Source organism: Sandaracinobacteroides sp. A072, assembly GCF_052616365.1.
Genome location: NZ_JBQXGU010000002.1, coordinates 444,739 through 558,753, shown reverse-complemented (window position 1 = coordinate 558,753; position 114,015 = coordinate 444,739). Strand labels below are relative to the sequence as shown.

At 65.9% G+C, this 114,015-nt stretch carries 98 protein-coding genes and 2 tRNA genes (2 of these 100 cut by a window edge); 59 read left to right on the top strand and 41 right to left on the bottom strand.

Annotation, left to right across the window (positions count from 1 at the left end; genetic code table 11):
- Both ruvA and ruvB read left to right on the top strand, forming a co-directional pair.
- Positions 1-40, top strand: partial view of a Holliday junction branch migration protein RuvA gene (gene ruvA, locus ACUJ46_RS08585; RefSeq protein ID WP_445390052.1) — the 3' portion only. Its footprint begins 563 nt before the window's first position; 40 of the gene's 603 nt are visible here — the last part of the coding sequence; its start codon lies off the left edge, out of view; the stop codon is at positions 38-40.
- Positions 37-1,062 carry a Holliday junction branch migration DNA helicase RuvB gene (gene ruvB / locus ACUJ46_RS08580; protein WP_445390051.1) on the top strand — a complete coding sequence of 342 codons (1,026 nt, stop codon included), beginning with the start codon at positions 37-39 and terminating at the stop codon, positions 1,060-1,062. Before ruvA ends, ruvB begins: the two co-directional genes overlap by 4 nt.
- 38 nt (positions 1,063-1,100) lie before the next feature.
- Here the strand turns inward: ruvB and ACUJ46_RS08575 are convergent, their stop codons facing one another.
- Entirely contained in the window at positions 1,101-1,469 is a 369-nt protein-coding gene (locus ACUJ46_RS08575) for a hypothetical protein (RefSeq protein WP_445390050.1), read from the bottom strand.
- A gap of 75 nt (positions 1,470-1,544) precedes the next feature.
- Between ACUJ46_RS08575 and ACUJ46_RS08570 the strand changes: the two genes are divergently transcribed.
- The gene (locus ACUJ46_RS08570) at positions 1,545-2,537 is read left to right on the top strand and encodes an adenosine kinase (protein WP_445390049.1); all 993 of its coding nucleotides are present in this window, start codon (positions 1,545-1,547) and stop codon (positions 2,535-2,537) included.
- 12 nt (positions 2,538-2,549) lie between these two features.
- Here ACUJ46_RS08570 and ACUJ46_RS08565 read toward each other — a convergent pair whose 3' ends face one another.
- Positions 2,550-3,233 (bottom strand): class I SAM-dependent methyltransferase, encoded by a 684-nt coding sequence (locus tag ACUJ46_RS08565; RefSeq protein WP_445390048.1) that lies wholly within the window; start codon positions 3,231-3,233, stop codon positions 2,550-2,552.
- Positions 3,234-3,401: 168 nt separating this feature from the next.
- On the opposite strand from ACUJ46_RS08565, the gene ACUJ46_RS08560 reads away from it, so the two are divergent.
- Complete coding sequence (locus ACUJ46_RS08560) at positions 3,402-5,135, top strand: ABC transporter ATP-binding protein (protein WP_445390047.1); 1,734 nt, start codon at positions 3,402-3,404, stop codon at positions 5,133-5,135.
- Here the strand turns inward: ACUJ46_RS08560 and ACUJ46_RS08555 are convergent.
- Complete coding sequence (locus tag ACUJ46_RS08555; RefSeq protein ID WP_445390046.1) at positions 5,108-6,109, bottom strand: glycosyltransferase family 2 protein; 1,002 nt, start codon at positions 6,107-6,109, stop codon at positions 5,108-5,110. The genes ACUJ46_RS08560 and ACUJ46_RS08555 overlap by 28 nt on opposite strands.
- 2 nt (positions 6,110-6,111) lie before the next feature.
- Positions 6,112-7,161, bottom strand: coding sequence for a polysaccharide deacetylase family protein (locus tag ACUJ46_RS08550; protein WP_445390045.1), 1,050 nt, complete (start codon positions 7,159-7,161; stop codon positions 6,112-6,114).
- 74 nt (positions 7,162-7,235) lie between these two features.
- On the opposite strand from ACUJ46_RS08550, the gene galE reads away from it, so the two are divergent.
- Entirely contained in the window at positions 7,236-8,240 is a 1,005-nt protein-coding gene (galE, locus tag ACUJ46_RS08545; protein WP_445390044.1) for a UDP-glucose 4-epimerase GalE, read from the top strand.
- Positions 8,237-9,337 (top strand): glycosyltransferase family 2 protein, encoded by a 1,101-nt coding sequence (locus ACUJ46_RS08540; RefSeq protein ID WP_445390043.1) that lies wholly within the window; start codon positions 8,237-8,239, stop codon positions 9,335-9,337. Before galE ends, ACUJ46_RS08540 begins: the two co-directional genes overlap by 4 nt.
- On the opposite strand, the gene ACUJ46_RS08535 is transcribed toward ACUJ46_RS08540, so the two are convergent.
- The 6 genes from ACUJ46_RS08535 to ACUJ46_RS08510 form a co-directional block, all read right to left on the bottom strand.
- Positions 9,261-10,316 (bottom strand): glycosyltransferase family 2 protein, encoded by a 1,056-nt coding sequence (locus tag ACUJ46_RS08535; RefSeq protein ID WP_445390042.1) that lies wholly within the window; start codon positions 10,314-10,316, stop codon positions 9,261-9,263. The genes ACUJ46_RS08540 and ACUJ46_RS08535 overlap by 77 nt on opposite strands.
- Positions 10,313-11,734 (bottom strand): hypothetical protein, encoded by a 1,422-nt coding sequence (locus ACUJ46_RS08530; RefSeq protein WP_445390041.1) that lies wholly within the window; start codon positions 11,732-11,734, stop codon positions 10,313-10,315. The genes ACUJ46_RS08535 and ACUJ46_RS08530 overlap by 4 nt, the downstream gene beginning before the upstream one ends.
- 29 nt (positions 11,735-11,763) lie before the next feature.
- Positions 11,764-13,314: an NAD(P)/FAD-dependent oxidoreductase gene (locus tag ACUJ46_RS08525; protein ID WP_445390040.1), complete on the bottom strand. Its 1,551-nt coding sequence runs from the start codon at positions 13,312-13,314 to the stop codon at positions 11,764-11,766.
- 154 nt (positions 13,315-13,468) lie between these two features.
- The gene (locus tag ACUJ46_RS08520) at positions 13,469-14,686 is read right to left on the bottom strand and encodes an acyl-CoA dehydrogenase family protein (protein ID WP_445390039.1); all 1,218 of its coding nucleotides are present in this window, start codon (positions 14,684-14,686) and stop codon (positions 13,469-13,471) included.
- Between the two features lie 70 nt (positions 14,687-14,756).
- Entirely contained in the window at positions 14,757-15,854 is a 1,098-nt protein-coding gene (locus ACUJ46_RS08515) for an acyl-CoA dehydrogenase family protein (protein WP_445390038.1), read from the bottom strand.
- A 114-nt stretch (positions 15,855-15,968) separates the two neighbouring features.
- On the bottom strand, positions 15,969-19,463 hold the full coding sequence (locus ACUJ46_RS08510) for an indolepyruvate ferredoxin oxidoreductase family protein (protein ID WP_445390037.1): 3,495 nt from the start codon (positions 19,461-19,463) through the stop codon (positions 15,969-15,971).
- Positions 19,464-19,671: 208 nt separating this feature from the next.
- On the opposite strand from ACUJ46_RS08510, the gene ACUJ46_RS08505 reads away from it, so the two are divergent.
- Both ACUJ46_RS08505 and tig read left to right on the top strand, forming a co-directional pair.
- Positions 19,672-19,756, top strand: a tRNA-Leu gene (locus ACUJ46_RS08505).
- A 58-nt stretch (positions 19,757-19,814) separates the two neighbouring features.
- Complete coding sequence (gene tig / locus ACUJ46_RS08500) at positions 19,815-21,347, top strand: trigger factor (RefSeq protein ID WP_445390036.1); 1,533 nt, start codon at positions 19,815-19,817, stop codon at positions 21,345-21,347.
- Positions 21,348-21,646: 299 nt separating this feature from the next.
- On the opposite strand, the gene ACUJ46_RS08495 is transcribed toward tig, so the two are convergent.
- On the bottom strand, positions 21,647-22,393 hold the full coding sequence (locus ACUJ46_RS08495) for a TorF family putative porin (protein ID WP_445390035.1): 747 nt from the start codon (positions 22,391-22,393) through the stop codon (positions 21,647-21,649).
- Positions 22,394-22,715: 322 nt separating this feature from the next.
- On the opposite strand from ACUJ46_RS08495, the gene parE reads away from it, so the two are divergent.
- From parE to ACUJ46_RS08480, 3 genes are read left to right on the top strand one after another with little or no spacing between them, the layout of a single operon-like run.
- Entirely contained in the window at positions 22,716-24,692 is a 1,977-nt protein-coding gene (gene parE, locus ACUJ46_RS08490) for a DNA topoisomerase IV subunit B (protein WP_445390034.1), read from the top strand.
- Positions 24,685-26,526: a tetratricopeptide repeat protein gene (locus ACUJ46_RS08485; RefSeq protein ID WP_445390033.1), complete on the top strand. Its 1,842-nt coding sequence runs from the start codon at positions 24,685-24,687 to the stop codon at positions 26,524-26,526. Before parE ends, ACUJ46_RS08485 begins: the two co-directional genes overlap by 8 nt.
- Positions 26,523-27,332: a 4-(cytidine 5'-diphospho)-2-C-methyl-D-erythritol kinase gene (locus tag ACUJ46_RS08480; protein ID WP_445390032.1), complete on the top strand. Its 810-nt coding sequence runs from the start codon at positions 26,523-26,525 to the stop codon at positions 27,330-27,332. Before ACUJ46_RS08485 ends, ACUJ46_RS08480 begins: the two co-directional genes overlap by 4 nt.
- Positions 27,333-27,360: 28 nt before the next feature.
- On the opposite strand, the gene ACUJ46_RS08475 is transcribed toward ACUJ46_RS08480, so the two are convergent.
- Together ACUJ46_RS08475 and ACUJ46_RS08470 are read right to left on the bottom strand one after the other, a co-directional pair.
- Entirely contained in the window at positions 27,361-28,128 is a 768-nt protein-coding gene (locus ACUJ46_RS08475) for a hypothetical protein (RefSeq protein ID WP_445390031.1), read from the bottom strand.
- Between the two features lie 8 nt (positions 28,129-28,136).
- Positions 28,137-29,105, bottom strand: a complete 969-nt coding sequence (locus ACUJ46_RS08470) for an L-threonylcarbamoyladenylate synthase (protein WP_445390030.1) — start codon at positions 29,103-29,105, stop codon at positions 28,137-28,139.
- A gap of 88 nt (positions 29,106-29,193) precedes the next feature.
- Between ACUJ46_RS08470 and ACUJ46_RS08465 the strand changes: the two genes are divergently transcribed.
- Positions 29,194-30,987, top strand: coding sequence for an acyl-CoA dehydrogenase (locus ACUJ46_RS08465; RefSeq protein WP_445390029.1), 1,794 nt, complete (start codon positions 29,194-29,196; stop codon positions 30,985-30,987).
- 247 nt (positions 30,988-31,234) lie between these two features.
- Here ACUJ46_RS08465 and cysQ read toward each other — a convergent pair whose 3' ends face one another.
- Complete coding sequence (gene cysQ, locus ACUJ46_RS08460) at positions 31,235-32,050, bottom strand: 3'(2'),5'-bisphosphate nucleotidase CysQ (RefSeq protein ID WP_445390028.1); 816 nt, start codon at positions 32,048-32,050, stop codon at positions 31,235-31,237.
- Positions 32,051-32,159: 109 nt separating this feature from the next.
- On the opposite strand from cysQ, the gene ACUJ46_RS08455 reads away from it, so the two are divergent.
- Positions 32,160-32,714, top strand: coding sequence for a hypothetical protein (locus tag ACUJ46_RS08455; protein WP_445390027.1), 555 nt, complete (start codon positions 32,160-32,162; stop codon positions 32,712-32,714).
- 27 nt (positions 32,715-32,741) lie between these two features.
- Here ACUJ46_RS08455 and ACUJ46_RS08450 read toward each other — a convergent pair whose 3' ends face one another.
- The gene (locus ACUJ46_RS08450; RefSeq protein ID WP_445390026.1) at positions 32,742-33,326 is read right to left on the bottom strand and encodes a nitroreductase family protein; all 585 of its coding nucleotides are present in this window, start codon (positions 33,324-33,326) and stop codon (positions 32,742-32,744) included.
- Positions 33,327-33,373: 47 nt separating this feature from the next.
- On the opposite strand from ACUJ46_RS08450, the gene ACUJ46_RS08445 reads away from it, so the two are divergent.
- The gene (locus ACUJ46_RS08445) at positions 33,374-35,401 is read left to right on the top strand and encodes a TonB-dependent receptor (RefSeq protein WP_445390025.1); all 2,028 of its coding nucleotides are present in this window, start codon (positions 33,374-33,376) and stop codon (positions 35,399-35,401) included.
- 23 nt (positions 35,402-35,424) lie between these two features.
- Here the strand turns inward: ACUJ46_RS08445 and ACUJ46_RS08440 are convergent, their stop codons facing one another.
- The 4 genes from ACUJ46_RS08440 to ACUJ46_RS08425 form a co-directional block, all read right to left on the bottom strand.
- Positions 35,425-36,183 (bottom strand): hypothetical protein, encoded by a 759-nt coding sequence (locus ACUJ46_RS08440; protein WP_445390024.1) that lies wholly within the window; start codon positions 36,181-36,183, stop codon positions 35,425-35,427.
- Between the two features lie 117 nt (positions 36,184-36,300).
- The gene (rpoD, locus tag ACUJ46_RS08435) at positions 36,301-38,310 is read right to left on the bottom strand and encodes an RNA polymerase sigma factor RpoD (protein ID WP_445390023.1); all 2,010 of its coding nucleotides are present in this window, start codon (positions 38,308-38,310) and stop codon (positions 36,301-36,303) included.
- A 55-nt stretch (positions 38,311-38,365) separates the two neighbouring features.
- Positions 38,366-40,171, bottom strand: coding sequence for a DNA primase (gene dnaG, locus ACUJ46_RS08430; protein WP_445390022.1), 1,806 nt, complete (start codon positions 40,169-40,171; stop codon positions 38,366-38,368).
- Position 40,172: 1 nt separating this feature from the next.
- Positions 40,173-40,625: a GatB/YqeY domain-containing protein gene (locus ACUJ46_RS08425; RefSeq protein ID WP_445390021.1), complete on the bottom strand. Its 453-nt coding sequence runs from the start codon at positions 40,623-40,625 to the stop codon at positions 40,173-40,175.
- Between the two features lie 111 nt (positions 40,626-40,736).
- Between ACUJ46_RS08425 and carA the strand changes: the two genes are divergently transcribed.
- The 4 genes from carA (at position 40,737) to ACUJ46_RS08405 (ending at position 46,576) form a co-directional block, all read left to right on the top strand.
- Positions 40,737-41,909, top strand: a complete 1,173-nt coding sequence (carA, locus tag ACUJ46_RS08420; RefSeq protein ID WP_445390020.1) for a glutamine-hydrolyzing carbamoyl-phosphate synthase small subunit — start codon at positions 40,737-40,739, stop codon at positions 41,907-41,909.
- A gap of 3 nt (positions 41,910-41,912) precedes the next feature.
- Positions 41,913-45,140, top strand: coding sequence for a carbamoyl-phosphate synthase large subunit (gene carB / locus ACUJ46_RS08415; protein WP_445390019.1), 3,228 nt, complete (start codon positions 41,913-41,915; stop codon positions 45,138-45,140).
- 270 nt (positions 45,141-45,410) lie between these two features.
- Positions 45,411-45,890 (top strand): transcription elongation factor GreA, encoded by a 480-nt coding sequence (greA, locus tag ACUJ46_RS08410; RefSeq protein WP_445390018.1) that lies wholly within the window; start codon positions 45,411-45,413, stop codon positions 45,888-45,890.
- A gap of 20 nt (positions 45,891-45,910) precedes the next feature.
- Positions 45,911-46,576 carry a rhomboid family intramembrane serine protease gene (locus tag ACUJ46_RS08405; protein WP_445390149.1) on the top strand — a complete coding sequence of 222 codons (666 nt, stop codon included), beginning with the start codon at positions 45,911-45,913 and terminating at the stop codon, positions 46,574-46,576.
- A gap of 257 nt (positions 46,577-46,833) precedes the next feature.
- Here the strand turns inward: ACUJ46_RS08405 and ACUJ46_RS08400 are convergent, their stop codons facing one another.
- Positions 46,834-48,051: an NADP-dependent isocitrate dehydrogenase gene (locus ACUJ46_RS08400; protein ID WP_445390017.1), complete on the bottom strand. Its 1,218-nt coding sequence runs from the start codon at positions 48,049-48,051 to the stop codon at positions 46,834-46,836.
- 42 nt (positions 48,052-48,093) lie between these two features.
- Complete coding sequence (locus ACUJ46_RS08395) at positions 48,094-48,699, bottom strand: LOG family protein (protein ID WP_445390016.1); 606 nt, start codon at positions 48,697-48,699, stop codon at positions 48,094-48,096.
- Between the two features lie 209 nt (positions 48,700-48,908).
- Between ACUJ46_RS08395 and petA the strand changes: the two genes are divergently transcribed.
- From petA to ACUJ46_RS08345, 10 genes are all read left to right on the top strand, one after another.
- Positions 48,909-49,466 (top strand): ubiquinol-cytochrome c reductase iron-sulfur subunit, encoded by a 558-nt coding sequence (petA, locus tag ACUJ46_RS08390; RefSeq protein WP_445390015.1) that lies wholly within the window; start codon positions 48,909-48,911, stop codon positions 49,464-49,466.
- Between the two features lie 4 nt (positions 49,467-49,470).
- Complete coding sequence (locus tag ACUJ46_RS08385; RefSeq protein ID WP_445390014.1) at positions 49,471-50,781, top strand: cytochrome b; 1,311 nt, start codon at positions 49,471-49,473, stop codon at positions 50,779-50,781.
- 12 nt (positions 50,782-50,793) lie between these two features.
- Complete coding sequence (locus tag ACUJ46_RS08380) at positions 50,794-51,609, top strand: cytochrome c1 (RefSeq protein WP_445390013.1); 816 nt, start codon at positions 50,794-50,796, stop codon at positions 51,607-51,609.
- Between the two features lie 160 nt (positions 51,610-51,769).
- Entirely contained in the window at positions 51,770-53,122 is a 1,353-nt protein-coding gene (locus tag ACUJ46_RS08375; protein WP_445390012.1) for an ABC1 kinase family protein, read from the top strand.
- Positions 53,123-53,209: 87 nt separating this feature from the next.
- The gene (locus ACUJ46_RS08370; RefSeq protein ID WP_445390011.1) at positions 53,210-53,335 is read left to right on the top strand and encodes an aa3-type cytochrome c oxidase subunit IV; all 126 of its coding nucleotides are present in this window, start codon (positions 53,210-53,212) and stop codon (positions 53,333-53,335) included.
- A 59-nt stretch (positions 53,336-53,394) separates the two neighbouring features.
- Positions 53,395-54,516, top strand: a complete 1,122-nt coding sequence (locus tag ACUJ46_RS08365; RefSeq protein ID WP_445390010.1) for a Re/Si-specific NAD(P)(+) transhydrogenase subunit alpha — start codon at positions 53,395-53,397, stop codon at positions 54,514-54,516.
- Between the two features lie 11 nt (positions 54,517-54,527).
- The gene (locus tag ACUJ46_RS08360; protein ID WP_445390009.1) at positions 54,528-54,824 is read left to right on the top strand and encodes an NAD(P) transhydrogenase subunit alpha; all 297 of its coding nucleotides are present in this window, start codon (positions 54,528-54,530) and stop codon (positions 54,822-54,824) included.
- 4 nt (positions 54,825-54,828) lie between these two features.
- Positions 54,829-56,238 carry an NAD(P)(+) transhydrogenase (Re/Si-specific) subunit beta gene (locus tag ACUJ46_RS08355; protein ID WP_445390148.1) on the top strand — a complete coding sequence of 470 codons (1,410 nt, stop codon included), beginning with the start codon at positions 54,829-54,831 and terminating at the stop codon, positions 56,236-56,238.
- Between the two features lie 184 nt (positions 56,239-56,422).
- A complete protein-coding gene (locus ACUJ46_RS08350) occupies positions 56,423-57,922 on the top strand; it encodes a flavin-containing monooxygenase (RefSeq protein WP_445390008.1) in 1,500 nt (499 codons plus the stop codon).
- 178 nt (positions 57,923-58,100) lie between these two features.
- On the top strand, positions 58,101-58,319 hold the full coding sequence (locus tag ACUJ46_RS08345) for a hypothetical protein (RefSeq protein WP_445390007.1): 219 nt from the start codon (positions 58,101-58,103) through the stop codon (positions 58,317-58,319).
- A gap of 52 nt (positions 58,320-58,371) precedes the next feature.
- Here ACUJ46_RS08345 and ACUJ46_RS08340 read toward each other — a convergent pair whose 3' ends face one another.
- Positions 58,372-58,689 (bottom strand): hypothetical protein, encoded by a 318-nt coding sequence (locus ACUJ46_RS08340; RefSeq protein WP_445390006.1) that lies wholly within the window; start codon positions 58,687-58,689, stop codon positions 58,372-58,374.
- A 54-nt stretch (positions 58,690-58,743) separates the two neighbouring features.
- On the opposite strand from ACUJ46_RS08340, the gene ACUJ46_RS08335 reads away from it, so the two are divergent.
- The 3 genes from ACUJ46_RS08335 (at position 58,744) to ACUJ46_RS08325 (ending at position 62,239) form a co-directional block, all read left to right on the top strand.
- Positions 58,744-60,024: a sulfotransferase family protein gene (locus tag ACUJ46_RS08335; protein ID WP_445390005.1), complete on the top strand. Its 1,281-nt coding sequence runs from the start codon at positions 58,744-58,746 to the stop codon at positions 60,022-60,024.
- A 7-nt stretch (positions 60,025-60,031) separates the two neighbouring features.
- The gene (locus ACUJ46_RS08330) at positions 60,032-61,318 is read left to right on the top strand and encodes a serine hydrolase domain-containing protein (RefSeq protein ID WP_445390004.1); all 1,287 of its coding nucleotides are present in this window, start codon (positions 60,032-60,034) and stop codon (positions 61,316-61,318) included.
- A gap of 153 nt (positions 61,319-61,471) precedes the next feature.
- Complete coding sequence (locus ACUJ46_RS08325; RefSeq protein WP_445390147.1) at positions 61,472-62,239, top strand: THxN family PEP-CTERM protein; 768 nt, start codon at positions 61,472-61,474, stop codon at positions 62,237-62,239.
- A gap of 69 nt (positions 62,240-62,308) precedes the next feature.
- Here ACUJ46_RS08325 and ACUJ46_RS08320 read toward each other — a convergent pair whose 3' ends face one another.
- Positions 62,309-63,175, bottom strand: a complete 867-nt coding sequence (locus ACUJ46_RS08320) for a TraB/GumN family protein (RefSeq protein ID WP_445390003.1) — start codon at positions 63,173-63,175, stop codon at positions 62,309-62,311.
- Between the two features lie 53 nt (positions 63,176-63,228).
- On the bottom strand, positions 63,229-64,746 hold the full coding sequence (locus ACUJ46_RS08315; protein ID WP_445390002.1) for an AMP-binding protein: 1,518 nt from the start codon (positions 64,744-64,746) through the stop codon (positions 63,229-63,231).
- A 64-nt stretch (positions 64,747-64,810) separates the two neighbouring features.
- On the opposite strand from ACUJ46_RS08315, the gene ACUJ46_RS08310 reads away from it, so the two are divergent.
- The 15 genes from ACUJ46_RS08310 to ACUJ46_RS08240 all read left to right on the top strand — a co-directional run bounded on the left by ACUJ46_RS08310 (position 64,811) and on the right by ACUJ46_RS08240 (position 83,585).
- Positions 64,811-66,886, top strand: a complete 2,076-nt coding sequence (locus ACUJ46_RS08310; protein WP_445390001.1) for a molybdopterin oxidoreductase family protein — start codon at positions 64,811-64,813, stop codon at positions 66,884-66,886.
- A gap of 95 nt (positions 66,887-66,981) precedes the next feature.
- Positions 66,982-67,845, top strand: a complete 864-nt coding sequence (locus ACUJ46_RS08305; RefSeq protein ID WP_445390000.1) for a glycine--tRNA ligase subunit alpha — start codon at positions 66,982-66,984, stop codon at positions 67,843-67,845.
- Positions 67,838-69,928: a glycine--tRNA ligase subunit beta gene (gene glyS, locus ACUJ46_RS08300; RefSeq protein ID WP_445389999.1), complete on the top strand. Its 2,091-nt coding sequence runs from the start codon at positions 67,838-67,840 to the stop codon at positions 69,926-69,928. Before ACUJ46_RS08305 ends, glyS begins: the two co-directional genes overlap by 8 nt.
- Before the next feature lie 5 nt (positions 69,929-69,933).
- The gene (gene ppdK, locus ACUJ46_RS08295) at positions 69,934-72,588 is read left to right on the top strand and encodes a pyruvate, phosphate dikinase (protein ID WP_445389998.1); all 2,655 of its coding nucleotides are present in this window, start codon (positions 69,934-69,936) and stop codon (positions 72,586-72,588) included.
- A 4-nt stretch (positions 72,589-72,592) separates the two neighbouring features.
- Positions 72,593-73,837, top strand: a complete 1,245-nt coding sequence (locus tag ACUJ46_RS08290) for a CaiB/BaiF CoA transferase family protein (protein ID WP_445389997.1) — start codon at positions 72,593-72,595, stop codon at positions 73,835-73,837.
- Complete coding sequence (locus ACUJ46_RS08285) at positions 73,834-74,799, top strand: alpha/beta hydrolase (protein WP_445389996.1); 966 nt, start codon at positions 73,834-73,836, stop codon at positions 74,797-74,799. The genes ACUJ46_RS08290 and ACUJ46_RS08285 overlap by 4 nt, the downstream gene beginning before the upstream one ends.
- Positions 74,796-75,920 carry an NAD(P)/FAD-dependent oxidoreductase gene (locus tag ACUJ46_RS08280; RefSeq protein WP_445389995.1) on the top strand — a complete coding sequence of 375 codons (1,125 nt, stop codon included), beginning with the start codon at positions 74,796-74,798 and terminating at the stop codon, positions 75,918-75,920. The genes ACUJ46_RS08285 and ACUJ46_RS08280 overlap by 4 nt, the downstream gene beginning before the upstream one ends.
- Before the next feature lie 63 nt (positions 75,921-75,983).
- A complete protein-coding gene (locus tag ACUJ46_RS08275) occupies positions 75,984-76,730 on the top strand; it encodes a thioredoxin domain-containing protein (protein WP_445389994.1) in 747 nt (248 codons plus the stop codon).
- Positions 76,731-76,772: 42 nt separating this feature from the next.
- Positions 76,773-80,270 carry a chromosome segregation protein SMC gene (gene smc, locus ACUJ46_RS08270; protein WP_445389993.1) on the top strand — a complete coding sequence of 1,166 codons (3,498 nt, stop codon included), beginning with the start codon at positions 76,773-76,775 and terminating at the stop codon, positions 80,268-80,270.
- A 133-nt stretch (positions 80,271-80,403) separates the two neighbouring features.
- Positions 80,404-80,736, top strand: coding sequence for an AtpZ/AtpI family protein (locus ACUJ46_RS08265; protein WP_445389992.1), 333 nt, complete (start codon positions 80,404-80,406; stop codon positions 80,734-80,736).
- Positions 80,737-80,749: 13 nt separating this feature from the next.
- Positions 80,750-81,496: a F0F1 ATP synthase subunit A gene (locus tag ACUJ46_RS08260; RefSeq protein ID WP_445389991.1), complete on the top strand. Its 747-nt coding sequence runs from the start codon at positions 80,750-80,752 to the stop codon at positions 81,494-81,496.
- A gap of 21 nt (positions 81,497-81,517) precedes the next feature.
- A complete protein-coding gene (locus ACUJ46_RS08255) occupies positions 81,518-81,745 on the top strand; it encodes a F0F1 ATP synthase subunit C (RefSeq protein WP_445389990.1) in 228 nt (75 codons plus the stop codon).
- A gap of 31 nt (positions 81,746-81,776) precedes the next feature.
- Entirely contained in the window at positions 81,777-82,256 is a 480-nt protein-coding gene (locus ACUJ46_RS08250) for a F0F1 ATP synthase subunit B family protein (RefSeq protein ID WP_445389989.1), read from the top strand.
- Between the two features lies 1 nt (position 82,257).
- Complete coding sequence (locus ACUJ46_RS08245) at positions 82,258-82,821, top strand: F0F1 ATP synthase subunit B family protein (protein ID WP_445389988.1); 564 nt, start codon at positions 82,258-82,260, stop codon at positions 82,819-82,821.
- Between the two features lie 56 nt (positions 82,822-82,877).
- Positions 82,878-83,585: an endonuclease/exonuclease/phosphatase family protein gene (locus ACUJ46_RS08240; RefSeq protein WP_445389987.1), complete on the top strand. Its 708-nt coding sequence runs from the start codon at positions 82,878-82,880 to the stop codon at positions 83,583-83,585.
- Between the two features lie 21 nt (positions 83,586-83,606).
- Here ACUJ46_RS08240 and ACUJ46_RS08235 read toward each other — a convergent pair whose 3' ends face one another.
- On the bottom strand, positions 83,607-83,912 hold the full coding sequence (locus tag ACUJ46_RS08235; protein WP_445389986.1) for a chorismate mutase: 306 nt from the start codon (positions 83,910-83,912) through the stop codon (positions 83,607-83,609).
- A gap of 47 nt (positions 83,913-83,959) precedes the next feature.
- On the opposite strand from ACUJ46_RS08235, the gene ACUJ46_RS08230 reads away from it, so the two are divergent.
- From ACUJ46_RS08230 to ACUJ46_RS08190, 9 genes are all read left to right on the top strand, one after another.
- Positions 83,960-84,970: a polyprenyl synthetase family protein gene (locus ACUJ46_RS08230; RefSeq protein WP_445389985.1), complete on the top strand. Its 1,011-nt coding sequence runs from the start codon at positions 83,960-83,962 to the stop codon at positions 84,968-84,970.
- A 7-nt stretch (positions 84,971-84,977) separates the two neighbouring features.
- Complete coding sequence (gene hrpB / locus ACUJ46_RS08225) at positions 84,978-87,440, top strand: ATP-dependent helicase HrpB (protein WP_445389984.1); 2,463 nt, start codon at positions 84,978-84,980, stop codon at positions 87,438-87,440.
- A 32-nt stretch (positions 87,441-87,472) separates the two neighbouring features.
- Positions 87,473-87,754: an ETC complex I subunit gene (locus tag ACUJ46_RS08220; RefSeq protein ID WP_445389983.1), complete on the top strand. Its 282-nt coding sequence runs from the start codon at positions 87,473-87,475 to the stop codon at positions 87,752-87,754.
- A 28-nt stretch (positions 87,755-87,782) separates the two neighbouring features.
- Positions 87,783-87,859, top strand: a tRNA-Arg gene (locus tag ACUJ46_RS08215).
- A gap of 201 nt (positions 87,860-88,060) precedes the next feature.
- A complete protein-coding gene (locus ACUJ46_RS08210; protein WP_445389982.1) occupies positions 88,061-90,490 on the top strand; it encodes a tetratricopeptide repeat protein in 2,430 nt (809 codons plus the stop codon).
- A gap of 4 nt (positions 90,491-90,494) precedes the next feature.
- A complete protein-coding gene (locus ACUJ46_RS08205) occupies positions 90,495-90,887 on the top strand; it encodes a hypothetical protein (RefSeq protein ID WP_445389981.1) in 393 nt (130 codons plus the stop codon).
- A 222-nt stretch (positions 90,888-91,109) separates the two neighbouring features.
- Entirely contained in the window at positions 91,110-91,664 is a 555-nt protein-coding gene (locus ACUJ46_RS08200) for a beta-class carbonic anhydrase (RefSeq protein WP_445389980.1), read from the top strand.
- Between the two features lie 187 nt (positions 91,665-91,851).
- Positions 91,852-93,045: an acyl-CoA dehydrogenase family protein gene (locus tag ACUJ46_RS08195; RefSeq protein ID WP_445389979.1), complete on the top strand. Its 1,194-nt coding sequence runs from the start codon at positions 91,852-91,854 to the stop codon at positions 93,043-93,045.
- Between the two features lie 12 nt (positions 93,046-93,057).
- On the top strand, positions 93,058-94,170 hold the full coding sequence (locus tag ACUJ46_RS08190; protein WP_445389978.1) for an acyl-CoA dehydrogenase family protein: 1,113 nt from the start codon (positions 93,058-93,060) through the stop codon (positions 94,168-94,170).
- Between the two features lie 6 nt (positions 94,171-94,176).
- On the opposite strand, the gene ACUJ46_RS08185 is transcribed toward ACUJ46_RS08190, so the two are convergent.
- Positions 94,177-94,818, bottom strand: a complete 642-nt coding sequence (locus ACUJ46_RS08185) for a thioredoxin domain-containing protein (protein WP_445389977.1) — start codon at positions 94,816-94,818, stop codon at positions 94,177-94,179.
- Positions 94,819-94,883: 65 nt separating this feature from the next.
- Between ACUJ46_RS08185 and ACUJ46_RS08180 the strand changes: the two genes are divergently transcribed.
- Positions 94,884-96,608 (top strand): N-acyl-D-amino-acid deacylase family protein, encoded by a 1,725-nt coding sequence (locus ACUJ46_RS08180; RefSeq protein ID WP_445389976.1) that lies wholly within the window; start codon positions 94,884-94,886, stop codon positions 96,606-96,608.
- A gap of 25 nt (positions 96,609-96,633) precedes the next feature.
- On the opposite strand, the gene ACUJ46_RS08175 is transcribed toward ACUJ46_RS08180, so the two are convergent.
- Together ACUJ46_RS08175 and ACUJ46_RS08170 are read right to left on the bottom strand one after the other, a co-directional pair.
- The gene (locus tag ACUJ46_RS08175; protein ID WP_445389975.1) at positions 96,634-97,866 is read right to left on the bottom strand and encodes an MFS transporter; all 1,233 of its coding nucleotides are present in this window, start codon (positions 97,864-97,866) and stop codon (positions 96,634-96,636) included.
- Entirely contained in the window at positions 97,863-98,351 is a 489-nt protein-coding gene (locus ACUJ46_RS08170) for a hypothetical protein (RefSeq protein ID WP_445389974.1), read from the bottom strand. The genes ACUJ46_RS08175 and ACUJ46_RS08170 overlap by 4 nt, the downstream gene beginning before the upstream one ends.
- A 77-nt stretch (positions 98,352-98,428) precedes the next feature.
- On the opposite strand from ACUJ46_RS08170, the gene ACUJ46_RS08165 reads away from it, so the two are divergent.
- Complete coding sequence (locus ACUJ46_RS08165; RefSeq protein WP_445389973.1) at positions 98,429-98,704, top strand: sulfurtransferase TusA family protein; 276 nt, start codon at positions 98,429-98,431, stop codon at positions 98,702-98,704.
- A 63-nt stretch (positions 98,705-98,767) separates the two neighbouring features.
- Here the strand turns inward: ACUJ46_RS08165 and ACUJ46_RS08160 are convergent, their stop codons facing one another.
- A complete protein-coding gene (locus ACUJ46_RS08160; protein WP_445389972.1) occupies positions 98,768-99,718 on the bottom strand; it encodes an SPOR domain-containing protein in 951 nt (316 codons plus the stop codon).
- Positions 99,718-101,445, bottom strand: coding sequence for an arginine--tRNA ligase (argS, locus tag ACUJ46_RS08155; RefSeq protein WP_445389971.1), 1,728 nt, complete (start codon positions 101,443-101,445; stop codon positions 99,718-99,720). Before argS ends, ACUJ46_RS08160 begins: the two co-directional genes overlap by 1 nt.
- A 244-nt stretch (positions 101,446-101,689) precedes the next feature.
- On the opposite strand from argS, the gene ACUJ46_RS08150 reads away from it, so the two are divergent.
- On the top strand, positions 101,690-102,862 hold the full coding sequence (locus ACUJ46_RS08150; protein ID WP_445389970.1) for a DUF3011 domain-containing protein: 1,173 nt from the start codon (positions 101,690-101,692) through the stop codon (positions 102,860-102,862).
- A 106-nt stretch (positions 102,863-102,968) separates the two neighbouring features.
- Positions 102,969-103,499: a Dps family protein gene (locus ACUJ46_RS08145; RefSeq protein ID WP_445389969.1), complete on the top strand. Its 531-nt coding sequence runs from the start codon at positions 102,969-102,971 to the stop codon at positions 103,497-103,499.
- Positions 103,500-103,637: 138 nt separating this feature from the next.
- On the opposite strand, the gene ACUJ46_RS08140 is transcribed toward ACUJ46_RS08145, so the two are convergent.
- The 11 genes from ACUJ46_RS08140 to ACUJ46_RS08090 form a co-directional block, all read right to left on the bottom strand.
- Entirely contained in the window at positions 103,638-104,672 is a 1,035-nt protein-coding gene (locus ACUJ46_RS08140; protein ID WP_445389968.1) for a hypothetical protein, read from the bottom strand.
- Positions 104,669-105,766: a dTDP-glucose 4,6-dehydratase gene (gene rfbB, locus ACUJ46_RS08135; RefSeq protein WP_445389967.1), complete on the bottom strand. Its 1,098-nt coding sequence runs from the start codon at positions 105,764-105,766 to the stop codon at positions 104,669-104,671. Before rfbB ends, ACUJ46_RS08140 begins: the two co-directional genes overlap by 4 nt.
- Positions 105,766-106,644, bottom strand: a complete 879-nt coding sequence (gene rfbD, locus ACUJ46_RS08130; RefSeq protein ID WP_445389966.1) for a dTDP-4-dehydrorhamnose reductase — start codon at positions 106,642-106,644, stop codon at positions 105,766-105,768. The genes rfbB and rfbD overlap by 1 nt, the downstream gene beginning before the upstream one ends.
- Positions 106,641-107,189 (bottom strand): dTDP-4-dehydrorhamnose 3,5-epimerase, encoded by a 549-nt coding sequence (rfbC, locus tag ACUJ46_RS08125; protein ID WP_445389965.1) that lies wholly within the window; start codon positions 107,187-107,189, stop codon positions 106,641-106,643. Before rfbC ends, rfbD begins: the two co-directional genes overlap by 4 nt.
- Complete coding sequence (gene rfbA / locus ACUJ46_RS08120; RefSeq protein ID WP_445389964.1) at positions 107,186-108,076, bottom strand: glucose-1-phosphate thymidylyltransferase RfbA; 891 nt, start codon at positions 108,074-108,076, stop codon at positions 107,186-107,188. Before rfbA ends, rfbC begins: the two co-directional genes overlap by 4 nt.
- A 16-nt stretch (positions 108,077-108,092) precedes the next feature.
- Complete coding sequence (locus tag ACUJ46_RS08115) at positions 108,093-109,328, bottom strand: Coenzyme F420 hydrogenase/dehydrogenase, beta subunit C-terminal domain (RefSeq protein WP_445389963.1); 1,236 nt, start codon at positions 109,326-109,328, stop codon at positions 108,093-108,095.
- Positions 109,325-110,488, bottom strand: a complete 1,164-nt coding sequence (locus ACUJ46_RS08110; protein WP_445389962.1) for a polysaccharide pyruvyl transferase family protein — start codon at positions 110,486-110,488, stop codon at positions 109,325-109,327. The genes ACUJ46_RS08115 and ACUJ46_RS08110 overlap by 4 nt, the downstream gene beginning before the upstream one ends.
- A gap of 125 nt (positions 110,489-110,613) precedes the next feature.
- Entirely contained in the window at positions 110,614-111,642 is a 1,029-nt protein-coding gene (locus ACUJ46_RS08105; protein WP_445389961.1) for a hypothetical protein, read from the bottom strand.
- A gap of 59 nt (positions 111,643-111,701) precedes the next feature.
- On the bottom strand, positions 111,702-112,925 hold the full coding sequence (locus ACUJ46_RS08100) for a glycosyltransferase family 2 protein (protein ID WP_445389960.1): 1,224 nt from the start codon (positions 112,923-112,925) through the stop codon (positions 111,702-111,704).
- A 5-nt stretch (positions 112,926-112,930) separates the two neighbouring features.
- On the bottom strand, positions 112,931-113,893 hold the full coding sequence (locus tag ACUJ46_RS08095) for a glycosyltransferase (protein WP_445389959.1): 963 nt from the start codon (positions 113,891-113,893) through the stop codon (positions 112,931-112,933).
- A gap of 46 nt (positions 113,894-113,939) precedes the next feature.
- On the bottom strand, positions 113,940-114,015 hold the 3' end of the coding sequence (locus ACUJ46_RS08090; RefSeq protein WP_445389958.1) for an AAA family ATPase. 1,295 nt of this gene lie beyond the right edge of the window; only the last 76 of its 1,371 coding nucleotides appear in the window; its start codon lies off the right edge, out of view; its stop codon occupies positions 113,940-113,942.

Genomic DNA, 114,015 nt, shown 5'->3' with positions numbered 1-114,015 from the left:
ACGCCTGATCCGTGAAGCGCTGAAGCGGGCGACGCGATGAGCGACGACCGGCTGATGACGCCCCGTGCCACGCGCGAGGACGCAGACGCGGCGCTCCGCCCGCGCTCGCTGGCGGATTTCGTCGGACAGAAGGCGGCGCGGGAAAATCTTCGCGTGTTCATCGATGCCGCCCGCGCGCGCGGCGAAGCGCTCGATCATGTGCTGCTTTCCGGCCCGCCCGGCCTCGGCAAGACGACGCTGGCCCAGATAGTCGCGCGCGAACTGGGGGTGAATTTCCGCGCCACTTCCGGCCCGGTCATCGCCAAGGCGGGCGATCTCGCGGCGCTGCTCACCAATCTCGAAGCGAATGACGTGCTTTTCATCGACGAGATACACCGGCTCTCGCCGGCGGTGGAGGAAATCCTCTATCCGGCGATGGAGGACCGGGCGCTCGACCTGATGATCGGCGAGGGGCCTTCGGCGCGCTCCGTCCGGATCGACCTGCCGCCCTTCACGCTGGTGGGGGCAACGACACGCTCGGGCCTTGTCACCCAGCCGTTGCGGGACCGTTTCGGCATTCCCATCCGCCTGGTCTTCTACACGGAAGAGGAGCTGCACAGCGTCATCACCCGCGCTGCGGGGTTGCTGGAACTGGCGCTCGAAGAATCGGGCGCGCGGGAAATCGCCCGCCGCGCGCGGGGCACGCCGCGGATCGCCGGGCGGCTGCTGCGCCGGGTGCGCGATTTCGCCGCCGGACGCGCCGCGCCGGTCGATGCCGCCTTCGCCGACCAGGCGCTCAGCCGGCTGGAGGTGGATCGCCGGGGTCTCGACGCGCAGGACAGGCGTTATCTCTGGATGATCGCCGATCTCTACAAGGGCGGACCTGTTGGCATCGAGACACTGGCGGCCGGCCTGTCGGAAGCGCGCGACACGCTGGAGGATGTGGTCGAGCCCTATCTGATCCAGACGGGGCTGGTAGCCCGCACAGCGCGCGGCCGCGTTCTGAACGGGCCCGGCTGGGCGCATCTGGGCCTGAAGCCGCCTTCCGCCCAGACCTTCCTGCCGCTGGAGGATGGCGAATAGCCGGTGCAGCCCTCAGTGGCGGGCCTCAATTGCCGGCCTCACTTGTTGGGGCGGGCGCGGATCAGCATTTCAAGGCAGGCGCCCGGCGCAAAGGCCCGGCCGCCGGGCAGCCGCGCCTCCGCATGGGTGGCGAGCGGGGCCGCGCCGCCGCCCTTTCCGGGATAGTAGAAAAGATCGAGAATGCAGCCGCCGCTGAACTGCAGGTGGCGGGCCGGCCCTTCCTTGCGGTCGAGCGCCGGGGCGCCCATCAGCGCGATGGCCGTTTCAGCCGGCTTTCCCATCACCTGTCCGAGGCCCGCCGGCATGGGCGGGGGCGGCGTCTCGGCGACGGGCGGCGTGGTGGCGCAGCCGGCCAGCAGCAGAAGGCCGAGCGTGGGCTGCACCAGTGTCGGCGGCAGGAACTTCATGCCGCCCGGTCTAGCCAGTCCGGCGCGGCGATGCTAGCGGCCTCTCCAGTCCAAGCCAGCTGACGGAGCCTTCCCTTGCCCGACCAATTCGACGTGCTCGCCATCGGCAATGCGATTGTCGATGTGATTGCGTCTCATGAGGATGATTTCCTTGAAGGCAAGGGCATTCCGAAAGGCTCCATGCGCCTGATATCGGCCGAGGAAGCCGAGACACTTTATGCCAGCATAGGCCCCGGCCGCGAGGTTTCGGGCGGCTCCGCCGCCAACACCACGGCCGGCATCGTCTCGCTCGGCGGGCGCGCGGCTTTCGTTGGCCGGGTTTCGGATGACCAGCTCGGCCGGGTGTTCGCGCATGACATAAGGGCCGTGGGTGTCGATTACCGGATCCCGCCCGCGCGCAACGGCCGGCCCACCGGCCAGTGCCTCATCATCGTGACCCCGGATGCCCAGCGCACGATGAACACCTATCTCGGTTCCTGCCAGGAACTGGATGAAAGCGACATCGACGAGGCCGCTGTCAGGGCTGCCAGCATCCTTTATTTCGAAGGCTATCTCTGGGATCCGCCGGCCCCCATCCGCGCCATCCGCAAGGCGACGGCCATTGCCCGCGATGCCGGGCGCAAGGTGGCGATGACCTTGTCCGACGTGTTCTGCGTCGAAGGACACCGGGCGGATTTCCTCGGCCTGATGGACCGGGGCGAGATCGACATCCTGTTCGCCAACGAGAATGAGGCGAAAAGCCTGTTCCAGACGGACGACATCGACACCGCCATTGCCGCCCTCGACGGCCGCGTGCCGCTTGCGGTCGTCACACGCTCGGAAAAGGGCGCCGTGGTGGTGACGCCGGGCCAGCGCGAGGCGGTGCCGGTCACGCCCGCCGCCCGCGTTCTCGACACGACCGGCGCGGGGGATCTGTTCGCGGCAGGCTTCCTCACCGGTTTCACCCAGGGCCGGGCGCTCAAGGATTGCGCGGTGATGGGAACGATCGCCGCCGCCGAGGTGATCGAGCATATCGGCGCCCGGCCCGAAGCCGACCTCAAGGCGCGGGTGAAGGCGCTGCTTGGCTGATACCAGCTGGCGTCAGCTGGCGGGTTTCACCGCGCGGACGGTGACGATGACCTGATAATCCGGGTCATGATAGGCGAGATCCTCGGGCTTCATGTCCGTGATGACGAGGCCGTTGAGGAAGGCGCAGGCCGCCAGCACATTGCCATGCGGTTCGGCCGTCACATTGTCCGCTCCGAACACGTCTCCGAACAGGCGGCGGGCGGCGGCATCCGTCACGCGCCAATATTCGCCCCAGCTGTCCATGTCCTCGCGGGAGACCTGGCTGATCCCGGCAAAGGTTGCCAGCATCGTGCCGCCCGGCTTCAGCGCCCGGTAACTGTGGCGGACGGCGGCCGGCATGTCATAGATGAACTGGAGAACCTGGGTCAGGATGATGCAGTCGAAGGCTTCGTCGGGGATGCCTTCCCCGGTTTCGAGGTTGCCGACCATCGTGCCGCCGGGAAGGCCGGGCACGGGGTACATGATGTGTCCGCGCGTTACCCGGTCGCCGCCGAACTGCTTCGTGTAATTGGGGTTGGCGGCGGCTTCCAGCACATCGCCCCGGATGTCGGCGCTGTTCGCCTTCAGGAAACCCTCGATATAGTAGCGATCGACCGGCCAGCCGCGCGCAAAGCCGAAATCCGTATAAAGCGGCACAGGCTTGCCGAGGAATCGCTTCCTGAGTGCCGAAAGGCGACGATACGCAGCGAACAACATGCCCTGATTTTCCCCTCCGGCCGGGCGGTCCCGCACATGAGCCGCCGATGGAATTCTATGCCGCTGGCAGTTCGTATGTGCAACTTGCACTATGCATGACATTCCTTTGCTTGTGTTTCCGCCAAGGCGCGGCAATGACAAAGGCATGGTTCGCGTTTCGGAGAGTGCATGAAGCCGGCATCCATCTGGACGGAAGTTCTCCGCCTTGTCGCCCTGATGGATGGCTGGCGCTGGCGGCTGGTGCTCCTGATCGGCTTCGGTGTGGCGGCGGCCTTTGCCGAGACTCTGGGCATCGGCCTTGCCGTCATGTTCCTGTTCACCATTCTCGGCGATCCGCGCGCGCTCGATCAGGTGGAAGGCCCGCTGGCGCGCCTGTTCACCTTCATGAGCGGGAGTCTCGACGCCCAGCCCGATGAACTGGCCATCATCCTGTTCCTGCTGATCCTGCTGAGCGCCGGGCTGATCTATGCCCATGGCGTGCTGACGACGACGATGTCGAACCTGTTCGCGGAGCGCATGCGCGATCTGGTGCATGAACGCTATGTCACCGTCGGCTACCGCTGGCTGCAGGAGCGGGAGCAGGGCGCCCTTGTCCATACGCTGACGACCGAGACATGGCTTGCAGCCGAAGCGTTCGACCATCTCGCCCGGATTGCGGTGCACATCTGCGCAATCATGGTCTTCGGTTTCGGGCTTCTGTTCCTGTCGTGGGAAATCACCCTGACGGCGGGCCTGTCCGCCCTGTTCATGTTCCTGGCGCTGCGGTTGCTGTTCAAGCCGATCCGCCGCATCGGCCAGCGCCTGCTGGCTGAAAACCAGCTTCTGGCCGAGCGGATGCTTGTCAGCCTGCACGGCATGCGCACCATCCGCGCCTTTGCCCAGGAACGCCATGTGCTAGACCTGTTCGGCAAGGCATCATCGCGCGTGCGGGCGCTAGCCGTGCGCGTGGAGCGGCTGAAGGCGCTCAACGGCCCGATCGGCGAAATCGGCAGCCTCGGCACACTCGTGGTGATCGCGGCGGTTGCGGGGCGGGCCGGGGTTGATGTGCCCACCATCATTGCCTCGGCGCTGCTGTTGTTCCGCATGCAGCCGCACCTGCGCGGAATTGAGACAAAGCGCCTCGCGCTTGCCAACATCAGCCCCTCGCTCGTGAACCTGCACGAGATGATCCGCACCGAAGACAAGTGCTGGCCGACCGAAGGCACTAAGGATTTTTCCGGCCTTGCCCGCGGCATCCTGTTCGAAGCCGTCAGCTTCAGCCACGATGCCCGCCGCCCGGACAGCCTGCACGAGGCCGGCTTCGAGATCCCGGCCGGCCGGATAACGGCGCTCGCCGGGCCGAGCGGTTCGGGCAAGTCCACCATCATCAACCTGCTTCTGCGCCTTTACGAACCGCAGTCGGGCCGCATCCTTGTCGATGGGGAAGATCTGCTGTCGATACGGCGGGAAAGCTGGCTTTCGCGCATAGCCATCGCCGGGCAGGATGTGGAACTGGTAGAAGGCACCGTCGTGCAGAATATCCGGCTTGCCAACCATGCCGCAACAGACTCCGAGGTGCGCGAGGCCTGCGCGCTGGTCGAGATACTGGATGACATCGAAGCCATTCCCGAAGGCCTCGATGCCCGTATCGGTCCGGGCGGGCTCAGCTTTTCAGGCGGGCAGCGCCAGCGTCTGGGGCTGGCGCGGGCGCTGGTGCGCAAACCCGACATCCTGATCCTCGACGAAGCGATGAGCGCGCTCGAGCCGGCGCTGGAAGAGCGGATCCGGGAGCGGATCACCGCCCTGATGGCGGGCAAGACGATGCTTGTCGTCAGCCATCGCGCAGATGCGCTCAGCCATGTCGATCATGTGGTCCGTATCAAGGCCGGGCGGATTCAGCGCACCGAGCCGAAATCGACATAGCTTTTGCCGAACAGGCGACGCAGCCTGTTGTAGCCGGCCGGGGTCAGCGCCAGCATCAGCGCGCGGCGGCTCTTCACGTTCCACCAGTCCCGCGCGCGGGCGGGCAGGCGCGAAAGCCACCAGACGCGCGGCTGGTCATAGCGGAGCATTTCGGCGCGGAAGGCGCGCCAGAAGCCTTCGTCCTTCACGCCACTGTCGATCAGATGGTCCTGCAGCCAGGCAAGGAAGATGGGGCGCATGCGGGCATCGCCGGTCACCCGGCCTTCGCTGTTGCAGGCGGAATCGGGGTGCTGGCGATATTTGTCGAGCACATCCGGAATGGCCCACACGGGGTGGCGCAGGCACATGCGGAACAGGAAGACCTGATCCTCGTAAAGGGTGCGGAAGGCCTCGTTGAAGCCGCCGACATCCAGGATCGCCTGCCGCCGCGACGTCTGGCTGCAGATGCCGCACAGGGTCTTGCCCCGGCTTTCGAGGAAGCTGGTGGCAACCGTGGGGGCCGGCAGCAGCTGATGGGTAGGCAGCATCTGGTCGCGCGGGTCGTCCATCCAGCTGTTTTCAAGCCCGCCTTGCTGCCGGGTCCAGCTGCGCCACCACATGGTCGCGCCCATCACCATGGCGACGTCGGGGTGGGCATCCAATATGCCGACATGGACTTCCAGCCGCCTTGGCAGCCACACATCGTCGCAATCGAGGAAGGCGACATAATCGCCCCGCGCCATCGCGATACCGCGGTTGCGCGAAGCGGACATGCCACGATTTTCGTGGCCGGGATGCTCCGTATAATGGATCTTTCCGGGGTGCCGTTCCGCATAGGATTTCGCGATCGCGGTCGAACCGTCGGTGCTGCCATCATCGACGAGGATCAGTTCCCAGTCGGTGAAGGTCTGGGCAATGATGCTGTCGATCGCCTCGGCGATGAATTTCTCCCCGTTGAGGAAGATCATGATGGCCGAAACCCTGGGGGCTGACATGCTCATTCTCCGAAATGGTCCATGAGATGGGCGGCGAAGCGGTCACCATCGAGATCGGGCACCACGAGGCGCGGTATCCGGTAACGGCTGGTTTCCGGGAAGGCGAGCTGGCGCCAGCTGAAACTCTCGCATGCCTGGCGAAAGCCCGCTTCCGCCACGATCTGCGGCGTTTCCCGTCGCAGGCGGCCGAAGGGGTAGGAAAAGCTCTGGATTTCACGGCCGCATATATCGGCGAGCTGCTGCCGGCTGCCGCCGATCTGGCGCAGCGCCTGCCGGTGGTCGAGGGTGTCGAGCGGGACATGACCGACAGTGTGCGCGCCGATCTCGATCAGACCGCCTTGTGCAAGCTGTGCAACCTGCCCAGCATCCATGATGCGATCTTCCGGCGGGCCGTGCCGATCTTCGCCGGCCCAGTCCATCACCGCCTGGCACAGGCGCTCGGCCTCGTCCGCCGGCTGGCTGTTCAGAAGCGCCCAGAGATCAAGATAGAGCTGCTGGCGGCTGTTGCTGGGCGGTTCATCCTGTGCGTTCCAGTGCCGGTTGGCTGGCGCATCGGGTGTCGCCCAGCCTGCTTCGCCTGCAACCCATTCAAGCGGCTTGCCATCCACGACCAGCCGTAGTTCTGCGGGGAGCGACGGGCGGGCGAGAATCGCCCGTGCCAGCGCATCCCACCAGAAATCCCGCTGCCGGCCGACGGCACCGCTCACCACGAAGATGGTGGCCGGCATGTCCCGCGCTTCGAGAATGGGGGCGGCGTTCAGCGCATTGTCGGCATAGCCGTCATCGAAGGTGATGGCGATGGACCGACGCGGCCTGTCCGGCGCTGTCATGCTGTCGGCAAGGCGGGCAAGGGGCATGGGTTCGCCGTAGCGACGGATCACGTCCAGATGCTCGGCGAAACGGGCTGGCGTCACGGAAAGGCCCCATGGGTCGGCCGCCGGTTCCGCCACGCGGTGATACATGAGCACCAGCCCGTGACGCTGGTGCCGGGCGCGCAAGCGCATCTGCGCCTGCCATGCCCTGCGGGCCAGAATACGCATGCTTCCACTCATGCCATATGCCATGCAATATGCTGACGGCATTGGCAAAGGGCCGTTGCGGTAAGCGTAGGGGAGATTCGCCGGTCATGGCGAACGGGCAGCCGAAAATCCTTGTTACGGGCGGTGCGGGCTATATCGGCTCGCATACTGCGCTCGATTTCCTCGATCGTGGCTGGTCCGTCGTGATCGTCGACGATCTTTCGCGCGGCAGCCTTTCGGTCGTGCCTGCACAGGCGGAGTTCATCCGCATGGATTGTGCCGACCCGGCGCTTGCCGACGTGATCCGCAGCCGCGGGATCGATGCCGTTGTCCACTTCGCCGCCCGCATCAAGGTGGATGAATCGGTTGCCGACCCCCTCGGCTATTATGGCGCCAATGTCTGCATGGCCCGCAGCCTCTTCGAAAGCGCACATCGCGCCGGCGTCAGGGCGATGGTCTTTTCCTCGACGGCGGCTGTCTATGGCAATGCCGGCCAGGGCGCGGTCAGGGAAGACAGCCCGACTGCCCCGGAATCCCCCTATGGCCGGTCGAAGCTGGCGGCGGAATGGATCCTGTCCGATCTGTGCGCCGTCAGCGCCATGCGCCATGTCACGCTTCGCTACTTCAATGTCGCGGGCGCCGATGCGCAGCGGCGTTCCGGCCCTTCGGCCGACAGCCAGCATCTGATGAAGATCGCGGCGGAAGCGGCGGCCGGGCAAAGGCCCTTCATGCAGATCCACGGCACGGATTATCCCACGCCCGACGGCACCTGCATCCGCGATTACGTGCATGTGAGCGACCTTGCGGCCGCCCATGCGGCGGCCGTTTCCCATCTGCTGGGGGGGGGCGAAAACCTGCTGGCCAACTGCGGCTATGGCCATGGCTATTCCGTCCGCGCCGTCATCGCCGAAGCGCAGCGCCTTGCAGGCCAGCCCTTCGAGGTGCGCGAAGGGCCGCGCCGGCCGGGCGACCCGGTGGCGATCGTTGCCGACGCAGGACTTGCCCGCAAGCGCCTTGGCTGGACGCCGAAGCATGACAGCATCGCCACCATGCTGCAGGATGGAATCGCCTGGGAAAAGCTGCGCGCGGAAAGGGCGGGCGCTGCCGGATGACGCCTGATGTCAGCGTGATCATCCCGGCGTGGAACGCCGAGGCGACGCTTGCGGAAACGGTTGCCAGCGTCTCGGCCCAGACCCACCGGGCCATCGAGATCCTGATCGTGGACGATGGCTCCACCGACGGCACGGCGGCGCTTGCCCACCGGCTGGCGGCAGGCGATGGGCGCATCAGCGTCATCGCCAAGGCCAATGGCGGCGTCGCCACGGCGCGCAACGCCGGGCTTGCCCGCGCGCGCGGAACATGGGCCGCCTGGCTCGACGCCGATGATCTGTGGCACCCGGACAAGATCGCCCGCCAGCTTGAGGCGGCGCGGTCGGCGGAGGCGCTGGACCAGGGCCGGCCCGCCTTTGTCTATACGGGCCACCGCCTGATCGACGAAGAAGGGCGTATCCTGCCCAACCCGCGCACCCTTGCCGACATATCGGGTGAAACCCTTTGCCGGCAGATCGCCACCACCTATTTCACCAATGTCAGCAGCATCATGGCGCCTGTGGATCTTGCACGCGCCTGTGGCGGGCATGATCCGATCCTGCGGCAATCCGGGGTGGAAGGCGCCGAAGATCTTCTGCTTCAGCTGCGGCTGGCCATGCGCGGGCCGGCCGCCTTCGTGCCGCAGGCGCTTGTGGGCTACCGCATGCATGGCGCGAACATGTCGCGCAGCGTGGCGCGGGCTGCGCGTTCCAATCTGATGGCGCTCGATCTCGTCGCGCGTGAGGCCCCCGAGGTGCCGGCCTGGGTGTTCGGCCTGGCAAGGGCGCGGACCTTCGGCTTCGCGCTCCAGATCGCAGCGGCCGGAAGCCCGGCAGCCGCCCTTGGCCATTTGCGGGCGATCCTTCCCGGCCAGCCCTTGCAGGTGGTCCGGCAGGCTCTGCGTTCCCTTGCCTGGGTTGCGGGCGCCGCCCTCGGTGCGCGCCCGCGGGATCCGGCGCTCGGACAGTCCTTCCTGGCCGCCGACCCGGCGACGGTGCCCGTGGAGGGTCACATGCTTCTTGCCACGCGTGATCGCCACTGGCTCAAGGCCGCCGACCTTGCCCGGGCTTCGGCGCACCACCGCTTTTCGGGCGGCGTTCAGGCCCGGCCCTGCCCATGATCCGGGATGGCAGGAATTCAGTAAGGATGATCCAGCCAAGGCCCGTCATGGCGCAGCCATAGTGCACCATGTGAAGCGGCATGCAGCCGATTGCGCCCCATAGCCCCAGCCTTTTCCGCAGCACGCGGAACAGGCCCATGTTGAGCATGACGAACCAGAAGGCGGCGGCCAGGGTGATGGCGAAGGCCGGCGGCCAGAAGGGCGTGGCGGCAAGGGTTGCGGCGATCACCAGCACCATGATGGCGCTCAGCCGGTGGGATGGCGAGAGGTTGAATTCGCTCTCGATGCCGCTTTCGAACAGCATCAGCCGGCTCCAGGGGATGGCGCGATCGAAGATGTCCATCCTGACCATCTGGCCGAGCGTCCAGCATTTCAGATGCTTGCCCTGCATGGTCCGCGCCAGCCGGATCAGACCACCCGCCTGGCTCAGGCGGTTGCCGAACTCCACATCCTCCATCATCCGCATGGCAGGGTCGAAGCCATCGACCCGCTGGAAGGCGGAAACCCTGACCGCGCCGCAGCCTGTCCAGAAGATGCGGGCATAATCCGGCCCTTCCATGTGGACATGGTGGTGCAGCAGGTTGCGATACTGGCTGGTGAGGCCCCGGCAGGCGGGGCGGTTGTCATAGGCGCCGAAGACGGCGTCCACATCCGGTTCGCTGTTGAAGACGCCAATGGCGATGTCCCGCACATCGGCATGGACGACAACATCTGAATCGACGAACAGCAGAAGGTCGGCCCCGGCATCGATGGCCGTGCGCGCGCCGAGGTTGCGGGCTGCCGCCGCACCTGAGCGCCCTGCACTGGCCACCAGCCGGACGCCAGCCTCGCGGGCAATGGCCTGCGTGTTGTCCGTGGAGCCATCATCGACCACCACAACCTCTTGCGGGGCGAAGCCGCCCGCCAGCAGGCCGGAAAGGCAGCGGGAAAGACACCATTGGGCATTGTAGGCGGGCACGACGGCCATGATGGAGGTCATGCCGGCACTGCCTTGCCGTGGGCGGCATCGGCCCTGCGCGACAGCCAGAAGGCCAGCAGAAGGGCTGGCAGAAGCCAGGCGATGCGGCCCTGGTAACGATCGACCGGCGCAGACAGGCCGCCGAAGATGACGGCGTTGATCAACAGGGCCGACAGCAGCAGGATGAGCTGGTCCGCTTCGCGCCGGGCCGGGTCCAGCCGGCCCCTCAGCCAGAGGATGGCAAGGCCGAACGCCGCACCCGCAACCACGAGGCTGATGACGAGGCCGAGGGCATCGAGGCCGGTGCGGTCGCGTTCCTCCTGCACGAACAGCCATTTGCCATCAGGGCCCTTGCGCAGCGGCGCCCAGTGGAAATCATCCAGCCCCACAAGCGCCAGCTGGCTGACGGCATTGCCGGCAAGCGACCAGCTTTGCTGCAGCGGATAATCCCGGAAGCTGCGCCACAGGATCACCGGCTCTTCCGCGCGAATGCGGTCGAGTTCGGCATCGCTGCGCCCTGCGGCGACGCCGCCGTCCTCCCACAACAGCCCGCCAAGGTCGCGGGGCAGATCCTCCAGGCCCTTGCACAGTTCGTAATCGGCCTCTGGGCAGGCGTCTTCCAGATGCCATCGCGCCGGGCCATCGACAAGCGAGCGGGCGAGTAGAATGGGCAGGCGTTTCGGGGCCGTGCTGACTTCATCGAAGGCGATGGCCGATGCCGCCATGTTGGCGACCATGGCGGCGGCCAGCGGCGCCAGCATCAGGGCCAGCGCCATGAAGCCGAGCCTGCGGCGCAGCGCCAGCAGCAGCAGCACGACGAACGCCAGCCCTGCCGCCAGCGGCTGGTGGCCATAATGGGCGGCGATGGAAAAGCTCGAAACGATGAAGAGGAACAGCGCCTCGCCCCATTTCAGCCGCTCCGTGCCGCGCACGACGATGAGGCCGACGAGGATGAGGGCGGCCGCCCAGATATCCGGCATGATCCACGAGACATGGAAGGGAAGGGCGGTGAACAGCACAAGCACCCCGCCTGCCAGCGCGAGGCCGCGCCGGTCAGCGAGGACGGCCCGGTCGAGCAGCAGCGCCAGCAGCGTGACGATGACAAGCGCCTGTACATAGAGGGTGAGGAAGCCTTCCGGTGGCACGGCAACGGCCGTGGTCCAGGCAAAGGCCGAATAATAGAGTGAGCGCACCATCGAGGGGCGGGAGTCTTCGGCGCCTGCCACAGCGCCGCCGCCGCTGGTTGCAGGCTCCGCCGGCATCAGCCGTTCGAGGACGATGGACGCCTGCCGGGCGACTGCCTCCCCGGAATTCAGATAGGCTTCCGTATCGAAGAATTGCAGCGGCGAGCGTGCGACCATTGCCGGCCACAGGAGCAGCAGCCCAAGCAGCAGCAAGCTGCCGGCAATGCCGATGCGGCTGATGCGATGGGCGTTCATGCAGCGCCGGTTCCGGCTGCAGTCACTGGTCAGGCGGCCAGCTGGCCGCCCGGTGCCGGCTTTTTCTCGTCCAGCTGGAATTCCTCGTGATAGGAGCGCTCCACATTCACCGACCACACATCATGCTTTTCGCCCAGGATGTTGCGGGCGGCAAGCATCGCCGTCAGCATCGAATGATCCTGGTTGTTATAGCGGTGCAGGCCGTTGCGGCCGACGGTCTGGAAATTTTCCAACGTGCCGAGCCATCCGGCCACGGTATCGAGGGCATCGCGATATTCGCCATCATAGACCGGATAGGCCTTGAACTGGCGGATGACGGTGCCATCGACGACGCTATCCGCATTTGCGAGGCCTAGCCGCTCCAGTTCGCGGCCGGCGAGCTTCAGAAGCTCGGCGTCGGGCATGGACCAGAGCTCGTCTCCCTCGTTGCAGAAATATTCCATCCCGATCGAGGCATGCTCCGGATTCGGCAGCATTTCCTTCGACCATGCACGGAAATTCTGGATGCGGCCAACCTTCACGCCCGGATCATGGATGTAGATCCAGTTGTCCGGGAAGGGATCCGGATGGTCGAGCACCAGCGTGACGATCAGGAAGTCCCGATAGGAAAGCTTGTTGGCCGCTTCGACCACTTCGGCCGGGGGCGAAGGCTCCATCTTCTGGATCAGTTCGCGGATGGGCATGGTGCTGATGAAATGCTCGGCCTCGACCAACCGCTTCGTGCCGGCCTGTTCGACTTCGATGGCTGTCACGCGCCTGTCATCGCGCAGCACGCGCGTGCAGTTCGTTTCCATGTCGAGCGTGCCGCCGCGCTTCTGCACGAGATCGGCCACCTTTTCCCACATCATGCCGGGGCCGAGGCGGGGATAGTGGAATTTCTCGATCAGGCTGGCGGTGTCGTTCGAACCGGTGATGGCGTTCATCACGGCCTTCATCAGCGAGAGATTCTGGATGCGCTGGGCGGCCCAGTCGGCCCGGATCTGGGACGGCGGGATGCCCCACACCTTCTGCGTGTAGCTGCGGAAGAAGTGCATGTAGAGGCGGCCGCCGAAGCGGTTCGTCACCCACTGCTCGAAGCTTTCCTCTTCCTTCGAGGGGCGGATCTGCCACTTGAAGTAGGACAGCATGATGCGCGCGGCTTCATAGACACCGATGTTGGTCAGCGCATTGAGAAGCCGTAGCGGGTAGTGGAAGAAGCGGTCACGGTAGAAGATGCGGCTCATGCGGGGGACAATGATGAAATCATCGCCCATCACCTCGTGCCACATCTGCTCGACTTCACCCACCTTGGTGAAGAAGCGGTGCCCGCCAATGTCGAAACGATAGCCCTTGTAGCTTTCGGTCCGCGCGATACCGCCAACGATCCTGTCGGCTTCGAAAAGCAGTGGCTTCACCGATGGGGAAAGGCGTTGCAGTTCATAGGCGGCCGTCAGGCCGGCCGGGCCGGCCCCCACGATCGCCACGCGGGTCTCGCCGCCCGGCCTGGCGGCCGATCCGCCGGCCCCGCTGTCATCCTGTCCGCCTTTGCCGTGAACGCTGTACATGTAGGAACTCGCCTCTCTGCCCTTGGGCATCGACATGGGTCTGCCCTCCGACACGGTCTTCCTGACACACTACCGGGCTGCAGACTTCAGGCACCAAATTTGCAGGGGCAGAGACAGAAGGCAAATGAAAAGGGCGGTTGCCAGCCATTGGAAAGGCTGAAGCCACCGCCCTTTAACAATTGTTTGCCGTTCAGAGAGGCTTGATCTGGCTGAACGGGGTGTCCTTGTCGGGGCGCATGTCGCCGGGCAGGCCGAGCACGCGTTCCGCGATGATGTTGCGCAGGATCTCGTCGGTGCCGCCCGCGATTCGCAGGCCGGCGGCTGCCAGGTAGGAGCCTTGCAGCTTTTCGAGGTCGGAGCCCTTTTCAACGGCGAAGCCGGAGCCTTCGGCGAGATCGAGGGCGAAGGACGACATGTCCTGCATGGTCTTGGCGATGACCACCTTCGAGATCGACTGTTCCGGACCCGGGATCTGCCCGCGGGAGAGGGCGGACAGCGCCCGCATCTGGGTCAGCTTGATGCCCTCGTCGTTGATGTAGGTCTCGGCGATGCGGTTACGCACGTCCGTGCGCTCGATCGCCGGGCCGTTTTCCGTCTCGATGCCGGTGGCGACCTTCATCAGCGTGTCATAGCCGGGCGCGTGGCGCGGCTTGCCGCCAACGGCGAGGCGCTCGTGCATGAGGGTGGTAAGGCTCACCTTCCAGCCTTCGCCCACTTCGCCGAGGCGATGGCTGTCCTTCACGCGAACGTCGGTGAAGAACACCTCGTTGAATTCGGCGCCGCCCGACATCTGCTTGATCTGCCGCACTTCGACGCCGGGGGCGTGCATGTCGACGATGAACATCGTGAGCCCCTTGTGCTTGGGGGCGTCGAAATCGGTGCGGCACACGACGATGCCGAAGTCGGACCGGTGAGCGTAGCTCGTCCAGACCTTCTGGCCGTTGATGACCCATTCGTCACCCTCGCGCACGGCCTTGGTGCGGATGGAGGCGAGGTCGGACCCGGCGACCGGCTCGGAGAAGAGCTGGCACCAGACTTCCTCGCCACGCAGGGCCTTGGGCACATAGCGCCTGGCGATTTCCGGCTGGCCATGGGTAAACACGGTCGGGATGCACATGCCGAGGCCGATGCTGTAGAGGCCGGTCGGCGCGTAGGTGCGGCTTTCTTCCTGGTTGAAGATGATCTGGTGCATCGGCGTCAGGCCCTGGCCGCCAACGGCCTTGGGCCAGGTGATGCCGACATAGCCGGCATCATGCTTCTTCGCCTGCCATGCCTTGCAGTGCGCCACGAACTCGTCGAGCTCGTAGGGCTTTGCGGGCGAGGTCATGTATTCCTGCGCGTTCGCATCGATCCAGGCGCGGACCTGGGCGCGATATTCGGCTTCCTGCGGCGTATCGTTGAAATCCATGTCGGGTCTCCCTTTTCATCCAGCCTGCCGCCCGGCGATGCCATGGGCCAGCAGGCATTTGGCCGCAGCGTCAGGCGGCCGCCCGGTTCCTCTGTTCCAGCGCGCGTACAAGCCTGTCGGCCCAGTGGGCGGCGCTGCCCAGCGCAGCCGCCAGCTGGCGGTTGCGGCGATAGTAGAACTGGCAGTCATGCTCCCAGGTGAAGCCGATGCCGCCATGGAGCTGCACCGATTCCTCGGCTGTCAGCTTCAGGGCGTCGAGGCTCGCGACACGGGCGGCGGCCGCCGCCTGCGCAAGCTCGGGCGCTTCGGCGGCCCAGGCCCAGCAGCCGTGCATGGCATGGGCGCGGGCCAGCTCGGCCTTGATGTACATGTCCGCCAGCTTGTGTTTCACGCCCTGGTAACGGCCGATGCGCTGGCCGAAGGCGACGCGGTCCTTGGCGTAGGCAAGGGTCATGTCGCGGGCGGCCTCGGCGGTGCCGAGGGCTTCCCATGCGAGGAGGACGGCGAGGCGCTCGGTCAGCTTCACCCAGTCGGCGGCGGTGCCCAGCGCCTCGGCGGCAACGCCATCAAGCCTGAGCGTCGCGGAGGGGCGGACGAGGTCGAGCGTTTCAACCGCCTCGCGCGCCACGCCATCGAGCGAAACGAGCGCCATGGCCGGGCCATCGGCCGTGGCGACGGTGACGACGGCGACAGTGGCGATGCGGCCATCGACAACCGGGCTCTTCATGCCGGAAAGCTTGCCGCCCTCAAGGCGGGTGGCGGGCGTCGCGGCGATGGACTTCGCATCGCCTTCAGCCCAGGCAAGGCAGCCGACGGCTTCGCCTGCGGCGAGCTTCGGCAGCCATTCGGCCTTTTGCGCGTCCGTGCCGGCGATCAGCAGCGCCTCGATCACGGCCATGGTCGACATCAGCGGAACAGGCGCCAGGCTGCGGCCCATTTCCTCGGCCAGAACACAGGCTTCATCCGGCCCGAGGCCAAGGCCGCCATGGGCCTCGGGAACGCGGGCGGCAGGCCAGCCCTGCTCGACAACGGCGGCCCACAATTCGGCATCGTGGGTCGCGCCGTCGTTCATCACCTTGCGCGCGACAGCCGGGCCGGCGCGGGCGTCAAGGAACTTGCGGGCAGCGTCCTGCAGGGTCTTGGCGTCATCCGAAAGATCGAAGTTCATGGAAGGCCTCCTTTTGACATTCCGACTAACCCTTCAGGCGGGTCCGCATTGCCTAGCGAATGCAAGAGGCGCGACGTTCCGCTGGCCTGTGCGCGCCTCCTGAATTCGCCTCTTTCAGGCGGCCTTCTGCTGCCTTTCGCCGGGCCACTGGCGCCAATATGCCGCACGCTTTTCCGCAACGGTCTTTTCGGCCGCCGCCTTCACCGGCCCGAAGCCGCGCGCTTCCAGCGGAAGCCGGGCGATGTCGACGGCGAGCGCCAGATTGTCGGCAGTCAGCCCCGCGATCAGCTTTTCGGTTTCGCCGATATAGGTCTCGATTGCGGCGCGTTCGCGCTTGCGCTCATCCGAATGGCCGAAGGGGTCGAAGGCTGTGCCGCGCAGGCCTTTCATGCCGGCCAGCAGGCGGAAGACAGGTTCCGCCAGCCAGCCGGGCACGGCATATTTGCGTGGCCGGCCGGTCGCCGGGTCGGTGCGGGCGATCAGCGGCGGCGACAGATGATAGGTGCGGGTCCTGCTGGAAGAGAAAATGCCCTGCAGCCTGTCCTCGAAGCGGCCATCCATCATCAGCCGGGCGACCTCATACTCGTCCTTGTAGGCCATCAGCTTGTGAAGCGCGCGGGCAACCGCTTCCGAAAGCCGCTCGCTGCCGGGCATCACGGCCGTCTCGGCGGCCTGCACCCGCGTCATCACGTCACGGTAGCGGCCGGCCCAGGCTTCGTCGCCCCAGCGGGCCAGATCCGCAGCGCGGGTGGCGATGCGGTCTCCAAGCGTCGTGTCGGCAGCAGGCGCCGGGCGCAGCATTGCCTCCACCCGCGCCGGATCATGGGCAAGCAGCCGGCCCAGCGCGAAAGCGCGGCGGTTGAAGTCCACCGCCACGCCGTTGAGGGCGATGGCGCCATCAATGGCCTCGAACGGCAGCGGCACAAGGCCCTTCTGCCAGGCAAAGCCCATCACCAGCATGTTGGCGCCGATGGCATCGCCCATCAGCTGCGTGGCGATGCGGTCGGCGGCGATGAAGTCGCTGGCCTTCGCCACCTGCTCGACCGTCTTGCGCACGAGGGCGGTGCGGAAATCGAAATCCCGGTTGCGGACGAAATCGGCCGTGGGGGCAACATCGCCATTGGCGACGACATGGGTGCGCGTTGGCGCCATCAGGTTCCGGGCGGCCTTGTCCGCAGCCACGACGGCGTCGCAGGCCAGAACCAGATCGGCCGACCCCGTCATGATGCGCGGCCCGAGAAGATCGGCGCCGGACGGCGCGAGCCGGACATGGCTCCAGACAGCACCCCCCTTCTGGGCGAGGCCTGCCATGTCGGCCGTGGTCGAGGCCATGCCGGCGAGATGGCCCGCCATTCCCAGAAGCGCCGAGACAGTGAGGACGCCCGTGCCGCCGATACCGGTGACAAGGATGTTCACAGGCTCCCGCAGGGCCGGGACTTCGGGCATGGGCACGCCCGCCGTGTCGATGGCGCGGGCTTCGGGCTTTTTCAGTTCGCCGTCCTCGATGGTGACGAAACTGGGGCAGAAGCCCTTCAGGCAGCTGTAGTCCTTGTTGCAGCTTGACTGGTTGATCTGCCGCTTGCGGCCGAATTCCGTGTCGAGCGGCTCGATCGAGACGCAGTTGGACTGCACCGAACAGTCACCGCAGCCTTCGCACACGGCCGGGTTGATGACGACGCGGCGCGCCGGATCGGGCATGCGGCCACGCTTGCGGCGGCGGCGCTTTTCAGCGGCGCAGACCTGGTCGTAGATGATGACGGTGGTGCCGCTGGTGGCCGCAGCCTCGCGGCTGACCGGGTCGAGGAAGGCGCGGTCCTTCAGCACCACCCCGGCGGGCAGGCTGCCATCGGGGTAGCGTTCGAGATCCTCCGTCAGCACCCAGACCTTCTTCGCGCCTTCGGCCAGCATCTGCCGGGCGATCATCGGCACGGTGAGGCCGCCTTCAACCGGCTGCCCGCCCGTCATGGCGACGGCATTGTTGTAGAGGATCTTGTAGGTTATGTTGGCGTTGGCCGCGATCGCCTGGCGGATGGCGAGCAGGCCGGAATGCTCGTAGGTGCCATCGCCCAGATTGGCGAAGACATGCTTTTCGTTGACGAAGGGCGCCTCGCCCACCCAGGTCGCGCCTTCGCCGCCCATCTGGGTGAAGGTTTCTGCCCGGTCCATCCACAGCGCCATGATGTGGCAGCCAATGCCGGCCAGCGCGCGCTCGCCTTCCGGCACCTTCGTCGACGTGTTGTGCGGGCAGCCCGAGCAGAAATAGGGCGTGCGCTTCACCGGAGCCTCGAACTTCGCCAGCAATGCCTCTCGCTTCTCGAAGAAAGCGAGCGCATTTTCGATCCGCTCGGTCTTGTGGAAGTGGCTGAGGCGGCGGGCGATGACGCGGGCGATCATGCCGGGCGTCAGCTCATTGTCGGGCGAAAGCAGCCATTCGCCCTTTTCATCCTGCTTGCCCACCACGACGGGGCGAACGCCGGGCTTCCAGTTGTAGAGCTGCCATTTCAGCTGATGCTCGATGAATTCGCGCTTTTCCTCGATGACCAGCACTTCCTCGAGGCCCTCGGCAAAGGCGCGCACGCCGTCCGGCTCCAGCGGCCATGGCATGCCCACCTTGTAGAGCCTGAGGCCGATGTCGGCGGCCACCTTCGAATCGATGCCCAGCTCTTCCAGCGCCTCCATGGTGTCGGCAAAGGCCTTGCCGGTGGACAGGATGCCGAAACGGGGGCGCAGCGTGTCCCACACCAGCCGGTCGATTCCGTTGGCGCGCGCAAAGGCCTGGGCGGCAAAGCCCTTGTAGCGCTGCAGCCTTGTGTCTTCTTCGCGCCAGATGTCGTTGGCGCGGATGTGGACGCCGCCTTCGGGGAATTCGAATTCGGGAAAGAGGATCGGCCGCCGTTCGCGCGCGGTATCGACTGTCGCGGATGTCTCGACCGTATCGGCCGTTGCCTTGAAGCCGACCCATGTGCCGGCAAAGCGGCTCATGGCGATGCCCAGAAGGCCATATTCCACGAATTCATGCACGCTGGCCGGCGCCAGGAAGGGCACGAAGGCAGCGGAGAAATTATGGTCCGACTGGTGGGGCAGGGTGGAGGATTTCGCGCCATGGTCATCCCCCACGATCGCCAGCACGCCGCCATGGCGCGATGTGCCCGCGGCGTTCGCATGCTTCAGCACGTCCATCGCCCGGTCGAGGCCGGGGCCCTTGCCGTACCAGAGGCCGAAGACGCCATCATGTCTGGCGCGCGGGTTCATTCCGGCCATCTGCGAACCCCAGACGGCGGTCGCGCCCAGTTCCTCGTTGATGCCCGGCACGAACATGATGCTGGCGGCCTCCAGCCGGTTTCGCACCCGCCACAGTTCCTGATCAAAGGCGCCAAGCGGCGAGCCGCGATAGCCGGAGATGAAGCCCGCCGTGTTCAGCCCTTCGGCCCGGTCGCGCGCCTGCTGCACGAGGGCAAGGCGGACGAGCGCCTGCGTGCCGGACAGGAAGATGCGCGGGGCATCGAGTTCATATCGGTCTTCCAGCGAGACGGCGCGCGCCGGCCCGCTAGCCGTGGGCCGGATGATTCCGGGCCGGGTGGTTTCGGGCGTGATGGATTCTGCTGACATGCGGACTCTCCCCAAGTAGGGCAATAATACTGCCCTTTCGAGGTAGATGCAACGCCGGTGCAGCGCCTGTGCACAGCCCTTGCTGGAGGGGCCTGCTTTCAACCTCTCACGCTCCGGCCTTTCAGGGCGCTTGCACGTGCGCGGGGGCCTGTTATAAGCCCGCGCTTCGAATTCTGACGCAAGGCGGTATGCCCCAGGCGGGGCAAGGGCGGGTGTGGCGGAACTGGTAGACGCGCTGGATTTAGGTTCCAGTGTTGAAAGACGTGGGGGTTCGAGTCCCTCCACCCGCACCAGGCTCGCCTCCGGCCACCGCACCCCGCATGTGGGGCCACTTGGAGGACCTGGAGTTTCATGACTGTCACCGAGACGCTGAACGAAGGCCTGAAGCGCGGCTTTGAGCTGCTCATCGAGGCCGGGGCGATCGCCGACCGTGTCGAGGCCGCTGTAGCCGAGGTCGCACCGCAGGTGCGCATGCCCGGTTTCCGGCCCGGCAAGGTTCCGGCCAACCTGATCCGCAAGATGCATGGCGAGTCGCTGCACCGCGAAGCTGTGCAGCAGGCGGTCAACGATGCCGTGAACCAGCTTCTGTCGGAGCGCGGCCTGCGCCCGGCCATGCAGCCGAAGATCGACATCGAAGGCGGCGACAAGCCTGGCGAAAATCTGAAGCTGAGCATCAGCCTCGAAGTGCTCCCCGAAGTGCCCGAGACCGATATCGAGGGCATCGAGCTCGAGCGGCTGATGGCGGAGGTTGCCGACTCCGATGTCGATACCGCTGTCGAGCGCATTGCCCAGCAGTCGAAGAGCTTCGAGGACGCGCCCGCCAAGCACAAGGCCGGCAATGGCGACCTCGTGGTCATGGATTATGTCGGCAAGGTCGATGGTGAAGCCTTCGAGGGCGGCACCGGCGAGGATATGGAGATCGAGCTTGGTTCGGGTCGCCTCATCCCCGGTTTCGAAGATGGCCTGACGGGCGTGAAGGCCGGCGACGAGACGGTCGTGAAGGTGACCTTCCCGGCCGATTATCCCGCCGGGCATCTGGCCGGCAAGGATGCCGAATTCGCCATCACGGTGAAGGCCGTGAAGCAGCCCAAGGTGCCCGCTGTCGATGACGAACTGGCCAGGAATCTCGGCCTCGAAAGCCTTGAGCAGCTGAGGGGCATCCTGAAGGACCAGGTCGAGAGCGAACTCAACAACCTGACCCGCACCCATCTGAAGCGCAAGCTGCTCGATCATCTGGCGGCCGCAACCAGCTTCGAGGTTCCGCCTTCGATGGTGGATGCCGAGTTCGAGCAGATCTGGAGCCAGGTTCAGTCCGAGTCCGGTGAAGAGGCCGAGGCCGAGAAGGACGATTATGTCCGCATCGCCGAGCGCCGCGTGCGTCTGGGCCTCCTGCTGTCGGACATCGGCCAGAAGAACAATGTCCAGGTCAGCCAGGCCGAAATGAACCGCCTCGTCGCCCAGGAGGCTTCGCGCTATCCGGGGCAGGAGCGCGAAGTCGCCAAGTTCTTCAGCGAGAACGCCATGGCCGCCGCCCAGCTGCGTGCGCCGCTGTTCGAGGAAAAGGTGGTGGACTTCCTGCTGGGCAAGGCCAGCATCACCGATCGCACCGTGAGCCGCGAAGAGCTGGAAGCGGCGATCGAAAGCGAGGACGAGACCCCGCAAGGCCATGTCCATGGGCCGGATTGCGACCATGACCATGATCATGATCATGGCAAGGCTGCCAAGAAGCCTGCTGCCAAGAAAAAGGCCGCTGCCGAAGAAAACACCGAGGAGAAGCCCGCGAAGAAGCCAGCCGCCAAGAAGAAGGCTGCCGCTGAGGCCGGCGCCGAGGAGAAGCCCGCGAAGAAGCCGGCTGCCAGGAAGAAGGCTGCCAGCGACGAGTGAGCGGATGCGATCGGCCTGTCCGGCCTTTGATGGCCGGGCATGCGTGGCCTGAACGCCAATGGCCAAAGGGGCTGCACCTCAGGGTGCGGCCCCTTTTTCATGCCGTGCCTTTGCGGGCTGCCTGCCCGATCTGATCTGTCGGGCTGAAGGCCGGTGCGATGCCCCTCAGGTGGAAAGGATGCCAAGGGGGGATCGCCGGGCACAAAAAAGGGCGGGCACCGGGGCCCGCCCTTTTCTGAAGCTTTCCCCGCGGCAGCACCAGACCGGCGCAGGAAAGGCCATGTTTCAGAAGCTGCGCGTCAGAAGGCAGCCGAGAGCGTCACGACGATGCCGTCACGACCGGCGCGGTTGGCGCGGAAGCTGTCGCCGCCCGGCAGGAAGATGCGGTCACGCGAATAATCGGTGCCGACATAGGCAACGCCCAGGGTGAGCGGTTCGAAGACGATGTCCGCGCCCAGCATCCAGTCGAGCTTCTTGGTGGTGCCATCGGCTTCGTCGAACACCAGCGACCCCTGCTCGTGGCCAAGCGAGGCCTTCAGCGTGATCGGCGTGTTCGGGATGCCGGCGTTCACGGCGCCGTAGAGGTAGCGGCTGGAGCCATCGAGGTTGTTCTGGCTGGGCGCCCAGCTCAGGCCGAGCTCAAGGCCGACCGGGCCGACCGTGGTGCCGACGGTGCCGAAGAATTCGACGATGTCGGTGTCCGTGCCGCCCGGATAGAGATAGCCGACGACGCCGATGGAGGTGTCGAGGCCGCCAAGGCTGCCAGCCCAGCCGAGCGTTGCGTCGATTTCCGTCGTCGAACCGTTGAAGTCGGCGATGGAGGAGCCCCACAGGCCAACGAAGAAGCCGGGCGCGGTGGAGACGGTGATCGAGCCCTGGATGGCCGGATCGAGATCGGAGAAGCTGACGCCGCGGAAGCGGTAATCACTCACGAAATCGACGCTGCCGGAAATCTCGACGCCGGAATCCTGGGCCTTCGCCATGCCGGCGGGCAGGAGCATCGCGGCAATCGGGGCAGCAAGAAGGATGGAACGGTTGAACTTCATCTGAATGTCTCCCTGGCGCCGTCCGTATGGACGGCCATTTCAAAAGGGCCTCTGAGGCCGGTTCCGCGCTCGCCAGGGCGGTGTCCTGACCCTTGGCGGTGCCGAGGCCCGCCAGTGGTTCTGGATGGGGCCTTGAAGCCCTCTTGATGGACATGTTGCCGCATTTTGTGCGTTGCACAAGAGCATTTTTCGCATCGGGTCGTGGCAAGATGCGCGGCTGTTGCATTTTTGGCACAGCAGTGTTCCGGCTGGGCGCATTTCATGCGTTCGCGCCCTGTTCCGCCCTGTTTCCTTGCCGTTGCGCAGCCGCTATGACTGGCGCATGTCCGATCTGTTTGAAGACACCGGCGCTGCGTCCGGTGACTATGATGCGCAGTCCATCGAAGTCCTCGAGGGTCTGGAACCTGTCCGCCGCCGCCCGGGCATGTATATCGGCGGCACCGACAGCAATGCGCTGCACCATCTTGCCGCCGAAGTGCTGGACAATGCGATGGACGAGGCCGTTGCCGGCCACGCCAGCCGCATCGAAGTGGAACTGGCGGCCGATGGCACGCTTTCCATCACCGACAACGGGCGCGGCATCCCTATCGATCCGCACCCCCGCTTTCCGGACAAGTCGGCGCTCGAAGTGATTCTCACCATGCTGCATTCCGGCGGCAAGTTCACCGCCGGCGCCTATGCGACTTCGGGTGGCCTGCACGGTGTCGGCATTTCCGTCGTCAATGCGCTGTCGGAAGAGCTTGTGGTGGAGGTGGCCCGCAACCGCACCCTCTATCGCCAGCGCTATTCGCGCGGGGCGGCGCAGGGGCCGCTGGAAAACTGCGGCGGCACGCCCAACCGGCGCGGCACCATGGTCGCCTTCCGTCCAGACCCCGAGATTTTCGGCGCCAGCCTCCGCTTCCAGCCCGAACGGCTCTACCGTCTGGCCCGATCCAAGGCCTATCTCTTCGGCGGGGTCGAGATCCGCTGGCGCTGCGCCCCGGAACTTGCTGACGACAAGGTGCCCGAAAGCCAGACCTTCATCTTTCCCGGAGGCCTTGCGGACCATCTGGGCGAGGATGTCGGCGCCGAGGCGACCGTCACCAACCAGCCCTTCACTGGCCGCCACGAGTTTCCCGATGGCGCCGGACGGCTGGAATGGGCCATGCACTGGACCGTGACCGGCGATGCCAGCCACAGCTGGTATTGCAACACCATCCCCACGCCGCAGGGCGGCACGCACGAGGCCGGCTTCCGCAGCGCCATTCTGAAGGGGCTGAAGGGCTTTGCCCAGCTGGCAGGCGTGAAGAAGGCTGGCGACCTCAGCTCGGACGATGCGCTGGTGGGAACGCGAATCCTGCTGTCGCTTTTCATTCCGCAGCCGCAGTTCCAGTCCCAGACCAAGGATCGCCTTGCCTCCGTCGAGGCGCAGCGCCTTGTCGAGACGGCGGTGAAGGATCACTTCGACCACTGGCTTTCCGAAGACCAGGAACGCGGCCGCGCGCTGCTCGCCTTCGCCATCGACCGGATGGAAGAGCGGCTGGCCCGCCGGGCCGAGCGCGAGGAAAAGCGCAAGACCGCGACCAACGCCCGCAAGCTGCGCCTTCCGGGCAAGCTGACGGACTGCGCCAGCAACAGCCGCGAAGGCACGGAGCTGTTCATCGTCGAGGGGGATTCAGCCGGCGGGTCCGCCAAGCAGGCGCGGGATCGCACCACCCAGGCGATCCTGCCCATTCGCGGCAAGATCCTGAACGTCGCCTCGGCGGCCGCTGCCAAGATCGGCGCCAACCAGGAAGTGTCCGACCTTGCCCTCGCGCTGGGCTGCGGCACGCGTGACAAATATCGCGACGAGCAGTTGCGCTACGAGCGCGTGATCATCATGACCGATGCCGATGTCGATGGCGCGCATATCGCCACGCTGCTGATGACCTTCTTCTTTCAGGAAATGCCGGGCCTCGTGCAGGCAGGGCGCCTCTATCTTGCGCAGCCGCCCCTTTACCGCATCACCGCCGGCGCCGACAGCGTCTATGCCCGCGACGACATCGAGCGCGAGCAGCTGATCGCCAGGCGATTCAAGGGCCGCAAGGTCGAGGTGAGCCGCTTCAAGGGCCTGGGTGAAATGGCCCCGAAACAGCTGCGGGAAACCACGATGGACCCGGCCCGCCGGACGCTCATCCGTGTCACGCTTCCGGAAAGCAACCAGGACAGGCATATGGTGCGCGACCTGGTCGACCGACTGATGGGCCGCGTGCCGGAGCATCGCTTCAACTTCATTCAGGCCCACGCAACCCAGCTGGAGGCAGAAGCGATCGATGCCTGACAAAGCCCGCCACGCCGCCAACGGGGCCGCACAAGCTGTGGACTGCGTGGAAATCCCGTCCGCCCCGGAAGCGCGCCGCGTCGCCGGTACGGGCCTGTTCATGCTACTGGCGGGCGGGCTGCTGGCCATCATGCCGCAGGCGCCGGCCTTCGGCCTTGCACGCCCGCCTTCGGCTGATGCCGTCGCCCATGCCTATGTGCAGGGCAGGCTGGCCCTGTCCGAGGATGAGCTGGCGGTGGCAGCCGAACGCTTCGGCGTGGCGCTGAAGACGTCTCCGGACGACTTGCTTCGCCGCAGGGCGCTGGATGTAGCCATATTGTCCGGGGACATGAAGGCGGCCGTGCGGCTGGCCGGGCAGGTCCGGCTCGATCACGAGCGGCCGGGCTTCGCGCTTGCCGATTCGCTGGTCGGGCTGATCCGCCTGTCCGGCGCCGCCGCCGCGCGGGACTGGCGCGCCTATGAAGCCGAGCGCCTGGCGCTGGCGGAATCCGGCCGCACGGATGGCGCCAACCCGTTGATGGGCGCGGTTCTGGAAGCCTATGGCCTGTCGGCCCGTGGCCAGCATGATGCCGCGCTTGCCCTTGTCGATCCGGCCAGGGCCGGCGGAATCGCTGCATCCTATTTCGCCGAACACCGCGCCCATCTGCTTGCCCTGGCCGGGCGCTGGCCTGAAGCCGCCGAGGCCTATTCGGGGCTTGTGGCAGCCGAAGGGGCCAATGTCGCGCGTCTGCGGCTGAACGCCGTTTCCACCGCGCTGAAGGCTGCCCGCACCGAGCCCGAGTGGCGCGACCGCGCCATTCTTGCCCTTGGTTCCGGCCCCCAGCGCGATCCTGTGCTGATGGCTGCGCGCGCGGCGTTTGCCAGGAACCCGCGCCTGTCCCCCGAGGCGCTTGGCGGCATTCTTGCGCGCCAGCAGGATGGGCTGGCGCTGATGTTCATGCGGGTGGCCGGCGATCTGATGCGGGAGCGGGCGAGCGGGCCAGCCCTGGGCTTCGCCCGAATCGCCACGCTGCTTGCGCCCGATCTGCCCGAAGCATGGCTTGTCACGGCGGATGTTCTTGCCCGCAACAGCAAGCCCGACCTCGCGCTCGAGGCCCTTTCCCGGCTGGACAGGGCGGGCGCATGGGCAGACGTCACGCCCGGCAGGCGCGCCGCCTATCTTTCGGCCGCCGGCCGGCAGGACGAGGCCCGCGCCATCGTGGCGCGGGTGGTCGCGGGGCCGGATGCCCAGCTTGAAGACTGGGCGCGCCTTGCCGATATCGAGCGGCAGGCAGGCAATCACCGCCAGTCCGCCGAAGCCTATGCCAGGGCGATTGCGCGCGCCGGCGAAGAGGCGCTCGGGCCGGTGCAGATGGCCCAGCTGCACTTCCTGCACGGTTCTGCCCTCGAACAGGCGGGGGACTGGGCGGCAGCGGAAGGCGAATTGCGGCGGGCCGTGACGCTTCAGCCGGAAAACCCTGTCTATCTCAATTATCTGGGGTATTCGCTTCTCGACCGATCGCTTGCCATGGCCGAGGCGCGCGACCTGATTGCGCGCGCCTACAAGGCGGCGCCGGAAAATGGGGCGATCATCGATTCCATGGGCTGGGCCGAATATCGGGCAGGTAACCATGCCGAGGCGGTGCGCCTGCTGGAAAAGGCCCGCGCCGCCGAGCCGGGAGACCCGACGGTGGCCGATCATCTGGGCGATGCGCTCTGGCGCATGGGCCGGCGGATCGAGGCGCGCCATGCCTGGCGCGCGGCGCAGGCGCTGCAGCCTGACGAGGCGCTGTCGGCGGCCCTTGCCCTGAAGCTCGATTACGGCCTCGACATCGCGCTTGCCGGCAAGCCATGAGCGATGCCGCGCCGGCGGTGGAACATGCCCCCGCCAAGATCAATCTCGCGCTGCATGTCCGCGCCCGCATGCCCGATGGCTATCATGCGCTGGAAACCCTTTTTGCCTTTACCGATTTCGGGGACAGGCTCGAAGCGCGCGACGCCGAAGACTGGTCGCTCGCCGTCGTGGGGCCGATGGCGGCCGATACCGGCCCGCTGGATGACAATCTCGTCCTCCGGGCTGCCCGGGTCTTCGCCAGTGCAACCGGCTACCCGGCGCGCCATGCCTTCCGGCTGGAAAAACACATCCCCACTGCCGCCGGCCTTGGTGGCGGCAGCGCGGATGCCGCCGCGACGCTCAGGCTTTTGAACCGGCTGGCGGGCCATCCGCTGGACATGGCGGCGCTGGAAGCGATTGGCGCCGGGCTGGGGGCTGACGTTCCGGCCTGCGTGCGCTCGGTCACTTCATGGGGGCAGGGGCGAGGAGAGGAACTGCGGCCCGGGCCCGACCTTTCCGGTATGGCGGTGCTGCTGGTCAATCCACGCGTTGCCGTGCCGACGGGGCCGGTCTTCAGGGCGTGGGACGGCATCGATCGCGGCCCGCTGAGGCAAGACTGGCAGGCTGGCCGCAACGATCTTGAAGCGCCGGCCATTTCGCTTCAGCCGGTGATTGCCGATGTGCTGGGCTGGCTGCGCGCCTGCCCTGGGGCCGGGCTTGTCCGCATGTCAGGCTCCGGTGCGACCTGCTTTGCCCTTTCCGCCAAGGCTATCACCCACCCCGATGCACCCCCCGGCTGGTGGGTGATGCCCAGCCGGCTTCGCTGAAGCTTGTTTTCTCAAGAGGGGGTGGCAGTCAGGGCACTGGCACAAGCCGTATTTCCGTTCCGAAGCGCTGTCCGAGTGCGTCGACCACCGGGCCGCGGTGATCGGCGCCGACCAGGATCGCGATGCGCCGGCCCGGTTTCGCCGCGACGAGGCTGGCGGCATTGGTCGCGATGCGCTGGTCCCTGGCGCGGTAAAAGCTGGTCAGCAGCTCGTAACGCGTGCCGGCCAGTTCTTCTTCCAGCGTGTCGTAATAGCGTCGGGCAAGTGTGTCATAGCGGCCATCGTTGAGGGCTGCGGCGCTGGCTGTTCGCACGATTTGCATCTGTTCTTCCTGAAGGGCATCCGCCTTCGGGGTGCGGACGGCCGGGTCTTTCTGCAGATCGCGTTCCAGCGCCTTGACCGGGCTTTGCGCGCGCCACCAGTCCGATGGCACGGGCTTTCCCTCAAGTTCCGCGCCCAGCCAGTCGATACCTTTTGCCCTGTCCCGATAGGCTTTCGCCACGGCGCGCATTTCCGGCGGATAATTCGCCGCCAGATACGCTTCGTCGGCGCCAAGATCCTCGGCGCGCATCTCAACCGCGACGACATCGGGTTCGAATTCACGGACGATGGACCCCACATCCTCATAGCCATAGGCCGGATGGTCATGGTGGGCGCCATGTATGGTTGCCAGCACCATCACCTGCGTGCTCCCCTGTGTGGTTGCGCCACTTGCGGTGCGCGGTGCCGGTGCACAGGCGGCCAGAACCGGCAGAAGGCCCACAAGCAGGCCGAGGACAAGGCGCGTGCGCATCATGTTTCCTTTCACTTCCCGTCGATGAAGCCGGCCGGGTCGAGCCCGCGTGCGGCGCGCGCCAGCCTGTCGTTGATGGCGAGGCCGAGGCCATGGCGCGGAACGGGGGCGACTGCGATCGCCGCCTTGCCGCTCCGCTCCGCATGGTGAAGGGCATCGAAGAGCCGGGCTGCGGCTTCGGCAAGGTCTCCGCTGGCGGACAGGCTTTCATCCCCCGCCACCGGCCCGAATCCGAGATGATGTTCGTGCGGCCCGGCCGTCACCACATCCAGCCGCAGCGGCAGGCGCGGTGCATAATGGCGCAGCAGCATGCCGGGGGCCGCTACCTTTTCCCCTTCCGACGCCGGGAGAAGCGGCTGGCCCGCGATCCTTTCCAGATCTTCGGCTGCAATGGCCCCCTGCCTGAGCAGGCGCGGGCCGCCCCCGGTGATCGCCACGATGCTGCTTTCAAGGCCATGGCCGCAGGGGCCGCCATCCAGAACCAGCGGCACCCGGCCATCAAGGCTTTCCAGCACATGGGATGCCCGTGTGGGGGAAAGACGGCCCGAGGCATTGGCGGATGGCGCCGCAACCCCGCGCCCGAGGCCCCTGATCACCGCCTGCATGGCAGGGCTTGCGGGCATGCGCAGGGCGATTGTCGGAAGCCCGGCTGTCACCAGCGCTGAAACCGGCGCGCCCGGCTTCAGCGGCAGAACGAGGGTGAGGGGGCCTGGCCAGAAGGCGGATGCCAGCCGGTCTGCCAGCGGGTCGAACCGGGCGCAGCGTTCGGCCATCGCCCGATCGGCCACATGCACGATCAGCGGGTTGAAACCGGGCCTGCCCTTGGCGGCATAGACAGCGGCCACGGCCTGGCCATTGGCTGCGTCGGCCGCCAGCCCATAGACGGTTTCCGTTGGCAGGGCGACGATGCCGCCTTCGGCAAGAACCTTCACCGTCTCGGCGATGCCGGCTTCGTCCGCAGGCAGAAGGCGCGTCTTCATGGCAGTGGCTTTGGGCATGCAAGGCGCTATAGCGGCACGCGCGCCGTGCGCACAGGCCGGTGAACAAGACTGCCAGAGGACGGGACAGATGACCTACACGCCGCCGATTGCCGAACAGCGGTTCGTGCTCGAAACCATCGCCGACATTGCGGGGCTGCAGCAGCTTCCCGGTTTCGAAGGCGCAACGCCCGACATGGTGGACGCGATTCTGGGTGAGGCGGGCAAGCTGGCCGCCAACGCCTTCGCGCCGCTCAACCGGGTGGGCGATGTGTCGGGCCTGAAGGCTGTGGATGGCGAGGTGCGCACGCCGCCGGGCTTCCGCGAGGCCTATCGCGCCTATGCCGATGGCGGCTGGATCGGGCTGGGCGCCAGCCCCGAGCATGGCGGGCAGGGCATGCCCTTCGCGCTTGCCTGCGCCGTGCAGGAGCAGATCACCGCTGCCAACATGGCCTTTTCCCTGTGCCCGATGCTGACGCTTGGCGCGATCGAGGCATTGCAGGCCCATGCCAGCCCCGAGCAGCAGCAGCTTTATCTGCGGCCGCTCGTCAATGGCCGCTGGACCGGCACCATGAACCTGACCGAGCCGCAGGCGGGATCGGATGTGGGCGCGCTGCGCACCATGGCCACCCCGGCCGAGGACGGCAGCTGGCGCATCAAGGGCCAGAAGATCTTCATCACCTGGGGCGAGCATGACCTCGCCGAGAACATCGTGCACCTCGTGCTGGCGCGCACGCCGGATGCGCCGGCAGGCACAAAGGGCATTTCGCTGTTCATCGTGCCGAAGTTCCTGGTGAATGCGGATGGCACGCTCGGCGCCCGCAACGACCTTCGCGTCGTTTCCACCGAACACAAGCTGGGCATCCACGCCAGCCCCACCTGCACCATGGCCTTCGGCGACAATGATGCGTGCGTCGGCTATATGGTCGGGGCCGAACATGGCGGCATGCGCGCCATGTTCACCATGATGAACCACGCCCGCATCAATGTCGGGCTGGAAGGCATCGCCATTGCCGACCGCGCCTTCCAGCATGCGCTGGAATTCGCCCGGCAGCGCGTACAGTCTGCCCCCTTCGGTGGCGGGCGCACGCCCGTTCGCATCATCGAACATGCCGATGTGCGCCGCATGCTGATGACGGCGCGCGCCTATGTGGAAGCCGCCCGCGCCATCGCCTGCCTGAACGCCGCCGCCGTCGATCGCGCCCATGCCGAAACGGACCCGCAGCGCAAGGCCGATGCCAAAGGGCTTGCCGATCTGCTCACCCCCGTCACCAAGGCCTTTTCCACCGACATCGGGGTCGAGGTGTCGAGCCTGTGCCTGCAGGTGTTCGGCGGCATGGGTTATGTCGAGGAAACGGGGGCCGCCCAGCATTATCGCGATTCGCGTATCGCCCCCATCTATGAGGGAACGAACGGCATCCAGGCGCTGGATCTTGTTGGCCGCAAGCTTTCGATGGATGGCGGCCGCCACTGGCGCGCCCTTCTTCAGCGCGAGCGGCAGTTCATCGCCGCGCTGCCCCGCACGGGCGATCTGGGCCAGCTTGTTCCCTGGCTGGACGATGCGGTGGAGGCTTTGCAGACGGCATCCGTCTGGATCAGCGGCAATGAAGGCGACAAGCTTGTCGATACGGCCGCTGCCGCGACGCCCTATCTGCGCATGTTCGGCCTGACGATCGGGGCCTGCCTTCTGGCCCGCCAGGCAGCCGAAGCCGCGCGCCGGCTGGAGGCAGGCGAGGGCGACCCCCGGTTCCTCAAGGCCAAGATCGCGACCGCGCGCTATTTCGCCGAGCAGCTGCTGCCGGCAGCCGCGGCCCTGCTCGGCCCCGTCACGCGCGGGGCAAGCCAGCTTTTCGCAATTCCGGAAGACGCGCTGCTGGCCGGCTAGGCCGGGCCGGCATGAAAAGGGCCGGGCATGCCCCTCCGCATCCCCGGCCCTGGCTGGCGCCCCCGATACGCAACAAGAGGGGCAACGCGGATTGGCCTGTCCGACTTGATGGCGCGATCCGGTTTGTCGGCTATGTTGGCGCTAAATTGCCTTAGGCACGCGCCTTGGCAAGAACCAATGCGCGTGGCTTTTCAAAAGATTGCATTCCGGCTGATGGCGCGCTCGCCAGCCTCCTCAGCCAGCCTCCTCAGGCAGTGAAGGCAGGCAGGCTGACGGCTGCGTCCGGGTCCCCCAGCGCCAGGAAACTGCCGTTCAGATAGCCGGGCTTGCCATAGCCGAAGGGCGTTCCATCCGTGCCCAGCGTGATCCCTCCCGCCGCGCGGAGGATGGCATCGGCGGCCGCCGTGTCCCATTCCGATGTCGGGCCGAACCTCGGGTAGATGTCGGCGAGGCCTTCGGCCAGCAGGCAGAATTTGAGCGAGGAGCCAGACGGCCTGCTCTCGGCATTGGCGAGCGCTGCAACCCAGGCCTTCGTCCGGTCATCGAGGTGGGAGCGGCTGGTGACGACGACGGGCGGGCTCGACAGGCTGCGCGCGTGAATGCGCGCGCGCGCGCCGCCCCGGCTTTCCTTCCAGGCGCCGAGCCCGGGCGAGCCGGTCCACAGCGTTTCGCTGGGCGGATGCAGCACCAGCCCCAGTGTCGGCACGCCATCTTCCACCAGGCCGATGTTTACCGAATAATCCTGCCCGCCTTCCACATAGTCGCGCGTGCCGTCCAGCGGGTCGATCAGCCAGAAGCGGCGGCCGGCCTGCGGTTTGTCGCCAGCTTCGGCGGCTTCCTCGCCGATGATCACGGCCACCGGGTCCAGCGCGCGGATGGCGTTGGCAAGCAGGCGCTCGGCGGCCTCGTCGGCTTCCGTCACGGGGGATTTGTCGGTCTTGTCGCGGTGGGTCACGCCCGAGGCGCGTAGCCGTTCGATCAGGGCGCCGGCTTCGCGCATCGCCGGGGTCAGGCGTTCGATCAGGCGGGCATGGGCCAGGTCTTCGACGATATGTGCGGACATGAGGCTTCGATCTTTCTTCACTGGTTGCAGTTGCCGGGTCTTGCCACTTGCCGACTCTGCCTGCGGCCTTATGCTCTCTGCCACGAGACTAGGACAGAGGGGGATGCCGGTGAAGACGACAGCATGGCTTGCAGCCGGGACGATCATGGCTGCTGTTACGGCTGGCCCGGCCCTCGCGCAGGCGCCATCCGGCCAGGCACCATCCAGTAGGGCGATGCTGGATTGCGCGGCCATTGACGACGATTTCGCGCGCCTTGCCTGCTATGACGGGCTGGCGAAGGCTATGTCCCCGGAAGCGCGCGCCATGGCCGAAAAGCGTGAAGCGGAAGGCCGCCGCCGCGCCGAGGCCGAAGCCGCCGAGAAGGCGGCAAGGGCAGAGGCCGATCGCAAGGACCGTTTCGGCCGCGAGGGCGTCCTGGGCTACAAGGGCGATCCGGAGCGGATCGAGCAGATCGAGGCGAAAGTGACCGAAAGCCTGCGTGACAGCCTGGGCAAGAGCGTCTTCATCCTCGACAACGGCCAGATGTGGCGGCAGGCCGAAGGCTTCCCGATGCCGCCGGTGAAGGCGGGAACCGCCGTCGTCATCAAGCGCGGCTCGCTCGGCAGCTATCGCATGACGTTCGATCGCATGAACCGCACAGTCCAGGTCATACGCATGCGCTGATTCGGGCGCTGATCCGGTCCACGGGCGTCAGCGCGGCCAGCGGCCCGTCACGTGCGCAAGTTCGGGCCGCGGGCGTTCTTCCAGCGGCTTCGACGGGGTGCCGATGAAGATGAAACCGGCAATGCGGCCGCCGGGAAAGCCCAGGGCGTCCGGCAGGCCGGGCAGATAGGCGGCCGGTTCCGTCAGCCAGTTGGCGGCATAGCCCATGGCGTGGGCCGCGTGCAGCAGGGTCATGGTGGCGGCGCCCGCTGTCATCAGCTGTTCCCATTCCGGGATCCGGCTCTCGCCGTTCACCAGGCTGATCGCGGCCAGCAGCCTCGGCGCCTGCCGGGCGAAGTCCTCCAGCGCCCGCGTTTCCGTCTTTCCCGGCGCGCCGCGCGCCTTGCCGTAAAGATCGAGAAGCAGTGCCGCGAAGGCGTCGCGGTCGGTGATTTCGATGAAGCGCCACGGGGCCAGCTTGCCATGATCGGGAACACGGGTCGCGGCCTTCAGCATGGTTTCCATCTCGGCAGCGTCAGGCCCGGGCGCGACAAGATCGCGCGCCTTGCCCGAGCGGCGGCTCAGCAACAGGGTAAGCGGCGTTGCGGCATCGTTGAACTGATAGGATTCCATGCGCCGCTTCTTGGCACAGTGGGGCGTGGCGGGCTAGTCGGCCCGGCATGACCGACATGCCCCCCGAGACTCCGCCCGTCCTTGCAGCCCCCGCGCCCGAGGCTGGCGCGCCAGCCGTCAGCGCGCGCGAAACCATTCTCGTTTCCGGCAAGGCGATCACGCCGGGGGCGGGGTCCGAGGCATTTGGCGCCGTGCGGCTCGATTCCATTGCCCTCAGCCCGGTATCGGGTCGTGTGGAGGATGCGCTGCGCGGCATTGGCGGCATCCAGCTTTTCCGCGCCACGTCCACCCGCACGTCCAACCCTTCCGCGGATGGCGTCACCACGCGCGGCTTTTCCGGCAATGCCGCCAGCCGCATGCTGGTCACCCTCGATGGCGTGCCGCTCAATGACCCCTTTTTCGGCTATGTCGCCTGGACCAGCCTGATCGGGCGCGAAATCGCCTCGGCCGAAGTCGTGCGCGGCGGCGGCGTGGGCGGCTCGGGTGCGCTCGCTGGAACCATCGCCTTCGTCAGCGACGCCCGGCCCACCCACATGCGCGCGCGTGTCGGCAGCCGGGCCTCCGTCGAGGTGGAGAGCGCTGCCGGCATTGCCGTCGCAGGTGGGCACATGGCGCTGTCCGGTGGCCTGTCACGCGGCGATGGGCACAAGCTGGTGGCAGAGCCAGGCCCGGCCGATGCCGCCGCCCGCTATGATCAATGGGGTGTCGGCGCACGCCATGTGGCGGAGCTGGGCGCGGTCACGCTGGAATCCACGCTTTCGGCCTTCGAGGATAACCGCCTTCGCGGTGTCGAGGGGGCCGACAACCATGCCAGCGGCGCCGATGCGAGCCTGCGCGTCACCCATGAGGGCGCCTGGCGCCTGCAGGGCCTTCTGCATGGCCAGATGCGGGCCTTTTCCTCCGTCATCCGCACGCTGGACCCGGCCCGCGCCGTGGCGACCACCGTGCTCGACCAGGAAAAGACGCCGGCCTCCGGCTGGGGCCTGCGGCTGACGGCAGAGCCGCCGCTGGGCGCGGATGCCGCCTTGCAGCTCGGTGCCGAATGGATCGCACGCGAAGGCTATACAAACGAGCTTTTCCGCTATCAGGCCGGCCTGCCGACACGGCAGCGAAAGGCCGGTGGCAGCCAGGACATCGCCAGCTTGTTCGCCGACGGCAGCCTGCGGCTGGGTTCAAGCCTGCTGCTTACGGCAGCCGGCCGCGTCGATCACTGGCGTCTTGGTGATGGCATGCTGCGCGAGATCGATCTCGCGACTGGCTTGCCGACTCTTGACGAGCCGGCGGCGGATCGCTCCGGCACCGAAGGCAGCGGCCGGCTCGGCCTTGCCTGGCGGCCGCTTCCCGCCATTGGCCTGCGAGCGGCTGCCTACACCGGCTGGCGGCTGCCAACCATCAACGAGCTTCACCGGCCCTTCCGCGCCGGTCTCAATGCAACGGCGGCCAACCCCGCCCTGAACCCCGAGCGCCTGAAGGGCGTGGAGGCAAGCCTTGGCTGGCAGCCGATCGCGGCCATTGATCTTTCGGTCACGCTGTTCGCCAACCAGCTGGACGATCCGGTTTCCAACGTGACGCTGGGGCAGGGGCCGGGGCTGTTTCCGGGTGTCGGCTTCGTGCCGGCCGGCGGCAGCTATCGCCAGCGCCAGAATCTGGATCGCATCCGCAGCCGCGGGGTGGAGGCCGATGCACGCGTGCGTCTTGGCGCGACCCGCATCGATGCCAGCCTCGCCTATGTCGACGCGCGGGTCCGGGGCGGTGGCCTCGATGGCGAGCGGCCTTCGCAGGCGCCCGAACTTTCGGGCAGCATCGGCATCGGCCATCGTGTCGGCCCCCTCGATGGCGCGGTCACCTTCCGTCATCTCGGGCCGCGCTTCGAGGATGATCTGAACAGCCGCCGACTGCGGTCCGCCTCCACCGTCGATGCACGGCTGGCGCTCGACCTCGGGCGCGGCATCACGCTGGAAGCTTCGGCCGAGAATCTGACTGACGCCAGGATCGAGACCGGCTTCTCGGGCGCCCAGCCCGAGCGTGGCCAACCACGCACCTTGTGGCTCGGCCTGCTTGTCCGCCCGCGCTGAGATCAGCGCCTTCTCTCAGCTTGTCAGCCAGCTGCCGGCTGGCCGCGCGTCAGCTTCTGGGTTGTGTGAGGCTGCTTCGTCAGGGGGCGGAAGCGCGCTTCGCTCCGTATGACACCGTTGCCCCGGAACGGGATGCTGGCATCGGTGCGCGTTGTCTGCCGCACGAGAAAGGGTGTGCCGTTCGCGCCGGATTTGTAGTCGCTCGTCGCCTCGAAGGCCCGCATCTTCGCCACCATCATGATGCTGAAGGGCTTGGCCGCATAGATGCGCACGCGCTGAAGGGCCGGTTCCTGCCCGGATGTGTCAAGGATGGCTTCGGCTGAAAGCCGGCCCGAAAAATCGGGGCCCTTCATGCCGAGGGCGCCGGGCTTCAGGGCTTTCCAGTGATAGATGCGCAACGGGCCTTCCTGGCGGATGCTGTCCGGCTGGCCGGCCAGCAGGATGTGCAGGCGGTGATAGCCGGGCGGTTGCTGGCTGGTGACCTGCTTGCGCCATTCGTCGCGTTCCTTGTCGCCCGGGCTGCGGCCGTCGATGCTCAGCAGGCTCCAGCGCTCGCCATCCGGCAGGGCAGGGTCGTGCCGGTCCACGCGGACGAGCGGGGCCGTTTCGCCATCGGTTTCGAGGCGGAGGGTGCGCTCGAAGGCGGGTGGCCCGGCAACGCTGGCGCTGGCGCGCAGACGGTCGAGCAGGGCGTCGGCCTGCGCCGGCCCTGGAAGCGCCAGCGCAAGGATGAAGGCGAGGCTAAAGGAAAGGCCGGCAGCCCATGGGGTGCGTTCAGCCACGCATGATCCGGTTGCAGCTGGCATTGATCCTCCTTCGGCCTTCTGATCGCCCACATTATGGCATGTTCAGTCAGGAGGCCATGGTCGACGCCCGCGCGTTACCGGATGATGAATGCCTCAGCTGTCGAGGAAGCTCCGCATCTTGCGGGACCGCGAGGGGTGCTTCAGCTTCCTGAGCGCCTTTGCCTCGATCTGGCGGATCCGCTCGCGCGTCACCGAGAACTGCTGGCCCACTTCCTCGAGCGTATGATCGGTGTTCATGCCGATGCCGAAGCGCATGCGCAGCACGCGCTCCTCGCGCGGGGTGAGGCTGGCGAGAACGCGGGTCACCGTTTCCTTCAGGTTGGAGTGGATGGCGGCATCCACCGGGATCACGGCGTTCTTGTCCTCGATGAAGTCGCCGAGGTGGCTGTCTTCCTCGTCCCCGATCGGGGTCTCGAGGCTGATCGGCTCCTTGGCGATCTTCAGCACCTTGCGCACCTTGTCGAGCGGCATGGACAGCCGCTCGGCCAGTTCCTCGGGCGTCGCCTCGCGGCCGGTCTCGTGCAGATACTGGCGGCTGGCGCGAACGAGCTTGTTGATCGTCTCGATCATGTGCACCGGGATGCGGATGGTGCGGGCCTGGTCGGCAATGGAGCGGGTGATCGCCTGCCGGATCCACCAGGTGGCATAGGTCGAGAATTTGTAGCCGCGCCGGTACTCGAACTTGTCCACTGCCTTCATCAGGCCGATATTGCCTTCCTGGATGAGATCGAGGAACTGCAGCCCGCGGTTGGTGTATTTCTTGGCGATCGAGATGACGAGCCTGAGGTTCGCCTCCACCATTTCCTTCTTGGCGATGCGCGCCTCGCGCTCGCCCTTCTGCACCATGTTCACGATACGGCGATATTCGTTGAGGTCGATCCCCGTTTCATGGGCGATCTGGGAAAGCTCCTCGCGGATGCGGTCCACCTCGCCGGCCTCGGCCTTGGCGAAAGCGGCCCATTTCTTGTCGCGGCCGGCATTGGCCTCAAGCCAGGTCTCGTCCAGTTCGTGGCCGAGATAGCTGTCGAGGAAGTCCTTGCGCGGAATCCTGTGCTTGTCGGCCAGCTTCATCATCCGGCCGCCCAGAGTCATCAGGCGCCGGTTGAAGCTGTAGAGATGCTCGACCAGAAATTCGATCTTGGCATTGGTGAACTGCACAGCCGCGATCAGCTGAGTCAGCTCCTGGCGCAGCTTCTGATATTTCCGCTCGTCCGCGCGGGGCAGATCCTGGCCCTGGGCCATGGCGTGCATGCGGGCGGCCTGCAGCTTCAGGAACTTGTCGTAGCTCGCCTCGATGGTGGCGAAGGTCTCCAGCGCCTGCGGTTTCAGCGCCTCTTCCATGGCGGCAAGGCTCATGCCGCCTTCATCGTCATCGTCGTCGAAGGTCTGCCGCTGGGCGCGGCGCTCGGTCATGCCGTCCTCTTCGTCGGGGGCGGCAGGCTCTTCGGCCTCCTCTTCCTCGTCCTTGAAGGCGACGGGAAGGTCCGAGCCCTCCTCCTCATTTTCTTCCTCGGTTTCGCTGGGCTTGGCCAGCATCGCCTCGAGGTCGAGGATCTCGCGCAGCTGCATGCGCCCCTCGTTGAGGGCGTTCGACCAGTCGATGATGGCGGCGAAGGTCATGGGGCTTTCGCACAGCCCGGCGATCATGGTGTCGCGGCCAGCCTCGATCCGCTTGGCGATGGCGATCTCGCCTTCGCGCGAAAGCAGTTCCACCGCGCCCATCTCGCGCAGATACATCCGTACCGGGTCATCGGTGCGGTCGAGCTTTTCCTTGGTCTGCGGGGTGATGGGGGCGGGGCCGGCGGCGGAGTCGATCTCGACTTCCTCGACCGCTTCCTCTTCCTCGGCTTCCTCGGCCGTGTCCTCGGTTTCGGTGATGTTGATGCCCATGTCCGACAGGGCGGACATCACATCCTCGATCTGCTCCGAGGACATCTGGTCCTGCGGCAGGGCGGCGTTCAGTTCTTCATAGGTGATCCAGCCGCGCTTCTTCGCTTTCGCGATCAGGCGCTTGAGGCTGGCTTCATTGAGATCGATGACGGGGGCGCCATCGGCTTCCGTCTTCTCGGGAGCCTCGGTCTCGGAAAACGCTGCTTTCGCCATGCCGGTCCTGTCTGCCAGTCCTAACCGCGTGCAGCGCGAGGGGCAGGGCTGCCGCTCACGCCGGATCGCTTCCAATTGCCAATGCAGTCAACCTGCGGCGTGCATCTTCCCGCTCTTCAGCCAGGAGCCTCCGGCGCTCGAACGCTCTGGCAAAGGCCTCATCACTGGAAAGATCGCCAGGTTGCTGCTTTTCGGACCCTATGTGGTGCAACTGGGCCAGAGTCGCAAGGGCAGAGCCGATGGCCGCGTCGAATTCCGTTTCGTCCATGTCAGCCGGGAAGCGCGGCGTGACGCCCGCCAGCACATCGCCGGGGTCGCGGCCATGGAGCAGCGCATCGCGTGCAAGGGCCAGCGCCTCTGTCCTCAGGTTGAGATGGGCGAGGGCTTCCGCATGGTGGGCGAGGGCTTCGGGCCGCGCGGCGAGGCTGGCGAGAATTCCGGCGATACCGGCTTCGGACGGGGTGTTCGCCATGGCGCGCGTCTCGGCAAGCGCACCGGGCGGCGGCAGCGGCTGGCCGCGCCTGTAATCCTGCCTGTAATCCTGCCCGCGGCCTGTCCGTGCCCCGGTTGCCGGGCCCCCGCCGCGCTGCGGGCGCGCGGCGCGGAAAAGCGCGTCAGCCCGGTCGAGCCATGTCGAGAGATAGTCGCGCCTGAGATCCTGGTCGGCGATGTCGGCGGCCAGGGCCTTAAGCCGCGCCTTCAGTGCCCCGCGCCGCTCCGGCGTGTCGAGCGGGGCCGCGCCGGCTTCGGCATCGAACAGGAAGCGGTCCAGCGGGCGAGCGGTGGCCAGCAGCGCTTCGATGGCCGCGTGGCCGCCGTTCCGGGCGATGTCGTCCGGGTCCTGCCCGGGGGGCAGGGCAAGGAAGCCAAGGCTGCGGCCCGGTTTCAGCAGCGCGAGCGCGCGATGCGCGGCGCGCAGGCCTGCCCGCATTCCGGCTGCATCGCCATCGAAGGCGAGCAGCGGTTCTGGAACCAGCCGCCAGGCCAGTTCGAGCTGCTCTTCCGTGAGCGCGGTGCCAAGCGGCGCCACGGCTTCCTCGAACCCGGCCTGGGCAAGGCCGACCACATCCATATAGCCCTCGACCACCAGCAGCCGGCCGGATTTCCGCGCCGCCGGGGCCGCCCGGTGCAGGTTGTAGAGAAGCCGCCCCTTGTGAAAGACCGGGCCTTCGGCGGAATTGAGATATTTGGGCTCCACATCGCCAAGCGCGCGCCCGCCGAAGCCGACGACACGGCCGCGCCGGTCATGGATGGGGAACATCAGCCGCCCACGGAAGCGATCATAGCGGCGGCCTTCGCTTTCCCCGGCAAGGCCGGCGTCGAGCATCTGCGCCGGTTCAAGCCCGGGAAATTTCGCCATCATCGCGCGCGAAAGGGCATCGCGCGAATCGGGGGCGAGGCCAAGGCCGAAACGGGCCGCGACATCGGCGGAAACCTGTCGCCGCTCCAGATAGGCGCGGGCATCCGCGCCAGACACGCCCGCCAGTTGGGTGCGATACCAGTCGGCCGCCGCTTCGAGCAGATCCTGCAGGCCGGCGCGGCGGCGGGTCTCGGGGTCGGGCTGCCGCTCTTCCGGCATGGCCAGCCCGGCTTCGGCGGCAAGGCTCTTCACCGCCTCGATGAAGCTCAGCCCGTCCTGCGCCATGACGAAGCCGATTGCGTCGCCATGGGCGCCGCAGCCGAAGCAGTGATAGAAGCCCTTGTCCTCGTTCACATAGAAGCTGGGCGTCTTCTCGTTGTGAAAGGGGCAGCAGCCCTTCATCTCGCGCCCCGCGCGCACGAGCTTCACCCGCCGGCCGACCAGCGAGAACAGCCCGATCCGGGCCCTCAGGTCATCGAGGAATTCGGCCGGCAGGCTCATCTCAGGAAAGTGCCGCCTTCACGAGGCCGCTGGCCTTGCCCATGTCGAACTTTCCGGCGAGCTTTTCCTTCACCAGGGCCATCACGCGGCCCATGTCCTTGACGCTCGTGGCGCCGGCTTCGGCGACGATGGCGGCAACGGCGTCACGGGCTTCATCATCCGAAAGCTGTTTCGGCAGGAAGCTCTCGATGACCGCCAGCTCGGCCTTTTCGGCTGCGGCAAGCTCGGCACGGCCGCCGCTTTCGAACATCCCGATCGATTCGCGGCGCTGCTTCGCCATCTTCGCCAGCACGTCCATCACCAGCACGTCGTCGTCCGTGGGCGCGCCGCCGGTGCGGGCCTCGATGTCCCTGTTCTTGATGGCGGCCTGTATCAGGCGGATTGCCGCCACACGGTCGCTTTCGCGCGCCTTCATCGCAATGGTGAGGGCTGCCTTGATATCGTCGCGGATCATTCCCGTGTCTCCTTGAATCGTTACATTAGGGTGCCGCCTGCCATTGACCAATGGGCCTCGCAACCGTATCGCGGCGCCTTAGCCCAAAACCTGCTTACTGAGGATCTGCCGATGGCCGAAGACACCCGCTTGCGCCAACCGTCCGGCGCGACTGGAGTCGTCGCGCTTGCCGACGGCACGCTTTTCTGGGGCCGTGGCCTCGGCGCCGAGGGCGAGGCTGTTGGCGAGCTCTGCTTCAACACCGCCATGACCGGTTATCAGGAAGTGATGACGGACCCGAGCTATGCCGGCCAGATCATCACCTTCACCTTTCCGCATATCGGCAATGTCGGCGCCAACCCCGAGGATATTGAAGGGGCCAACCCTCATGCGCTTGGCTGCGTCGTCGCCGAACCAGTCACCGGCCCGTCCAGCTTCCGCAGCGCACAGCGCTTCGACCAGTGGCTGGAAAGCTGGGGGCGCATCGGCCTAGCCGGTGTCGATACCCGCGCCATCACCCGCCGCATCCGCAAGGGCGGCGCGCCCAATGCTGTCATCGCCCACCGCCGGGATGGCAAGTTCGACGTGGAGGCTCTGATCGCCCGCGCGAAGGCGTGGAGCGGCCTCGAGGGCCTCGATCTCGCGAAGGCGGTTTCCTGCACCCAGAGCTATCGCTGGGACGAAGGCCCATGGGTGCTGGGCAAGGGCTATCTGCCCGGCGACCTTCCGGCTGACGCGCCCCATGTCGTCGCCATAGACTATGGCGTGAAGCGCGCGATCCTGCGGCAACTGGTGGATGCCGGCGCCCGGGTGACGGTCGTGCCGGCCACCGCCAGCTTCGAGGATATCATGGCCCTGAACCCGGACGGGCTCTTCCTGTCGAACGGCCCCGGCGACCCGGCCGCGACCGGTCTCTATGCCGTGCCCGTCATCCGCCAGTGGCTGGAAAGCGGCAAGCCGCTGTTCGGCATCTGCCTTGGTCACCAGCTCCTCGGCCTCGCCATCGGCGCGAAGACCGCGAAGATGCACCAGGGCCATCGTGGCGCGAACCATCCGGTGCAGCAGCTTTCCGACGGCAAGGTCGAGATCACCTCGATGAACCACGGCTTCACGGTCGAAAGCGACAGCCTGCCCGGCAACGCGCGCCCCACCCACATCAGCCTGTTCGACCAGACGCTCTGCGGCCTCGAACTGACCGACCGCCCCGCCTTTTCCGTACAGCATCACCCCGAAGCCTCGCCCGGCCCGCAGGACAGCTATTACCTGTTCCGCCGGTTCGTCGACGGGTTGAGGAAGGCCGCCTGACCCATGCCCAAACGTACTGACATCTCGTCCATCCTCGTCATTGGCGCCGGCCCGATCATCATCGGCCAGGCCTGCGAGTTTGATTATTCCGGAACCCAGGCCGTGAAGGCGCTGAAGGGGGAGGGCTACCGGGTGATCCTGGTGAACTCCAACCCGGCCACCATCATGACCGATCCGGATCTGGCCGACGCCACCTATGTCGAGCCGATCACGCCCGAAGTCGTTGCCCGTATCATCGAGAAGGAGCGGCCCGACGCCGTGCTGCCCACCATGGGCGGGCAGACCGCGCTCAACACCGCGCTCGCGCTCTTCAAGGACGGAACGCTCGACCGCTACGGCGTGACGATGATCGGCGCCGACGCGCACGCCATCGAAAAGGCCGAGGACCGGCTGAAGTTCCGCGAGGCTATGGACTCCATCGGCCTCGAATCCCCGCGCTCGGCCATCGCCCACACCCTCGACGAAGCCCTGAAGGCGCTCGATCATGTCGGCCTGCCCGCCATCATCCGCCCCAGCTTCACGCTTGGCGGCACCGGCGGCGGCATCGCCTACAACCGCGAGGAGTTCCAGAAGATCGTCCTCGGCGGGCTCGACGCCAGCCCCACCACCGAAGTGCTGATCGAGGAATCGGTCCTCGGCTGGAAGGAATATGAGATGGAAGTCGTCCGCGACCGCGCGGACAACTGCATCATCATCTGCTCGATCGAGAACATCGATCCGATGGGTACCCACACGGGCGATTCCATCACCGTCGCGCCGGCGCTGACGCTGACGGACAAGGAATATCAGATCATGCGCAACGCCTCGATCGCGGTGCTGCGCGAGATCGGGGTGGAAACCGGCGGCTCCAACGTCCAGTTCGCGGTGAACCCGGCCGATGGCCGCCTCGTCGTGATCGAGATGAACCCGCGCGTCAGCCGCTCCTCGGCGCTGGCTTCCAAGGCGACCGGCTTCCCCATCGCCAAGGTCGCGGCCCTTCTGGCCGTCGGCTACACGCTGGACGAGATCCGCAACGACATCACCGGCGTGACCCCGGCCAGCTTCGAGCCGACGATCGACTATGTCGTCACCAAGATCCCGCGCTTTGCCTTCGAAAAGTTCAAGGGCGCCGATTCGACGCTCGGCACCGCGATGAAGTCGGTCGGCGAAGTGATGGCCATTGGCCGCAACATCCATGAATCGCTCCAGAAGGCTCTGCGCGGCCTCGAAACCGGGCTTTCCGGCCTCGACGAGCCGGAAGCGCTGGCCAATGCCTCCAAGGGCGAGATCCTTGCGGCGCTGGCCCGCCGCGTGCCCGACAGGCTTCTGATCGCGGCGCACGCGCTGCGCGCCGGCATTCCGGCAAGCGAAATCGCGCGCGTGTCCCACTATGATCCCTGGTTCGTGGAGCGGCTGGCCGAAATCGTCGAAGCCGAGGAAGCGGTGCGCGCCAACAGCCTGCCCGACGATCTAAGGCCGCTGAAGGCCATGGGCTTTTCCGATGCGCGGCTGGCGAAGCTCGCCGGGCTTTCCGAAGCAGAGGTGCGCGCACGACGCCATGCCGCCGGTGTCCGCCCCGTGTTCAAGCGGATCGACACTTGCGCTGCCGAATTCGAGAGCCTTACGCCCTACATGTACTCGACCTACGCCGGCACCGAGTGCGAGGCGGAGCCGACGGACAAGCGCAAGATCGCGATCCTGGGCGGCGGGCCGAACCGCATCGGCCAGGGTATCGAGTTCGACTATTGCTGCTGCCATGCCGCCTTCGCGCTGGGCGATGCCGGGTTCGAGACCATCATGGTCAACTGCAACCCGGAAACCGTCTCGACCGACTATGACACGTCGGACCGGCTCTATTTCGAACCGCTGACGGCCGAGGATGTGCTCGAACTCCTGCATCTCGAACAGTCGCGCGGTACGCTGGAAGGCGTGATCGTGCAGTTCGGCGGGCAGACTCCGCTGAAGCTCGCCAAGGCGCTGGAAGCGGCCGGGATCCCGATTCTCGGCACCAGCCCCGATTCCATCGACCTTGCCGAGGACCGCGAGCGTTTCGCAGCCCTGGTCGAGCGGCTGGGCCTGAAGCAGCCCGCCGGCGGAATCGCCCGCTCGCGCGAGGAGGCGATCGCCGTTGCCGAGCATATCGGCTACCCGGTGCTGATGCGCCCGAGCTATGTGCTTGGTGGCCGCGCCATGGAAATCGTGGAAACGACAGCCAGCCTCGAGACCTATATCGAGACGGCCGTTCGCGTCTCAGGCGACAGCCCCGTTCTCATCGACCGCTATCTGCGCGACGCCATCGAGGTGGATGTGGATGCGCTGGCCGATGGCGAGACCGTCTATGTGGCCGGCGTTATGCAGCATATCGAGGAGGCCGGGGTCCATTCCGGCGACAGCGCCTGTTCGCTTCCGCCCTACAGCCTGCCCGCCGACATCGTCGCCGAGATCGAGCGGCAGGCGAAGCTTCTTGCCGAAGCGCTGACGGTGCGCGGGCTGATGAACATCCAGTTCGCGGTGAAGGACGGCGAGGTCTATCTGATCGAGGTGAACCCGCGCGCCAGCCGGACGGTGCCGTTCGTCGCCAAGGCGCAGGGGCGGCCCTATGCCAAGATCGCCGCGCGCGTCATGGCCGGGGAAATGCTTTCCACCTTCGAACTGAGGCCGCGCGGCTCGGGCCACATCGCGGTGAAGGAAGCCGTGTTTCCCTTCGCCCGCTTCCCCGGAACCGACCCCGTTCTCAGCCCCGAGATGAAATCGACGGGCGAGGTCATGGGCATCGACAGCGATTTCGCCATGGCCTTCGCCAAGAGCCAGCTTGGCGCGGGCAACATCCTGCCCATGGGCGGAACGGTCTTCATTTCCGTGAAGGACAGCGACAAGCCGCTTATCCTCGAAGCGGCGCGCGGTCTCGTTTCCATGGGCTTCGATCTTGTCGCCACGCGCGGCACGGCAGAATGGCTGAAGGGCGAGGGCGTTTCCGTCGCCACCATCAACAAGGTGCTGGAAGGCCAGCCCCATATCGTGGACGCCATGACAGATGGCCGGATCGCCATGGTCTTCAACACGACCGAAGGCGTGCAGTCGCTGAAGGATTCGGAAACCATCCGCAGCGCCGCATGGTCGCAGAAGGTTCCGATCTTCACGACTGCGGCTGCGTCCGATGCCTGCGTGAAGGCGATTGCCGCCATGAAGTCCCGGCCCATGGATGTGAAGCCGCTTCAGGCCCACCACGCCATGACGGCGCCTCCGGCCTGACCGCTATCGGCCGGGCGGAGAGCATCGGCGGGGGGTGTCAGCGCATGTGCCTGCCTCTCCCCGCTCCCAGCTCTGACCTGGCCTCTGCCTGAAGCCACCGCAGACCCCCTGCCTGCCCCGTGCGGGGACTGCCCTTGCGGAAGGCTTGAAGGCCCCTTAAACTCTCACCGCATTTCAGGGTGAACCATTTCCTTCCGACAGCAGTGCGGGCCTGATGGCGGAAACTCCGCCGAAGCCCCCCTGCCTGCCGGAGCAACTTCAGAGTAGACCATGGCAACGATTGATAAGGTTCCGATGCTTGCCGAAGGGCATGCCCAGCTTCTGCGGCAGCTCAAGCATCTGAAGGAAGTCGAGCGCCCCGAGAATGTCGAGGCCATCGAGGAAGCGCGCGCCCACGGCGACCTTTCCGAGAATGCCGAATATCATGCGGCCAAGGAGCGGCAGAGCCAGATCGAGGCACAGATCGCCGATTACGAGGACAAGCTCGCCCGCGCGGTCGTCATCGACCCGACGACCCTGTCGGGGGACAAGGTCGTCTTCGGCGCCACCGTCCGCCTGCTCGACGAGGACGACAAGCCCGTCACCTGGCAGATCGTGGGCGAGGTCGAGGCTGACGCCAGGAACGGACGAATCAGCTACAACAGCCCGCTGGGGCGCGCGCTGATCGGTCGCCGCCTCGGCGAGGAAGTGGAAGTGGTGACCCCGTCGGGTGATCGCAGCTACCTGATCGACGCAGTCGAATTCCGCTAGGCGGGTTGCCTGCGCCGGTGATGAAGCCCTTCCAGCCACCCACGGCGTACGCCACGCGTGTCATCCTGATCATCTGCGCCGGGCTGCAGCTGCTGTCCGTGGTGATGGGGCCTGGCTTCGACCAGTCCGTCACCCTGGCGGCGGGTCTGGTTCCGGCCCGCCTGACAGGCGATGTCATCGGGCTGAAAGGCGCCATTCCGGCACCGCTGACCCTTGTCAGCCACATGTTCCTGCATTCGGGTCTGGTGCACCTTGCCATGAACATGGTGTTCCTGGCCTGGGCCGGGCGGCAGGTGGAATGGCTTCTCGGCCCGGCGCGCCTTGTGATCCTGTTCCTGCTGGGCGGCATTGTCGGCGGGCTGATGCAGGTGGCGATCAATCCATCCTCGATCATTCCCGTCGTCGGCGCATCAGGCGGCATATCCGCCATCTTCGCAACCTATGCGCTGCTCTTTGCCCGCGATGGCGAAGCCCCCGCGCGCCTGTTCGGCCTGGTCATTTCAGCGGAAACCGTGCGTGCGTTTCGCTATGCGGCGCTCTGGATCGGCCTGCAGCTGCTCACGGCTATTGCCTTCAATCTTCCCGGCGCGGGCGGCATCGCCATCTGGAGTCATATCGGCGGTTTCCTGGTGGGCCTGCTGTTTGGTCTGCCCCTCGTGCGCTCCAGGGGCGGCCGTCCGTCCTGAAGACAGGAGGGCAGGGGACTTCCCGGCCGGTTCCCGATGCACGTTTCCCCATCATCCGTACCTGAAAGTCGCTGAGCAGGCGCACGCCATGCCGCCGCAGCCGGCTGGCTGGCTGGCGCTACAATGCCCCGATATTGCCCCGGGCATAATAAAATGGGGCCGGACGTTGCCGTCCGGCCCCATTTCCATGTTCGGGGAAGCGCCCCCTCGATCACCATGCGCCCTTTGGGCTGGCGGTGAACGAAAGGGCCCGGGCCTTACTTGCCCATTTCCTTTTCCAGATTGTCGACGATCGCCTGGAAGAACATTTCCGTCGTCATCCAGGACTGATCCGGGCCGATGAGAAGGGCGAGATCCTTGGTCATCTTGCCTTCCTCGACCGTCTGGATGCAGACGCGCTCAAGGGTTTCGGCAAAGCGCGTGACCTCGGGGGTCTCATCCAGCTTGCCCCGGTGCTTCAGGCCACCCGTCCATGCGAAGATGGATGCGATCGGGTTGGTGGACGTCTGCTTGCCCTGCTGGTGCTGGCGATAGTGGCGTGTCACGGTGCCATGGGCCGCTTCGGCTTCGACGGTCTTGCCGTCGGGCGTCATCAGCACCGATGTCATCAGGCCGAGCGAGCCGAAGCCCTGCGCCACGGTGTCGGACTGGACGTCACCGTCATAATTCTTGCACGCCCAGACGAACTTGCCGTTCCACTTGAGCGCGGAGGCAACCATGTCGTCGATCAGGCGATGTTCGTAGGTGATGCCATGGCGCTGGAAGTCCGCCTTGAATTCCTTGTCGAACACTTCCTGGAACAGATCCTTGAAGCGGCCGTCATAGGCCTTCAGGATCGTGTTCTTGGTGGACAGATAGACCGGCCACTTCCGCGCAAGGCCATAATTCAGCGAGGCGCGGGCGAAATCGCGGATGGAATCATCCAGATTGTACATGCCCATCGCGACGCCGGGCGACGGGAAGTCATAGACTTCATATTCCTTGGAATCCGAGCCGTCCGCTGCTTCCCAGCGCATGGTCAGCTTGCCGGGCCCGGGAACGAGGAAATCGGTCGCGCGATACTGGTCGCCGAAAGCGTGGCGGCCGATGACGATCGGGTCGGTCCAGCCCGGAACCAGCCTCGGGATGTTCGAAATGACGATGGGCTCGCGGAAGACGACGCCGCCAAGAATGTTGCGGATGGTGCCGTTCGGGCTCTTCCACATCTTCTTCAGGCCGAATTCCTCGACCCGCGCTTCGTCGGGGGTGATTGTGGCGCACTTCACGCCCACGCCATGCTCGCGGATCGCGTTCGCGGCGTCCACGGTGATCTTGTCGTCGGTGCGGTCCCGCTCCTCGATGCCGAGGTCATAATAGCGGAGGTCCACGTCAAGATAGGGAAGGATCAGCTTCTCGCGGATCCATTGCCAGATGATCCTGGTCATCTCGTCCCCGTCGAGTTCGACGACAGGGCCCTTTACCTTGATCTTGCTCATGCCACCTCGATGCGTGCTGTTGTGGATCGTTCGCACATGTCCTTAGGGAAGGGAAATCAGCGCGGCAAGCGCATCAAGGCCGGACAGGCATTCCATATGCCCGAGATTCTCCGGATTGGCGAAACCCTGGTCCGCCATGTGGTGCAGCAGCGCGACGAAGGGCTGCCAGAAATCCCCGTCGCCCAGCAGCCACACGGGCCGGCTGTGCAGCCTGAGGTTCCGCCAGGACAGTATCTCGACCAGTTCATCGAGCGTGCCGAGGCCGCCCGGCAGGGCGAGAATGGCGTCCGCCCGCTCGAACATGAGGGCCTTGCGGGCATGGAGGGTTTCAACGACCGTCATGTCCTCGCACAGCGGCTCGGCGACCTCCCACTCCTTCAGGAAGCGTGGAATGATGCCTTGCGCCCGGCCGCCCGCGGACAATGTCGCGCGCCCGATCTCGCCCATAAGGCCGAGTGCGCCGCCGCCATAGACCAGCGTGACGCCCCGCTCCGCAAACAGGCGGCCGACGGCTGCGGCCAGGGCCGCATGCCGCGGATCGACACCTGACCGGGAGCCGCAGAAGACCAGAACGCTTCGGATGGGGCCATTCCCGGCAGCCGGCACGGTGGTGGGGGAGGGCGATTCGTCGAGGGGGTGTTTGCGCATGGCGCCCGCGCTAGCAGGCTTCGAACCCCGGCTGCCAGAGGGCGTCCGGGCGATGCGGGCCGGGCTGGAAAGTGGGCCGCGCGGCACATTCCTGGGGCGGCCGGGGGGGCGAAAGTTCAGCAAGAATTCAGCCCGCGCCAAGATTGCCCATTGCGATTTCACGCCTGCAAAGGCTAATGGCCCCGGAATTTTCAACGCAGGGACTCTCAATGGCAACCAATTCCGAAGCCATGCCCGACGCTCAGGAAGGCGTACGCCGCCGCGACTTCATCTATGTCGCGACGGGGGCCTTCGGTGCGGTCGGTGCCGCGGCCGTCGCCTGGCCGCTCATCAACCAGATGAACCCCTCGGCCGATGTTCTGGCGCTTGCCTCCATCGAGGTGGACCTTTCCCCGATCCAGCCGGGTCAGGCGATCAAGACCATCTGGCGCTCGAAGCCGGTGTTCGTCCGCAATCTTACCGCGGCTGAACAGGCGGAAGCGAACAAGGTGCCCGTGAGCGACCTGCGCGACCCCCAGACACTGGCCGAACGCACCATCGAAGGACGGTCGAACTGGCTGGTGACGCTGGGCGTCTGCACCCACCTGGGCTGTGTTCCGCTGGGTGCGGCCGAGGGTGAGGTCAAGGGCGACTACAATGGCTATTTCTGCCCCTGCCATGGTTCGCACTACGATACGGCGGGCCGCATCCGCAAAGGCCCGGCGCCGACCAACCTCGAGGTGCCGGAATACCGCTTCAAGTCTGATACTCTGATCGAGATTGGATGATCCCATGAGCTTCCCCTGGGCCAACCAATACGAACCCAAGCACCCGGCGATGCAGTGGCTGGACAGCCGCCTGCCGTTGCCGCGTCTGGTCTACAACGCCGTCGGCGCCGGCTATCCGGTCCCACGCAACATCAACTATTTCTACAACTTCGGCGTTCTCGCCGGGGTTGCGCTGGTGGTGCAGATCCTCACGGGGGTCATCCTTGCCATGCACTATTCCGCGCACACGCTGACGGCGTTCGATTCGGTCGAGCACATCATGCGTGACGTGAACTCGGGCTGGCTGCTGCGCTACCTGCACATGAACGGTGCCAGCTTCTTCTTCATCGTGGTCTATTTCCATATCTTCCGGGGCCTCTACTACGGAAGCTACAAGGCGCCGCGCGAAGTCGTGTGGATGCTCGGCGTCGTCATCTTCCTCCTGATGATGGCCACCGCCTTCATGGGCTATGTCCTTCCCTGGGGTCAGATGAGCTTCTGGGGCGCGCAGGTGATCACCTCGCTCTTCTCGGCCATCCCGCTCGTGGGCGAGGCGATCAGGACCTGGCTTGTCGGCGGTTTCGCGCCCGACAACGCCACCCTCACGCGCTTCTTCTCGCTCCACTTCGTGCTGCCGTTCGTGATCCTTGGCGTCGTGATCCTGAAGATCTGGTCGCTTCACATCCCGGGTTCCACCAACCCGACCGGCGTCGAGGTGCAGGGCCCGCAGGACACGCTGCCCTTCCACCCCTATTTCACCGCGAAGGACTTAGTCGGCATCTGCGTCTATCTGCTGCTGTTCGCCGCATTCGTCTTCTTCATGCCGAACTTCCTCGGCCACCCGGACAACTACATCCCGGCCGACCCGCTCTCGACACCTGCGCACATCGTGCCGGAATGGTATTTCTGGCCCTTCTACGCGATCCTGCGCGCCTTCACCGTGGACTTCCTGTGGATCCCGGCGAAGCTCTGGGGCGTGATCGCGATGTTCGCGTCGATCCTGCTGCTGTTCTTCCTGCCCTGGCTTGACAACAGCCGCGTGAAATCGACCAGCTATCGCCCGATGTACCGTATCTGGTTCTGGGTGCTGGTGGTCGACGTGCTCATCCTCGCCTGGATGGGCGGCGCTCCGGCAGAAGAGCCTTATGTGCGGATCAGCCAGATCGCCTCGGCCTATTATTTCGCCCATTTCCTCATCATCCTGCCGATCCTGTCCTTCATCGAGAAGCCGCTGCCGCTGCCCAACAGCATCGCGGAAAGCGTTTTCGCCAAGGCCGGCGTACAGGCTGAATCCACCCCGGCACCTGCTGCCGCGCAACCGGCGCCAGCCGAATAAGGGGGTCCACAGATGGTTCGTTTCATCGGCGTCGCCGCCGGCCTGGTCTTTGTCGTGGCACTTCTGATCGGGGCGCTCATGCCCCGCGAGGAAGTCGTGCCCGATCCGGTCAAGGCCATTCACCTCTATCCGCGCGATCCGGGCTTTGCCCATGATGGTCCGCTTGGCCTCGGCGTGTTCGGCACGTTCGATCGCGCCCAGCTCCAGCGCGGTTATCAGGTCTACAAGGAAGTCTGCGCTGCCTGCCATTCCATGCAGCGTGTTGCCTTCCGCAACCTTGCCGACATCGGTTTCAGCGAAGCCGAGGTGAAGGCGCTTGCAAAGGCCGCCGAAGTGCCCAGCATCGATCCGGCAACGGGCGAGGCAGCCACGCGTCCGGCGCTTCCGTCGGACAAGTTTCCCAAGCCCTATCCGAACGAAGTTGCGGCGCGTGCTGCCAACAACAATGCGCTTCCGCCCGACCTCTCGCTCATCGTGAAGGCCCGTCCGGACGGCCAGAGCTACCTCTACTCCCTCCTCACCGGCTATGATCGCCCGGTGCCCAAGGGCCATGAGGTGCCTGAAGGCCTGCACTTCAACCCCTATTTCCATTCGGTGAACATCGCCATGGCGAAGCCGCTCAACGATGGTCAGGTGGAATATGCCGATGGCACCAACGCAAGCGTCGACCAGATGTCGAAAGACGTCACGGCCTTCCTGCGCTGGGCTGCTGAGCCTGAACTGGAAAGCCGTCGCCAGGCCGGTGTCGCCACCATGATCTTCCTCGGCATCCTGACGCTTCTGGCCTTCCTGACCTACAGGCGCGTCTGGGCGGGCATTCCGCACTGAGGCTGGCCTCTTTCAGGGCCTGGCAGTCTTGCCGGCTGCCAGGATGCTCAGAACGAACAAGGGCGGGGGAAACCCCGCCCTTTTTCGCTTTCGGGACCAGGATGCGGTTTGTCATCATGACGCACTCGCCCGATGGTGCCTGACGGCTTAAGGGGAGTGCATGACAGAACAGCCAACGCTTGCGGGACGTATCGCCCGCTTTGCCCGTGTCGGGGCCAATCTGGGGGGGTTCGCCACCGGTGTCGCCGCCGCGCGCATGGGGGGGCGGTCGCTGGATGATCCGCGAAACGCAGCCGAACTGAAGCGGGTCCTTGGGGAACTGAAGGGGCCGCTGATGAAGCTGGCCCAGATCCTCGGAAACATTCCGGATGCCGTACCGCCCGAATTCGCACGGGAGCTGGCGGAACTCCAGGCCAATGCCCCGCCCATGGGGCCGGGTTTCGTCCGCCGCCGCATGTCCGGTGAACTCGGCCCCGACTGGCGCTCGAAATTCGTCGATTTCACGCCCGAGGCCGTCTCGGCGGCCTCGCTTGGCCAGGTCCACAAGGCCACGCTGTCCGGCGGCGAGACGGTGGCCGTCAAGCTTCAGTATCCCGACATGGCGTCGGCCGTGGAAGCCGATCTCGGCCAGCTCGACCTCCTGCTCTCGCTGTTCCGCCGGGTGGATGGATCGATCGATACCAGCCAGATCCGCGAGGAACTGGCCTCGCGCCTTCGCGAGGAACTGGATTACGGCCGTGAACTGCGCCACCTGCTGCTCTTTCGCGCCATGCTCGAGGGTGAGCCGCATGTGCGCGTGCCAAGGCCGTTCCCTGATCTTTCGTCCGATCGGCTTCTCACGATGGAATGGCTGGATGGCAGCCGCCTTCTGGAGTGGAAGGACAGGGATCCCGTCATCAGGAACCGCATCGCCGAAGCGCTGTTCCTGGCCTGGTATCGCCCTTTCTATCGCATGGGCGTCATCCATGGCGACCCGCACCTTGGAAATTACAGCGTAGCCGAAGCCTCTCCCGAAGGCGCTGTCGTCAATCTTCTCGATTTCGGATGCGTGCGCATTTTTCCGCCGCGCTTCATCGCCGGGGTGAACGAACTCTACCATGCGATCGAGGCGGACGACGATGAGCGCGCGGCCCATGCCTTCGAGATGTGGGGGTTCCGGGGCCTCACGCGGGACATTCGCGACGTCCTGCTCATGTGGGCGCGCTTCCTCTATGCGCCGCTTCTGGATGACAGGGTGCGCCCGATCGATCTCGATGGCCGGCCCGGCGAATATGGGCGCGAGACGGCCCGCAAGGTCCATGCCGAACTGCGGCGGCTGGGCACGGTGACGATCCCCGCCGAATTCGTGTTCATGGACAGATCCGCCATCGGTCTTGGGGGCGTCTTCATCCAGCTCGGGGCCGAGCTCAACTGGTCAGCGCTTTTCCGCAGCCTGATGGATGATTTCGATGAAGCCGAAGTCGCCCGCCGTCAGGCGGAAGCGCTGGCGGAGTCCGGGCTTTCCCTGGCCTGAGAGGCAGTATGCGACGTTCTGCCATTGCCTTTATGCGGTGCCCGTGGCTAAGGATTCCGACTTTCTTCAACCTTAGGCGAGGGGCTTATGTCTGAGCTGAACAAGGTCGCGCGCGACAACCGCAATGTCTACGAAGGCTTTCTGACCGCAACCAAGTGGGGCGTGATCCTCATCACCATCCTGCTGATCCTTATGGCGATCTTCCTCGCCTGACACGGGTGTGGCCCGGGCCGGTCATGGAACCGGGCCTGTCACGGAATAAGGGGAGGCTGATGCATATCGCGGTTCTGGCCGAAACCGCCGCCAATGAGCGGCGCGTCGCGGCAACACCCGAAACGGTGAAGAAGTATCTTGCCCTGGGTGCAAGCGTCGGCGTCGAAGCCGGCGCCGGGGCCGGCGCAAATATCGCTGATGCCGCCTTCGCCGAAGCGGGTGCCCGGCTGGGCACGCGCGAAGAGATTCTGGCCGGCGCCGGCCTTGTGCTGGCGGTGCAGGGGCCGGACCCGGCCGGTATTCCGGCAGGGGCGGTTCTGGCCGCCAGCCTCAACCCCTATCAGGCGCGGGAGCGGGTTGCGGGCTATGCCAGCGCCGGAATCGAGGCGTTGGCCATGGAATTGATGCCGCGCATCACCCGCGCCCAGTCGATGGATATCCTGTCTTCCCAGTCGAACCTTGCCGGCTACAAGGCCGTGATCGACGCCGCCGAAGCCTATGGCCGGGCCTTTCCCATGATGATGACGGCGGCCGGCACCGTAAGTGCTGCGCGCGTCTTCGTGATGGGCGTAGGCGTCGCCGGGCTGCAGGCGATCGCCACGGCACGGCGCCTGGGTGCGCTGGTGTCGGCAACCGATGTGCGGCTCGCCACGAAGGAGCAGATCCTCTCCCTCGGCGGAAAGCCGGTGTTCGTGGAAGACGAGGAAGCCAAGGCCGCCGAAACCTCTGGCGGCTACGCGAAGGAAATGTCCGACGCCTACAAGGCGAAGCAGGCAGCCCTCGTGTCCGAGACCATCGCGAAACAGGACATCGTGATCACCACCGCCCTGATTCCCGGCCGGCCGGCCCCCCGTCTGGTGACGGCGGCGCAGGTGGCCAGCATGAAGCCGGGCAGCGTCATCGTCGACATGAGCGTGTCGCAGGGCGGCAATGTCGAAGGATCGAAGCCGGACGAGCGTGTGGTGACGGACAATGGCGTCACCATCATCGGCTTTTCCAACTATCCGAGCCGGCTCGCGGCCGATGCCTCCGCGCTATACGCCCGCAATCTCCACACCTTCGTCTCCACCTTCTGGGACAAGGATGCAAAGCGCCTCGCCCTGACCGAAGGGGACGAGATCATCGAGGCGATCCGCGTGACTCGTGGCGGGCAGATCGTTCATCCGGCCCTTCAGGGCTGACGGAGGCGGACATGGATTTCATCACCATCCTCTCGATCTTCGTGCTGGCCTGTTTCGTCGGCTATTATGTCGTCTGGTCTGTCACGCCGGCGCTGCACACGCCGCTCATGGCCGTGACCAACGCCATTTCCTCGGTCATCATCGTCGGCGCCCTGATTGCGGCTGCCGCTGCCGGATCTCCGGTTGCGAAATGGCTCGGCCTTGCGGCTGTCGTGCTGGCAAGCGTCAATATCTTCGGCGGCTTTGCCGTGACGGAACGGATGCTCGCCATGTACAGGAAAAAGGAAAAGAAAGGCGGGGGGCAGTAAGATGATGCACGCAGCCGTTCCTGCCTGGGCGATGCTCGCCTATCTTGCCTCGGGCGTTCTTTTCATCCTGGCGCTTCGCGGGCTATCCAGCCCGGAAACAAGCCGCATGGGCAACCGCTTCGGCATGGCCGGCATGCTCATCGCGGTGGTCACCACCATCGTCACCCACGAACTGGCCAGCATCGGCGAGATTGCCGCCGCCATCCTGCTGGGCGGCGCGATCGGTTTCCTGGTTGCCCGCCGCATCGCCATGACGGCGATGCCGCAGCTTGTCGCCGCCTTTCACTCGCTGGTCGGCCTTGCCGCCGTGCTGGTGGGTGTCGCCGCCTTTCTCAACCCCGATGCCTTCGGCATCATGAAGCCCGATGGAAGCGACATCTACAAGGCAAGCCTGATCGAGCTCGGCCTTGGCGTCGCCATCGGCGCCATCACCTTTTCCGGCTCGGTCATCGCCTTCCTGAAGCTCAACGGCAACATGTCGGGCGCGCCGATCCTTCTGCCGATGCGGCATGCCATCAACCTTGGCGTGCTTGCCGCAATCCTCGTGATGGTGGCGATGTTCGGCCTCGACACGCCGGCCCTGTTCTGGGCGATCCTGATCCTGGCCTTCGCCATTGGCTTCCTCCTCATCATCCCGATCGGCGGGGCGGACATGCCGGTCGTTGTCTCGATGCTGAACAGCTATTCCGGCTGGGCGGCGGCGGCGATGGGCTTTACCCTGCAGAATACGGCGATGATCATCACGGGGGCGCTTGTCGGTTCTTCTGGCGCCATTCTCAGCTACATCATGTGCAAGGCTATGAATCGCAGCTTCATTTCGGTGATTGCGGGCGGATTCGGCGCCGAAAGCAGTGGCGGTGACGGTGCGGCCAAGGTGGACAGGCCGTGGAAGCGCGGCTCCGCCGACGATGCAGCCTTCATCATGAAGAATGCCGAGAAGATCATCATTGTGCCGGGCTATGGCATGGCCGTTTCCCAGGCGCAGCACACCCTGCGCGAGATGGCGGACGTGCTGAAGAAGGAGGGGGTGGACGTGAAATACGCCATCCACCCCGTGGCGGGGCGCATGCCCGGCCACATGAACGTGCTGCTCGCCGAGGCCAATGTGCCCTATGACGAGGTGTTCGAACTGGAAGACATCAACAGCGAGTTCGCACAGGCCGACGTTGCCTTCGTGATCGGGGCCAATGATGTCACCAATCCGGCCGCCCAGACCGACAAGACCAGTCCCATCTATGGCATGCCCGTGCTGGAGGTGTGGAAGGCCAAGACAGTCCTGTTCGTGAAGCGCTCCATGGGCGGAGTCGGCTATGCCGGTGTCGACAATGACGTGTTCTACATGGACAACACGATGATGCTGTTGGGCGACGCCAAGAAGATGACCGACGAGATTGTGAAGGCCCTGGCGCACTGAGACCGGCCGGGCGGGACCGGGCGTGCCCGCGCGCCAGCCCCTGTCCTGCCCCCGCTTGCGCCATCGGGCTGAGCAGGCTTTCTACCTCTCCCTGTGCAAATGCTGAGCCTGCCGTCTTGACCGGGATCAAGGGATGGAGGGCGCATCAGCCGCAAACTGCATTTAACAGACAAGGGAGAGACTCATGGCGACTGCCACGATGGAACGGCCGGGAACGGCACAGGCGACGGAACATTTCGACACCCTCATCGTGGGGGCCGGTATTTCAGGCATCGGCGCCGCATGGCATATGCAGGAACAATGCCCGGGGCGCAGCTTTGTCATTCTGGACGCGCTGGAAAGCTATGGCGGCACCTGGCTGACGCACAAATACCCGGGCATCCGGTCCGACAGCGACCTCTACACCTTCGGCTACCGCTTCAAGCCCTGGGTGGATGAACCCATTGCCACTGCCGACAAGATCCTGCGCTACATGGGCGAGGTGATCCGCGATGGCGATCTCGATCGCCACATCCGCTATCGTCACCGGATCAAGAGCGCGACATGGTCCTCGAAGGATGCCCTGTGGACCGTCCGGGGAACCAGGGGTGATGGCTCGCCCTTCACCATCACCACCAACTTCCTCTGGATGTGCCAGGGCTATTACCGGCACTCCGAGGGCTATACGCCCGAGTGGGAGGGCATGGCGAACTACAAGGGGCAGATCGTCCACCCGCAGACTTGGCCCGCTGATCTCGATCTCGGCGGAAAGCGCGTGCTCGTGATTGGTTCCGGCGCGACGGCGGCAACACTCGTTCCCGCAATTGCCGACAGCTGCGCCCATGTGACCTTGCTGCAGCGTTCGCCCACCTATTTCTTCCCCGGCCCCAATGTGAACGAACTGGCCGACCTGCTGCGCACGCTGGAAATCGACGAGACCTGGATCCACGAGATCGTGCGGCGCAAATATCTCTTCGACCAGGAGCAGCTGACGAGGCGCTGCCTCGATGAGCCGGAAGCGGTGAAGGCCGAGCTTCTGGAAGCCGCCCGCGCAATCCTTGGCCCGGATTTCGACATCGATACCCACTTCACGCCGAAATACCGGCCCTGGCAGCAGCGCCTGGCCTTCATTCCCGACGGCGACCTGTTCAAGGGTCTTGTCTCGGGCAAGGCCAGTGTCGAAACCGACCAGATCGAGCGCTTTACGGAGAAGGGCGTTCTCCTCAAGTCGGGGAAGGAACTGGAAGCCGATGTCATCATCACGGCCACCGGCTTCAATCTCTCGATCGATGGCGATATTACCTTCGAGGTGGACGGCAAGCCGACGAACTTCGCCGATACCGTCACCTATCGCGGCATGATGTTCACGGGCGTTCCGAACCTCGTGTGGATCATGGGCTATTTCCGCGCCAGCTGGACCCTGAGGGTCGATCTGGTTGCGGATTATGTCTGCCGCCTGCTCAACCACATGAAGGCCAATGGCTATCGAAAGGTGGAAGTGGCGCTGCGCCCCGAAGACAAGGACATGCCGCTCCTGCCGTGGATGGATGATGACAATTTCAACCCCGGTTACCTGATGCGCGGCATGCACCTGCTGCCGAAGCGCGGCGACAAGCCGGAGTGGATGCACAACCAGGATTACTGGAACGAGCGCGAAGAACTGCCCCGCATCGACCTGAAGGGCGCGGAGTTCAAATACGCCTGATCCCGGAAGCCGGCGGCGGCTGACCGCTGTCGCCGGCAACCTTAACGCCGCAGCCAGCTGTCGGTGCCTTTTACAGTCTTCGTGCCTGTTTCATGCCGTTTCACCCTGTCGCGCAGGTGAAACAAATTTGGCATGTTTCTTGCTCCCTTGATGGCATTCATCAACGGGAGCTTTTTTCATGTTCAAACCCGTCGTGGTTGTCGCGTCCTCTTTTCTTTTCACTGCCAGCAGCGCGAGCGCATCGGATGGCGGGGTCACCACCGGGGTGATGCTGTCCGGCGGCCTTCTGGCGCTCGTCGGCGGGGTAGGTCTGATCCTGATGGCCATCCGCGAGCAGGAGCGCGAGCGGCGCGGCGTGTCGCAGCGCTCCGTGCTTCTGAAGCGCCGCCACCGCTGATTGCCGCCCCTGCCCAGCCCCGGAAAGCGGGCTGCCAGGGGGGGGAAGGCCTTCAGCTGCGCAACAGGCAGCCCAGCCCGCTCCGCACCACGAGCGCGACGGTTTCGGGGTCCAGGTCGCGGCGGAACAGGTCGAGGATCTGCCGTTGGCTGAGGTCGCGGACTTCGGATTCGGCAATCTTGCCGACCCGCGCCAGCGCGCGCAGCTGGCTGGCGCTGAGATCGCGGGCCAGCGGCTCTGCCATGCATTCGGCCATGGGGCGCGACAGGCCTGCATTCGTCAGTGCGTTGCGAACCTGAATTTCCCTGCTGGCGGCGCAGCCTGCCAAGAGGGAGAGGGCCAGCGTCAGGGCTGGAATGCTGATCTTCAATCGTGTCTCCCGGCTTCCATTTTGTCGCACCCCCGCGTAACACTCGGTCCAGTCATGGACAATTCCGGTCTGCCGCCCGCAACGCACTTCCGGCCGTTGCATCTGAAGTTCCTCATGCGCTCCTTGCGGTCGGCATGGGCCACGGGCATCCTGCCGCCTGCCGATCTGTGCCCGGACCGGCTGCGCACTCTGGCCGAAAAGGAAACCGGCCTCAGCTCAGACAGCATCGACCGGGACTTTTTCGAAAGCCAGCTTGCTGTCCTGCTGCCGGCCCTGAAGGAAGAGGCCGCCCTCACGGATTTCGGCCGCCTTGTCGCCCATGGCTCCATCCTGAAGGTGATGAAGGAGCGGATGTGGTTCGAGGCGCTGCTTGGCGAGCACCCCGAAATCGACCGCATCACGCTTGCCCCGCCCATCATCGTCGCTGGTTCGATGCGTTCGGGCACGACGCGGCTTCAGCGGCTTCTTGCCTGCGACCCCGCCTTCACGGCGCTCAGGCTCTATGAGGCGCAATGCCCCGTGCCCGGCCCTAAGAGCTTTGCCGCGCGGGCTGCCGGCAAGCCCGATCCGCGCATCGCGCAGGTAGGGCGGATGTTGCGCTTCATCAGCTCCATCAACCCCGCGATCCAGCTTGCCCACCCCACCGGCCCGCTCGAGGTGGACGAGGAACTGGGCCTCAACGAACAGTCGCTTTCAGGCGCCATGATCGAAGCGCAGCGCCGCGTGCCGAGTTTCGCGCGGCATTGCGAACAGGTTGACCAGACGCCGGTCTATAGGCGGATGGAAAGATTGCTGAAGCTGCGGACCTGGTTTGCGGGCGTCGATCCGGCAAAACCCCATGTCCTGAAGACGCCGCAGCATCTGCAGGATCTGGCCGCCCTGCACCAGACTTTCCCGGAAGCGAAACTGCTCTTCCTGCACCGCGATCCGGTGCAGTTGGTGGCCTCGGGCGCCAGCCTTGCCTGGAACCAGATGGTCATCCAGTCGGATCTTGTGGACCCGGCATGGATCGGGCAGGAGTGGCTGCACAAGACGGAATATCGCCTTCGCGTGACCGCTGCGGTCAGGGAACGAATCCCTGCAGAGTATCAGCTGGACCTCACGTTCGAGGAGATGAACGCCGACTGGCGCGGCGCGATCGCGCGTGTCTATCGCTTCCTTGACCATGAGCTGACCCCCGAAACGCTGAAGGCGATGGAGGCCTATGTCGCCCGCGCCGCGTCGGAACATGGCTATGACCGCCATCGCTACAGGCTGGAACAGTTCGGGTTGCAGGCGGAAGAGGTGCGCGAACGGCTTGCCCCCTATGTGCCCGAAAGCCGGATCGCGGCCTGACACGGGCTTGCGCGCACGGCGCCGTCGTCGTACTTCCCTGTGTCTTGCTGCGGGGCTTTTCCTTGCGGTGATCGACCCGGCATCGGCATCGCCGCTTCCTGAAGGGCCTGCCTCAGTCCGCATGGCCGGGCTGGCCGTTGCCGTGGTGCGCCCTGATGGCAGGCTGCTGGCAGAAGCCGAGGGTGCTGCGGCACTGACTCCAGAGGGAGACGTCCTGCGCCATCTCGGGCCGGAAACGGCCGTCAGGGTTGCTTCCGTCTCGAAGCTGGTGGTCGCGCTTGCGATCCACCGTCTGGCGGATATGGGGCGCCTGAAGCTGGATGACGATGCCGGCCTGCACCTTGGCTGGGCGTTGCGAAACCCGGCCCACCCGCAAACGCCCGTCACCATCCGCCAGTTGCTGCGCCACCAATCCTCCCTGTCCGATGCGGGCGGTTACAGCTTCCCGCTGGGCGAGCGCCTGCGCGACCGGCTTTCGCCGGCCAGCTGGAGCAGTGCCATGCCGGGTGAACGGTTCGATTATGCCAATATCAACCATGCCATTCTGGGCGAGCTGATCGAGGCGGTGACCGGCATGCGCTTCGACCGGGCGATGGCGCGTCTGGTGCTGCAGCCATTGCAGCTCGACGCCTGCTTCAACTGGTCTGGCTGCACGGCGGAAACGGTGGCCGGTGGCGCGGTTCTCTACCGCAAATCGCCGGATGGCGGGGAAAGCTGGGCACCTGAGGGGCCATGGGTGGCGCAAGTGGATGCGGAGCGTCCTGCGGGTGGCTGCCCGGTGCGCACCCGGCCGGGGGCAGGCTGCGATCTCGCTTCCTACCGGCCCGGCGACAATGGCAGCCTGTTTTCACCGCAGGGCGGACTTCGCATTTCGGTTGCGGGGCTTGCGCGGCTGGGCTGGGCGCTTGTCGAGACCCCCGGCGCGTTCCTGTCGGGTGAAAGCCTCGATGCGCTTTTCCGCCTCCGCCCCGTGGCTGCCACCGGCGCCGGTGCGGAAACGGATGCCGGGCTGATGCAATATTGGTCAGACGGCGGGCTCCACTGCCTTTCGGGAAGCGGCAATCCGGGCGGGGACCAGCCGGGCGCGCCGACCCCCACGTCCGGCTGCGGGCATCTGGGCGAAGCCTATGGCCTGCATTCGGCCCTGTTGGTGGATCGTACGGCCCGAACCGTGCGCGCCTGGGTCATCACCGGCACATCTGAAAAGCCAGCGCCTGGAATGAAAAGCCGATTCAGTATTATCGAAGAACATGCCTATCAAAAGTCTGAAATGATTATCAATAACATGTATTAATCATGTGACAACATAATAAAATCAAACATATAAATCCTGTTATCCAATTCAGATGCATATTAACTCTGAATATATATTGAATTTGTCACTCCCCATGACATGTTTGCATCGACCAATGTTCATGGTCATGCTTACAGGGGAATCAAGATGACAATGCATTTGAAGCTTGTTGCGGCGGTTGCCGCAATGGCGGTGGCGATGCCTGCCGTTGCCACGACCACCATCGATTTCACCAATGTCCGCGCCACCTGGTTCGACATTGATGGAGGCGCAAACATCAACACCAGCGGGCAGGGCACGGCTTCCGCCGAAGTCCGCTGGGGGGTTGGCGGGCAGCAGTCGGGCTATCGGTTCGAATCCATCGGCGATCTGCAACTTGTGGTGGATCCGCTCACCAATACGTCCGACGTGGCCAACATCGGGAAGTTCACGCACTTCAACTTCCCGATCAGTGCCGGTACTTCGATCGCCGGTGTGAAGCTGGAATATACGAGCGATGTGCTGGTGAACGGCAATCTCTTCGGCACCGTGAACTTCATCTACGCCTTCGACCACTTCGAAACGCCAAATGCCGATTTTCCCTGTGCCGATGGCGGATTTGTCGGGATCGGCGTCAACATCAACGGCTGTGCCGACAGGGTGGCCGTGAACTTCAACCAGGCATCCGGCGCCTTCTCGATCGGTACCATCGACTATGCGCTCGATGTCCGGGGTTTCCTGGTCGACAATACGCCTGCCCAGCTCTTCTGGACGACGGAAAACGCCACCAACGAGGCGTTCCTGCGTGGTCAGGTCGTGCTGCGCGAGAATGCAGGCGCAGTGCCCGAGCCTGCAACCTGGGCAATGCTGATCACGGGCTTCGGGCTTGTCGGCACTGCAGCGCGCCGTCGTTCAAGGCCTCTGGCTTCCGCTTCTGCCTGATCGGCGGGCTATCAATCTGGGTAAGGGGGCCGTTGCAGGCGTGTCACGGCCCCTTTCAGCTTATGCCTTTCAACGCCGGCGTTTGCGCTTCGGAGGCTCCGGCATGACACGCGTGACCTTCAGGCCGTAGCGCTCGAGGTCTGCCATGAGACTGCCCGGTCCTGCCATATGTCCGGCGCCGACTGCCAGGAACTGCCCGCCCGGTCCTTCGCGCAACTGCCTGGCAATCCATGCGGCCCAGCGGGCGTTGCGGTCTTCCACAAGCAGGCGGCGCAGCATGGGCGACCGGTCGAAATCCTTGTTCACGCGCTTGGCCAGCGCATCGATGTCGCCCGCCATCCACTCCGTGATCAGCCGGTCCATGTCTGGCTTCGAACTGTCCAGCCCCTCCAGCACCGACATGAGGAGCCGCTGCTGGTCTGCCTCGGGCAGGGAATCGAAGTTGATGAGCTGCTCTTCCGTCGATTCGAGAGCGTTCACCGGAATGCTGCGCATGCGCGCGCGTTCGGCCAGCACGGCTTCGACGCCAATGCGCGGATCAAAGCCATTTTCCACGGATTGCAGGTTGCTGAGCGTGAGGGCCACGAACCAGGTGTCATACCAGTCAAGCGGGCCGGGCTTCAGCCGCTCCAGCGCACGGTCGAGCAGCGGGCGCCAGCTTTCCGGCAGGCGATCGGGCAGGGGCCTGGCGGCCTGAAGCCGGGCCAGGCGCATCATCACCGGCATCAGGGATGCCGGCGAATCCGGAATGCGGGTTTCGAGCACCAGTTGCGTGGAACCGTCGAGGGCGGCCGCCACATGCGGGCGGAACCAGTCCACGCCCCGTGGCAAGGCGTGGACGGTTCCAAACAGCATCATGCTCTTCTTGCCGTCGCTCACCGCCCAGAGCGCCGGAACCAGCGGTTCAGGCGCCGGAGGCGGGGCCTTGGCCGCCATCAGTGCCGCCGGCCAAATCAGGGCCAGCAGCAGAAGAAGGCGGCCAATTGGCATCAGGCCTTGGCCTTCGGCCAGTAGCGGTCCTTCACCAGCCGCTTGTAGAGCTTGCCGGTGTCATGGCGCGGCAGTTCGGGGTCGAAATCGACACTGCGCGGGCATTTCACATGGCTCAGCCGGTCACGGCAGAAGGCGATCAGTTCGGCGGCCAGTTCAGGGCCGGCATCGGCCCAGTCACGCGGCTGCACGACGGCCTTCACTTCCTCGCCCAGTTCGTCGCTCGGCACGCCGATCACGGCCACATCGGCCACCTTCGGGTGCATGATGAGGACGTTTTCCGTTTCCTGCGGATAGACGTTCACGCCACCGGTGATGATCATGTAGCTCGACCGGTCGGTGAGGAAGAGATAGCCGTCTTCGTCCACATAGCCGATGTCTCCGAAGGTTGCGCCATGCGCGCCCTGAACCTCGGCCGTCTTTTCCGGCGCATTGTGGTAGGCGACCGGCGGGCCACCATGGAAATAGACGCGGCCTTCTCGCCCCGGCGGAAGGATATTGTCCTCGTCATCGAGGATGCGGATCTCGCCCAGCATCGACTTGCCGACAGAACCCTTCTTCTTCAGCCATTCGGCAGAGGAAATGGCGGTGAAGCCCGAACCTTCGGTGGCGCTGTAATATTCGTAGATGCGCTCGCCGAACCAGTCGATCATCTTCTCCTTGACCTCGACAGGGCAGGGCGCGGCGGCGTGGATCACGCAGCGGATGCTGGAGACGTCATGGGCCTTTCGCACATCCTCGGGCAGCTTCAGCATGCGCACGAACATGGTGGGAACCACCTGGCTGTGGGTCACCTTGTGTTCGGCCACCAGTTCGAGGAAGCGCTCGGGGTCGAACTTTTCCATGATGATGACGGTGCCGCCGAACTTCTGGACCGACATGCAGTAGCGAAGCGGCGCCGCATGGTAGAGCGGGGCCGGCGAGAGATAGACCATGTCGGGCGTGAAGCCGTAGAGCGCGCCGGCCAGGGCCGACATGGTGTCCGCCTGGTCGATCTCGCCTTCCGGAAGCGGCCCGATGATGCCCTTGGGGCGGCCGGTGGTGCCGCTGGAATAGAGCATGTCGCGGCCCGGGCTTTCATCGGCGATGCGGCTGGCGGGAACGGCGGCCAGCGCTTCCTCGAGCGGCTCATAGCCCGGAATCGCACCACCGACCGAGAAGCGGTGCGGCACCGAGGTCAGCGCCTGGGCAACCTTGCCGAGCGATACGCTCGCCACCAGCAGCTTCGCGCCGCAATCCTTGACGATATAGTCGGCCTCTTCCTCCATCAGCTTGGTGGAGATGCAGGTGAAGATGAGGCCCGCGCGCTGGGCGCCCCAGCACAGGGGCAGGTAATCGATGCTGTTTTCCATGAAGATGGCGACATTGTCGCCGCGCTTCAGGCCGCACTTGCGGTAAAGCTGGGCGGCCCTGTTCGAGCGCTCCTCCAGCTGGGCGTAGGTGAGGCGTTCGCCGGAATTCGCCATGATGATGGCTGTCTTTTCCGGCATGTTGGCGGCGTGGATGTAAGGATGCATGCTGTCTCCCCAGTGCAGGCTTTGAAGCGGACATAGGCTGCAAGTGCTGCGGAAGGGAGAGGCAATGGCCATAGTTCATACCCGCACCTGCCATATCTGCGAGGCAAATTGCGGAATTCTGGTCGAACTGGATGGCGACAGGGTCGTTTCCATCAAGGGCGATCCCGATGATGTGCTGAGTCACGGCCATGTCTGCCCGAAATCGACCGCCATCGCCGACCTCCAGACGGACCCGGACAGGCTGCGCCGCCCCGTGAAGCGCGTGGGGGATGAGTGGGTGGAGGTGAACTGGGAAGACGCATTCGCCGACATCGCGCGGCGCCTGGCGCATATTCGCGCCGGCGGCGGCGCAGGCGCGCTCTATATCGGCAACCCTTCGGCCCATAATTACGGCATCGGCACCCAAACTGCGGTGGTGAAGCAGGCGCTTGGCTGCCGCACGGTTTATTCCGCCGGCACGGTCGACCAGATCCCGCACCAGCTCGCCCAGCTGTGGATGTTTGGCCACAACAGCCTCTTCCCCATTGCCGACATCGACCGCACACAGACGATGCTGATCATCGGCGCCAACCCCATGGCGTCCAACGGATCGGTGTGGACGGCGCCCGGATTCCGCCAGCGCGCCGCAGCGCTCAGGGCGCGGGGCGGGCAGCTGATCGTGGTGGACCCGCGCCGCACGGAAACCGCCGAAATGGCGGACAGCCATGTCTTCATCCGGCCCGGAACCGACCCGGCTTTTCTGTCTGCCCTCATCCTGGCGCTGGATGAAGCGGGCGCCATAAGGCCCGGGCGGCTCGAGCCGATGCTCGAAGGCTTCGACGATGCGCTGGCGGCGCTCCGGCGCTTCGACATTCCCGCGCTCAGCGCCCATTGCGGCGTGGCCGAGGCAGACATCCGCGCCATTGCCGCGCGCCTCGGCAATGGCGAGCCGGCCTGTGTCTATGGGCGGATGGGTGTTTCGGTCGCGGCGTTCGGCACCCTCAACCACTGGCTCATCCAGCTTCTGAACATCGCCACCGGCAACATGGACCGCGTGGGCGGAGTCATGTTCTCAACACCCGCTGTCGACATGGTGGCGCTGTCGGGCAAGGGCGCCTACGGCCGCACGAAGAGCCGGGTTTCGGGCCTCAACGAGATAATGTCGGAGCTGCCGGTGGTGACGCTGGCCGAGGAAATCCTCACGCCGGGCGAAGGCCAGATCCGGGCGCTGGTGACCATTGCCGGAAACCCGGTGCTGTCCACGCCGGATGGCCGCGCCCTCGATGAAGCGCTGGAAAGCCTCGAGCTGATGGTTTCCATCGACATGTATGTCACGGAAACCAGCCGCCACGCGCATTACATATTGCCGCCCTGCGGGCCGCTGCAGAAGGATCATTACCCTCTGTCGCTCGGCGCGATCGCGGTCAGGAACTACGCCAAATACAGCCCGGCGCTGCTGCCCATGGGCGAGGGCGAGAAGGCCGACTGGCAGATCATCGCCGAACTGGGCCGCGCCATGCTGCAGGCCCAGGGCCAGCCGGCGCCCAATCTGCGCACCCCGCGCGAAGTGCTGGATGGCATGTTGCGCGCATCGAGCCATGGCCTGACGCTGGAGCAGGTGGAAGCCGCCCCGCACGGGATCGACCTCGGCCCTCTGCAGCCCGGCCGCCTGCCCGAACGGCTGTACCATCCGGAAAAGCGCATTCGCTGTGCGCCCGAGCAACTTCTGGCCGATCTCGACCGCTTCGCCACCAGCATGGCCGGGCCGCGCGAAGGCCTGCTGCTGATCGGCCGCCGGCATGTCCGCTCCAACAACAGCTGGCTGCACAATTCGAAGCGTCTGCTGAAAGGCCCCGACCGCTGCACCCTGATGATCCACCCGGACGATGCCGCAGCGCGTGGTATCCGGAACGGCGAACCCGTCAGCATCACCAGCCGGGTCGGGTCCGTCACCGCGCCCGCCGAGGTGACGGAGGATGTGATGCCCGGAACCGTCAGCCTGCCGCACGGCTGGGGCCATGATCGCAAGGGGGTGAAGCTGTCGGTTGCGGCGACGCGGCCGGGTGTTTCTGCAAACGACCTGACGGACCGCAAACGCTATGACCCGCTTTCGGGCAATGCCGCGCTCACGGCCCTGCCGGTCGAGGTTGCCGCCGCCTGAGGCAGTGCCGAACGGTCACGGGGTGTGCCCGGGAATGTGCCCGGGAATGCCCATGCCCCTTTCCCTGCCGCGCGCCAGCCGCTAAGCGGCGTGGCGTGAAACCGACATGCTTCCAGGACATCATCCTTCGCCTCCACGCCTATTGGGCAGAACGGGGCTGCGCCATCCTGCAACCCTATGACATGGAAATGGGGGCTGGCACCTTCCACCCGGCCACGACGCTCAGGGCGCTGGGGCCGCGGCCGTGGAAGGCCGCCTATGTGCAGCCAAGCCGCCGCCCGTCCGACGGTCGCTATGGCGACAACCCCAACAGGCTGCAGCACTATTACCAGTATCAGGTCATTCTGAAGCCTTCGCCCGACGACATACTGGAACAGTATCTCGGTTCGCTCGAAGCCATCGGCATCGACCTTGCGATGAACGACATCCGCTTCGTGGAGGATGACTGGGAAAGCCCGACGCTGGGCGCCTGGGGGCTGGGCTGGGAAGTGTGGTGCAACGGCATGGAAGTGACCCAGTTCACCTATTTCCAGCAGGTGGGCGGGCATGACTGTGCGCCTGTTGCGGGGGAAATCACCTATGGGCTCGAACGGCTGGCGATGTACATCCTGGGCGTCGAGAACGTCTATGACCTGCCGTTCAACAATGATGGCCTGAACTATGGCGACGTGTTCCTCGAGAATGAGCGCCAGTTTTCCGCCTATAATTTCGAGGCCGCCAACACCGACATGCTGTTCGACGCCTTCCGCAAGACGAGCGAGGAATGCCGGGCGCTGGTCGCCGCCGGCCTGCCGCTTCCGGCCTATGATCAGGCGATCAAGGCCAGCCACATCTTCAACCTGCTCAATGCGCGCGGCGTCATCTCGGTGGCGGAGCGCCAGGCCTATATCGGCCGGGTCCGGGATCTGGTGAAGGCGGTTGCCGATCTGCATGTCGAGAAGGAGACGGCCCGTGGCTGATTTCCTGCTCGAACTCTTTTCCGAGGAAATTCCGGCGCGGATGCAGCCGGCAGCCGCCAGCCAGCTGGCCGAACGGTTCCGGGCGCTGCTGGATGAAGCCGGCCTCGAAACAGGAACCATCGAGACGCACGCCACGCCCCGGCGGCTGGCGCTGATCGCGCGCGGCCTGCCGGCTGCAAGCGAAGCCACCGCCGAAGAGCGGCGCGGGCCGCGCGCCGACGCGCCCGAAAAGGCGATTGACGGCTTCCTGAAATCCACCGGGCTTTCGCGCGACCAGCTGGAAGAGCGTGATACCGGCAAGGGCGTCTTCCTTTTTGCCGTGATCCGGCGCGAGGGCCGCCCGACGGCGGACATCCTCGCCGAAAAGCTGCCCGGCATGATCGCCGGTTTCCAGTGGCCCAAGTCCCAACGCTGGGGCACGGCCAGCCAGTCCACCGCCTCGCCGCGCTGGGTGCGCCCGCTGCGCGGCATCCTGGCGCTTCTGGATGCGGATGTGGTGCCGTTCGAGGCGCTCGGCCTGACGTCTGGCCGCACGACCTTCGGCCACCGTTTCATGGGCGGCGCGGACCCGATCGCGATCGACAGCCCGTCAAGCTATGAAGCGCAGCTTGAAGCGGCCTTTGTGGTGCTTTCCATGGAGGAACGCCGCGCGCGCATCCGGGAAGGCGCACAGGCAGCCGCCGAAGCCGAAGGGCTGGTGCTGCGCCCGGACGAGGGGCTGGAGGCCGAAAACGCCGGGCTGACGGAATGGCCGGTGCCGCTTCTTGGCCGGTTCGACCCGGCCTTCCTTGATGTTCCGCCGGAAATCATCCAGCTGACGATGCGGACGAACCAGAAATATTTCGCTGTCGAGGATGCAGGCGGCGCGCTGGCGCCCGCCTTTGTCTGTGTCTCGAACCTTGTGGCGCCCGATGGCGGCCGCACGATCGTTGCCGGCAACGAACGGGTGCTGTCCGCCCGCCTGTCGGACGCCCGCTTCTTCTGGGAGCAGGACCGGGCTACGTCCCTTGCCAGCCTGCTGCCAAAGCTTGAAGACCGGCTTTTCTTCGAGGGCCTCGGCACTTTGCGCAGCAAGGCGGATCGCATTGCCGGGCTGGCAGCCCATGTTTCAAGGCGTCTCCATCCCGATCTCGACCCGCAGCTTGCCGGGCGCGCGGCGGAACTGGCCAAGGCAGACCTTGCTTCTGCCACAGTGAATGAATTTCCCGAGCTTCAGGGCATCATCGGCGGCCACATGGCGCGCGCGGCAGGCGAGCCGGCGGATTTCTGTGCAGCCATTTCCGAACACTATTCCGGTGCGCCCACCGTCCCCCTGTCTGTCTGCGTGTCGCTCGCCGACCGGTTCGATACGCTTGCGGCCTTCTTCTCGCGCGGGATGCGGCCGACAGGATCGAAGGATCCCTTCGCGCTGCGCCGGGCCGCCCTGCAGATCATCCAGATACTGGTGCGCAACGGACTCCGCCTGCCCCTGATTCCGGCCTTCGAACAGGCAGGGCAGGGCCTGCCCGACATGCCCGCCGGCCAGCAGGCCGGGGGTGTCATCGGCGAAAGCTCTTCGCGCGAACTGCTCGAGTTCCTCATCGATCGCCTCAAGGTCCAGCAGCGCGAGGCGGGCGTGCGCCACGACCTGATCGACGCCGTTTTCGCGCTGGGCGGAGAGGATGATCTCGTCCGCCTGCTGGCGCGGGTTGCGGCACTGCAGGCCTTTACCGAAACCGATGATGGCGCAAACCTGCTAGCCGGCTACAAGCGCGCAGCCAATATCCTGCGCATCGAGGAGAAAAAGGACGGCACGCGCTTCGCGCCTGCGGTCGATGCCGGCCAGCTGGCCGACGATGCCGAACGCGCCCTCGACGCAGCGCTGACCCATGTGGCCGGCGCCGTCGAAACAGCCGTTGCCGCCGAGGATTTCGCCGCCGCCATGCAGGCGCTGGCGACGCTCCGGCCGCATGTCGACCGTTTCTTTGACACCGTGACAGTCAACGCCGAGGATTCGGCGCTCAGGGCCAACCGCCTGTCGCTTCTGGCAAAGCTGCGTGAAACGGCGCATCTGGTGGCGGATTTCTCGAAGATCGAAGGTTAGGTTCCATGGTTGCGCGTCTTCTTGTTCCCTTCGGCGGGTCGGCCCCGGCTGCCCATCAGCTCGGCAAGCAGCACCTGGGTGGCAAGGGCGCAAATCTCGCCGAAATGGCGGCCATCGGCCTGCCGGTGCCGCCGGGCTTCATCATCCCCACCACGTTGTGCGCCCGCTATTACGAGGCCGGCGGCCGCCTGCCGGATACGCTTCTGGCGGCTCTTGCCGACGGCCTCGCCCATATCGAGCGCGAGGTGGGCATGGGCTTCGGAAATCCGGAAAACCCGCTTCTCGTGTCCGTCCGCTCGGGCGCGCGCGTGTCGATGCCGGGCATGATGGACACGGTCCTCAATCTCGGCCTCAATGACGAAACGGTTGCCGGGCTGGCGCGGCGCTCCGCCAACCCGCGCTTCGCCTGGGACAGCTATCGCCGCTTCCTGCAGATGTATGGCGATGTCGTCCTCGGGCTTGATCATTACCTGTTCGAGGATGCCCTCGAACTGATGAAGGATGATCGTGGCGTCACCCTCGATACCCAACTTTCGGCAGAGGATCTGCAGGCGCTGGTGGCCGACTATCAGGCGATCATCGAGAAGGAGACCGGGCAACCCTTTCCGCAGGCGCCGCTGACCCAGCTCGAAGGCGCGATCGGCGCCGTCTTCGGCAGCTGGCGGTCGGACCGGGCAAGCGTCTATCGCCGCCTGAACGACATTCCGGAATCCTGGGGCACGGCTGTCACGGTACAGGCTATGGTGTTCGGCAACATGGGCGAGACATCGGCCACCGGTGTCGCCTTCACGCGCGACCCGGCCACCGGCGAGAAGCGGATCTTCGGCGAATATCTGATCAACGCGCAGGGCGAGGATGTGGTCGCCGGAATCCGCACGCCGCAATATCTGACCCGCGCCGCACGCGAGAAGGCGTCTGCCCGCGATCTTTCCATGGAAGAAGCCATGCCGGCGGTGTTTGCCGAGCTGGCGGGCATGTTCGAGACTCTGGAGCGTCATTACCGCGACTGCCAGGACATCGAGTTCACCGTGCAGGAAGGGCGGCTGTGGCTGCTGCAGACCCGTTCCGGCAAGCGCACGGCTAAGGCCGCCATGCGTATGGCCGGCGACATGGTGGACGAGGGTCTGATCAGCCGGGACGAAGCCGTGCTCAGGGTCGATCCTGCGGTTCTCGACCAGTTGCTTCACCCCACGCTCGACCCGGCCGCCAGGCGCCAGGTCATCGCCGTGGGGCTGCCGGCGTCGCCGGGGGCGGCTTCGGGGGCGATCGTCCTCGACAGCGCGACGGCAGCCGAACGCGCAGCCCATGGCGAGGACGTGATCCTCGTCCGTGTCGAGACCAGCCCGGAGGACATTGCCGGCATGCATGCTGCGCGCGGCATATTGACGGCGCGCGGCGGCATGACGAGCCACGCCGCCGTCGTTGCGCGCGGCATGGGCCGACCCTGTGTATCGGGCGCCGGGCAGATTTCCATCGACATGGACGCCCGCGTGATGCGCGTGGGGTCGCACAGCTTCCCGGAAGGCAGCATCATCACCCTTGATGGCGCCAGCGGCGAAGTGATGGAGGGCCATATCCCCACCATCGAACCCGAACTTTCCGGCGATTTCGCCCGCCTGATGGAATGGGCCGACGGCGTGCGCCGCATGAAGGTGCGCGCCAATGCCGAAACACCCGAGGACTGCACCACCGCCCGCCGCTTCGGTGCGGAAGGCATAGGCCTTGCCCGCACAGAGCACATGTTCTTCGGCGCTGACCGGATCGTCCATGTCAGGGCGATGATCCTGGGGGGGGACGAAGGCGCGCGGCGCGCGGCGCTGGCGCATCTTCTGCCGATGCAGCGGGCCGATTTCGCCGAGATCTTCCGCATCATGGCGGGGCTTCCCGTCACCATCCGCCTTCTCGATCCGCCGCTGCACGAATTCCTGCCCAGCCGCGAAGCGGAAATTGCCGAAGTGGCCCTAAGTGCGGGGCTGTCCGTTCAGGCGCTTCGCCGCCGCCTGGTCGAACTGCACGAGACGAACCCCATGCTCGGGCACCGTGGCTGCCGGCTGCTGATTTCCTACCCGGAAATTCCGGAAATGCAGGCCCGCGCCATCTTCGAGGCAGCGCTCGACGTCGATCAAGGGGTCGAGCCGGAAATCATGGTTCCGCTTGTTGCAACGGCGCGCGAACTGGAGCTGGTGAAGGCCGTGATCGATCGCACGGCAGAGGCCGTCTTTGCCGAGCGCGGCCGCCGCATCGCCTATACGGTAGGCACGATGATCGAACTGCCGCGCGCGGCCCTCAGGGCAGGCGACATTGCGGCCCATGCCGGTTTCTTCAGTTTCGGCACCAACGACATGACCCAGACGGCGCTTGGCATCAGCCGCGACGATGCCGGCCGTTTCCTCGGCGATTATGTCGAGGCCGGAATCTACCCGCGCGACCCCTTTGTCAGCATCGATGCCGAAGGCGTCGGCGAACTGGTGGCGATCGGGGCCGAGCGTGGCCGCGCGGCGCGCCCGGGCCTGAAGCTCGGCATCTGCGGCGAGCATGGCGGCGACCCGGCAAGCATCCTCTTCTGCGAGGGGCAGCGTCTCGATTATGTCAGCTGCTCGCCCTGGCGCGTGCCGATTGCCCGGCTGGCTGCCGCCCAGGCGGCGCTCAGGCAGGGCTGAGCCAATGGGCGGGACAGGTGCAGACGCAACCGCAACCGCACGGGCGCTCGAAGGGCTGAAGGTCGTCGATCTGTCCCGCGTGCTGGCCGGGCCCTATGCCGCCCAGATCCTTGCCGATCTCGGCGCGGATGTCGTGAAGGTGGAGCGCCCCGGCAAGGGCGATGATACCCGCAGCTGGGGGCCGCCCTGGTCCACCGCCCCGGATGGGGCGCAGGGCGATGCCAGTTATTTCTTTGCCGCCAACCGCAACAAGAAAAGCCTGGCCATCGACCTGAAGCACCGCGCGGGCGCTGACATCGTGCGTCGCCTGATTGCGGGCGCCGATGTCGTGATCGAGAATTTCAAAGCCGGCGACCTCGACCGGTCAGGCCTTGGGCACAGGCAGATGCTGGCGGCGCATCCGGGCCTTGTCTGGTGCTCGATCACCGGCTTCGGCCATGAAAGCCCGCAGCCAAAGCGGGCCGGCTATGATTTCATGATCCAGGCCGAGGCTGGCCTGATGGACATCACCGGCGAGGCCGACGGCCGCCCCCTGAAGGCCGGTGTGGCCATAGCGGACCTGACCACCGGCATGATGGCGGCAACCGCGATCCTCGCGGCGCTTCTCCACCGCGACCGCACGGGGGAAGGGCAGCATATCGACATGGCGCTGTTCGACGTGACGCTGGGCTGGATGGCGAACCAGGCGACAGGCTGGCTGGTCGGCGGAACGCTGCCGCGCCGCATGGGAAACCAGCACCCGTCCATCGTGCCCTATCAGGATTTCGCCACCGCCACCGGCCCCATCGCGCTGGCCGTCGGCAGCGACAGCCAGTTCCGCGCCTTTGCCCGCATCGTTGGCTATCCGGGCTGGGCGGATGAACCGCGCTTTGCAACCACTTCTGCCCGCGCCGCCAATCGTGATGCGCTGCTGCCGATGATCGAGGCTGCGCTGAAGACGCGCCCGGCCGAGGAATGGCTTGCCGCCTTCGAGGACGCGCAGGTGCCGGCAGGGCCGATCGCCACCATCCCGCAGGCGCTCGACAGCCGGCAGGCAAAGGCGCGCGGGCTGGTGGTGGAGCAGCCGCACCCCCGGCTGGGCATGGTTCGCACCGTGGCCCAGCCACTGGCCCTTACCCGCACGCCGCCTGACTATCGCCTGCCGCCGCCCATGCTTGGCAGCCACAGCCGCGCCTTGCTCGAAGGGCTGGGGCTGACGGCGGAGGAAATCGACGCCCTGATTGCCGACGGGGTGGTGACCGCCGCATGAGCGAAGCCCCGCGCTTTCACCTGCCCGAAGCCGCGCATGTCGCGCCTGTCACCATGGCGGATGGGGCGCGTATCCGCACGCTGAGGCTGCCGCACCCCCGGCCGGTCGCCAATCTCCTGCTGCTGACAGGCCGCGCCGATTTCCTCGAAAAATGGGCCGATGCGATTGCCGGGCTGCATGGGCTTGGCCTGTCCATTGCCAGCTTCGACTGGCGCGGGCAGGGCGGCTCTGACCGGCTGACGCAGAAGGGCTCAGGCCACATCGACAGCTTCGACCGCTGGCTTGCCGATCTGGATCATCTGGCCGGCCATGCGGTGGAGACGATGCCCGATGCGCCATGGCTTGCGCTTGGCCATTCCATGGGCGGGCATCTGTTGTCGCGCTGGATCGCCGAGCCGGCGCGCCATGGCCACCCGCTGCGCCACCCGCTGCGCCAGCGGTTGAAGGGGGCGGTTCTGTCCTCGCCACTGCACGGCATAAACATGGCTCAGCCGCTCAGGGCCATTGCCCTCAGGATGGCGGCGCGGCGCGTGCGGCAGGGCCGGGGCGATGATTTCGCCTGGGGGCAGGGCCCCTATGGCGCAACGCAGCAGAGCGCCGCGCGCCAGGCACTGCTGACCCATGACGACGCCCGCTTCGAGGACGAAGCGCGCTGGATCGCCATGTGTCCTGGGCTTGCGACGGGCGGTGTCAGCTGGGGCTGGCTTCAGGCTTTCGCCGAAAGCGAGGACAGGCTGGAGCATCTGCCGCTGGAGACGATCGACCTGCCGGTCCTGATGCTTCTGGCCGGGGAGGAGAGGCTCGTCGACAATGACCACGCCCGCGCCATCGCCGCCCGGCTGCCGCGCTGCCGGCTCGAACTGGTGCCGGATGGCGCGCACGAGCTTCTGCGCGAAGCTGACCGGCAGCGGCAGATGGCGCTCTCGAAGATTCGCGATTTTCTCCTGGATTGCATTGCATGAGCGGCTTCGACATCCTGATCATCGGCGCCGGCATCGGCGGTGCATCGCTCGCCCATGCGCTTCTGGCAGCCGCCCCCGGCCTGAAGCTGGGCCTGCTGGAGGCCGAGGCGCACCCCGGCTACCACACCACCGGGCGCTCGGCGGCTTTTTATGCCGAAACCTATGGCGGCCCCTCGGTGCAGCCCCTCACCACTGCGTCCAAGGCCTTTTTCCAGCGTCCGCCCAGGGGCTTCTGCGACACGCCCATCCTGTCCCCGCGCGGGGCGATCCATCTCTGCCATGAAGGCAACACCGCCTGCCTTGCCCCGCTGGAGGCCGAGTTCGATCATGGCGGCGTCGCCCATCAGCGGCTTGGCCCTGAAGGCATAAGGCAGCTGGTGCCGTACCTGCGGGCGGACTGGGCGCAGACCGCGATCTGGGAGCCGGGGTGCGCCGATATCGACGTGGCCGGCCTGCACCAGGCCTATCTGCGCGCGGCCCGCAAGGGCGGGGCACGGCTTGTCACCGATGCGCGGGTCACGACCATCCGCAGGGCTGGTGACGAATGGCTGCTTGAAACGACGGCCGGGCCTTTCAGCGCCGCGCGGATCGTCAACGCCGCCGGCGCCTGGGCCGACGAGGTCGCGCGTCTTGCCGGCGTTGCACCGATCGGGGTCATGCCGCTCAGGCGCACGATCGTGGTGGCCGAGGTGCGGCCACCGGCGCCAGCCGATCTTCCCGTGGTGATGGATGCTGGCGGCAGCCTCTATTTCAAGCCGGATGCCGGCCGCCTGTGGATTTCCCCCCACGACGAAACGCCGGACACGGCCCATGACGTGCAGCCGGACGAAATGGACGTGGCCATCGCCATCGACCGTTTCGAGCGCATGTGCGATTGGCCCGTCACGAAACTGGCCTCGAAATGGGCCGGCTTGCGGAATTTCGCGCCCGACCGGCTGCCGGTCATCGGCCCCGACCCCGCAGCCCCCGGTTTTTATTGGTGCGCCGGCCAGGGCGGCTGGGGAATCCAGACATCCCCGGCGGCGGCGGCCATCGGCGCGGCCCATCTTCTGGGCATGCCGCTGCCACCGGCCTATGCCGCCATCGATACTGGCCTGTACCTGCCATCGCGCTTCCGCTGAAATCGCAGCGTGCAGCGCTGCCGTTTCTTGCTGTCCCCGGATGATATGCTAGGAATTGCCGCCATGACCACATTCTCCAGAACCGCGCTCGCGGTCATCGCCCCCTTCGCCCTCATCGCCTGCGACGGCGACAGCAAAAGCGCCGCGACGCCCGATGCGGCCGCCACACCGGCCGCCGCGCCCGGTTCGACTGCCGCGACCGACTGGACGAAGACGGTCGTGGAAACGCCCGAAGGCGGATTCCGCATGGGCAACCCGGATGCGAAGGTGAAGATCGTGGAATTTGCGAGCTTCACCTGCACGCACTGCAAGGATTTCCACCTCGAGGCAGAGAAAAATCTGAAGCCCACCTATGTAAAGACCGGGCAGGTTTCCTACGAATACAGGCCCTTCATGCTCAACGTCTATGATTTCGTCGCCGCTCAGGTTGCTCTTTGCGAGGGATCGGGCCGCTTCTTCACCTGGGCCGGCGAGCTTTATGGCAACCATGACGCCTGGGTCACGCCTTTCACGAAGCTGACCGAGGCCGACATCGCGCCGCTGAAGGCGCTGGCGCCGGGCGAGCAGGTGAAGGGCCTGGCGGTTGCCGGCAAGATGCACGAATTTGCCCGCAGCCGGGGCATGCCGCGCGCCCAGTTCGATACCTGCCTCAGCAACCAGGCGCAGCTCGACAAGCTGACGGCGCAGCAGCAGGCCGCGATCGACGCCTATCAGATCAATGGCACCCCGAGCTTCCTCCTGAACGGCAGGAAGCTGGATGGTGTGAACAGCTGGGAAACCCTCAAGCCGCGGATCGACGAGGCGCTCTGATGCCGCCACGCGGGCGCGCATGCGGCGCCGGCTGAAAAGGCCATGAAGTTCGAGAAGCTCCGGCTTTCGGGCTTCAAATCCTTTGTCGAGCCGGCCGAACTGCTCATCCGGGACGGGCTGACCGGCATTGTCGGCCCCAATGGCTGCGGCAAGTCGAACCTTCTCGAAGCCCTGCGCTGGGTGATGGGCGAAAGCTCAGCACGCAGCCTGCGGGTTTCGGCGGGCGGCGGCATGGACGATGTGATCTTTTCCGGCACCGCCCGCCGGCCGGGCCGCGATCTCGCCGAGGTGCGCCTAACCCTCGACAACAGCGCCCGGCGGGCGCCAGCCGAATTCAACGGCGAGGATGTGCTGCAAGTGACCCGCGCCATCGCTCGCGGTGAAGGGTCGAACTGGTCTCTCAATGGCCGCGACGTGCGGCTGAAGGACGTACAGCTGCTGTTCGCGGATGCCGCAACCGGCCCGCATTCGCCGGCGCTTGTCAGCCAGGGGCGGGTGGCCGCGATCATCAGCGCCCGCCCGCAGGAGCGCCGGCAGTTGCTGGAGGATGCCGCCGGCATCGCCGGTCTCAATGTCCGCCGGCGCGAGGCTGAACAGCGGCTGCGGGCTGCTGATGCCAATCTTGTCCGGCTGGATGATGTGATGAAGGCGGCTGACACGCAGGCGCAGGACTTGCGGCGGCAGGCCCGCGCAGCCGCTCGCTACAGGGCGCTTTCCGAACGCATGCGGGCGACCGAGGCCGCCTTGCTGCGCTTGCAGTGGGAAGCGGCGGTCGCCATGGTGCAGGATGCCGAACGCGCCCTGCGCGACCAGGATGCCGCACTTTCCGAGAGGACTGCAGCCGCTGCGCGGGCCGCCACGGCGCAGGCCGATACCGCCGCCGGCCTGCCGCCCCGCCGCCAGGCCGAGGCGACGGCTGCGGCGATGGTGCAGCGCCTGTCCACCGAGCGGGCGACGCTTGTTGCCGATCGGGCGGCGCTTGCCCGCCGCCTGCAGGATCTGTCCCTGCAGCTGGAGGCTGCCGCAACGGATGCGGAGCGCGAGCGCGCCCGCGCTGCCGATTCGGCGGCGACCCGTGCGCGTCTGGCAGCCGAGATCGAAACCCTGCGCCAGACCTTGTCTGACACGAAATCGGCATCGGGACCGCAGGCCGCCAGGGTGGACAGTGCCGAAGCCGCCGTGCGTGACACGGAACGCCAGCTTGCCGATGCCGTGGAAGCCCATGCCGCCCTTCTGGCCGAGGCGCGCAGCGTGCGGGCGCAGGCCGAAGCCGCGCGCGGCCGTGCAGAACGGATCGTTCAGGAGCGCAGGCGGCTCGAAGGCGAGTGCGACAAGCTGACCGCTGCCAGTTCCGGCACGAGGCTGGCGGCGGACATTGCCGAAACGGAAGCGACCCTTGCGCGCCACGCCAGCGAAGCGGGAACGGCCGCCGAAGCCATTGCGACGGCCGAGCGCACAGCCCAGGCTGCACGCCACGCCGCCGACAGCATGGAGCGGGCCGTTTCCGCCTTGCGTGCCGAGGTGGCGAGCCTTGAAGCCGAGGCCGCCGCCCTCGACCGGCTGATGCGATCGAAAACCCCGCTGGCTGGCGGCGGTGCGCGGGCCGCGCTGTCCGCCCGGCCGGGCTATGAGGCGGCGGCAGCGGCAGCGCTGGGCGATGCGCTCAATGCCGCCCTCGGCGTGCCGCCACAGCCCGTGCGCCACTGGCTTTGCCTGCCCTGGCAAGACGGCGATGATCCGCCGCCGCCCGAGGGCGCCACGCCCCTTGCCGCCCATGTGACAGCGCCGCCCGAGCTTGCACGCTCCCTTGCGCAGGTGGGGGTGGTGGAAACCGCCCCCGACCCTGCCCGCATCGCGCGCCTGCTACCCGGCCAGCGGCTTGTGGGGCGGGATGGCTGGCTCTGGCGCTGGGACGGCTTTGTGGCGCCGCCCGGCGGGCAGGCCGCCGCCGTTGCCGAAGCGCTGGCGCAGGATAATCGCCGCAGGGAAATCGCCGCCAGCCTGGGCGCGCCGCGCCGCCAGCTGGAAGCGGCCCATGCGGAACTGCAGCAGCAGAAGGCCGCCATCGCCGAAGCGCAGCAGGCCGAGCGCAAGGCGCGCGCCACCCGCGCGGAAGCCGAACGCCGGCGCGAGCAGTTGTCAGGCCGCCTGCAGGGCCTGCGCGCGGCCGAGGCGCAGGCTGCAGCCCGCGCCAGCGCGCTCGAGGCCTCGATCGAGCGGCTGGACGCCGAAGGGGCGAGCGCCATTGCCGAGGCCGAATCCGCGAGCGAGGCCGTTTTGGCCCTGCCGGACAGCAGCGCCGCCGCCCAGAGGGCGGGCGAGGCCCGGCGCTCTGCCGACAGGGCGCGGGCTATCCTTGCCGAAGCGCGCGCCGATGCCGCCGAACTGGAACGGACGTCAGCCGAGACCGCAGCGCGAATCGCCCGGATAGAGCGCGAGATCGCCGATTGGGAAAAGCGTGACCGGGACGCAACGGATGCCGCCGCCGAACTGCTGCGCCGCAAGGAGCGGATCGCCGCCGAACGCGCCGCCATTCTCTCGGAGCCGGACGCACTGGACGCGCGGCTGGGCCTTCTCGATCGCGATCTTGCAGCCGCCGAGACGGCGCGCGGCACGGCGGCCGAAGCCGTGCTCGTGGCCGAGCTTACGCTTTCCGGGCTGGACGCCCAGGCCCGCGCGACCGAAGCCGCCGTTGCCGATGCGCGCGAGGCGCGGGCCACCCTTTCGGCGCGATGCGCGCAATTGCGTGACAAGCTTGCCGAACTGGTCGGCGCCGCCGTCGAGCGCTTCGGCGTGCAGCCCGGCAATCTCGACCGCCATGCGCAAACCGCAGACGACGGCGGCCCGGAAGATGAGGCTGCCGATGCAAACAGGCTGGCTGCGCGGCTGGAGCGCATGCAGCAAGAGCGCGAGCGAATCGGCATCGTCAATCTTCGCGCCGACATCGAGCTTGCCGAGATCGAGGAAAGGCTTGCCCTACAGGCGGAAGAGCGCACCGAGCTTGAAACCGCGATCAACAGGCTGCGCGGCTCGATCGGGATGCTGAACAGGGAAGGGCGGGCGCGGATGATGGCCGCCTTCACCGAGGTTGACCGGCATTTCCGCGATCTTTTCACCACCCTGTTCGGTGGCGGGTCGGCCGAGCTTCAGATGATCGAAAGCGATGATCCGCTGGAAGCAGGCCTCGAGATTCGGGCCCAGCCACCGGGGAAGAAACTGCAATCCCTGTCGCTGCTGTCCGGCGGGGAACAGGCGCTGACCGCCATTGCCCTCATCTTCGCCCTGTTCCGCACGAATCCGGCGCCGGTCTGCGTTCTCGATGAAGTGGATGCCCCGCTCGATGATGCCAATGTTGAGCGATTCACCCGTCTTCTGAAGCATATGGTGGCCGAAACGGACACACGCTTCCTGATCGTCACCCACAACCCCGTCACCATGGCAGCCATGCACAGGCTCTATGGCGTCACCATGGGTGAGCCGGGGGTCAGCCAGCTCGTATCGGTCGATCTTTCGCAGGCCGAGCGGCTGGTGGCATCCTGAGCAGGGCGCGCCATGCTTGACCTTTGCGCTGCCCCCCTCTAACGGAACCCCCGCTTTGGCGGCTTCATGGCCGGCGAAGCCCATGACGCAGCGTCGTCGATGGCAGACCATTTCCGCTAGAGGGTCAAAAGACTTGCCCGATCCTGCTGACAAGCAAAGCCTCGAAAGCCTCGAGGCAAGGCTGGAAGCAGCAAAGGCAAGGCACAGGCCCGAACCGCGGCAGGTCGCTGTCACGGCGCTTGCGCAGGGCACGCGCCATGCTTTTGAAATCGCCGCGACCACCATCGTCGGCGCCGGCATCGGGTTTTTTCTCGATCGCTGGCTCGGCACGGGGCCATGGCTGCTGCTCCTGTTTCTCCTTCTGGGGATCGGGGCGGGATTCTGGAACCTCTTGAAGGCGGTCAACGCAGAAGCGGCGGCAGTCCGTAGGGCTGCCGACGAGGATCGACAGGAAGAACAGGGTTAGGGACGCGTCAACGGTGGCCAATCCGCTCGAGCAATTTGCGATCAAGCGCTATGCCGAATTTTCGGTTGCCGGTGCCGACGCGGCGTTTACGAACGCCTCGCTGTTCATGCTGGTTGCCCTCGGCGTCATTCTCGCTTTCATGTGGCTTGGAACCCGCAATGCCGCGCTCGTTCCGGGCCGCTGGCAGGCTGCCCTCGAGGGGGTAACGGGCTTCGTCACCGACATGGTGAACGAAAACATCGGTCCCAAGGGCCGGCCTTTCGTACCCTTCATCTTCGCGCTCTTCATCTTCATCCTGGTGGCGAATCTTGTGGGCCTTTTCCCCTACAGCTTCACCGTCACCAGCCACATCGTCGTCACCTTCGCCTTCGCTGCCCTGATCTTCCTGATCTGCGTGCTTGTCGGGCTGGTGAAGCACGGTTTTCACTTCTTCTCGCTGTTCGTGCCGGCCAACACAGCCAAGCCGCTGCTGCTGCTGATCGTTCCCGTGGAACTGATCTCCTTCCTGTCGCGGCCGCTCACGCTCAGCATCCGTCTCTTTGCGAACATGACGGCGGGTCACATCCTGCTTAAGGTCTTCGCCGGGTTCGTCATCAGCCTCGGCGCTGCTGGTGGCGTGCTGGCAGCCCTTGCGCCGGTGCCCTTCGCGCTGACTGTTGCTTTCTATGCGCTCGAACTTCTGGTCGCCGTGGTGCAGGCCTATGTGTTCGCGCTGCTGACCTGCATCTACCTCAACGATTCCATCAACCTGCATCACTGAGTTTCAAGGAAGGACTTCTCCATGGACGCAACTGCCGCCAAGTTCCTCGGCGCCGGCATCGCCTCGATCGGCATGGGCCTTGCCGCCATCGCCGTCGGTCTGCTGTTCGCCATGTTCCTGTCTGGCGCACTGCGCAACCCGGCTGCCGCCGATGCCCAGCGCCCGAACCTGATCTTCGGCTTCGCCGTTACCGAAGCGCTCGGCATCTTCGCCTTCCTCGTCGCCCTTCTGCTCCTGTTCGCAGTCTGATCCAGGCTCACGGACGTAGCGGAGGCCCGCGATGCCCCAGTTTGACTTCAATCAGGCGCTGCCGCAGCTTCTGTGGCTGATCCTCGTCTTTGCGCTTCTCTACATCATCGTGCGCGGCATGTTGCCGAAGGTGCAGAGGGTGGTCGAGAACCGCAAGGAACGGATTGCTGCCGACCTTCGGGAAGCCGAGGCCGCGCGTGATGCGGCCGAGGCTGCAACGAGCGGTGGTTCGACGGCGCTTGCCGGCGCCCGTTCCCAGTCCCTTGCCGTAACCGGCAAGGCCCGGGACGAAGCGGCTGCCGCCACGGCTCGCCGGCTTGCTGATGTCGACGCAAGCCTGAAGACCGAAGCAGAAGCTGCCGCCAAGCGGCTTGCGGAAGTGCGGGCTTCAGTTCTTGCCGAACTGGAAGTCGTGGCGACCGAGGCAACCGTCGATCTTGTTCATCGGGTTGCGGGTGTCAGCGTTTCCAATGACGAAGCTGGCATGGCTGTCCAGAAGGTTGCTGCCTGACATGTCGGACGAGACACTTGAAATGAACGGTGCGGATGCCATCGCCACAACCGAGGCAGGGCATGACGCCGGACACGAGACGTTTCTCGGACTGGACAGCTATGCGTGGGTGGGCGTTGCCTTTCTCACCTTCGTGCTGATCCTCTGGAAACTTGGCGCATTCCGTGCTCTCGGCACGGCGCTCGATGCCCAGGCGGAAAAGGTGAAGGCCGATCTGGCCGAAGCCGCCGCCCTCAAGGCCGAAGCTGAAGCCATGAAGGCCCGGGCTGCAGCCGAGGCCGCAGAGGCCGAAGCCAATGCCCGTGCCATGCTTGAGAACGCCGAAGCGGAAGCCCGGCGCATCATCGAGCAGGCCGGCGTTGACGCCGAGGCTGCGATTGCACGCCGCAGCAAGCTTGCCCATGACCGCATCGCGGCCGAGGCTCGTGCGGCCGAAACCGAACTGAGAGCACGGGCGGCGGACATCACGCTGAAGGCTGCCGAGGCTCTTCTGGCCGAACGGTCTTCCAGAGGGGATCTGGCCAGCCTGACCGAAGCCGCCATTGCGGGGCTCGACAGGCGCTGACGACCACGGATGACATTCTGCGCGACGGGCCCCAGGCGGGGCCCGTTTGCGTTACGGTGGCAAGCTACAACATCCGCAAGGCGGTCGGATCCGATCTGCGCCGCCGGCCAGATCGCATCATGACCGTGCTTTCGGAAATCGATGCCAGCATAGCCGTGGTTCAGGAAGCGGATCGCCGCTTCGGTGAGCGCCACACGGTGCTTCCCGCCGGGCTTCTGGCGGAGCATGGCTGGCGCGCCGTGCCGTTCGAGAATGCGCTGCCGAACGCCATTGGCTGGCACGGCAATGCCGTCCTCATGCGGGACGGCGTGGAACTCCTCCGCCATGCGACGCTCACCCTGCCGGTGCTGGAGCCGCGCGGGGCGGTGCTGGTCGATCTTGCCGTCGCTGGCGCTCCTGTCCGGATCGTCGGCATGCACCTTGATCTGTCCGGCCTGTGGCGTCGCCGGCAGGCGCATGCGATCCTCGAGCATATCGCGGCCCAGCCCGAGCAGATGCCTACAATCATGATGGGCGATCTCAATGAATGGCGGGTTACGGCCGGGTGCATCGCGGATTTCGCCCGTACCCACAAGGTCCTGCCGACAGGGCCAACCTTCCCGGCCGGCAACCCGGTTGCGCGCCTTGATCGCGTGTTCGTGTCCAATGAAATGGAGGTCGAGGGCGCGGGCGTTCATCAAAGCCCGCAATCACGGGTTTCCTCCGACCATCTGCCACTCTGGCTGAAGGTGCGGCTTCCGCGGGGCAGCAGGCGGCCTGGCTGAGCGGGCCCCTGATTCGGGCTGTCAGCCGCGCAGTTGTTCGCTTTTCGCCTGATGGTGGCGGATCACCTCGTCGATGATGAAACGCAGGAATTTTTCCGAAAATTCCGGGTCCAGCTCGGCATCGGCGGCAAGGCTGCGCAGGCGGGCGATCTGCTCTTCCTCGCGCTTCGTGTCAGCAGCGGGGAGCCCGGCTTCCGCCTTGTAGGCGCCCACCTTCTGCGTGATCTTGAACCGCTCTGCCAGCATGAACACCAGCGCCGCGTCGATGTTGTCGATCGAACGCCGGAATTGCAGCAATTGCTCAGGCGTCGGTGCCTCGCGCGACATGTAGCCCCTTTCCCTTTTGCGCCGGAACCCCTAGCGGGAACCACAGCATGACAGCAACCTTAAGCCCCCTCCGGCCCGAAAAGCCCAGCCTCAAGCCCCTGATGTCGCTCGTGGCACCGGGCCTCAATGCCGTCAACCGGGTCATCCTCGACAGGATGCAAAGCCCGGTGACGATGATTCCCGAACTTGCGGGCCATCTGATCGCAGGGGGCGGAAAGCGCATGCGCCCGATGCTCACTCTCGGCTGTGCGGCCGCCCTCGACTATGATGGAGAGCGCCACCACAAGCTTGCCGCCTCCGTCGAGTTCATCCACACCGCGACACTGCTTCATGATGATGTGGTCGATGGCTCCGACCTCAGGCGTGGCCGCGCCACTGCCAACACCATCTGGGGCAATGAAGCCTCGGTGCTAGTCGGCGATTTCCTCTTTTCCCGTGCCTTCGAGCTGATGGTCGAGGCGGGCAGCCTGAAGGCGCTGAAGGTGCTGGCCAATGCCGCCTCCGTGATCACCGAGGGGGAGGTGGCGCAACTGACCGCCCAGCGTGTGGTCGAGACCAGCGAGGAACGCTACCTCCACATCATCCAGGCAAAGACGGCCGCCCTCTTTGCCGCCGCCTGCCAGATCGCAGCCGTTGTAGCCGAGCGCGACAGCGACACCGAGGACGCCCTGGAAGCCTATGGCCGCAACCTTGGCATCGCCTTCCAGCTGGTCGATGATGCGATCGATTATGTCTCCGATGCGGAAACCATGGGCAAGGACAGCGGCGATGATTTCCGCGACGGCAAGGTGACGCTTCCCGTCATCCTCGCCTATGCGCGGGGTGACGAGGCGGCGCGCAGTTTCTGGCGCAAGGCCATGTCCGGCCGCGCCAATGGCGAGGCGGAGCTGAAGGAAGCAGTGCAGCGGCTGCACGGCACCGACGCCATTGCCGACACCATGGCGCGCGCGCGTCTTTACGGCAGCCGCGCCATCGACAGCCTGGCCTGCCTGCCGGCCAGCACGGCGCGTGCAGCCCTTGTCGAGACGGTCGAATTTGCCATCCAGCGGGCCTATTGATCCGGCAGTGGCCGGGCTTCCGGTCGCCGCCATCCTCGATGACCTGCGCACAACTCTTGCGCAATCGCCCTGCGCGGTGCTCGTCGCGCCGCCGGGCGCCGGCAAGACCAGCCTTGTCGCGCCGGCACTTCTCGATTGCCCCTGGCTTGAAGGGCGCAGGATCCTCCTCATGCTGCCGCGCCGGCTTGCCGCCCGCGCCGCTGCCGAGCGCATCGCCAGCCTGCTGGGCGAAGATGTGGGCGGGCGTGTCGGGTATCGCACGCGGCTCGAATCGCGGGTCGGACCGGATGCGCGCATCGAGTGCGTGACGGAAGGGCTGTTCGTGAACCGGCTGATCGCGGACCCCGGTCTCGAGGGTGTCGGCGCGCTGCTGTTCGATGAGGTGCATGAACGAAACCTCGAGGGCGACCTGGGCCTCGCGCTGGCGCTCGATGCCCGCCAGCTGCGGCCCGATCTCCGGCTGCTTGCCATGTCGGCGACGATCGATGGCGCGCGCTTCACGCGGCTGATGGGGGATTGCCCGCTGCTCGAATCGCAGGGGCGGCAGCATCCGGTCACCATTCGCCATCTTGGCCGCCCGGCCGGCCGGATCGAGGATGCCATGGCCTCAGCCATCCGCCAGGCGCTGGCGGAGGCGGGCGGCAGCCTGCTCGCCTTCCTGCCCGGTGTCGGCGAAATCGAGCGGACGGCGGAGCGGCTCAGCCTGCCCGATGGCATCGAGCTTCACCGCCTGCATGGAACGGCGGACCCGGCGGCCCAGCGCGCGGCGCTGAAAGCCTCGGGCAAGCGCAAGGTGGTGCTGGCGACCTCGATCGCCGAAACATCGCTCACCATCGATGGCGTGCGCATCGTTGTGGATTCCGGCCTTGCGCGCCGGTCCCGCTTCGATCGCGCATCGGGCCTGTCGCGGCTGGTGACGGAGCGTGTCTCGCAGGCGGCGGCCACACAGCGGGCCGGCCGTGCGGGGCGGCAGGCGCCCGGCCTCGCGCTTCGCCTGTGGGAGGAGGGGGAGACGCGCGGCCTCATCCCCTTCGACCCGCCGGAGATCCTGGAAGCCGATCTCGCCCCGCTCGCGCTCAGGCTGGCGGCCTGGGGCGTGCGGGAGCCATCGGACCTCTGCTGGCTCGATCCGCCGCCACCCGCCGCCATCGAAAGCGCGCGGGCCGATCTCAGGGCCCTGGGCGCGATCGATGCCGATGGCCTGCTGACGGACCATGGCCGGCTGATTGCCCGGCTGCCGCTGTCCCCGCGTCTGGCGCATATGCTGCTGGCGGGTGCGGCGCGCGGGCAGGCGGAGGATGCGGCGGGCCTGGCCGTGCTGGTGGAAGAGCGCGGCCTTGGCGGGCTGTCGACCGATCTGGAAACACGCCTGCGCCAGTTTTCCGGCCTGCAGGGCGGGCGCGCGGCGCAGGCGCGCAAGCTGGCGGCGCGCTGGGCAGGGCAGGCCGCACGGCTTGCCCGGCGCGATGCGTCGCTGGCGCCGCTGTCCCTGCCCCTGCTGCTTGCCGAGGCTTTCCCGGATCGCGTGGCGCGGCGCCGGCGTGCGCCCGGGCCTTCGGATGCGATGGTCGATTACCGCATGGCCAATGGCCGCGGCGTCAGCCTTGAGGCGACGGACCCGCTGGCGCGCGCGGAATGGCTGGTGGTGGTCGATGCCGGAGGGGCCGGGGCCAATGCCCGTGTGCGCCTGGCTGCCGCCCTGCCGCCGGATGAACTGCTGCCATGGCTGGAACCGCGGCTGGAAACGGTGGAAGAGGTGGCGCCCGACCCGGCAAGCGGCCGCCTTTCGCTGGTGCGCATTACCGGCTTTGGCGCGATCGAGGTGGCGCGCCGCCGGCAGCCCGCCCCGCCCGAGGCCGTTGCCGGGGCGCTGATGGCCGAGGTGCGCCGCAAGGGCCTTTCCGCGCTGCCCTGGCCCGAGGGGGAGCGCGCGCTGCTTGCCCGCCTGCGGTTTGCCAGCGCCAGCGGCCTTTCCGGCTTGCCCGGCATGGCGGATGAAGCCCTGCTGGCGGATGCAGAGCTTTGGCTGCTGCCCCGCCTTGCCGGCGCCCAGCGGCTGGCGGACGTGCGGCTGGAAGGCGCGTTGCTCGACCGGCTGGACTGGGCTGCACGGCAGGCGCTGGAGCGCTTTGCCCCGGCCCGGCTTTCCACGCCCGCCGGCACCAGCCACCCCATAGACTATGCGGCAGAGGGCGGGCCGCAGGCCGAGGTGCGGGTGCAGGCGCTGTTCGGGCTTTCGGCCCACCCGATGCTGGCCGATGGCCGCGTGCCGCTCACACTGGCGCTCACCTCGCCGGCCGGGCGGCCCATTGCCCTCACGCGGGATCTGCCGGGCTTCTGGAAGGGGGGCTGGCGCGACGTGCAGAAGGACATGAAGGGCCGCTATCCCAGGCACCCCTGGCCGGATGATCCGGCCTCGGCCAGCGCCACGGTGCGCACAAAGGCAGCCGACGCGCGCCGCAACAGTTGATTTTCCCGCATTGTCGTGGCTTGGGAATGTGCATGGCCAAGGCACGCATCTTCCAGCAGGGCACCCCCGCGACCCAATCGGGCAAGGCCCGCGCGCAGCAATGGATTCTGGAGCGGGAACCCGCCGAAGCAAAGCGGCCGGACCCGCTGATGGGCTGGGCCGGAAGCGGCGACACGGACCAGCAGATCCGCCTGACCTTCCCGACGCTTGAGGCGGCAAAGGCCTATGCCGAACGCCACGGGCTGGACGCCGAGATCGTGCCCCCGGCCCCGCGCCGCCTGATCTTGCAAAGCTACGCCGAGAATTTCCGTTGAACCCCGGCTTGCGCTAGGGTTCCGGCACGCGCCTGTAGCTCAGCTGGATAGAGCATCCGCCTTCTAAGCGGACGGTCGCAGGTTCGAGTCCTGCCGGGCGCGCCATTTGCCGTTTCGCGCGACAGATTGGTCAGAAGCTGGATTAGACACTTTGCCGTGAGCGCAGTGCGTAGCTTGCGAGCTGCTCTTGCTGAAGTATAGGGCTTCAATCCCGTAACATGGCTTTGGATTATGGTTTTTTCTAGTTCGTAATTCGTTGCGATAATTTCGCCTCTCTGCCATGTTCTTCTTCGACAGGGAGACGATATGCCCGCTGCGTCTGCAACTGCTGCTCATGCCATGGCCGTGAGCATTGATGGCGACAATAATTTTGTAACCATTCAGGCTGGGGGGAGCAGGCTTCGAATTGATCCGCTGCACAAACGGAAAGTGCCTCCCCAAAGGCTTATTGACCTTCTTATCACCGAACGCCGTGTCAGTACATTGGTTGGCAGATCAGGTGTAATTTCCGAACTGTCAGGCTGGCGCAACGAAGCTGATGTCATCTCGGTTCGCTGCATCACCGGGCGGGCGGGCACGGGCAAGACACGCCTCGCAATAGAAGCGTGCGAGGCTGCCGAGGCGGAAGGCTGGGTTGCCGGTTTCGTCTCCAGCGATGAACTGGAGCGTTTTCATCGAGGCCAGAATCTTGCAAGCTGGTCTTTGCCGTGCCCGGTTCTTCTGGTCATCGATTATGCGGCCACATCTCTTCCTGTTCTGAAATCATGGTTTGCGTCCCTTGCCCGCAATTCCGCCCCGGAAGGCAGCAAGCTTCGTATCCTTCTTCTCGAGCGTCATGCTGACCCGGAAACGGGCTGGTGGGCTGACCTGCTGCGTCGTGAATCACTGGCGGTTGGCCCCGCGGATCTGATTGGAAACGAATGTCTGCGCAAACTCATGCCTTTTGGGGCAGTAGAAGATCGCCGCGCCCTGTTGGCTGAGGCCATGAGGCTGGCCGCCCCATTGCTGGACCCGCCGTGTCAACCCGTTGCACCCCCGCCAGCTGGCGAGAACCCGGACTTTGATGCGCGACTTGCTGACGGCCGGATCGACAACGAACCCCTTTATCTTCTGATGGCCGGTATTCATGGCGCCCGCCTCGGAGCGCCGGCCGCGCTTGCCCGCGAACGCGTCGAACTTGCCGACGAGATGGTTGACATTGAGACTGCACGCATCCGCCGCCGGGCCTTGGCATGGGGCCATGCCGACCAAGGTGATTTCACCCTTCATGTCGCAGCCTGCATCACCTTGCAGAATGGTGCCGATCTGCAAGAGCTGCCAGCCCTGATCAGGGAGGAAGCAGCGGCCATGGAGAAGGTGCTTCCATTTCCAGAAGACCAGATTGCTGAACAATTGTGCGATCTGCTGCCATGCTATTCGGATCGCATTGAACCGGTTCGCCCCGATCTCATCGGTGAGGCGTTCCTGTTACGACATGTGCAGGGCAATAAATTTCGCAGCGATGATATAAGGTCTGGCATCGTGATCCGTGCATGGAAACGGGAACCGGAAGCCGTGCTTCAAAGTCTGGTCCGTGCAGCGCAGGACTTTGCGAATGGAAATTTCAACCATGTTTCAGTCCAGTGGTTAGGGAACCTCGCGAGGCAGCCACAGGATCTTCAGAATCTCATTTTTCTTTCTGAAATCATTCCAGATAAAACTCTGTCAATGATTGAGGTTTCTGTTGAAGTTCAGCAGAAAATCATTGAGAACATCCCGTCTGATGGCTCAAATGAAGAATATCGCGCAAATAGTCTCAATAATCTTTCTATTCTCTTGTCTCACATGGGTAGTCGGATGGATGCACTGTCGGCGGCAGAGGAGGCGGTAAATCTCTATCAGTCCCTTTCTGCAGCTCCACCGGGCGCTTTCATTCCGAAACTTGCAGGGGCGCTCAACAATTTATCCAACCGTCTTTCTGAAGTGGGGAGGTGGGAAGAAGCTCTGTCGGCCGCCGAGGAGGCAGCAAATCTTTATCGGTCCCTTGCTGCAGCTCCACTGGGCGCTTTCATGCCAAAACTTGCAGGGGCACTAATCAATTTATCCAACCGTCTTTCCGAAGTAGGGAGGCGGGAAGAAGCGCTGCCGGCGGCGGAAGAGGTAGTGATACTCTATCGGTCCCTTGCTGCAGGTCGACCGGATGCTTTTAGATCCTGCCTAGCTATGTCTCTCGGCAATCTATCCAATCGTCTTTCTGACGTAGGCAGGCGGGAAGAAGCGCTGCCGGCGGCGGAAGAGGCAGTAAATCTCTACCGGTCCCTTGCTGCAGTTCGACCGGATGCTTTTATGCCTGACCTTGCCCTGTCTCTCAACAATTTATCCAAAAGTTTCTCTGAGGTAGAAAGGCCGGAAGATGCACTGTCTGCGGCGGAGGAGGCGGTGAATCTCTACCGTTCACTTGCTGCAGGTCGTCCGGACGCTTTCATGCCTAACCTTGCTCTGTCTCTCAGCAATCTTTCCAATTGTCTTTTTGATATGGGCAAGCAGGAAGAGGCATTGCCTGTGGCAAAGGAGGCAGTTCAAACATTGCTTCCGGCCGCTGAGTCGTTCCCGAAGGCATTTTCGGGAAAAATTCAGTATATTTTTGGAAACTACATAAGATGCGTGAACTATTTGAGCTGTGAGGCAGATATAGAAATTATGCGTCGAATTTATGCTATAGATTTGTCATTATATTTTAGAGTTTTGAATAGGTAATTTTATGGACCCTGTCACACTTTCATTTACAGTCGTTGCCTGTATTACCCCTTATCTCATCAAGGTGGGTGAAGGCGCAGCCGAAAAGGTGGGTGAGGCGTCTGTCGAGGCTGGTGTCAAGATGCTTGGATGGATGAAAGACAAGCTTTCAGGTCGTGCAAAAGAAGCGCTTGAAGATCTCGAAAAGGCACCATCCCAAGAGGATAATCAGGCCGATCTTCGCAAACAGCTAGTGAAGGTTCTGGAGGCAAACCCGGCGTTTGCCGATGAACTTGCAGCGCTGTTGCCAGCCCCGGCCGACAGCGACACGCAGACCGCCATCGCCTCTGGCCATGGCGCAGTTGCCAATGTGGTCAAGGGAAACAACAATCAGACATTTATTCAGGGCGGTGGTTGAAACCTGCCCGCCACGTTTCGCTGCTTTGCATGTTGGTGGGTAAGTCTGGATGTTGATCCGACAGACAGATCGAAAAGGGCGCGGGTTTGCAATTGTTTGGCCGACGCCCTGCCATGCAACGCCTTCACGCTTCTTTGCTCCCCCCTATCAGCACGCCCAGAAAATCTAGCTCGCCCGTCACCGGGATGCGGGGCAAGATGGGGCGCACAGGAGGATTGAAACATGTCGAAGATCCGCGATGAAGTGACTGCCGCCAATGCGGCCTATGCCGCCGATTTCGGGGACAAGGGCAAGCTTGCCCTGCCGCCGGCGCGTGGCTTTGCCATTCTCACCTGCATGGATGCGCGGCTCGATCCGGCGAAATATGCCGGCCTTGCCGAAGGGGATGCCCATGTCATCCGCAACGCCGGCGGCCGCGCCAGCGATGATGCCATCCGCTCGCTTGTCATTTCGCACAAGCTGCTGGGCACGCGGGAATGGTTTGTCATCCACCACACCGATTGCGGCATGGAACTGTTTGACGGGCCGACCATCGCGACCCTGCTGGAAACCAGCCGCGCCACCGCCAGCTTCGATGGCAAGAGCTGGGCCAACCAGCAGTCCGAAGGCGGAAGCCGGGAAGGCTGGCATGTCGCCTGGCTGAACTTCAAGGATCTCGCCCAGAGCGTGCGCGACGATGTCGCCCGCATCCGCAACCATCCGCTCACGCCCGATGACATCCCCGTTCACGGCTTCATCTATGATGTGAAAAGCGGGCAGCTGCTGCCTGTTGACTGAGTTTCCGGCGACCTGACCGCCAATGCCGAAGGATGAACGCCCGGTCTTCGCAGGCCGGGCGTTTTCCTTTCGGCATTTCAAGGCCCGCGCGCCTTTCCCGCAGCCTCAAAAGCGAGAGTGGCGCGGGCGTTGCCGGCCGCTGCACTATGCAGGCGCCGGGTGACCGGGCAAACCGCAGGAGCAGGGTGTGAAACTTTCGCTGACGCCGGCCGAACAGGCTTTCCGCGACGAAGTGCGCCGCTTTTTCGCGGAGGACTATCCGCGCCACGTGATCGACAGGATCGCCGCCGGGCAGCGGCTGGAAAAGGCCGATCACATCGCCGCCCAGCAGGCGCTCAACGCGCGCGGCTGGCTGGGCGTGGGCTGGCCGGCCGAGCATGGCGGCACCGGCTGGACCCCGGTGGAGCGCTACATCTTCGACCAGGAACTGGAACTGGCCGGCGCCGCCACCATCATCCCCATGGCTGTCATCTATATCGGCCCCATCATCTGTGCCTTCGGCTCGCCCGAGCAAAAGCGGGACTGGCTGCCCGCCATCCTCGAATCGCGCGCCTTCTGGGCACAGGGCTATTCCGAGCCCGAGGCCGGCTCCGACCTTGCCTCGCTGCGCTTTTCGGCCGAGCGCGATGGCGATCATTATGTTCTCAACGGCACCAAGATCTGGACTTCGGGCGCCCAATGGGCGGACTGGATTTTCTGCCTCGCCCGCACCAGCCGCGAGGCGCGCAAGCAGCAGGGCATCTCGCTCATCTGCGCGCCGCTCGATTCGCCCGGTGTCACCGTGCACCCAATCCGCCTGCTCGACGGATCTTGCGAGCTGAACCGGATCGAGTTCGACAATGTGCGCGTGCCGGTCGAGAACCGCATCGGCGAGGAAGGGCAGGCCTGGCACTATGCCAATGTACTGCTGAAGAACGAGCGGCTTTCCTATGCCCATGTCGGCGCCAAGCGGCGGGATATCGCCCGCGTCAGGGCGCTGGCGCGGCAGACCCCGGCCGGCGGCGGGCGCAGCATGGATGCAGACCCCGCCTTCGCCAGCGCCGTTGCCCGCGTGGAGGCGCGGCTGGACGCGATCGAGGTGTCGATCCTCAATTCCCTGCGCGGCGAAATCTCGATGGCCGGTGCCGCCGCGCTGAAGATCGCCTGCACCGAATGCGCGCAGGCCATCACCCGGCTCTATATCCAGCTGGCAGGCCGAGGCCGCGCCCCCATGCTCGACCGCAGCACAGCGGACTGGGCCGCCGCCGCACCCGGCGTGCCGGCCTTCGGCCCGGCGGGCGTGCAGGCCTATCTCTTCGAGCGGGCGCAGACCATCTACGGCGGCTCGACCGAGATCCAGAAAAACATCATCTGGCGCGCGCTCGGCAGCGCGGCAAACTGAAGGGGGCCTGCGATGGACAAGGCTTTCACCACCGAACAGGCCATGCTGCGGGACAGCCTGCGCAACTATCTTTCCACCCGGCAGGATTTCGCCGGCCGCATGGCGGCGGTTTCGGCCGAACCGGGCTACCGCCCCGATCTCTGGCGCTATCTGGCCCGCGACATGGGGCTGATGGATGCCGCCGGCCTTGGCGACACGGAATCAATGATCCTGATGGAGGAAGCCGGGCGCGCGCTTCTGCCCGAGCCGCTGGCCGAATGCCTGCTGGCTGGATGGCTGCTGCGCCGCTGCGGCATGCCAGCGGAGGACGGGCGCCTGCAGGCCATGGCGTCTGGCGACCTGATCGCAGCCCTTGCCTGGGCGGAACCATCCATGCGGCATGATCTTGCGGATATTGCGCTCGAGGCTTGCCGGGAAGGCGGCGGCTGGCGGCTGACGGGCATGAAGGCCATTGTGCCTGCCGGCCCGTGGTGCGGCGCGTTCATCCTTGCCGCCCGCACGGCGGGCAGGGCGGGCGATGCCGATGGAATCAGCCTGTTCCTCGTTCCCGCCGATGTGCCGGGGCTGGTGCGCCACCCCTATGCCACCATCGATGGCCGCCGCGCCGCCGATCTGCTGCTCGATGGCGTGACGCTGCCCGCCGATGCCCTGCTGGGCCGTGAAGGCGAAGCGCTTCCGCTGCTGGAGGAAGCGCGTGACCGGGCCATCGCCCTGCAGGCGGCCGAAGCCGTCGGCGTGCTCGACCGGCTGCTGGAACAGACGGTGGCCTACACCGGCCAGCGTCGGCAGTTCGGCCAGGCGATTGCGGGCTTCCAGGCCCTCCAACACCGGATGGTGGACATGTATCTCGAATGCGAGATGGCGCGCGCCGCAGCCCGGCTGGTGACGGCGGCGCTGGACGAACCTGCCCCTGAGCGCGCGCGGGCAGCCTCTTCGGCGCAGGCAACGATCGCTGCGGCCTGCCGCTTCGTGGGGCAGAATGCCGTGCAGCTTCATGGCGGCATGGGCATGACCGACGAACTGCCGCTTGGCCATTATTTCCGCCGCACAACCGTGATCGAGGCGGAATGGGGCGACGAGGACTGGCACCTCGCCCGAATGGCGCGGCTGGCCGGGGCGGCCTGAACTGCTTCAGCCTTTCCCGGCCTTGCGGGCGCGGCGGATCGCACGGCCGAAATCCCGTTCGCTGACAGCCCCGCGCACGAGGATCGGGCCGATCAGATGGCCCGGCGTGCCGCCAAGCCCAAGCGCAAAGGCGTGAAAGGCGCTGCGGCTGAGCTGCCCGTCGATGCGCGCCGCCTCCCGCTCCAGCGTCTGCCTGAGCCGCCTGACATCGCCGCCCGCAGCTTCCAGCGCTGCTTCGGCGGCACCGGCATCAGCCCGGCCGCCAGCCATCAGGGCGGCGTGGACCGGGAGGTAAAGGCCCTGTTCGTCAGCAGCGATGGCAGCTCGTGCCGCTGCGCGCGATGCGTCGCCGAAGATCGGCCAGTCGTGGAAGGCGATGACCACGCCGCCATCGGCTTCTGCTGCTTCCATCATCGGGCCATGCGCCTTGCGGCAGGCGGGGCAGTTGTAATCGGTGAAGACGCTCAGGCGCACATCGCCTGCGGGGTTGCCTGCGGTCGGCACCGGCTCGGCATGGGCGGCGCGGACCACGGGCGTCCAGCCTGTTTCGATGCCCACCGGCTCCAGCCGGCGCGCCGCAACACCGGCAAGCGCTCCGGCCCCCAACAGGCCCCCCAGAACCAGTGCATCGCGCCGCGAGATCGTCATGCCCTGCCAATTACGCTGTTGACAGCCCGGCGCATAGCTGAAGGATGGGCAGCGGGAGAGACATCATGTTCGATATTCTGATCCGTGACGCCATGCTCGTCGATGGCACCGGGGCCGCGCCCTTCCGTGGCGACATCGCCGTGAAGGACGGGCTGATTGCCGCTGTCGGCGAGGTTTCCGGGCCTGCCCGCCGTGTCATCGATGCCGGCGGCCGCATGGTGACCCCCGGTTTCTGCGACATCCATACCCATTATGACGGGCAGGCAAGCTGGGATCCCTTTCTCGCGCCGACAAGCCTCAACGGCGTGACCTCGATCGCCATGGGCAATTGTGGTGTCGGCTTCGCGCCCGCACGGCCGGATCGCCACCAATGGCTCATCACCCTGCTGGAAGGGGTGGAGGATATTCCCGGCACCGCGCTTGCCGAAGGCCTCACCTGGGACTGGGAAAGCTTTCCCGACTATCTCGAGGCGCTGGGCCGGCGCCGCTTCACCATGGATGTGGCAGCGCATCTGCCGCATGCCGCCCTTCGCACCTATGTGATGGGTGAGCGCGGCGCCGACCACCGCGAGCATCCGACCGAAAGCGAGATCGCCGAGATGGCGCGGCTGACGGAAGAAGCGCTGGCGGCCGGCGCCCTCGGTTTCAGCACCTCGCGCACCATCGTGCACCGTGCGCGATCGGGCGAGAATATCGGCACGCTCGAAGCCGGGGCCGAGGAACTTCTGGCCATTGCGCGCGCCATGCGCCGGCAGGGCAAGGGTGTCATTCAGCTCATTTCCGACGCCTACATGACGGCCGATGATGATTTCGCCAACCGCGAGCTGGATCTGATCGCCGCCATGGCGCGCGAATCCGGCCGCCCGCTCAGCTTCACCCTGCAGCAGACGGACGAGGCGCCAGACCGCTATCGCCACATCTTCGAACGGGTGGCGGCCATGGTTGCGGAAGGTCTGGACGTGAAGACCCAGGTGGCGCCGCGCGCCATCGGGGCGCTCCAGGGGCTGGAGGTGACGCTCAACCCCTTCCTCTTCTGCCCGGAATGGCGCCGCATCGAGAAGCTGCCGCTGGCCGGAAAGCTGGCGGAACTGGAAAAGCCGGACGTTCGCGCCCGCCTGCTGGAACAGCATCGCCAGACCATTCCGGCAGACGGTTTCGGCAAGCTGATCGCCTTCGGTTTCAACCGCATGTTCCGCGTGACCGATCCTGTCGATTACGAGCCTTCGGCCGACCGGTCGATCGCGGCAGAGGCGAAGGCCGCCGGCCGAGACCCGGCGGATTATATGCTCGACTTGCTGCGCGAGGAAGGCGGCCACCGGCTGATCTACATGCCGCTCATCAACTATGCGCGCGGCAACCTCGACGATGTGCATGCCATGCTGTCTGCCCCGAACACGCTTTTCGGCCTTTCGGATGGTGGCGCCCATTGCGGCACCATCTGCGACGCAAGCTTCCCCACCAGTACGCTTGCCATCTGGGCGCGCGGCAACAAGGCCGGCCACGCCGTGCCGCTGGAATCGCTGGTGCATGGCCTCACGCTCAGGAACGCCCGCCATGTCGGCTGGCATGATCGCGGCGCGCTGAAGCCCGGCCTAAGGGCGGATCTCAACATCATCGACCTGGACCGGCTGGGGCTTTCGCCGCCGCGCATGGTGCATGACCTGCCGGCCGGTGGCGGCCGCCTGCTCCAGACACCACGTGGCATCGACCTGACGCTTTGCCGTGGTGTCGTGACCTTCGAGGCCGGAGAGGCGACAGGGGAATTGCCCGGCACACTGCTGCGCGCCTGATACCACCCTGCGGCTGGCTGGCCGTTCAGCCCTTGCCGGGGCGTTCGGCGGCCAGCATCAGGGCCAGCGCTGCGGCGGACAGCAAGGCGGCCAGCACGAAGGGGGCGCCCGGTGCGTGCAGCCGGGCTTCCGCGCCGCTGAAGGCCGCGAACAGCTGCGAGAAGATGAGCGGCCCGGCCACGACCGTGATCGAGGCAAGGGTTGCAAGCCCGCCCTGCAGTTCGCCCTGGTCCGTTGCGGATGCGCGCTCTGTCATCAGCGCCTGCAGGGCTGGAATTGTCAGCCCGCCAAGACCGCCCACGATGATGCCGGCATAGGCAAGGGCCGGTACGTGGGCGAAGATGTGCACGACATAGCCGATGGTGCCGGCCATGATCCCGGCGACCGCCGTGCGCCATTCGCCCAGCATGTCCACCGCCCGCTTCACGAGCAGCCCGTTCACCAGAACCGCGAGCACGCCCACCAGCGTCAGTGACAGGCCGATGTCGAACGGGGACCAGCCATAGCGATAGGCGACGATGTAGCTCCAGACGCCGTGCAGGGACTGGATCGCCAGCATCCACAGGAAATAGGTGATGGCAAAGCGCTTCAGCGCGCCGCCCAGTGTGCTCAGCCGCCTCAGGCTGCCCACCGGATTGGCGCGCCGCCAGTCAAAGCTGCGCCGCAGGTGTCGGGGCAGGCTTTCAGGCAGCACCAGAAGGCCCAGCAGCAGGTTGAGACCTGCCATTCCGGCAGCGGCCAGAAAGGGCAGGCGACTTCCCCCGGCGCCGAGGAAACCGCCAAGGGCCGGGCCGACGATGAAGCCCATGCCGAAGGCCACGCCGACAAGGCCGAAGGCCTGCGCCCGGCGGGCAGGCGGCGTGACATCGGCAATATAGGCATAGGCGGTCGTGTAGCTGGCGCCGGTGACACCAGCGAGGATGCGCGCGACGAACAGCATGGCAAGGGTGCTGGCGGCTGCGGCCCCGAGTGAACTGAGCGCGAACCCCGCCATGGAGAGCAGCAGCACCGGCCGCCGTCCGAAGGCGTCCGACAGGCCGCCGATCACCGGCGAGAAAAGGAACTGCGCCAGCGCGTAGGACATGATGAGAAAGCCGCCCATGGTGGCGGCCTCGTTCATCGGCATCCCGCCCAGTTCGGACACGAGCGCCGGAAGGACCGGAACGATGAGCCCGAAGCCCATCGCGTCGATCAGGACGGTGAGGGTGATGAACGTGAGCGGGCCGCGCGGCGCGACCCCGGCGGCTTCAGCCGTCAAGCCGATGGCCCGAGCTTGCCATGGGCGCGCTCATAGGCCTTCACGTCGCCCGAGGCGAGCAGACGGGCCTGTGACTGCCACTGGTCGCGCTCTGGCCGGCCCTGGAACTGACCAAGCTGGCTGTCCACATGCGCCAGCTGTTCGGGCGTCCAGTCCGCGATCTGGCGATAGTGAAAGACGCCAAGCTCGGCCAGCCGCGCGGACAGCTTCGGCCCGATGCCCTTGATTCGCATCAGATCGTCAGGCTCGCCCTCGGGGCCGGGCAGGAAGGGGGAGGCCGCCATGCTGCCCGCATCTGCCGGCGATGCATCACTGCCGTCAGCGCCGCCGGGTTCGGCCTTTCCGCTTTGCATGGGCGGTTCGGCAGGCGAGACTTCGGTCGGCTCGACAGGCGGGCGCGGCCGCAGGGCCAGCCAGGCGACGAGCAGGGCAATGGCAAGCGCGGCAAGCGCGAACCAGAGCAGGGTGTTGTCGGCTATGGTCATGCCCATTCCCTATGGCCCCATGCGCGCAAAGGTCAAACGGCATGACGCCGCGCACATATTTCGGCTAGGGTCCAGGCATGGAGACAGGTGACACGACCGGACGCGGGACTGGCGAAACCGGGACTGGCGAAAACGCCGCTGGTGCCGTGCTGGTGGATGCGCGCGGCCTGCGCTGCCCGCTGCCGGCGCTGCGGCTGGCGCGCGCGGTGCGCGAAGGCGGGTCGGGCCTCTATCGCCTGCTGGCCGATGACCCTGCCGCCGAGCGTGACATTCCCGACCTTGCGCGTGAACGGGGCTGGCGGCTTGCGGCTGCGGGCGGCGGCGATTTCCGCCTGGACGTGCCGCCCGGCTGAAGCCGGGCGGCACGTTCCTGACAGTTTTCTTTCGACAGCTCGCTCCGGATACCCGCTCCGGCTTCACTCGACGATGGCGCAGGCCTCGCCGGCAACCTTCAGGCGGCCGCAGATTTCACGCGCCGCCGCTGGTGAGCCGGCATTGGTGCGCAGGCGGTAGAGGGTCTTTCCATCCGCGACGACAGGGATGATGAGGGGTTCCATGCCCTGGAGGTAGCGGAATCGCTCGCCTAGCGCCTTGAAGGCCGAACGTGCCCGGCTTTCACTGGAAAAGGCCCCCAGTTGGAGCATCTGCCCGTTCGCAGGTGCCGACGGGCGCTGCGGCGCCGGCTGCGCCACGGCTGGCCTTGGTTGTGGCGCCGGTTTCGGCACGATCGTTTCCACGGGCTTGGGCAGGATGGTTTTCGGTCCAGGGGCCGGCGCCGTCTGGGCAGGCGGCTTCTGCGCCTCGGGCCTAGGGGCGGCAGCGCCGGGTTGCTGCTGAGGCTGGGCGGAGCTTGCAGCAGGGGCCACCGCGCCCGGGGCAGGGGATGAGGTGCGCGCATCCTCGGGTTGCGGCTCGATGATGACCTCCTCGGCAACTGTTCCGGGCCTTGGCAGCGGGTCTTCGGGCATGGCGTCGAGGGCGATGCGCGCCTCGGTCGTGCGGCCATCCCCGGTGCCGAACAGCACCTGCCCCTGGCCTTCGACGGGAATGCCTTCCACGTCGGGGCCGCTGGGCGGTTCCTTCCATGGCCCGGGCGATGCCAGCACCGGAATCTCCTCGCCGGGGCGGGGAACGTCGATCGGGCTATCTTCCCGGCCCGAAAGCAGGAAGATGCCGGCCACGACCCCGGCCGTAAGCAGCAGGAGGGCGGCGACCAGGCCCCAGAAGGTGCGCCGGCTCATCAGCGTGTGGGTGGGGCCGTCATCCATGTCCGCTTCGTCGAGCCAGGGTGCGTCCGGCTCCTCGGCAGGAAGGCGCGCGCGGCCGCGCCGCTCCGACTCCGCATGCGGGGAAGGCCGGCGCGCCATCAGCGCAGCTCCTCGGCGGCTTCGACGCCCATGACGCCGAGCGCCGTGCGGATAACCTGCGCCACGCTGCCGGCAAGCGCCAGGCGGGCTGCGGTCAGTTCGGCATCGTCCTCGCGCAGCAGGCGACAGGCGGGGTCGTCATTGCCGCGGTTCCACAGGGTGTGGAAGGCACCGGCCAGATCGGCGAGGTAGAAGGCAATGCGGTGCGGTTCGCGCGCGCCGGCGGCCTGGCGCACCACGCGCGGCCACTGGGCCGCCAGCCGGGCGAGCGCCAGTTCCTCGGCATCCAGCCTTTCCAACGGGGCGACGGCTGGAAGCGACAGCATCTGCCCCTTGCGCAGCACCGAGGAAATGCGGGCATGCGCATAATGCACATAGAAGACGGGGTTTTCGCGCGACTGCTCGACCACATGGGCGAAATCGAAATCGAGCGGGGCCTCGGGCCTTTTTGTCAGCATCATGAAGCGCACCACATCGCGGCCCACTTCGCGCACCACATCGGCCAGGGTCACGAAATTGCCGGCCCGCTTCGACATCTTCACCGGCTCGCCGTTGCGGAACAGGCGCACCATCTGCACCAGCTTCACATCCAGCCTGACCTTGCCCTGTGTCAGCGCTTCGACAGCGGCGGTGATGCGTTTCACCGTGCCGGCATGGTCGGCGCCCCAGATATCGACGAGGGCGGACGAACGGCGCGCCTTTTCGGCATGATAGGCCATGTCGGCGCCGAAATAGGTCCAGCTGCCGTCAGACTTGCGGATCGGCCGGTCGAGATCGTCCCCGTAGGCGGTGGAGCGGAAGAGCGGCAGTTCGACCGGTTCCCAGTCTTCCTGAATCTCGCCCTTGGGCGGCGGCAGCGTGCCATCATAGACGAGATCGCGGGCGCGCAGTTCCGCCTCGGCCGCAGCGGGGGCGCCTGCGGCCTGGATCGCGGCTTCGGACGAGAAGATGTCGTGCCTTATGCCGAGCAGTGCGAGATCGTCGCGGATCATGTCCATCATGGCGGCGACGGCGCGGGTGCGGAACAGGGCGAGCCAGTCGCTTTCCGGGGCCTTTGCGAAGCGGTCTGCATATTCGGCCGCCAGTGCCGCGCCCACGGGCTTCAGATAGTCGCCGGGGTAGAGGCCTTCGGGAATGTCCCCGACGGCTTCGCCCAGCGCCTCGCGGTAGCGCAGGTGGACGGAGCGGGCGAGCACATCGACCTGGCCGCCGGCATCGTTCACATAATATTCGCGCACCACATCGTGGCCGGCAAAGGCCAGAAGGCTTGCCAGCGCATCGCCCACCACCGCGCCCCGGCAATGGCCCATGTGCATGGGGCCGGTGGGATTGGCCGAAACATATTCGATATTGACCGGCAGGGCCTCGTGCGCGGGATCGCCCCGCCCATAATCGGCCCCGGCCGCGACGATGGCGCGGATTTCGTCTTCCCACACCGTGCGGGCAAGCTTCAGGTTGATGAAGCCCGGTCCTGCCACCTCTGCCGTCTCGACATCGGGGTGGCGGGCCAGCATCATGGCGAGGCGGGTCGCGAGTTCGCGCGGGTTCATTCGCGCGGCCCTGGCCAGCGCCATGGCGGCATTGGTGGCGAGATCGCCGTGTGACGGGTCACGCGGGGGTTCGAGCACGATGGCCGCGTTGGTGGCTTCAGGCGGGACTGTTCCATCCGCCGCCAGCGCTGCCACGGCTTCCGCCACGATGTTCTCGAACCGCTGAAAGACGTCCAAACCTGATCTCCTTCGCCGCTTGCCGTGCGGCCATCATCCCGGCCCCGTTAGCCCGGCCGGGCGCATGCCTCAACGGCCGATGCGGCAGAAAGGCACCGAAACAGCCGGAAACGGCTTTTTGGCAGAAGGTGTGTCGTGTAGCATGTGGCCATTATTTCCTGTCCGGGGGGCAAGCATGCAAGGCGATCTTCAATCTGTTGGTGGCAGCCAGGCAGGGCAAGGCCCCGGGCGGTTTTCCGCGCTTGTGGCATCGTTCGCGATGGTCGTGGCCCAGGTGGCGCCTTTGCCCATTCCGGGCATCGCCGTGATCGGGCAGGCGCCGGCTGCGGCGCAATCCCAGGATTTCGCTGGAACGATCACTTGCCGCAGCCTCAACAATGCCACCCAGCGCTGCAGCGTTTCCACCGGCGGGCGGGTCGAACTGGTCGAGCAACTGTCCAGCTCTTCCTGTATCCAGGGCCGTTCCTGGACCTATGACCGCAACTCGATCACCGTGCGCAACGGCTGTCAGGCCCGTTTCGGTTATGGCTATGGCAGCTTCGGCGGAAGCGGCGGAAGCTGGAACAACAGCGGGCAGGGTTTTGCTGGCGAGATCCAGTGCCGTTCGCTCAACAACCGCTACCAGCGCTGCAACGTCGATACCCGCAACCGGGTTGAGCTTCTGAACCAGATTTCCGGTACCAACTGTGTGCAGGGGCGCAACTGGGGGTTCGATGCCCGCGGCATCTGGGTGAACAACGGCTGCCAGGCGAACTTCGGCTATGGCTATGGCAGCTTCGGCGGCAGTGGCGGCAGCTGGGGTGGCAACAATGGCGCGCAGGGTTTTGCGGGCCAGCTGGAATGCCGGTCTGAGAACAATCGCTACCAGCGCTGCGCCGCGAACACACGCGGCCGGGTGGAACTGCTCCGCCAGTTTTCCAGCACCAATTGCGTGCAGGGCCGCAACTGGGGCTGGGACAACAGCAGCATCTGGGTGGACAATGGCTGTCAGGCCCGGTTCGGCTATGGCTTCGGCAATGTGAGCGGCAATTATGACAATGACAACAATGGCGGCGGAAGCGCTGCCGGGATCATCGCCGGTGCCGCCGTTGCGGCAGGGCTGATCGCCCTTCTGGCGTCTTCCGGCAAGAAGAGAAGCAGCACCGCTTCTGGCGATGCCGCGATCAGCGCCGATTACGCCAGGTTTCCTGCCGATGCCCGTGCCGAGGCGGAGGCTTGCATGAAGGAAGCGGCCCGCCAGGTCGGGACCACCGGTGGCACTAAGGTTCAGCTCGATCAGGTGCGCAATGCCCAGCGTTCCGGCAGTGGCTGGATCCTGGTGGCCGGGGTGACGGGCACATATCCTGATCATGTCCAGGCCATGGTGATGGATTGCCGCGCCAGCGGCGGCAAGGTGACGGCCTTCGACGTGCGCTGAGGGGAACAATCCGTTCGATTCCGGGTTGTATTGGTGTAAGCTATGCACGAATTGCCGCGCTCGCCGCGACTTTTCTGCGTGAAGACGGAATGAAAGGATGGACAGCATGGCAGCCAAGGAAGAACGGAAACCCGCGAAGAAGGAAAAGAAGGCTGTAGCGCCTTCGCCCAAGGCCCTCGATATCGGGATTCCCGCCGACAAGCTGAACGCCATCACCGATGGCCTGTCCCGCCTGCTTGCGGATACCTACACGCTCTATCTGAAGACCCACAATTTCCACTGGAACGTCACAGGGCCGCAGTTCAACGCGCTCCACACCATGTTCGAGACGCAATATACCGAACTGGCGCTGGCCGTGGACGAGATTGCCGAGCGCATCCGCGCGCTGGGTGCCTGGGCGCCGGGCAGCTACAGCGAATATGCGCGTCTTGCCACGGTCAAGGAAGCGACCGGCGTTCCCTCTGCTGACCAGATGGTTGCCGAACTTGCGGCCGATCAGGCAACCATCGTGCGCACCGCCCGCGCAATCTTTCCGGCGGTCGAGGACGCCAGCGATGAGCCGACGGCCGATCTGCTGACCCAGCGCATGCAGGTGCATGAAAAGACGGCCTGGATGCTGCGCTCGATGATCGCCTGATCCGGGCCTTGGCCCTTATGGTGGCTGTGAAAAGCCCTGCGCCGCAAGGCGCCGGGCTTTTTCATGTCTGCCTGTCTTTGCGGAAGAGCGTCTTTGGTCGCGCCCAAAAAAACGGCGCCTGGGGGAACCGGGCGCCGTTCAGGGGGGGTCAGAGGGTGTCCCCTCCCTGTTAGACCGCTCTGCCTGACTGCCTGCTGAACGGGCCTTCGCACCCTTCAGATCAAGAAGCTCCTTCCCCCCCAGAAACAGCAGCGCCAGCAGGAAAGGCAGCCAGTAGTAGAGGATGCGATAGAGGATCAGGGCCGATACCAGCGCCGGCCGGTCAACTTCGGGCAGGGTGACGAGGATGACGGCTTCGAAGACGCCAAGCCCGCCGGGCGCATGGGTGATGAGCGCCACCACCATGGCCACCACATAGGCAATGATGAAATCCGGATAATGGTGCCAGGCCGATTCCGGCAGCAGCACGAGAAGCGCTGCGCTGGCGATGGCGATGTCGGTCGCAGCGAGTGCAAATTGCATGAGCGCCTGCCTGAGCGTCGGCACGGGCAGTCTCCAGCCGAGGATGACGAGCGGGCCGGTCTGCCGCGCGCATGCGACGAGATAGAGCGCCATGGCGACAAGGATGGCGCCGCCGATGGCCGCCTGTGTCGGGTAGGAGAGGACCCTGTCCTCGATGCGCAAGGCCCCGGGAAAGCTGACGAGAAAAATGCCCAGCAGCACCAATATGCCAAGCCAGAAGGTCACCCCGGCTATCACCACGATGCGGGCGATGTCGGGCGCGTTGACGTTGGTGCCGCGATAGGCGCGCCAGCGGGCTGCAGCCCCCGTGATGGGCGCGAAGCCCAGATTGTGGCTGAAGGTATAGGCTGTGAAGCTGCCCAGCGCCGCACGCCAATAGGCTTGCGGCTTGCCGATTGCGCCAAGCGCCAGCACGTCATAGCCGGTCAGCACGACATAGGAGAGGGCGCACAGGCCGAGCGAAAGCAGGATCTGGCCTGTCGTGATGGCGGACAGGGCGCCCCGGATTTCATCCGGGTGAATGTCTTCGAGGATGCGCGCAAGGGCAATGCCGGCCACCAGCAGCACCAGGGCCATCATGCCGGCGCTGAGCCAGGCGCGGTGCGCGCCAGTCCAGGCGATGATGCGCCGGACCAGGGGGTGCGGCGTCATGCCGGGGCGGCCTTGTCCCCCCCGTCATGCCCCGCTCCCGCACGGTAGCTTCCATCGAGGATCGCCCGCCACCAGGTCTCGTTTTCGATGTACCAGGCAAGCGTTGCGGCGAATCCGCCGGCAAAGTCATTCTGCGGCCGGTATCCAAGCTCCGCCATCGCCTTCGAACAGTCGATGGCGTAGCGCCTGTCATGGCCGGGCCGGTCGGCTACGAAGGTCTTCAGGCTGGCGGTGGGCCTGCCCGATGCCGCCGGGGCATCGGGGAAGCGGGCCGCCAGCGCCGGGTCAGCCGCGAAGGCGCGGTCCATTTCCGCGCACAGCGTGTCGATCACGGCAAGGTTGGGAAGCTCGGCGCCGCCGCCGATATTGTAGGTTTCCCCGATCCGCCCCTTGTCCAGAACGGCGGCGATCCCGCGGCAATGGTCTTCTACATGCAGCCAGTCCCGCACCTGCTGGCCGTCGCCATAGATGGGCAGCGGGCGGCCGTGCAGCGCGTTGATGAGGAAGAGGGGGATCAGCTTTTCGGGAAACTGGAGCGGCCCGTAATTGTTCGAGCAGTTCGAAGTCGTCGTCTGCAGGCCATAGGTATGGTGATAGGCGCGGACGAGATGATCGGACGCAGCCTTGGACGCGGAATAGGGCGAATTGGGCGCATAGGGCGTGGTTTCGGAAAAGGCCGGATCATCGGGCGCCAGCGTGCCATAGACCTCGTCGGTCGAGACATGGTGGAAGCGGTGCGGTCTGCCCGTGTCCACGAAGGCGCGGCGCGCCACCTTCAGCAGCGCATGGGTGCCGATGATGTTCGTCTCGATGAAGGCGTCGGGGCCGGAGATCGAGCGATCGACATGGCTTTCGGCTGCGAAGTGGACGATGGTGTCGATGTCGCGTCCTTCGACAAGGCTCGTGACAAGCGCTTCGTCGCGGATGTCGCCCACCACCAGTTCGGCATCCAGCCCGCGCAAATTGGCGGGGTTGCCGGCATAGGTCAGCAGGTCGAGCACGGTTATACGGTCGCCGGGGCGGGTTTTCAGCCAGTGGGCGACGAAATTGGCACCGATGAAGCCGGCGCCTCCGGTCACGAGGAGCGATGCCATCAGTTGCCGCCTTTCCCTTCCTTCTGCGCCAGGTCCGCCAGCATGATGCGCAGTTCCACGCGCCAGTGGGCCGACGGCCCGGTGATGCCCCAGCACGACGTCTTGTCGAGAATGCTCATGGCAGGGCGCCGGGCAGGGGTTGGATAGTCTGCCGTGCGGATCGGCACAATGGGCACCTTGCGGCCCAGCAGGCCGATTGCCAGCGCTTCCTCCTGGATGGCGACGGCGAAATCATACCAGCTGGCAACGCCCGCGTCCGTCCAGTGGTGAATGCCTCTGGCCCGGGCTGCATCAAGTGCCCAGATGGCGCGGGCGAGGCTGGCGGCATGGGTGGGCGTGCCGATCTGGTCCGCCACCACGCGCACTTCATCGCGCTCGCGCATCAGGCGCAGCATGGTTTTCACGAAATTGGCGCCATGGGCCGCATAGACCCAGGCTGTCCGTAGGATGAGGGCGCCGGAATGGGCGCGCAGGACAGCCTCTTCGCCCATCTGCTTCGAGCGCCCATAGGCGCCAAGCGGCGCGGTGGGTGCATCTGGGGCATAGGGCAGGGGGGATGTGCCGTCGAAGACGAAATCCGTGGAGACATGGATGAAGCGGGCGCCCGCTGCCGCCGCAGCTGCTGCGAGGTCGTGTGCAGCTGTTGCGTTCACGGCGATGGCTTCGGCTTCCTCGCCTTCCGCCTTGTCGACGGCGGTATAGGCGGCAGCGTTCACCACCAGATCCGGCGTCTCGCGGGCGATGACGGCGGCGATCGCCGCCCGGTCCCTGATGTCGAGCGCGTTGCGGTCCGGCGCATACAGCCGATCGCCTTGCGGCGCCGTCATCACCAGAGCCTGCCCGAGCTGGCCGCCGCTGCCTGTGATCAGCGCCTTCACGCGAACGTCTCCGCCTCCGCGAGCATCGGGGCTGTGGCGTCCTTCGCCGCAAGCTGGGGCTTGCCGATATCGCCGAGCGGCCAGTCGATTCCGATCCGGGGGTCCGCCCAGTTCAGCGAACGGTCGCTCGCGGCATCCCACAACGTGGTGCATTTGTAGCAGAAATCGGCAACGTCGGACAAAACGAGAAAGCCGTGGGCAAAGCCGGGGGGCACCCACAGCATCGCCATATTCTCGTCTGACAGTTCCGCCCCCACCCACTGGCCGAAGCTGGGGGACGAGCGGCGGATGTCGACCGCCACGTCGAACACGCGGCCGCGCGCCACGCGCACCAGTTTCCCCTGCGGGTTGGCCATCTGGTAATGCAGGCCCCGCAGCACGCCCTTCACCGAGCGGCTGTGATTGTCCTGCTTCCAGTCCGTCGGCAACCCGGCTTCCGCGAAGGCGCGTTCATTGTAGGTTTCCAGGAAGAAGCCGCGATCGTCGCCGAACACGCGCGGCGTGACCAGCTTGACCTCGGGTATGGCCAGCGCCTCGACCTTCATGCCGGGAAGCTCCTGCGGCCCTGTTCCAGCTGTGTCAGCAGATAGTCGCCATAGCCGGACTTGCGCAGCGGTTCGGCCACCCTGCGCAGTCCCTCGTCATCGATGAAGCCCAGCCGCCAGGCGATTTCCTCGGGGCAGCTGATCTTCAGGCCCTGCCGTTCCTCGATGATCCGCACGTAGAGCGCTGCATCCAGCAGGCTGGAATGGGTGCCGGTGTCGAGCCAGGCATAGCCGCGCCCCATCAGCTCCACATTGAGGTCGCCTGCTTCGAGGTAGAGGCGGTTGAGATCGGTGATTTCCAGTTCGCCGCGTGCGGACGGCTGGATGCGGCTGGCATAATCGACAGCCCGGCCATCGTAGAAATAAAGGCCGGTGACGGCGAAATTGCTTTTCGGCTTCAGCGGCTTTTCCTCGATCGTCTCGGCGCGGCCCTCGGCATCGAAGCTGACGACGCCATAGGCCGCGGGGTCCTTCACCCAATAGCCGAAAACGGTCGCGCCGCTGTCACGCGCGTCGGCGCGGCGCAGCAGTTCGGGCAGGCCATGGCCGTAGAAGATATTGTCCCCGAGGATCAGGGCCGAGGGGCCGTCGCCTACGAAGTCCGCGCCGATCTGATAGGCCTGCGCCAGCCCCTTGGGTTCCGGCTGCACGGCATAGCTGATCTGAAGGCCCCACTGGGCGCCATCGCCCAGCAGGCTCTGGAAGGCTGCCTGATCCTGCGGTGTGGTGATGATGAGGATCTCGCGGATACCGGCCAGCATCAGCACTGACAGCGGATAATAGATCATCGGCTTGTCATAGACCGGCATCAGCTGCTTCGACACCGGGCGGGTGAGTGGATAGAGGCGGGTGCCGGACCCGCCGGCGAGAATGATCCCTTTGCGCATGGCGTCCTCTTTCGGATCAGCGGCGGCCGGTGACAATACGGCGGATGGTTCCAAGACAGGATTTTGCATTTGCCATCATCCCCGCCGTGCGTGCGGCTTCGGCTACCTTCAGGCCCGAGACATCCGGGCGCGGGTTGCCTGTCAGTGCCATGGCCGCGAGCCGGGAAGCGACAAGCCGCTTGCGGCGCGCCTGCGAGGGCTGCATCTTCACGATCTCGCCCATGTCGAGCGGACTGGTGGCGATGGCGCCGGCGGCCTCGGCCGCTTTCACAAGGGCATCCCCGGCCGCCGTGCGGCTGATGACCAGCGAACGGCCCTCGGCCTCGTCGAATGCCGGATAGCCGCTGTCTCCGCCATACCAGGCGTCGGCGGCCGCGACATCGGCGGCACCGCCCACGGCATCCGGGCAGATCTTGCAGCGGAACTGCACTTCCTTCGACAGAATGTCGCCCCAGCTGTCGGCATAGCTCATCCGCGCGCTGTGGCCGTCGGCCCGGGTTGCCGTGGCATAGCCCGGCCAGCCATCGCCACGGTAGCGGAAATGGGCGACATCCTCTTCCTTCATGCCAAGCTTGCGCACGATTCGGCCGGTGCCATCCTGGCTGGGCGTTCCGGCGCAGAAGAAGGAGAGAAGATAGGGGATGCGCTCGGCCAGCGCCGGCTGGGCGGCGATCAGCTGCCGCATGGCGCCGGTATCGCAGGGCTTGCCGATGAAGAGGATTCGCCCCGGCCGGTCGAGTTCGGCGCGGATTTCGGCAAGCGGCGCGGCCGGCGCATAGCGGGAGCCTGCCGACCGCACGATATCCTCGCGCCCGGCGGAGCGGACGATGCGGGTGAACAGCGGCTGCAGCGGGTCCATCGCGACATGGAGCACACGGTCCACCGCGCCGGTTTCGAGAAGATGGAGCGCCAGCGCCGAGAGCACGCCGCCGGACGAGGCCTTGTGGCGGATCTCGGGGTCGGTTGCATGGCCGGTCATCACCCGGACGTACGGCCCCCAGACCGGGTCGATCGCGCGCTGGCTGCCATCGTCCCACGGGGAAATGCGTGCGCCCGGGCAAGCCCTTGCCATCAGCCTTTCGGTCCCGGGCTCGGGGGCGCCATATGCCACCGGGCGCCACCAGCCCTTGCTGTCACGTTCCAGCCCGATTGCCGGGTCGATCCCGGCGCACAGGCCGCAGCCGGCGCAGGTCTGGCCGCGCATGACCCGCTCAAGCGTTGGAGGCAGCTTGGGGGGCAGCTGGGCTGTCATCGGGCGAGGCTCCGGAAACAGTCGGCAAGGTAGGCGACATAGACTTCCAGCCCGTCCTTCACCGCCTTCTGGCCGCGCCCGATATCGGTGCGCAGGGTTTCGCGCCGGTCGAAGGCGTCGAGCGCCTTTTCGATTGCGGCTTCGGTCGTCAGGCCGCGCGCCGGGATCAGCCAGGGATAGTCGAGCGCCTGATACAGACCCTCGAACTTGCGGCTGTAGCTGACGGGGATGACCGGCACGCCCGAAGACCATGCCGCGATGGACGCGTGCATTCTGGCAGCCACAAGGAAATCCAGGCCGGAAATATGGGATTTTGCCTCGACGGGCGAGCCGAAGGCCGGCACCCGCACAAGCGCCGGATAGCGCTCCTTCAGCAGGTCGGCGGCGCGGCCGTCATCGTCGCGCGGGATGGTGGGCGTGTTCACATGGGTGATCAGTTCGATTGTCACGCCCTCGCGTGCCAGCAACGCCTCGATCAGCCCGTCGGTGAAGACGCGGTAATCGATGGTGAGGCCATAATCGTTCGCGCCGCCATAGCCGCCGGAATAGAGCAGACCCGAGACATTGATGCCGACCCGCGTGCCCGGCCCCTTGGGCGCCGGCGTGAAGGGCAGGGCAAAGGCGACATCGATGGCCTGGAAGCGCAGCGCTGTCGGCGCAAGCCGCGCGATGGCCGACAGGCTGAGCGGATCGCGGGCGAAGACGGCCTTCGCCTTCTTCATGACATGGGCGGCAAGGCGGATGTGCGGCTGGCGCGTGAAGGGGCCGATCGTCTGCGGCGAGAAGACGAGCGGAACGCCGCGCAGCAGGCACAGTTCCTTGGTGGCGATGATGTAGGCGAAGCGCTTGTCGGGATAGATGTCGGCGAAGCTGTCACCCGCACCGATGTCGAGCATCAGGTCGAGCCCCTTCAGCGCCTTCCAGTAGCCCGAGGGGGAGACCATGAAGCGGCCGTTGATCACATGCCGCGCGACGAGGCCGTCCTTCACATAGCTCGGCCCCCTGTCGCCCGGGCGGAAGATCGTCATTTCCACCTCGACGCCAGCGCGCGCCGCCGCCCGGCGGACAAGCTCCATGTTCCCCAGGGTGAGCGCGCCTACGCCCAGGTTGCCGCTGCTGTCGCCATGCCACAGCAGGCCTATGGAAAGTGGTCTCGTCATCTCTGTCTTGCCTGTTCCTGCCGCATCAGCCGGGCGCCCGGTTTCAGCCGGTTGCCGGGCAGGGCATGTCGGATGATGCCCGGCTCCGGTCCATGAGGCTGCCCTTGTGCCGGGCCGTGGCTGTGTCAGCCGGCGGGAAGGGCGGGCTCGGCCGCAGCGGCCGGGGCGTCGGCGCCCGGCAGAGTCACAGGGGCCGGGCCGGCAGGGCTGGGAAGAGCGGCAGTGCCGATCTTCTTGTCTTCGCCTTCCTTGGTGGCGGGCGGTTCCCAGCCGGCCTGATAGACGATCTTGTCCTTCGCCGCGGTCTGCTGCTTTTCCATCTCCGCCTTCAGCGCATTCTGGATCCGCTGGTTGCGCAGATAGTTCACCGCGAATTCGCGCGCCTTGTCGCCCGTGAAGGGCTGGACGCGCACGTCCTTCACCTGGTTCACCAGCACCACCGGGGCAGGGGCGCCCTGCGGGCGGCTGGAGAACATGAACAGCTCTTCCGGGTTGCGATCGAGCACCTTGGTGACTTCGCGCACGAAGTCCGGGTTTGCGCCCAGCGCATCCAGCGAGGCGGGCTGCCGGCGGAACTGCATGTTGTTGCGCGTGAGGATCGCTTCGACCTCGGCCATGGTCTTGGTGTTCTCGAAGCCCAGTTCGCCGATGTTCTCCGGCCTGAGGAACTGGATCTGGTCGAGGATGAAGAACTTCCGCTCGCTGAACATGGCGGGGTTCTCGTTCATGAACTTGATCGCCTCGTCACGGGTGGGCGTGGCGATCTTGGCGGCGATGTCGCGCGCCAGGGCCTGCACGCGCAGCTGTTCGGAAGCGCGTCGCGCCTGCATCTGGAAGTCGGGCGTCTTGTGAAGCTCCCGCTCCTCGGCGGCCCTGGACAGCATCCGGCGCGTGACGATGTTGTTGAGCGCGGCCTTTTCCGCATCGCGCCGCGCCACATTGGGCGGGATGGGCGAGCCGGCCAGCTCCGCATTCACCTCCAGCATGGTGATTTCCTCGCCGTCGAGGCGGGCCACCACCTGGCCGGTTGGCGCTTCGCCACCCTTCCCGCCCTTGTCGCCACAGGACGCCAGGGCGACCCCGGCGACAGCGAGAAGAAGAAGAGCGCGCGCAGGGCGTCGGGAAATGGCCCGTTCGGTTGTCATCGTCGACATGATGTCTCGTTCCTCCGCTTGAGGGTGTTGGGCTGTTCTGGTCACGGTCGGGCCGGGCGTCACTTGCGCTTCATCCCGAGAAGGGCGCGCAGCATGGCGCCCGCCTTGTCCGGCTGGCGCCGCAGAAGGCGGCGCAGGATGAGGGCGATGCCAAGGGGATACTGGATCGGCAGAAGCAGCGGGAAGTTGCGCCGGTAGAATTTGATGCGGCTGCGCATCAGATAATATTCCGACGTGGACGAACGCTGCCCCTTCTTGCCGGAAGAGCCGATCGAGCCGCCTTCCTTGTGGTAGATGACGGCGCCATGGGCGAAGGCGATCACGAAGCGACCCCGGTTGCGCACGGACCAGTCCATTTCCTCGAAATAGAGGAAATAGCTTTCTTCCATATAGCCCACGGTCTCGACGAAGGCGCGGGAAACGGCCAGCGAGGCGCCGAGCACGAAATCGGTTTCCCGCGCGACCTTGCGCGGATCGAAGGGGCGGGTGACCGGCTGGTCGCGGCCGATGCCCTCGCTCATGCCGGTCAGCAGTTTGAAGCGCGAGCCGTTGAGCTGCTGCCATGTGCCCGGGCGGTGATAGTAGCGGACCTGCGTGCCGCACATGCCGACCTTGTGGGTCGCGTCCATGCGGGCGACGATCGCGCGGGTTGCGTCCGGCTCGACGACTGTGTCGTTGTTGAGGCACCAGCAATAGGCGATCGCAGGGTCGTTCAGGGCATGGCGCATGGCCAGGTTGTTGCCGCCGGCGAAGCCGAGATTCTCGGACGAGCGTATGATGGTGAGAAGCGTGTTGCCGGGCTTGCCGTCCACCGCTTCCACGTCGCTGATCTCCTCGAAGGGGATCGGCTTCTCGAGCGGTGGTCGGGTGAGGCGACCGAGCGGGCCTGACGGCGACTGCCAGGCTTCGCGTCCTTCGGCCCATGCGCGGATCCGCTCCAGCGAGTCATCCTCGGATGCATTGTCGATGACCACGATGCGCACGGGCAGTTCCGAGCGCATCAGGGATTCGAGGCATTCGATCGTGTCGGCCCAGCGGTTCCAGTTGATGATGATGACAGCCAGCCGGGGCCGCGACGCGCCTGCGAGCGCATTCGCCCTGGTCGATGCTGCAGAGGCGGCGGATGCCCTCTGCGGTGCAGCGCTCGCCCTGACGGCGCCTTGCTGGTCCGGGGCAAACGCTTCCGGGGGCACGGCGCGCGGGTTGGCGTCCGTCATCCCGGTCGGGGTGTCTTTCACGCTGTCGCTAGCCATGGTGCGGGACTTTCCATTGTCGTTGCTCATGCTCGTCACCCTGCGCGGTTCCACTGCATGGCGGTTTCAAGATGCCCCTCTCGAGCGATTCGACGCATCTTCATAAAACGATACCAACGTGTTTGAAACAGAACCGAAAGGCCCCTGATGCGCGCCCCGACAGTCGGAACGCGGGTTGAAAGGATCATCATCGGCATGTGGGCGAAGGCGGACAGCATCACAGCCCAGGCCTTTGCCTCCCACAGGAACGCCGGCCGGCCCGAAGCGATGTGGGCGCTGTAGGCCTGGGCGATCAGCCGGCCCCAGCGTGCCTCGACATCGGTCATCGATGAACGCGCCGGGTGGAACACGACCATTCGCCGCAGGTAGCGCGCCGGGGCGCCCATGGACTTGGCTTTCAGGCCCCAGCTCTTGTCCTCGGCCGTGTTGATCGGGCCGAAGGGGCCGACCTTCTCGAACAGATCCCGGTGCACCATCAGGTTGCCGCTGCCAGAAAAGCCCATCCTTTTGATGTACATCTTCTGGCGGAAGGAAAAGACGGCCTCGAAGGCTTCGATGCCCGTGGGGTGGGCCGGGTCGGCGAAGTCGATCCTGACGTCGCCGCCATAGGGAAAATCGGGGTTCCGCTCGACCGCACGCACGCCGTGGCGCAGCCAGTCCGGCCCGACGCGGATATCGGCATCGACAAAGGCGAGGACGGCGCCGCGCGCATGCGCAACCCCGAGGTTTCGCGCCGGGCCCGGCCCCGGCGTGCGCTCCACCAGGAACTTCACCCCCGGCCAGGCCGCCGCCACGATGTCGAGCGGGACGCGCGAGCCATTGTCCACCACGATGATCTCGAACCAGCCATGGCTGAGCCTTTGCGCCGCCACGGCCTGCAGGCATTTCACCAGCAGTTCCGGCGTGTTGAGATGCGGGATGATGACGGAGGCGCGCGGCGGCACATCCGGGGCCTGTGCCGCCCCGGCGTTCCGGCCCTTCGCGGGCGTCGCCGTCATTCCTGCCCCCATGATCTTTGCGCCCCCTCCCGCGTCACATCGGTCTTCAGCGTCCTGCCCGTGCAAGAGCGGCGGACAGGCTCAGAAGCTGGGAAACGCCCTGCGTGCGGAACCGGTAGCGC

Coding starts and splice junctions, on each gene's coding strand:
- ruvB (WP_445390051.1), top strand. CDS start 37: ATGAGCGACGACCGGCTGATGACGCCCCGTGCCACGCGCGAGGACGCA.
- ACUJ46_RS08575 (WP_445390050.1), bottom strand. CDS start 1,469: ATGAAGTTCCTGCCGCCGACACTGGTGCAGCCCACGCTCGGCCTTCTG.
- ACUJ46_RS08565 (WP_445390048.1), bottom strand. CDS start 3,233: ATGTTGTTCGCTGCGTATCGTCGCCTTTCGGCACTCAGGAAGCGATTC.
- ACUJ46_RS08560 (WP_445390047.1), top strand. CDS start 3,402: ATGAAGCCGGCATCCATCTGGACGGAAGTTCTCCGCCTTGTCGCCCTG.
- ACUJ46_RS08555 (WP_445390046.1), bottom strand. CDS start 6,109: ATGTCAGCCCCCAGGGTTTCGGCCATCATGATCTTCCTCAACGGGGAG.
- ACUJ46_RS08550 (WP_445390045.1), bottom strand. CDS start 7,161: ATGAGTGGAAGCATGCGTATTCTGGCCCGCAGGGCATGGCAGGCGCAG.
- galE (WP_445390044.1), top strand. CDS start 7,236: ATGGCGAACGGGCAGCCGAAAATCCTTGTTACGGGCGGTGCGGGCTAT.
- ACUJ46_RS08540 (WP_445390043.1), top strand. CDS start 8,237: ATGACGCCTGATGTCAGCGTGATCATCCCGGCGTGGAACGCCGAGGCG.
- ACUJ46_RS08535 (WP_445390042.1), bottom strand. CDS start 10,316: ATGACCTCCATCATGGCCGTCGTGCCCGCCTACAATGCCCAATGGTGT.
- ACUJ46_RS08530 (WP_445390041.1), bottom strand. CDS start 11,734: ATGAACGCCCATCGCATCAGCCGCATCGGCATTGCCGGCAGCTTGCTG.
- ACUJ46_RS08525 (WP_445390040.1), bottom strand. CDS start 13,314: ATGTCGATGCCCAAGGGCAGAGAGGCGAGTTCCTACATGTACAGCGTT.
- ACUJ46_RS08520 (WP_445390039.1), bottom strand. CDS start 14,686: ATGGATTTCAACGATACGCCGCAGGAAGCCGAATATCGCGCCCAGGTC.
- ACUJ46_RS08515 (WP_445390038.1), bottom strand. CDS start 15,854: ATGAACTTCGATCTTTCGGATGACGCCAAGACCCTGCAGGACGCTGCC.
- ACUJ46_RS08510 (WP_445390037.1), bottom strand. CDS start 19,463: ATGTCAGCAGAATCCATCACGCCCGAAACCACCCGGCCCGGAATCATC.
- tig (WP_445390036.1), top strand. CDS start 19,815: ATGACTGTCACCGAGACGCTGAACGAAGGCCTGAAGCGCGGCTTTGAG.
- ACUJ46_RS08495 (WP_445390035.1), bottom strand. CDS start 22,393: ATGAAGTTCAACCGTTCCATCCTTCTTGCTGCCCCGATTGCCGCGATG.
- parE (WP_445390034.1), top strand. CDS start 22,716: ATGTCCGATCTGTTTGAAGACACCGGCGCTGCGTCCGGTGACTATGAT.
- ACUJ46_RS08485 (WP_445390033.1), top strand. CDS start 24,685: ATGCCTGACAAAGCCCGCCACGCCGCCAACGGGGCCGCACAAGCTGTG.
- ACUJ46_RS08480 (WP_445390032.1), top strand. CDS start 26,523: ATGAGCGATGCCGCGCCGGCGGTGGAACATGCCCCCGCCAAGATCAAT.
- ACUJ46_RS08475 (WP_445390031.1), bottom strand. CDS start 28,128: ATGATGCGCACGCGCCTTGTCCTCGGCCTGCTTGTGGGCCTTCTGCCG.
- ACUJ46_RS08470 (WP_445390030.1), bottom strand. CDS start 29,105: ATGAAGACGCGCCTTCTGCCTGCGGACGAAGCCGGCATCGCCGAGACG.
- ACUJ46_RS08465 (WP_445390029.1), top strand. CDS start 29,194: ATGACCTACACGCCGCCGATTGCCGAACAGCGGTTCGTGCTCGAAACC.
- cysQ (WP_445390028.1), bottom strand. CDS start 32,050: ATGTCCGCACATATCGTCGAAGACCTGGCCCATGCCCGCCTGATCGAA.
- ACUJ46_RS08450 (WP_445390026.1), bottom strand. CDS start 33,326: ATGGAATCCTATCAGTTCAACGATGCCGCAACGCCGCTTACCCTGTTG.
- ACUJ46_RS08445 (WP_445390025.1), top strand. CDS start 33,374: ATGACCGACATGCCCCCCGAGACTCCGCCCGTCCTTGCAGCCCCCGCG.
- rpoD (WP_445390023.1), bottom strand. CDS start 38,310: ATGGCGAAAGCAGCGTTTTCCGAGACCGAGGCTCCCGAGAAGACGGAA.
- dnaG (WP_445390022.1), bottom strand. CDS start 40,171: ATGAGCCTGCCGGCCGAATTCCTCGATGACCTGAGGGCCCGGATCGGG.
- ACUJ46_RS08425 (WP_445390021.1), bottom strand. CDS start 40,625: ATGATCCGCGACGATATCAAGGCAGCCCTCACCATTGCGATGAAGGCG.
- carA (WP_445390020.1), top strand. CDS start 40,737: ATGGCCGAAGACACCCGCTTGCGCCAACCGTCCGGCGCGACTGGAGTC.
- carB (WP_445390019.1), top strand. CDS start 41,913: ATGCCCAAACGTACTGACATCTCGTCCATCCTCGTCATTGGCGCCGGC.
- greA (WP_445390018.1), top strand. CDS start 45,411: ATGGCAACGATTGATAAGGTTCCGATGCTTGCCGAAGGGCATGCCCAG.
- ACUJ46_RS08405 (WP_445390149.1), top strand. CDS start 45,911: ATGAAGCCCTTCCAGCCACCCACGGCGTACGCCACGCGTGTCATCCTG.
- ACUJ46_RS08400 (WP_445390017.1), bottom strand. CDS start 48,051: ATGAGCAAGATCAAGGTAAAGGGCCCTGTCGTCGAACTCGACGGGGAC.
- ACUJ46_RS08395 (WP_445390016.1), bottom strand. CDS start 48,699: ATGCGCAAACACCCCCTCGACGAATCGCCCTCCCCCACCACCGTGCCG.
- petA (WP_445390015.1), top strand. CDS start 48,909: ATGGCAACCAATTCCGAAGCCATGCCCGACGCTCAGGAAGGCGTACGC.
- ACUJ46_RS08385 (WP_445390014.1), top strand. CDS start 49,471: ATGAGCTTCCCCTGGGCCAACCAATACGAACCCAAGCACCCGGCGATG.
- ACUJ46_RS08380 (WP_445390013.1), top strand. CDS start 50,794: ATGGTTCGTTTCATCGGCGTCGCCGCCGGCCTGGTCTTTGTCGTGGCA.
- ACUJ46_RS08375 (WP_445390012.1), top strand. CDS start 51,770: ATGACAGAACAGCCAACGCTTGCGGGACGTATCGCCCGCTTTGCCCGT.
- ACUJ46_RS08370 (WP_445390011.1), top strand. CDS start 53,210: ATGTCTGAGCTGAACAAGGTCGCGCGCGACAACCGCAATGTCTACGAA.
- ACUJ46_RS08365 (WP_445390010.1), top strand. CDS start 53,395: ATGCATATCGCGGTTCTGGCCGAAACCGCCGCCAATGAGCGGCGCGTC.
- ACUJ46_RS08360 (WP_445390009.1), top strand. CDS start 54,528: ATGGATTTCATCACCATCCTCTCGATCTTCGTGCTGGCCTGTTTCGTC.
- ACUJ46_RS08355 (WP_445390148.1), top strand. CDS start 54,829: ATGCACGCAGCCGTTCCTGCCTGGGCGATGCTCGCCTATCTTGCCTCG.
- ACUJ46_RS08350 (WP_445390008.1), top strand. CDS start 56,423: ATGGCGACTGCCACGATGGAACGGCCGGGAACGGCACAGGCGACGGAA.
- ACUJ46_RS08345 (WP_445390007.1), top strand. CDS start 58,101: ATGTTCAAACCCGTCGTGGTTGTCGCGTCCTCTTTTCTTTTCACTGCC.
- ACUJ46_RS08335 (WP_445390005.1), top strand. CDS start 58,744: ATGGACAATTCCGGTCTGCCGCCCGCAACGCACTTCCGGCCGTTGCAT.
- ACUJ46_RS08325 (WP_445390147.1), top strand. CDS start 61,472: ATGCATTTGAAGCTTGTTGCGGCGGTTGCCGCAATGGCGGTGGCGATG.
- ACUJ46_RS08320 (WP_445390003.1), bottom strand. CDS start 63,175: ATGGCGGCCAAGGCCCCGCCTCCGGCGCCTGAACCGCTGGTTCCGGCG.
- ACUJ46_RS08315 (WP_445390002.1), bottom strand. CDS start 64,746: ATGCATCCTTACATCCACGCCGCCAACATGCCGGAAAAGACAGCCATC.
- ACUJ46_RS08310 (WP_445390001.1), top strand. CDS start 64,811: ATGGCCATAGTTCATACCCGCACCTGCCATATCTGCGAGGCAAATTGC.
- ppdK (WP_445389998.1), top strand. CDS start 69,934: ATGGTTGCGCGTCTTCTTGTTCCCTTCGGCGGGTCGGCCCCGGCTGCC.
- ACUJ46_RS08290 (WP_445389997.1), top strand. CDS start 72,593: ATGGGCGGGACAGGTGCAGACGCAACCGCAACCGCACGGGCGCTCGAA.
- ACUJ46_RS08285 (WP_445389996.1), top strand. CDS start 73,834: ATGAGCGAAGCCCCGCGCTTTCACCTGCCCGAAGCCGCGCATGTCGCG.
- ACUJ46_RS08280 (WP_445389995.1), top strand. CDS start 74,796: ATGAGCGGCTTCGACATCCTGATCATCGGCGCCGGCATCGGCGGTGCA.
- ACUJ46_RS08275 (WP_445389994.1), top strand. CDS start 75,984: ATGACCACATTCTCCAGAACCGCGCTCGCGGTCATCGCCCCCTTCGCC.
- smc (WP_445389993.1), top strand. CDS start 76,773: ATGAAGTTCGAGAAGCTCCGGCTTTCGGGCTTCAAATCCTTTGTCGAG.
- ACUJ46_RS08255 (WP_445389990.1), top strand. CDS start 81,518: ATGGACGCAACTGCCGCCAAGTTCCTCGGCGCCGGCATCGCCTCGATC.
- ACUJ46_RS08250 (WP_445389989.1), top strand. CDS start 81,777: ATGCCCCAGTTTGACTTCAATCAGGCGCTGCCGCAGCTTCTGTGGCTG.
- ACUJ46_RS08245 (WP_445389988.1), top strand. CDS start 82,258: ATGTCGGACGAGACACTTGAAATGAACGGTGCGGATGCCATCGCCACA.
- ACUJ46_RS08235 (WP_445389986.1), bottom strand. CDS start 83,912: ATGTCGCGCGAGGCACCGACGCCTGAGCAATTGCTGCAATTCCGGCGT.
- ACUJ46_RS08230 (WP_445389985.1), top strand. CDS start 83,960: ATGACAGCAACCTTAAGCCCCCTCCGGCCCGAAAAGCCCAGCCTCAAG.
- ACUJ46_RS08220 (WP_445389983.1), top strand. CDS start 87,473: ATGGCCAAGGCACGCATCTTCCAGCAGGGCACCCCCGCGACCCAATCG.
- ACUJ46_RS08210 (WP_445389982.1), top strand. CDS start 88,061: ATGCCCGCTGCGTCTGCAACTGCTGCTCATGCCATGGCCGTGAGCATT.
- ACUJ46_RS08205 (WP_445389981.1), top strand. CDS start 90,495: ATGGACCCTGTCACACTTTCATTTACAGTCGTTGCCTGTATTACCCCT.
- ACUJ46_RS08200 (WP_445389980.1), top strand. CDS start 91,110: ATGTCGAAGATCCGCGATGAAGTGACTGCCGCCAATGCGGCCTATGCC.
- ACUJ46_RS08190 (WP_445389978.1), top strand. CDS start 93,058: ATGGACAAGGCTTTCACCACCGAACAGGCCATGCTGCGGGACAGCCTG.
- ACUJ46_RS08185 (WP_445389977.1), bottom strand. CDS start 94,818: ATGACGATCTCGCGGCGCGATGCACTGGTTCTGGGGGGCCTGTTGGGG.
- ACUJ46_RS08180 (WP_445389976.1), top strand. CDS start 94,884: ATGTTCGATATTCTGATCCGTGACGCCATGCTCGTCGATGGCACCGGG.
- ACUJ46_RS08170 (WP_445389974.1), bottom strand. CDS start 98,351: ATGACCATAGCCGACAACACCCTGCTCTGGTTCGCGCTTGCCGCGCTT.
- ACUJ46_RS08165 (WP_445389973.1), top strand. CDS start 98,429: ATGGAGACAGGTGACACGACCGGACGCGGGACTGGCGAAACCGGGACT.
- ACUJ46_RS08160 (WP_445389972.1), bottom strand. CDS start 99,718: ATGGCGCGCCGGCCTTCCCCGCATGCGGAGTCGGAGCGGCGCGGCCGC.
- ACUJ46_RS08145 (WP_445389969.1), top strand. CDS start 102,969: ATGGCAGCCAAGGAAGAACGGAAACCCGCGAAGAAGGAAAAGAAGGCT.
- ACUJ46_RS08140 (WP_445389968.1), bottom strand. CDS start 104,672: ATGACGCCGCACCCCCTGGTCCGGCGCATCATCGCCTGGACTGGCGCG.
- rfbB (WP_445389967.1), bottom strand. CDS start 105,766: ATGGCATCGCTCCTCGTGACCGGAGGCGCCGGCTTCATCGGTGCCAAT.
- rfbC (WP_445389965.1), bottom strand. CDS start 107,189: ATGAAGGTCGAGGCGCTGGCCATACCCGAGGTCAAGCTGGTCACGCCG.
- rfbA (WP_445389964.1), bottom strand. CDS start 108,076: ATGCGCAAAGGGATCATTCTCGCCGGCGGGTCCGGCACCCGCCTCTAT.
- ACUJ46_RS08115 (WP_445389963.1), bottom strand. CDS start 109,328: ATGACAGCCCAGCTGCCCCCCAAGCTGCCTCCAACGCTTGAGCGGGTC.
- ACUJ46_RS08110 (WP_445389962.1), bottom strand. CDS start 110,488: ATGACGAGACCACTTTCCATAGGCCTGCTGTGGCATGGCGACAGCAGC.
- ACUJ46_RS08105 (WP_445389961.1), bottom strand. CDS start 111,642: ATGTCGACGATGACAACCGAACGGGCCATTTCCCGACGCCCTGCGCGC.
- ACUJ46_RS08100 (WP_445389960.1), bottom strand. CDS start 112,925: ATGAGCAACGACAATGGAAAGTCCCGCACCATGGCTAGCGACAGCGTG.
- ACUJ46_RS08095 (WP_445389959.1), bottom strand. CDS start 113,893: ATGACGGCGACGCCCGCGAAGGGCCGGAACGCCGGGGCGGCACAGGCC.